Below are 115,343 nucleotides of genomic sequence, written 5' to 3'. Positions count from 1 at the left end.
ACCTCGGCAAAGCTCATCTTGCGCGGGTTGGCGCGGATCGCCTTGAACTGTTCTTCGAGCACACTGGAAGCCTGCACGCGGAACTTCAGGCCACGGGCGTCCTTGGGTTCATGCAGGGCCTTGTTGGCAGAGAGTTGCTTGAGGCCGTTGTGCCAATAGGCCAGGCCAAGGATGTTCTTATCCTGCATCGAGGTCAGCAGTAGCTTGCCCTCAGCGGCCTGGAAACGGTCGACGGCGGCCAGGTCGTTGAACAGGAACGGCAGGTCGTAGATCTGCACTTGTTTGGTGTAGTGCTCGAACTTGGCCAGGGACGGCGCGAGCATTTGCACGTCGCCCAGCAATAACGCTTCCATTTCCTTGCCATCGCCAAACAGCGACGAGTTCGGGTACACCTCAACCTTGACCTTGCCGGGCAGGCGCTCTTCAGCCAGTTTTTTGAACAGCAGCGCGCCCTGGCCTTTAGGAGTGTTTTCGGCCACCACGTGGGCGAACTTGATCACAATCGGGTCTGCCGCCTGGGCCAGGCCTGCGGTAAACAAGGTGGCGGCGCACAGCAGCGCCCGGGAAAGCTTGAGCATGGGAATCACCTTCTTATTGTTGTGTTGTAAGGCAAGGTGCCTGATGTAACGCGTGTCGTGAATTTCGAATTTTAGATACCTGCGTTCGGCCTGGCCGAACGCGTCCAGTGTGAGAGCTGGCTTGCCTGCGATAGCGGTGTGTCAGGCAACACAAACATTGACTGTTCTACCGCTATCGCAGGCAAGCCAGCTCCCACATTTTGCTCCCGGTTTTGTCAGTTACAGTTGCGCGGCCAGCAGCCGCTGCGCGCGCAGCAGTACCGGCGCATCCACCATCTGCCCGTCAATTTGATAAGCCCCTGCCCCATGGGCACCCGCCTCCACCACGCGCCTGGCCCAGGCCAGCTCTTCGGCGCTAGGCGCCAGCGCGGCATGGATCACCGCGACTTGCTTGGGATGAATGCACAATGCCCCGGCAAAGCCCATCTCATAAGCGTGCCGGATCGAGCGGTGCAGGCCTTCGGGGTCGTCGATGGCCGGGTGCACGCCGTCCAGCGGCGCCGCCAGGCCCGCCGCGCGCGAATGCACGATCAGCGCCAGGCGCGCCTGGTCAAGGGCCAGTTCGGCGGCGTGGGAGTGACTGCTCAGGTTGAGGTCCAGCGCCAGGTCCAAACCGCCGAACGACAGGCGCTCTACCTGGGGCGCCTGGGCAATCTGCGCCAGTGCCAGCAAACCCCGTGCGCTTTCAATAATCGGCCAGATACGTTTGCCGGTCGCGGCCACCACCGCCACCTGGGCCGCGCTTTCGACCTTGGGCAGCAACACCCCCGCCACATTTGCATGGGACTTGCAGAAGGCGACATCGGCAAAATGCTCGGCATGCTGGGGCGCGTTGATGCGTACCCACACCTGGGCTTCGGCATGCGCATGCAGGAACGCGCCCAGATTATCCCGAGCCTGACGCTTGAGCGGTTCTTCCACCGCGTCTTCAAAATCCACAATCACCGCGTCGGCGCCGCTGGCCAGGGCCTTGGCAAACCGCTCCGGGCGGCTGCCCGGCACAAACAGCGCAGAACGTACTAATGGCTTTGGCATCACTTAATTCCTGATTAGATAACGCCGCGCTCGCGCAGGCTGTTAATGGCCTCAACGGAATAACCCAGCTGGTCGAGGATGCCTTGGCTGTGTTGCCCCAGCGCTGGCACGCCGTCCATGCGCGGGGTAAACGCAGCGTTACGCGCCGGTGGCAGCAGCGACGGCAACGGCCCCGCTGGGCTGTCGACTTCGCGCCAGCGGTCGCGGGCCTTGAGTTGCGGGTGGTCCCACACGCCTTGCATGTCGTTGACCCGCGCACTGGCAATCTGCGCGTCTTCCAGGCGCTGGATCACCGCCTCGACGTCCAGTGGGGCAAAGCGCTCCACGATGATCTGGCGCAGCAGCTCGCGGTTGGCCGAGCGCTTGAAGTTGGCGCTGAAGCGCTCGTCCGTGGCCAGCGACGGGCTGAGCAGTACTTTGTCGCAGAACGCCGCCCATTCGCGTTCGTTCTGCAAGCCGAGCATCACCGTGCCGCCGCCTCCAGTGGGAAACGGCCCGTAAGGGTAAATCGTCGAATGCGCGGCACCCGCACGCGGTGGCGGCGGCGCGCCGTCGAAGGCGTAATACATCGGGTACCCCATCCACTCCACCAGGCTTTCGAGCATGCTCACATCGATACGGCTGCCCTGGCCGGTTTTGCCGCGCAGCAGCAGCGCCGACAGAATGCCGCTGTAGGCGTACATGCCGGCGGAGATGTCCGCGATGGAGCAACCGGCCTTGGCCATCTGTTCTTCACCTGGGCCACCGGTCACCGAGAGAAAGCCGCCCTCGCTCTGGATCAACAGGTCGTAGGCTTTCTTTTTCTCGTAGGGCCCGCCTTCGCCGTAGCCGGAAATATCGCAGACGATCAGGCGTGGAAAGCGCGCGTGCAGCGCCTCGAACGATAAGCCCATGCGCGCCGCCGCGCCGGGGGCAAGGTTTTGCACCAGCACATCGGCATCGGCCAACAACGCGTCGAGAATGGCGCCCGCCTCGTCCTGCTTGAGGTCCAGGGTCAGGCTTTCCTTGGAGCGGTTGGTCCAGACGAAATGCGACGCCAGGCCGCGCACCCGCTCGTCATAGCCACGGGCGAAGTCGCCGGTGCCGGGGCGCTCCACCTTGATGACCCGGGCACCAAGGTCGGCCAACTGGCGCGTACAAAATGGCGCGGCAATCGCGTGTTCCAGGCTGACGACGGTGATGCCGTCCAGCGGTCGTTGTTCAGTCATCACAATTCCCTCCAAGCCAATGGGCCATGGACGCGGTAGTGCGCAGGTTCCACACCTGCTCGATCAGGCGGTTGGCCCGGGACGGGGTGCGGGCGCCGCTGAAGTGGGCCAGGCGCTGGAACTTATCCGCCAGCTCGGCGCGGCTCAGGGTGTTGCCCGGGTCGCCCTTGGGTTCATCAATGGCACCGTGCAGCGTGCGGCCATCGGTGGTGGTGACGGTGACGCGGCCCAGCCAGCGTTGCGGGTAGGCGCTGTCGACCTCGGGGTCCAGGCTCATGCAGACCTTGTCGCGAAACGCCGCGACCGCAGGATCGCTCAACGCCAGGTCATGGAACTCAGGCAACCCGGCGTGGCCATGCACAGCGATCAATCCAAGCACGGTGCCCATGGAGAATTTGGCCTGGTGCACGGTGGCCGGCACCGTCACTCGGCCGAGTACGTCGATGGCGCCTTGGTGCACGTGGGTTTGCACCTGGGAAATCTGTGCAGCGCTCAAACCTTCACGCTGCATCAAGTCCAATAGCGCATCGGCAGCGGGATGGGTGTGACGGCAGGAAGCGTGGAACTTGAACGAGGTTTCCACCAGTGCCCAACGGCTGCCCAGGCCGGCAGACAATTTGCCCGGCTGCGCATCACTGGACATGCCCGCCGCCAAACCCTGGTCCCCTTCAAGAATATTGCGCGCGCCGGTTAGCCCATCGGCCGTAAGGTAAGCCGCCAGAAGGCCGTCCGCCGCGGCCTTGGCCGTGTGCAGTTGCTTGGAGTCGGCGGCATCGCGCAGAAATTCCCAGAGCCCGGCGGCCTGGGTGCCGGCGCTGCCGAGCAGGTTGATGAATTGCTCTTCGTTGAAGTCGAGCAACTTGCCCACCGCGACCGCTGCCGCCAGGGTGCCGACCGTGGCCGTGGTGTGGAAGATGCGGTAGTGGGAACGCCCCAGGAACTCACCGATGCGAATCCCCGCCTCATAGCCGGCCACCGAGGCCAGCAACAGTTCACGGCCAGACTTGCCGAGGTCCTGGGCGGCGGCCAATGCGGCGGGAAACACCACGGTGGCCGGGTGCAGCACCGAGCTGTTGTGTAAGTCATCCTGCTCCACCAAGTGCGAGGAGGCAGCGTTGACCAGTGCGGCGAAATACGCGCTGGTGCCGGTGCCGTTGACGATCACCTGGGCCGGGCCGCTGCTCGGGCCCATCTTCTGTGCGTAGCGTTCAAACAGGGGAATCGGGTGCGCGCCCTGGCTGGCCAAGGCGGATGCGAGCCAATCCAGGTAAAGCTCTTCGGTGCGCGCCAGTACGTGCTCGGGCAACTGCGCGTAAGTCAGCTCGGCCAGGAACCGGCAAAGGGCTTGGGTATGATGCATGCTCAACGCCCTCAGAAGCTGCGCGGCAGTTCGAGCAAATGCTCGGCTACGTAGGACAGGATCAGGTTGGTGGAGATCGGTGCCACCTGGTACAGGCGGGTCTCGCGGAATTTGCGCTCCACGTCGTACTCGCAGGCAAAGCCGAAGCCGCCGTGGGTTTGCAGGCAGGCGTTGGCCGCTTCCCAGGACGCCTTGGCCGCCAGGTACTTGGCCATGTTGGCACTGGCCCCGGCGTTTTTGCCGCTGTCGTATTCCTCACAGGCACGCCAGCGCATCAGGTCCGCCGCTTCAATCTCGATATGCGCCTCGGCAATCGGGAACTGCACGCCCTGGTTCTGCCCGATGGGCCGGCCAAACACCACACGGTCGCGGGCATAGGCGCTGGCCTTTTCGATAAACCAGCGGCCGTCACCGATGCACTCGGCGGCAATCAGGGTGCGCTCGGCATTCAGGCCATCGAGGATGTATTTGAAGCCCTTGCCCTCCTCGCCAATCAGGCTGTCCAGGGGCAGCTCCAGGTTGTCGAAGAACAGCTCGTTGGTCTCGTGGTTGACCATATTGGCAATGGGCTGCACGGTCAGGCCGTTGCCGATGGCCTGGCGCAGGTCCACCAGGAAGATCGACATGCCTTCGGATTTTTTCTGCACTTGGGCCAAGGGCGTGGTGCGTGCCAGCAGGATCATCAGGTCGGAATGCTGCACCCGCGAGATCCAGACTTTCTGGCCGTTGATCACGTACTTGTCGCCGCGCTTGATCGCCGTGGTCTTGATCTTGGTGGTGTCGGTGCCGGTAGTGGGTTCGGTGACGGCCATCGACTGAAGGCGCAATTCACCACTGGCCAGCTTGGGCAGGTAGAAGCGTTTTTGCGCCTCGCTGCCGTGACGCAGCAGGGTGAACATGTTGTACATCTGGCCATGCACAGTGCCCGAGTTGCCGCCGCAGCGGTTGACTTCCTCAAGGATCACCGAGGCTTCGGCCAGGCCCAGGCCGGAACCGCCGTATTCCTCGGGGATCATTGCCGACAGCCAACCGGCGTCGGTCAGCGCCTTGACGAAGGCTTCGGGGAAGCCCTTTTCTTCATCGATCTTGCGCCAGTAAGCGGCATCGAATTCGGCGCACAAGGCACGCACGCCGTCGCGGATGGCGTTGAGTTCTTCAGTGTCGTGGGCATTCATTAACGGCTCTCCGCCTGTTGTTATTGGGTTATTCGAAATGCACCTGGGCGGTCTGCGCCAGGCCTTCAGTGTTGCCAGCCCAGAGGTCTGCGACGCCAGTTGCGGTGATGCGCCCGCCGACCTCAAAAGGCTGTGGCGCAATCAGTGGGCGCACACCGCGATAGGCAAAGCGGCGCAGGGTCGCTTCGGGGTGCGCCCGGCAGAACGCACGCAGGCTCAAGGTGGCGATCAGCGGGCCATGCACCACCAGGCCGGCATAGCCTTCGGTGCCCGTGACATAGGGGTAGTCGTAATGAATGCGGTGGCCGTTGAATGTCACGGCGCTGTAGCGGAACAGCAAGGTCGGCGTCGGTTCGACCGCCTCTGTCCATTCGCCTTGGGCCAGCGCGTCGCCGCTGCCCGCCTTGGGTGGCGTAGGTTCGCGGTAGACGATGTCCTGCTCCTCGCGGATGGCCAGGCGACCGCCCTGGGAGTAGTCATGGCGCACGGTGACGAATAACAGTGAACCGGTGCGCCCAGTTTTTTCTTCGACCTGGGTGATGGTGGATACGCGCGTGGCCGCCTCGCCAGCCCGCAGTGGGTGCAAAAACTCCAGGCGCCCACCGGCCCACATGCGATTGCGGTTATCGGCCGGAGGCAGAAATCCGCCGCGTGCCGGGTGACCGTCGCTGCCCAGGGCCGATTCGGGCAACGGGTCCTGGAAAAAACACCATTGCCACAACGCAGGCACCGCGTCGCCATCGGCGGGCACGGCTTCACCGAACGTGGCGGCGATACGCTTGAGCAGGTTATGGCTCAGGTGGTCGTGGGCGGTCTCACTTCGGCCGATCCAATCAGTAGCGCTCATCGGGTGCAGGTCCTCAGGCAGTGGGTGACTGCCGTGGATCATGCAAGGGCCTGCCCGTTCTGAGAATTTGCATTTCAATAAACCAGCGTTCGGTTATGCTGAACGCTTACAGCCACACCGTGAACCAATGTGGGAGCTGGCTTGCCTGCGATAGCGGTGTGTCAGTGAGCATTTCCGTTACTGACACACCGCTATCGCAGGCAAGCCAGCTCCCACAGGAAACCTGTTGTCCGGGAGTTTTGCATGCACTTCGATCTCGCCGACCTGCGCCTGTTCATCCATATCGCCGAATCCCCCAGCCTTACCCAGGGCGCCAAGCGCGCCTTCCTGTCGCCGGCTGCCGCCAGTGCGCGGATCAAGGCCCTGGAAGGCCAGCTCGACACGCGCCTGTTGTACCGCGACAGCCGGGGCGTGGAGATCACCCCGGCAGGCGAGCGGCTGTTGCACCATGCGCGGTTGATCATGCGCCAGGTGGATTACCTCAAAAGCGAGTTCACGCAATACGGCGTGGATTCGGCCGGACATATCCGTATCTTCGCCAACACCACGGCGGTCACCGAATTTTTGCCGGAGGTTCTGGCGGGCTTTCTGTCACAGCGCCCCGGCGTCACCGTCGACCTGCAGGAACGCCTATCACGGGACATCGTGCGCGGGGTGCTCGATGGCACCAGTGACATGGGCATCATCGCCGGCCCCGTGGAAGCCTCCGGCTTGCAAGTACTGCATTTCAGCACCGATGAACTGGTGCTGATGGTGCCGGTCGGGCATCCGTTGGCCGACCTGCCTTCAGTGACCCTTGAGCAGACCCTGGCGTATCAGCACATCGGCCTGCATGAAGGCAGCACGCTGTTGAGTTTCCTGCGCGAACACGTCGAGCGCCTGGGTAAGCAATTGTCGCTGCGTATCCAGGTCTCGAGCTTCGAGGCGATCTGCCGGATGGTCGAGGCCGGCGTGGGCATCGGCATCATCCCCGAGTCCGCCGCCCTGCGTCACAGCCGCACCATGCAGCTGGTGACGGTGAAACTGGACGAGCCCTGGGCGATTCGCGAGCGCAGCATCCTGGTACGCGAGCTGGAAGCGCTGCCAGGGACCATTCGCGCGCTGATCGCCACGTTGATGCCCTGATCCTTGCTCGAAAAAAACCTCAACGATAACGGGTGTTTTCTGGATAAACGCGGCGCCTGTGCGTTTTTCGCGAGCGAGCTCGCTCCTACAGGTGGCTGTTAACAGTCTTTGACAGTTTCCCGACAAAGCACTCAAAGATTCCAAGCCCCCGCCGCCCTAGCATTCCAGCATCCAAACCATCGCTCGGGTGCTCTTGATGTTTCGCAGGTTGCGCGGTATTCCGCTCTTGGGTTGCCTGATGGGCAGTATCGGTTGCCACTCGCAACCGCCTGCCCCGCCGCCGATTCAAAAAGGCGATTACGGCGCAATCATCCGCTACTTGCAAACCTGCATTCCCCGGGAGATGGCTCGGGACAATGTGGCAGGTTTGTCGATTGCGCTGGTCAATGGCCAGGAGCTGATCTGGGCCCGTGGCTTTGGCCTGGCTGACAAAGACCAGGGGGTGCCGGTCACGCCCAATACCGCGTTTCGCGCCGGTGGCATTTCCAAACTGCTGAGCGCCACGGCGGCGCTGCAGCTGGTGGAGCAGCACCACCTGGCGCTGGATGCACCGATCCAGCAGACCCTGCGTGAGTTCTACGTACGTTCACGCTTTCACAGCGACCAGGCCGAGGCGGATCGAGCGATCACTTTGCGGCGCTTGCTCAGCCATCAATCCGGCTTGCCCAGCGAGCACCTGCGCGACCTGCGCAGCACCTACGCCATGGGGCAAATGCCGATGCGCGTGTCGGGTGTGTGGCTGAGCAGCCTGCCGGGGTCCCAGGTGGCGTACTCCAACCTTGGTTATTCACTGGTGGGCGCGGCCATCGAGCGCAGCAGCGGTAAAAGCTTTGAAGCCCAGTTGCAAAGCAGCCTGCTCACGCCCCTGCGAATGAACCAGTCCAGCTTCGTAGGCACCGGTGCACAAATGGGCTTTCGCGCCCATGGTTACGAGGACGGCAAGGCCAGCACCGACGCCCAAGTGCGTGACCTCGCCGCCGGTGGCCTGTGGACCAGCCCCAAAGACCTCAGCCGCTACGTACGCATGCTGTTTGCCAACGGCACCTACAAGGGCAGCCAGATCCTCGGCAGCGCTTCTATCGACGCCATGTTTACCCAGCAAAACACCGGCAACGCCCTGGATTTCGACTGCCAGATCGGCCTGGGCTGGTTTCTGGCACCCTGCGGTGACGAGCCCATCGGCCCCGGTGTGCGCACCTACCAGCACAGCGGTGGCGGCGATGACTTCGTCGCCCAATTGACCCTGCTACCGGATCAGCAACTGGCGGTGATCATCATGGCCAACGACAGCAACGCCGAAGACATGGTGGTGTCACTGACCACCGACAGCCTGCGCCTGATGCTCCAGGCACAGACTGGCCAGCCCGTGTGCGCCGATGACTGCCAGGCGCCGAGCCACGGCCTCAAGCTGCGCCATGTGCCGGCGGCGGTGGATCGCAAGCGCCTGGCTGGTTTCTATGCGACCGCCTGGGGCGTGTTCCGCATCAGGGATGACCATGCACGCTTGACCGGCGAACTGGCCGGCTACGATTTCGAGCTGTTACGTGATGAACAAGGCTGGCTGCGCGCGCAGAAAAAGATCCTCGGCTTCTGGCGCAAGGACCTGGGCGAGTTGGGCCGCGTGCAGTTGGATGTAATCCAGGTACAAGGCCGCCAAATGCTCACCGCGCGCAGCCACGGCCAACGCATTGCCATCGGTGAACGCATCGAGCCACCGCCCTTGCCTGCCGCCTGGGCCAACACGGTCGGCACCTATCAGGTGCTCAGCAGCCATGAACCCGACGCGCCATTGAGTGGCATCAGCGTGCGTCAGGAGGACGGCTTTCTGGTGATTCGTGGCCAATTGCACGGCGAGCCGCTGACCGACTACATCCTGCTGCCCATCGACAACGCCCATGCGGTACTGGCCGGCAACGGTTACGGCTTGGGCGATACCGTCAGCCGCCAGGTCAACGGGCTGAGCGCTTCGGGTTATTCCTTCAAACGTATCCAATCACCCCACATACCCTCGAATTTCTAACCAGGAGAAACACCTGATGCACGCAAAAAACCTGTGCCTGTCATTGACCTCACTGTGCCTGCTCGCCGCCGCCGATACGGCGCTTGCCGAAGACTGGCAATACAGCCTCAAGGCCGGCATGGCCAACGCACCCCGCTACAGTGGCAGCGACGAACGTATGACGGCGCCTGTACTCGGCGGCAAAATCATCAGCCCCTGGGGCGTCTTCCTCGATACTGATACGGGCCTGGGCTGGGGTTACGAAGGTAATGCCCTGAGCTTCAGCGCATACGTTGGCGCAAGCGGTTCGCGCAAGGATAAAAATGAAAGCATGCAGGCCGGCTCCAAACGCCTCAAAGGTATGGGCCAGATCAAGTCGCGTCCGCAATTGGGAGTGAGTGCCGCCTACAACCTCGGCGGTGTGATCATCGGCGCCACCCTGGAACATGCGCTTGAAGAAGATAAACACAAGGAAACCGGCAAGGCTTTTACCCATCTGGAGTTGAGCCTGGGTACCCATGTGTATGAAGGCCGCTACGGCTGCGTCGATGCCGCCATCAACAGCCGCTTCGGTGACCGCAATTACCTGCAAACCTGGTACGGCGTGACTACCGACCAGGCCACCCGCAGCCGCTTCAAGGAATACAAGGCAAGTGCCGGCAATATCAGCAATGGCATGAGCCTTTCATGGAGCGTGCCGATCAACGAACACACGCAGTTCTCGACCTTGCTGGATGTGCAATACCTGGCGGACAAGGCCGGCAAGAGCCCGATTGTGGAGCAGCGGTTGCAGGCGTCGGTGTCGGGGGAGTTGCAATACACCTTCTGATCTACCTTGCCCTCTGTAGGAGCGAGCTTGCTCGCGAAAAACGTCAACGATAACGCGTGTTTTCTGGATAAACGCGGCGCCTGTGAGTTTTTCGCGAGCAAGCTCGCTCCTACAGAGACAATGCCAGCTCCTTTTAGTAGCCCAACGACAAGCCCGTGTTGCGCCGCGGGTCATTGGCCCCATAGAAACGGTTGTTACCCACCGGCTTGCCGTCCAGGGAAGGCGCGCCTACCAGGATGGCGGCCAGGTGGTTGGCATCTTGCGGGCCGGCAAACTTGTGGCCCCAGCTTTCGAGGATCTTCTGGGTGTCCGGGCTGACCGCAAAGGTCTCAAGGTTGGTGGTTTCCGGCATCCATTGCTGGTGGAAGCGCGGTGCGTCCACGGCTTCCTGGATGTTCATCTTGTAGTCGATGACATTCAGGATGGTCAGCAAGGTCGCGGTGATAATGCGGCTGCCCCCCGGTGTGCCAACGACCATTACTGCCTTGCCGTCCTTGGTGACGATGGTCGGGCTCATCGATGACAACGGCGCCTTGCCCGGTGCGATGGCGTTGGCTTCGCCCTGCACCAGCCCATACATATTCGGCACGCCGACCTTGACGGTGAAGTCATCCATTTCATCGTTGAGAATCACCCCGGTCTTGCTGGCCATCACCCCGGCGCCAAACCAGTCATTGAGGGTATAGGTCACCGAGACCGCGTTGCCCCACTTGTCGACGATGGAATAGTGGGTGGTGTTATTGCCTTCGTGGGGCGACACACCTGGCTTGATCGCCTGGGAGTCACCGGCCTTCTGCGGCTCGATGGCAGCGCGTAGCTTGGCCGCGTAGTTCTTGTCCAGCAGATGCTCGATGGGGTTCTTCACGAAGTCCGGATCACCCAGGTAGCTGTTGCGGTCCACGTAGGCATGGCGCATCGCTTCGATCTGGTAGTGCAGGCCCTGGGCCGAGTGATAGCCCAGATCGGCCATCGGGTAGCCTTCGAGGATGTTCATGATCTGGCAGATCACTACACCGCCCGAGCTGGGTGGCGGTGCCGAGACCACATGGTAGCCACGGTAGTCGCACTCGATGGGGGCCAGTTCGCGGGTTTTGTAGGCGTCGAGGTCGGCCTGGGTGATGATGCCTTTGCCGGCCTGGCTGGAATCCACCACCGCCTTGGCAACCCAGCCTTTATAGAAACCGTCGGTGCCCTTGGCCGAGATTTCCTTGAGGGTCTTGGCCAGGTCCTTCTGCACCAGCTTCTGACCCGCCTGCATCGGTTTTCCGTTGTGCAGGAAGATCCCGCGCATGTCCTGGTCTTTTTCGAACTCACCGGTGGCAGTGTGCAACAGGTCGATATCGCCCTGCTCCAGCGCAAAGCCGTTTTCGGCCAGCTTGATCGCCGGGGCAATCACTTGCGCGCGCTTGAGGGTGCCGTACTTGCTCAGGGCCAGCTCCATGCCAGACACCGTGCCCGGTACGCCGACCGCCAAATGGCCTTTGGCGCTGAGGCCTTCGACCACATTGCCGGCCTTGTCGAGGTACATGTCGGCCGTTGCCGCCAACGGGGCTTTTTCGCGGAAGTCGAGGAAGGTCTTGCGCCCGTCCGCCAGTTGCACGGTCATGAAACCACCGCCGCCCAGGTTGCCCGCCGCCGGGTACACCACCGCCAGCGCGTAACCTACCGCCACCGCCGCATCGACCGCGTTGCCGCCGGCCTTGAGCACATCGACACCCACGTGGGTTGCCAGGTGCTGGGCCGTGACCACCATGCCATTTTCACCCGCAACCGGGGCTTGGGAAGCTGCGTGCACACCGTTGACCGTCAAGACCAGCGCGGTCGCAATCAACGTGTGACTCAAGGGTTGGTATTTCATCCATGGCTACTCTGATTATTGAGATGCACCAAAATAGCCCCTAGCCGATTCAATCCCCAGCGCAATGGCGTTTTTATTACAGAACTTGTCGGTCATGGAACGCACACCGCTGCGCACGTCGGCAATCAGCTCTGGCCTATAAAATTAATGGCGCTAGAATCGGCGCCATTCTTTTACCGCCGCCCTGATACGAGCCTGTCCATGAGCTTTGATTTCGACACGATCCACCCACGCTTCGATACCGGCAGTACCAAGTGGAGCCGTTACCCGCAAGACGTCCTGCCGATGTGGATCGCCGACATGGACATCGCCGCGCCGCCCGCCATCTTGCAAGCCCTGCACGCGCGCCTCGACCAGCAGATTCTCGGCTACAGCGTGGCCGGCCCGGACGTGCGCGACGCTATCGTTGCCGACTTGTGGGCCAAGTACGCCTGGCGCGTACAGCCTGAAGAACTGCTGTTTCTGCCCGGCGTGGAGCCTGGCTTCAATATGGCCCTGCACGCCTTCGTCCAGCCTGGCCAGGCGGTGGTACTGCAAACCCCCAACTATCGGCCGATTCGCCTGGCGCCCGGCAACTGGAACCTGCCACGCATCGAAGTGCCGTTCCAATTGATCGATGGCGAGTACCGCACACCGCTGCCGGCCATGCGCCAAGCCTTGAGCGGGGCCGGGGCGCTGTTGCTGAGCAACCCGCACAACCCCATCGGCAAGGTGTTTGCCCGTGAAGAGTTGCTGGCGGTAGCCAATGCCTGCCTGGACACCGGCGCATTGATCATCAGCGACGAAATCCACGCAGAGCTGTGCTTCGACGGCCGTCGCCACATCCCCACCGCCAGCCTCAGCCCCGAGATCGCCCAGAACACCATCACCCTGATGTCAGCGAGCAAGGCGTATAACGTGGCCGGCCTGAAGACCTGCTTCGCCGTGGTCCAGAACGCCGAGGTGCGCGAGCGTTTCAATCAGGCGCGCTGCGGCATGGTCGACAGCGTCAGCCCCCTGGGCCTGGAAGCCACCCGCGCCGCCTACAGCGAATGCACCGACTGGCTCAACGCGCTGGTGCAGTACCTGCAAGCCAACCGTGACTACCTGCTCGACGCGGTAAAAACCCGACTGCCCGGCGTAGTGATGCATGCGCCGCAAGGCACGTTTCTGGCGTGGCTCGATTGCAGCGCATTGGGCCTGGAAGACCCGCAACGGTTCTTCCTGGAACAGGCCAAGGTGGGCCTGAGCGCGGGGATTGAATTTGGCGATGACAGCCAGCAATTCGTGCGCCTGAACTTTGGTTGCCCACGGGCGATGCTGGAGGAAGGCGTGCAGCGCATGCAGATCAGCTTACAAAACCGCTGACGTCGGTCGGAACCGCACGGGAGATTTTTCGCACATACCGGGCTTAGCTGCCCGCTGTGCCATTGAAATTCTCCCGGAGCCGCCCGTCGATGATTCTGCCGCCACGCCCACTCCCCCTCATTGCCTGGGATTTCAAACCCATCGCCGGCGATACCCCGCAGGCCTTGCCGGCCTACTCAGTGGAGCCTCTGCAACCGCCACGCAAACCGGCGTTGAGGCAAAACCTAAGTACATCGGTAGACCATCAGAAAGCCCTCTACCGGCAGCTGTTGCAGGCCACGCACACTGCGCTGCCCAGGGTGCGCGACGAAGCCAAGCAATGGGCCGAGGCGCTGGTGTTCAAGTTGACCGGGCGCAAGGTCGATGCCGACGCCATCTTCCTCAATCGCTTTCAGCAAGCACAAAGTGCCAATACCGTCACCGACTGGGAACATCTGGGGGAAGAGCCCACGGTTTCCCAGGCGCTGCCGGACGCACTGTTGAGCAACTTCAGCGAACACGATGCGCTACCCGGCGTGCTTGACCAGCAAGCCGGCTTATACACGGTCGGCCGCGGGCAAAGTACCCAAGGCGGCTATGGTGCCCATAACCAGTTTGCGCTGGCGCCTTCCCAGCTGATGCATGAAAGCTGGAAAACCGACTTTCAGGCGCACATGACTCAAAAGCTCGAACGCTTCTGGCGCGACCATGGCGATGACTACCGCACCGCCTTGAAAGGCGAGTTCATTTATCAGGCCCGTGAACAGCTCAAGGCCTACGAGCGCGCCTCACCCGCCGAACGCCTGAACATGCCGGCCGAGCAGCGCTTTAACCGCGATGATTACCGCCTGGTGATGGGCGCGGCCGCCAACCTGTCCCTGGATGAAAACCAAGCCCTGAGCGTCGAACAACTACGAGCGACAGCGCCGGTAGAAGGCCGCACACGGGTTCACGTGTTTGACATCAACGGGCGCCCCGCTCACGACATCCTGCGTTTCACCGCCACTGACTACGGCAGCCACGGGCAATTACGTGATCGTCGAGACGGCGTGCAGGTCCTGTATATGCCGGGGCACAAGCCCGCTTTCCTGCGCTTTGATTCCCTGGACACGATGGACCAATGGGTGGCCGAGCAAGGCCGGCATGCCGAGACGCGCAAGGCGCTGCAATCGCACTTCGCCCTCAGGGACCGACAAGACAGCGACTTGGGGTTCTGGAGCGATTTCAAATCCTTCATCACCGGCGATTCGCGCTCGAACAAAGGCGCGGACAGCGCCATTCGCTACTTGGCCAGCGGCTACTGGGACACCCTGGAAGGGACCGTTATCGACAGCGCCAATGTGCGCATTCACGGCGACGTGTTCAGCGTGATCAAAGACGCCACCCGCGAACGCATGTCCCGCGATGCAGACGTCATGATTAAGTCCAACAGCGAGGTCACCCGCGATACCTGGCTTAACGATTTGACCGTAGCCGCCGGCCTGGCGGCCAAGTTCGCAGTGATTGGCGAACCGGTTGTGGTCGGTGTCGCGGCCGCCGCCGGCCTTGTAGAAGCCCAATTGGGTGTCGAGCAATCGATCACGGGTGACACGCAGGCCGAGCGCAAACACGGCAGCAGTGCCGCACTGGATGGCGCGCTCAATGAGCTGTTCGCCATCGTGGGCGGTACCGTGAAGGAGCCTGCCTTTGAGCAACCGGCCACGATCCCTCTGACTCGGGAGCTTTTCAGCGACGGCCGGCAGGCAATGGTCATCGAACACCCTTTGAGCCCCAGTGCCTATACCCTGCCACGCGCCAATGGCTATGACCTGGTGGACCGTGGTCGGGTCTATCGCTACCTCAATACAAGACCTGGCGAGCTGACCGACCTGCAAGCAACAGAACACGCCAAGCCCTTGGAGGACTTTGAGGCGTTTTGCCCTGTGCCCGCTCTGGGTGGGCGGGTGCGACGCGGCATTCAGGATGAGTGCTTCGTTAAACGTGTCGCCGACCTGCCCAAACCCGAACAACGCCTGCAGGCCCTGGAGCACGTGCGGTTGTTCCCGTCCAAGGCCGGGCTGTTCACGCGCGAGCGCACGGTGGTCTATGAAAAACGCCTGCACAAAATAGTCAAAGGCGACACCGGCCCCCAACTGGTGCCCGTCGCAAACGGTGAACGCATCACTTACAAGGCGCACGTGCGCGGCCAGCTCATTGACGACCCCGATTTCGGCTTTTACACAGGCGACAGCGCCGACACGTTTGCTAAAGATACCCGGGTGGTCAAGCTCGGCAGCATCAGCAATGCCAGCAATGATCAACGCCAGCTCAGAGGCGTGGTCGTCACCAGCGGCAGCCAGCGCTACCTGGTGGTAGAGGCTGACACTGCCGAGTTCTATTACGCACCATTGGATAAAACGCAAACCCGGGATATCAGGTTCACGAAATGCGGGCCTCTAGAGCTGAGCCTTGCGCAAGGGTACCGCCAGTTTCTGAGTGCCAACCATGCTGTGCAGGCCCTTCAGGCCGACTTTGTTGCGCTGGCTCCGCTCAAAAAAGCCTTCAAGCAGCTGCAGCGCTCAGGTTTTAGCAAAGCCGACATCGACGAATTGAAGCGCCACTGCAAAGGCATGAACCCTGAGCAGCAGCGCGAAGTGGTGTACCGGCTGCAACAGGCCAATGCCATCTTGAAACCGGATGTGGCCTTGCGCCCCCATCGTGTTTCACCGTTGCCTGGCAACCAGGTGCATCCGGCCGCAGACCTGGCCAGGGCCGACGCGGCCAGGCTTACCCTGGGCTGGTTGCGGCGCACCGCCAAGCTGAAAGCCGCCAATACCGTGCAGGTGACCATGGGTGAAGCCACGACACTCACGAGCGGCAACGACGTGCTTTATACCCGCAGCCTGACCGACTGCTCGGCCATTGCGGTGCTCACCGACTGGGACGGTGCGCGTTACCAGACCCGCACGCTGATGCACCTGACCGGCAGCAACCTGGAGCTGGGCCTGCGGGGCGGCAATACCCAAGCGTTGCTGAACCGATTGAACGCATCCCTGAACAAAGGTGGGCAGGTCATCCTGGTAGGCGGGGTCAATTCAGGTTCGCTGCAAGGCATGGCCACCACCATCGGGCAATCGTTGCAGGGCGAACAACCGCTCAGGACACTGCTTCAAGCACGGCCCGGCGTCAGCGTCACGCTGGCCAGCTCCCTGGGCATTACGCTGAATGCCGATGGCACGTTCGAGCTGATCGAGGGAACGGGCAAAGGGGTGATGCCCGAGGATCAGGTCAGGGAAATTTTCAATCGAGTTGACTGAGGGCGCTGCCCCACGCCTTTCCCTGACCCTGTTGGGCGCTCACAACTTGGCAATGGACACTTCTGTGGACTTCACAAAGGCAATCACTTCACTGCCCACCTTCAATTCCAGGTCACGCACCGAGCGTGTGGTGATCACCGACGTCACAATGCCCGAGGCGGTCTGCACGTCGATTTCCGACACCACTTCCCCCAGCAGGATCTCCTTGATCACGCCTTTGAACTGGTTGCGCACGTTGATCGCTTTGATGGTCATGTCGGCTTTCCTTTTGGCTGTTGGGTCAATCCGCACGAATGCGCAGGCCCTCAAAATGCGCTGCCGGATAGAATATTAAAAGGAATAAATATCTATTTATTTATTCGATAAAGACATAAGCAGAGTGATGTTTCATGACCCGTCCACGGCTGAATTTGTGTGTGCCAGCGACCTATGACCGCACATCTTGTGCGTTGACCAACGTTGTCACACCCCATATAGTGTGCCCACAAACAGATCAGACCACTACATAGTGTGCAGCATCGGTATTTACCGACCACACTACGCGCAGTATTTCAATGCCTTGTAGCCTGCAAAAACATTTATTTTTCGAGTACCAGGAAGGAGTATTTCCATGCTGAGTTGGGATGAAGTCGACAACGAAGACGCCGGTGCAGCGGTGATCAAAGGCGCCAACGCCGGCCACGCCACCGAAGCCAACATGGACCGCCTCGACGGTGCCGGCGCCGCTGCCGCCGTGGAAGCCCGCGCCGTCACCGCCAACGACTCTGCCGCCATCGTGCGCGCCAAGGCCGCCCTGGACAAACTCGACGTCGCCGAAGGCCTCGCCGAGCTGGAAGGCGCCTCCGCCCGCGTCGCCGTTGACGAAAAACGCATGATCAACTGCCGCGCCGACCTCAACCAACTCGTGCCGTTCAAGTACGACTGGGCCTGGCAGAAGTACCTCGACGGCTGCGCCAACCACTGGATGCCGCAAGAGGTCAACATGACCGCCGACATCGCGCTGTGGAAAAACCCCGAAGGCCTGACCGACGACGAACGCCGCATCGTCATGCGCAACCTGGGCTTCTTCTCCACCGCCGACTCCCTGGTGGCCAACAACCTGGTACTGGCCGTGTACCGCCTGATCACCAACCCGGAGTGCCGCCAGTACATCCTGCGCCAGGCCTTCGAAGAAGCGATCCACACCCACGCCTACCAGTACTGCATCGAATCGCTGGCCATGGATGAAGGCGAGATCTTCAACATGTACCACGAGATTCCATCGGTGGCCAAAAAGGCCGCCTGGGGCCTGAAATACACCCGCTCGATCTCCGATCCGAAGTTCGAAACCGGCACCGTTGAAACCGACAAGGAACTGCTGCGCAACCTGGTCGCCTACTACTGCGTGCTGGAAGGCATCTTCTTCTACTGCGGCTTCACCCAGATTTTGTCCATGGGCCGCCGCAACAAAATGACCGGCGTGGCCGAGCAGTTCCAGTACATCCTGCGCGATGAGTCGATGCACCTGAACTTCGGTATCGACGTGATCAACCAGATCAAAATCGAAAACCCGCACTTGTGGGATGCCGAGATGAAGGAAGAAGCGACCCAGATGATTCTGCAGGGTACGCAGCTGGAGATCGAATACGCTCGCGACACCATGCCTCGTGGGGTGTTGGGCATGAATGCGGCAATGATGGAAGATTATTTGAAGTTCATCGCCAACCGTCGTTTGACGCAGATTGGCTTGAAGGAAGAGTACCCAGGCACCACCAACCCGTTCCCGTGGATGAGCGAGATCATGGACTTGAAGAAAGAGAAAAACTTCTTCGAGACCCGTGTGATCGAGTACCAGACCGGCGGTGCGCTGAGCTGGGACTGACGTAACGCTGTAGGAGCGAGCTTGCTCGCGAAGAACGTCAACGATAACGCGCTCATCCTGAATGAACGCGGCGCCCTTGGGATCTTCGCGAGCAAGCTCGCTCCTACCGTCAACGGCTTCAGTTCGACACCTGCTCCAGGAAAATCAACTGCAACGGCTCGCTGAGCAACGCATCCGCCGTGGCGGCAAAGCGCTGGAAGTAAGGCGTGGCAAAATGCTCATCCAGTGCCGCCTGGTTCTTGAATGCCTCGCGCATGTAGAACGTGCCGGGTTCGTCGCGTCGCTCGAACAACACGTAATCCAGATTGCCAGGTTCGGCCCGCGTCGGTTCGATCAGGCTCAGCAAGCCAGCTTTTAGAGCGTGCTCTTGGCCAGGTTTGGCCTTGAGTACGGCGAGGGATACCAGGGGTTTGGGCATGGCGATGTCTCTTTGAGTAGGTGGGTTGGAACAGCCGGCAACAGCGGTGAACATCACGGCGTACAGCCAGGCTTTGATCGGTGTTTTCATGGGTGTCGCTCGCAATGGATTGAAGCCATCGTTGCCCACTTGGCGACAAAGAAACACCGACTAAACACGCTTACACTTTCTTCAAAGGCTTGAAAATGCCGCACTCCATCAAGACCCCTTGCGTCGGCCTGTGCTCCACCGTCTACGGTGACCTGGTCTGTCGGGGCTGCAAGCGCTATCACCACGAGGTGATCCAGTGGAATGGCTATAGCGCCGAGGAAAAACAGGCGGTGTGGCTGCGTCTGGAACAACTGCTGGTGCAGGTGATGGCCAGCAAGCTGGAAGTGTTCGACCCGCACTGCCTGCGACAGCAGCTGGAGGCGCGCAAGATTCGTTTTATGCCGCACCAGTCGCCGTATTGCTGGGCATACCAGCTGATCGCACGGGGTGCGCGGGTGATTTCCAGGCTCGATGCCTATGGGTTGGCGTTGCTGCCAGAGTTTCGCGAGCGCCACCTGGCGGATTTGCGCGATGCGATAGATCGAGAGTTTTTTCTGCTGTCCGAGGCACATTACGAACGCTATATCGCCCCGGTTTTCTTGAAAGAGTCATTCGGCCCGGCGCTGATTGCCACGCGTTGACCCACAGTTGTGTTTAAAATGCCGCCCGCCCGATGACTGACCCTTAACGATGAACCCAGACGCACTCGCTACCCTGCACGCCCACTTGCTCACTGCCCTGGCTGACGCGCCTGCGGAAACCCGGCGCCTGTTCCATGGCCGTGGCCGCTGCTGGCCGGGCCTGGAACAACTGACGGTGGACTGGCTGCAAGGGGTGGTGCTGGTGGCGTTGTTCAAGGAAACCGAGCACCTGCAGGCCCTGAAGCAGACGCTACTGCACATCGACTGGGCCGCTTTCGGCGCGCACACCGTGGCCCTGCAACACCGCTACCTGCCGCAAAGCACCACCGAATGGCTGGTGGGCGACGCCATCGACGAGCTGACCATCACCGAGGACGGCCTGCGCTACCTGATCGACCTGGGTAAAAAACAGAACAGCGGGCTGTTCCTCGACATGCGTTACGGGCGCAACTGGGTGCGCGAACAGGCCCAGGGCCAGCGCGTGCTGAATTTGTTTGCCTATACCTGCGGTTTTTCCGTGGCCGCCATCGAAGGCGGCGCCGACCATGTGGTGAACCTGGACATGGCCCGTGGCGCCCTCAGCCGTGGCCGCGACAACCATCGCCTGAATGGGCATGACCTGAGCCGGGTGAGCTTCCTGGGCCACGACCTGTTCAAGTCCTGGGCCAAGGTGACGAACAATGGCCCTTACGACCTGGTGATCATCGACCCGCCCTCCTTCCAGAAAGGCAGTTTCCTGCTGACCAAGGATTACCAGCGCGTGCTGCGCCGACTGCCAGACTTGCTCAGTGCCCAAGGCACCGTGCTGGCATGCATGAACGATCCTGCCTTCGGCGAAGATTTCCTGATCGACGGCGTGACCCGCGAAGCACCGGGCCTGCGGTTTGTACAGCGGCTGGAAAACCCACCGGAATTTCCTGATATCGACCCCCAGAGCGGGTTAAAGGCACTGGTGTTCCGTCAAGGCTGATGCCGAAACATCCTACGCTTGCTACGCTAACGGATACGCCGGGCGGTGAACCTTATCCTCCCCTTCCCGGTCGATACCTGCATTCCCTGGCCAGACTCGACGGCGCTACGTCGTCGGCTGCCCCGTTTGACCTTTTGGAGAACCGCCCGTGATATCGACCCTGCATGTAGCCAGACTCAAAGCCTGGGGCGCCCACGGCTTTACCGCCACCGGTGTGGTACTGGCCTTTTTGGCCACCCTGGCGCTGCTGGAAAACTCCCCCAAGGCGTGCCTGCTGTGGCTGGGCCTGGCGCTGGTGGTGGATGGCGTCGACGGCTCGCTGGCGCGACGGGTGAATGTCAGCACGGTGCTGCCCAGCTTTGACGGCTCGGTGCTGGACCTGGTGATCGACTACCTCACCTACGTATTCATTCCGGCACTGTTTATCTACCGCTACATCGACCTGCCCGATTTCACCCACCTGTTTGCGGTGTCGGTGATCCTGGTGTCGTCGCTGTTCTGCTTTTGCAACGTGAACATGAAGAGCAAGGACAACTACTTCGTCGGCTTCCCTGCCGCCTGGAACGTCGTTGCCCTGTGCGTCTATATCATCCAGCCGGATGCGTGGCTCACCCTGCTGACCGTGATCGGCCTGGCGCTGTTGACCGTGACGCCGATGAAGTTCCTGCACCCGTTCCGGGTCAAGCGCTTCATGCCGATCAACATCGCGGTGACCACGATCTGGCTGTTGTGCAGCTTCCTGATGGTGGTGGACTACCCCAACACCAACCCATGGACATTTGGTCTGTGGTCGCTGATGTCGGCCTATTTCCTGGGTATCTGCATCTGGCGCACGGCCGTGGAATGGCTGGGCGCGCACAAATAACGCTCTAGAACGCCCCGTTGTCGTGGGGTACGACATCGGGGAACACCGCCGCTACCTGCCACTGTTCAGCGATCTTTGCATGCGCATCGACTCTGAACAGGTCCCAGAAAGTGTGGGTTTGACCATTGACCCGCCCTTCTGACTGGACCGCGACAAACTCACCTTCAGCCACCATCTTCCTGATCGCGACATACTCCTTGTCGCTCACCGCCAACGCTTGCGTCAGGCAAGCGGCGCCATCGGCAATTTCCGTAATGTGCTGCGCCAACCCATGCTTGCTGATGAACTCGGGCAGGCGCTGATGCTGCTTGTCGACCAGTACCGTCTGGACGAAGGCTTTAGCCGTGTTTGCGCTCTGCTGCGTCATGCCTGCATGTTCAACCGTCGCCGGGCCGTCAAGCTGGGTGCGGCCGGAGGCAGAAATGCGCATCACGGGCACCGACGCATCCCAATGTTCCTGGATCTGATCATCCGCGACGCGGAACATGTCGACGCCGACAACAGCTTCGCCGCCGGTGAATACGCCGTTGAGCCAGTTGCGATGAATACCGTGCAACACCACCAGGTCGCCGTCGCTGAAGATCCGCACCAGCTCGTAGCTGTAGTCGTCTCGCAGGCTTGCCACTAACTGCTCAAGACCTTCTCGGCCGGTTTGCACATAGGGGCTGTGCTGCTCGTAGGTCGGGGCGACCCACTTCTGGATAACGGCCGGGTCCTTGGCGGTCATCAGTTCGGTCCACATCGTGGTTACCACGTCTTTTGCGTTCATGTTTCACCTCGTCTTTGCAATTGGGAACTGTCGCAGTCGCTACTTCGCGTCGCCGTCAACAGCGCGCGCCAGGCCGAAATCGCGCAGCGCGACGTAGGGGTCCCAATGCTCGCGATAGGTTTTGATCTTGCCGCCGTCCAGCGTCACGATCGAAATGTAGTTCTGCTCATAGAGCTTGCCCGAGCCCCTGATGGTGGCCGTGCCGGTGTATTCGTAAACGTAGGTATGCGGGGTCTTCAGCGTATGGATGATCCAATTTTCTACCGGTCCGATATCCAGATTTTCCATATAAGGCACGAGCGAGCTGAAGTAGCGCTTCATGGCCTCGGCTCCACGGACCTCCTTGAAGAACAGGCCAAACTCTATGGGCGCGAACGGAAATTCCCAACCGCCGTCCGGGGTGAAATAGGGAGTCATCCGTGTCGGGTTTTCGGTCCAGCCGTTGACTGCATTGCAGACAAAGCGCGCCACTTCCAACGCATCGTCGGGGCCTTTGTAGGTGTGTTTCATGGTCTACCTCCAGGGGTCAGGTCATGCACGGGTGTGAATGGGATGGCTTCAGGTGATGGGGCGCAGTTCTCGCAGGAAGAGCGACAGCGCCAGGCCGATCTCGGCCGGAGAGTCTTCCTGCAGGCTATGAATGCCCGGCACGCTGACCTCGCGTTGATTGGCCCAGGTGCGGGCATAGGCCAGCGCACGCCCGGTGAGCACCGCGCCTGGCTCCCCGACGATCAGCAGCTTGGGCAGTGCCTCGGTCGCCAACCATGCGCCAGACGCCTCGATGATCTTGACGACATTGGCCGGTTCACCCTCGATAGGCAGTTCGCGGGGCCAGGCCAGGGTCGGCCATCGGTCTTCCCGGGTGGCAAAAGGCGCGCGGTAGGCGTCCATTTCCTCGACGCCCAGGGTGCGCAATGTGGTGCGAGGCAGGATCCCTTCGATGAAGAGGTTCTCCTCAAGGATCATCTGCTCGCCTGGTTCCGAGCGCAGGGCTTTGAAGAGGTCCTTGCCTGCGCCGGCGTAGTCGTCCCAGCTTCCCGGAAACACCACACCTTCCATATACACCAGCGCCTGTACACGATCCCGGTTGCGGTTGGCCCAATGCGCTCCCAGTGCAGTGCCCCAGTCATCGGTGACCAACACAACGTTGGTCAACCCCATGGCCTCGAACCAGGCATCGAGATAGCGGGCATGATCCTCGAAGCAATAGGCGCGAGTCGGCGACTTGCCCGAGAGCCCCATACCCACCAGGTCCGGCGCCAGGCATCTGCCGTGTGGCAGCGCGTGAGGAATGATATTGCGCCACAGATAGGACCACGTGGGGTTGCCGTGCAGGAAGACGATGGGGTCGCCTGCGCCGACGTCCACGTAGCTCATGTCGGTGTCGAGGACGGCAACTCGCTGGCGTGGATGCGGGTCGCCATATTGCGCAAGATTGTCGGCGGTAAGCAGAGGCATGTCGGGGGCTCCTTGAGTGCCAGCTGATTCGGTGAGTCATCAGCCTAACCAAAGGACAATCATCACAATAGATGCTAGTTTTGAACCCTCTGTTACTTGAAACCGGACAATAGAATGGCCACCCAGACTGTGCTGGAGGACCTCAACGATCTCTACTATTTCTCCATGGTCGCCGAGCACGGCGGGTTCTCAGCGGCGGGACGGGTGCTGGGCATCCCCAAGTCGCGCCTCAGCGCACGCGTCGCGGCGCTCGAACAACGCCTGGGCGCCCGCTTGTTCCATCGAACCACGCGCCACGTGTCCCTGACCGACCTCGGTGAGCGGTTTTTCATCCACTGCCGCGCCTCGATCACCGAAGCGCTCGCAGCCCAAGAGGTCATCGACATGGCCAGCGCCGCGCCGCGTGGGCTGGTGCGCATCAGTTGCCCGGTGCTGGCGACGCAGGTATTCCTGGCCCCTAACCTGCCGGCGTTCATGACCCTTTACCCCCAAGTGCGCGTACAGGTGCTTGCCACCGATCGCACGGTGGACCTGCAGGCAGAATCGGTGGACATCGCCGTGCGGCTGCGCCGGCCGGAGGACATGGACCCCGACCTGGTCGCCAAACCCCTGGGGATCAGCCGGCGCATCCTGGTCGCCAGCCCGGACTACCTCCATCGCACGGGGTCGCTGTCTCATCCGGACGAGCTGGCACAACGGCCAACGCTCTACTACGAAGCGGCGGATGAGCCGCAGCCACAATGGCTGCTGGTGGGCCCCGATGGTGCGCGCACCACCGCCAAGCTGCGGCCGACCTTGATGTGCAGGGAGCATGAAACGATCCTGAATGCGGCCATCCAGGGGTTGGGCATCGCGATGATGCCGGATGTTGCGTGCCTGCCCGCCCTAGCTCGACAGCAATTGGTGGTGGTGCTGCCAGAATGGAGTGCCCCCGAGCTGACGCTGCACCTGGCGTATTCGGCGCGGCGCGGCATGCTGCCTTCGGTCAGGGCGCTGATTGACTTTCTGTCCGAGCATCTGCCACAGATTGTGATGCAGAACTCGGTTCGGTGAGGCTGGGTGTCTACCCGCTCCCACAGAGGTTCTGTGCCAGGCGCAGATTTTGTGGGCAATACATAACCAATGTGGGAGCTGGCTTGCCTGCGATAGCGGTGGTTCAGTTGAAAATTCAGTGACTGACACTCCGCTATCGCGGGCAAGCCCGCTCCCACATTTGAATCGCCTAGACCCGCCACATCGCAGTAAGATGCTGGCTTTCTGCGGCCCTCCAACAATAAGCCCTGCCCATGCCTTTCGAACTCAGCGTTGACCTCACTACCCTGGCCATCCTGGCCGTTGTCGCTTTTATCGCCGGTTTTATCGACGCCATCGCCGGCGGTGGCGGTTTGTTGACCACGCCCGCCCTGCTCACCGCCGGCATGCCGCCGCATCTGGTACTGGGCACCAACAAACTCAGCTCCACCTTCGGTTCGGCCACCGCCAGCTTTACCTTCTACCGCCGCAAGCTGTTCCACCCACGCCAATGGGTGCACGCCATCGTCGGTACACTGATCGGTGCGCTGACCGGCGCGGTCGTCGCCCATTACTTGCCCGCCGAAACCCTGAACAAGATGCTCCCGGTGATCGTCTTCGCCTGCGGTGTGTACCTGCTGTTCGGTGGCACGCCCAAGGCGCCGCTGGATGCCGAGGCACCGATCAAGAAGAAATGGCAAGCCACCCAGGGCTTTGGCCTGGGCTTCTACGACGGCGTGGCCGGGCCCGGCACGGGGGCGTTCTGGACGGTCAGCACGATGCTGCTGCACCCCATCGACCTGGTGAAGGCCAGCGGCGTGGCGCGCAGCATGAACTTCGTCAGCAACGCGGCGGCGCTGACGGTGTTCATCATCAATGGGTCGGTGGACTGGATTGTCGGCCTGGCGATGGGGGTGTCGGTGATGTGTGGCGCGTTCTTTGGCGCACGCAGCGCGATCAGCGGCGGCGCCAAATTCATTCGCCCGGTGTTTATCACCGTGGTGCTGGGCCTGACCGTACGCCTAGCCTGGCAGCACTGGTTCAGCGTGGCCTAAGCGGCGGGCCACGTAGAGGTCGATGAGGTAACGCGCAATCGAGCGTGACGCCGGCAACGGCGGCAGCTCGTGGATATTGAACCACTGCGCATCTTCGATCTCGTCGGCCTGGGGCACGATATCGCCACCGGCGTATTCGGCATGAAAGCCCAGCATCATCGAGTGAGGGAACGGCCAGCATTGGCTGCCCATGTACTGGATGTTCTTGACCTCCACCTGCACCTCTTCACGCACTTCCCGGATCAGGCAGTCTTCGGCGGATTCACCCGGTTCGGCAAAACCGGCCAGGGTGCTATAGACCCCCGTGACGAAACGCGGCGAACGGGCCAGCAGGATCTCATCGCCACGGGTCACCAGCACGATCATGCTTGGCGAGATACGCGGGTAGCTGCGCAGGTCGCAGGCCTGGCAATACATCGCCCGCTCCCTCGGCACCTGCACCATCGCCTGGCCACAACTGCCACAAAAGCGGTGCTCCCGCGCCCAGGTGCCGATCTGCGCGGCGTAGCCCAGCACTTTGTACAGGGTGTGATCGCCTTGCAGCATAAAGCCGCGCAAGCCCTGCCAACTGCACCCTGGCACATCCGCCACCGAGTCGAGTTCCAGCAGGTACACCGGCTCGCCGTCGAGGTGGCCGATGCCGTGTTCGGCAAACACCGACAGGTCCTGGCGTTTGAGCCATTCGCGCGGGAACAGCGGGCCATTGGTGTCGTGTAAAAAGCCTTCGCGGCTGCGGGCGACGGCCCAGCCGCCAGGGGCGTCGTTGTCCAGCAGCGTTGTAGTAATCCAGCCTGGGGTCATGTCGGTCAATCCACGAATTCGGGTTTCTGCTTACTCATGTGGGCCGCGATGGCCACGCGCAGGTCGTTGGATTGCAACATAGCCGAGTTCCAGGTGGCAACGTATTCCAGGCCGTCATTGACTGTGTGGTCACGCATGTAGCTGATCATGGCCTTGGTGCCGGTCACGGCAATCGGCGACTTCGCGGCGATTTGCTGGGCCAGGTCCATGACACCCGCCAGCAGGCTTTGCTGATCAGCAAACACGCGGTTGACCAGGCCGATGCTACGGGCCTCTTCAGCGCCGAACTGACGGCCGGTGTAGGCCAGTTCACGCAGCATGCCGTCGCCGATAATGCGGGGCAGGCGTTGCAAGGTGCCGACGTCGGCGGCCATGCCGATGTCGATCTCCTTGATTGAGAATTGCGCGTCCTCGGCGGCATAGCGCATGTCGCAGGCACTGATCAGGTCGATGGCGCCGCCGATGCAATAGCCCTGGATCGCCGCCAGCACGGGCTTGCGGCAAGTGTCCACAGCGTTGAACGAGGCTTGCAGCTCGAGAATCTTGCGGCGTAGCAGACGCGCATTGCGCCCCACGTCCTTGCCAAAATCATTGGCGATCGAGGCCAGCATCATCAGGTCGATGCCCGAGGAAAAGTGCTTGCCCGCCCCGCTGAGCACCACGGCACGCACGGCGTCGGTTTCGTCGATCCATTGGAAGATGTCGATGATTTCGGTCCAGAACGCCGCGTTCATGGCGTTGATCTTTTCCGGGCGATTGATCTGCACATGGGCAACGTTGCCGCTGAGTTCGACAACGAAGGCTTGGTATTCGGACATGGCAGTGATCCCTGACTGGCGATTGAGAAAGGCCACACTATATCAAGGGTGCGCCACGGCGCATCGGCCAAAAGCGGGACTGGCACCGGCGCAGGAAAAGACGCTGGATAAAACCCCGCACACACGCCATCCTTCGCGCTTTAAGCCGCACCGTGCGCGGCGTTCGACGTTTAAAGGAAATTCCATGCAACTTCATCCCCTCGCCCCTGCCGATTTCGACGCCATCGAGGCCACCCTGCTGCAGTACGGCGACGACCATTCAGTGCTGAACATGGCCGAACTCGACGGTTACTTCACCGCGCTGGTCTCAAGCCCCGCCCGAGTGGACGTGGCCGAGTGGTTCCCGGCTATCTGGGGCGGGCAGAACCCGAAATGGGACAACATGGACGAAGCCCAGGCTTTCCTTGATCTGTGCGTGCGTCATATGAATACCCTCGCCGCGCAGTTGGCCACCGACGCCCAGGCATTCAAGGCCCGTTTCGATGACACCGAGCATCAGGGCCAGGTGGTGACCCTGGCCGAGGAATGGTGCTTTGGCTATGTGCGCGGTGTGGCGATCGCCGACTGGCCGCCATTGCCCGCTGTACAAGCCGGGCAACTGGAGCGGATTTCCTGGTGCGCCGAGCAGGACAATTTCGAACTGCCGGCAGACCTGGATGTAAACGCCCATCAACAGCGGGTCAGCGAGATCGAACCGGCTGCGCGTGCGCTGCATGACTACTGGCTGAGCCAGCGTTAAGGCCGTAGGAGCGAGCTTGCTCGCGAAAAACTTACCGGCGCCGCGTTCATTCAGGAAGCACGCTTTATCGTTGACGTTTTTCGCGAGCAAGCTCGCTCCTACAGTTAGGGCAAGTCCCTCACACATTTGGGCACGCAAATCACCCGCTCACTCGACAAGCATGGCGTGTTTGCCTGATGATTCGGGTCCGCACGTCGGCCACTCCACGCCACCTCGCCTTGACCAGGAGCCTTGTACCTTGAGTTCGCAGAAAACCGTGACCGTTACACCGCCCAACTTCCCCCTCACTGGCAAGGTCGCGCCCCCCGGCTCCAAATCCATTACCAACCGTGCGCTGTTGCTGGCGGCACTGGCCAAGGGCACCAGCCGTTTGAGCGGTGCGCTCAAAAGCGATGACACGCGCCATATGTCGGTAGCCCTGCGGCAGATGGGCGTCACCATCGACGAGCCGGACGAGACCACCTTTGTCGTCACCAGCCAAGGCTCGCTGCAATTGCCGGCACAACCGTTGTTCCTCGGCAACGCCGGCACCGCCATGCGCTTTCTCACGGCTGCCGTCGCCACCGTGCAAGGCACCGTGGTGCTGGACGGTGACGAGTACATGCAAAAACGCCCGATCGGCCCGCTACTGGCTACCCTGGGCCAGAACGGCATCCAGGTCGACAGCCCCACTGGCTGCCCACCGGTGACGGTACACGGTGTGGGCAAGGTCAAGGCCAAGCGCTTTGAGATTGACGGTGGCTTGTCCAGCCAGTACGTATCGGCCCTGCTGATGCTGGCCGCGTGCGGCGAAGCGCCGATTGAAGTGGCACTGACCGGCAAGGACATCGGCGCCCGTGGCTACGTGGACCTGACCCTCGATTGCATGCGTGCGTTCGGTGCCCAGGTGGACGTCATGGACGACACCACCTGGCGCGTGGCCCCCACCGGTTATACCGCCCATGACTACCTGATCGAACCCGACGCTTCCGCCGCCACTTACCTGTGGGCCGCAGAAGTACTGACCGGTGGCCGTATCGACATCGGTGTAGCCGCGCAGGACTTCACCCAGCCCGACGCCAAGGCCCAGGCTGTGATCGCGCAGTTCCCGAACATGCAGGCCACGGTGGTAGGCTCGCAAATGCAGGATGCGATCCCGACCCTGGCGGTGCTCGCCGCGTTCAACAACACGCCGGTGCGTTTTACCGAACTGGCGAACCTGCGCGTCAAGGAATGTGACCGCGTGCAGGCCCTGTACGATGGCCTCAACGAAATTCGCCCGGGCCTGGCGACCATCGAGGGCGATGATCTGCTGGTAGCGAGCGACCCCGCTTTGGCTGGCACCGCCTGCACCGCACTGATCGACACCCACGCCGACCATCGCATCGCCATGTGCTTTGCCCTCGCCGGGCTTAAAGTCTCGGGCATTCGCATTCAAGACCCGGACTGCGTGGCCAAGACCTACCCTGACTACTGGAAAGCCCTGGCCAGCCTGGGCGTTCACCTAAACGACTGACACACAAACCTGTAGGAGCGAGCTTGCTCGCGAAAAACGCACAGGTTCCGCGTTTCTTCAGGAAACACGCGTTATCGTTGACGTTTTTCGCGATCAAGCTCGCTCCTACAACTCTGCCGGGAGCGTCAATGACCCTTCGCCAACCCTGCCCACCTGGCGCCTGTGTCTGCAACCGTGAACAACTGCTGCAAGCGCCCGGCGCTGACCTGCGCATTCTGCAACTGACGCGCCAGCAGGAAAAAATCCTGCTGGCGCGCCTGGAAAACCTCAAGAGCCTGCAAGACCTCGAACACCTGCAACAGCGGATGTACGAGCAACTGGGCATCCGTGTGCATATCGCGCCCGGGCATACCGAGGTCAAGAGCATGCGCGGGATCCAGATCGTCATCGACGAACTGCCGGGCATGTGTCGCAAGACCCGCCAGTCGATCCCCGCTTCCATTCGCCGTGGCCTGGAGAAAAACCCAGAGATTGCCTACCGCTTGCTGGACGCCCACGACCTGTTTCGCGACGTCTGAGTTATCCCGCCACTGCCTCTCGCTCGAACAACCCCTGCCCCACAGCTCGGGCCTTGTGCAAATGCACCTGGGCGGTGCCACTTTCCGAGTCCAGCAACAGCTCGGAGGTGAGTACCTGCGCCCCGCAATAATCAAAGATGCCGTAGTCGATCTGGGTGTTCATGGCCTTGGCATAACCGTGTCGCTCAAAGGCACTTTCATCGGCCCCACCCAGGGCCAGCAGATGCACCTGCACATGCCTTAGTTTCTTCTGCACCGGTGTATCGGGGCCGTAATCAATCGCCCAGCCATTGACGAATACGCGGTCGACCCAGCCCTTGAGCAACGCCGGCATCGACCACCAGTAAATAGGGAACGCCAGCACCAGCGCGTCGGCGCGGTCTATGCGGGCCTGTTCGGCCAACACGTCGGCTGGCGGCGTGGCGCGTGTACGGTGCACCCGATGGTCGGCGGCGCTGTAGCGTGGGTCGAACCCTTCAGCGGCAAGGTCGGCTATTTCGAAGGTGTGGCCAGAGGCGCTCAAGCCCGCTCCCACCTCGGCGGCCACACTATGAGTGAGGGATTGCGGGTCGTGATGAGCAACAACGATCAATGCGTGCATGACTTTGACTCCGTTTCGGCTTAATCTACTTTTAGTAAGTTACGTCGAATAAGTTACTTTTGGTATATAAGCATGTCAAGCAGTGAATCCCCTGCCCCACGTCGTCGTTTGTCCCGTGAAGATCGCCTGCGTCAGTTACTCGACGTGGCCTGGCAATTGGTGCGTGACGAAGGCACCGACGCCCTGACCCTGGGCCGCTTGGCCGAGTTGGCGGGCGTCACCAAGCCGGTGGTGTACGACCACTTCGCGACGCGTGCGGGGTTGCTGGCCGCGCTGTATGCAGACTTCGACGCGCGCCAGGACCAGGTATTTGCCAATGCCATCGCCACCAGCAACGCGACCCTTGAGGACCGCGCGTGGGTCATCGCCTCGTCGTATGTCGACTGTGTGCTGTTGCAAGGTCGGGAAATTCCAGGCGTGGTTGCCGCCTTGAGCGGTTCGCCGGAGTTGGAAGCGTCCAAGCGTGAATACGAGGCGATCTTCCTCGATAAGTGCCGGGACGCGCTGTCGCCCTTCACCCACGGCGGCAGCATTTCCCAGGCCGGCCTGCGCGCCATGCTCGGCGCGGCGGAAGCGCTGTCCCACGCGGCGGCCAATGGCGAGATCAGCCGCGAGGAAGCTCAGCAGGAGCTGCTGGAGACTATCCTCGGGATGGTCAGGCGCGTCAGGCCGTAGGCAGACGGCCCTGGACGAACAGTTGCGCCTTGCGCGTCAACTGGTCCAGGTGCCGATCGCGCTGTTTCTCTGCGTCGACCATGGCGCGCTTGCCGTGTTTTTGCAGCAGGTAGGTGTGGATCTGCCGCACTTCCAGCGAACTGTAGATCGAGGCCACATCCAAAACCCCCATCCGCCCATCGGTGCCGTAGTTGCGGGTGTTCATCACAACCTGGGTGCCACGCGCACCGCGCACCTGGAACCCCAAGGCTTCGAACACCGCAACCTTCTCTACCGCACAGGCCAGTTCGGCGTGGGGATAACGCGCCAACACCTCGTCCAGCATGCTGCGCGCCACACCCTGGCGACGAAAGCCGGCCTGCACCGCCATAAACGCGATGCCACAGGCGTGCGGATCATCCTTCACCGGCAGATACAGGCAAAAGCCCACCACTGCGTCGTCTTCCATCGCCACGACCAACTCCACCGCAACGCCCTTTTCGCCATTCAACGCCTCAAGGTACAGGTGTACCTCAAACCCGATGGCGTACTGGTAGATGTTGTAGAGCAGGTTGCTCGGTGCCAGCGCCACGCTGCTGATGTCGGTGAGGTTGTCTACCACCATCTGCAGGATCTGGCTGTTGATCGGTTCGGGGCACGGTGTGGTGTAGCGGGTAAGGCTGAACATGCAAATTCCTGGGGTTTCGCGTCAAGGCAGCGGCGATTGTACCTGTTGCGGGCCGCTCATGGCCCGCACACCTCGCGCAAACAGGTGCGCAGCCAGCGATGGGCCAGGTCGGCGTCCTGTCGCGGGTGCCACAGCATCGCCACGGTAAACGGCGGCAACGTCACCGGCAGCTCAAAGCAGTGCAAGCCTCGAGGCGGCACGCTGATATAGCGCTCAGGCACGCTGGCGATCAGGTCGGTGCCCCGCGCCAGGGCGATGGCCGTGTTGAAACCGGCGACCACGATGCTGACCTGCCGAACCAGACCTTGCACCTCAAGGGCATCGTCGATCTGGCCACGGTCCTGCCCGCGCCGCGACACATAGACGTGTTGTCCCTGGGCGAAACGCGCTGCGCTCAAAGGGCCGCGACTCAGAGGATGGCTCGCGCGCACCACGCCCACCAGGCGGTCACGAAACAGCGCCTGGGTCAGCACCTCGGGGCTGGCGCCGACATCGACCACACCGGTTTCCAGGTCGACACCACCGTCGCGCAGCAACGCACTGTGCTTGTCGCTCTTGTGCACGAAACGCAAGCGCACCCCTGGGGCGTCCTGGGCGATACGCGCGAGCAATGCAGGGCCGAAGCGTTCGACGAACTCCTCACTGGTGCGCAAGGTGAAGGTGCGTACCACTTCACCCAAATCCAGGGTGTGCGCGGGGCGCAATACGGCGTGGGCGTCCTGCACCAATTGGCTGACCTGCTCGCGCAGTTGCAACGCCCGGGGCGTCGGCACCAGGCCGCGCCCCGCACGCACCAGCAACGGATCGCCCGTGGCCGCGCGCAAACGCGCCAAGGCCCGGCTCATGGCCGAAGGGCTCAGGCGCAAGCGCTGGGCGGCGCGAGCGACGCTGCCTTCGGCAAGCAGCACGTCCAGGGTGATGAGTAAATTGAGGTCGGGCATGTGGGCTCCTTATCAGGCGTTGGACGCAGCTATAACCTGCAACCCATGCGTCTTCCGCCATGTTAGGCGACGCCGTAGATTTGTGACAGGTGCATTCACTCAAGGAAACGCGCATGCAAACTTCCACACGCGGCGGCCTGGTCGCCTTGTCGCTGTCCATGTTGCTGGCCGCCCTGGGCACCAGCATTGCCAATGTCGGCCTGCCCAGCCTGGCGCACGCCTTCGGGGCATCGTTTCATGCCGTGCAGTGGGTGGTGCTGGCCTACCTGCTGGCCATCACCGCCGTGATTGTCAGCGCGGGGCGCCTGGGCGACCGTCTGGGGCGCCGGCGCTTGCTGCTGGCCGGGTTGCTGGTGTTTGCCCTGGCCTGCGCCGGGTGTGCCGCCGCGCCAACCCTGTCCTGGCTGATCGGCGCACGGGCATTCCAGGGCCTGGGCGCGGCGATCATGATGGCGATGACCCTGGGCATGGTGGGTGACACCGTCACGAAAGCAAATACCGGCCGAGTCATGGGCTTGCTCGGCACCATGTCGGCACTCGGCACGGCCATGGGGCCGAGTGTCGGCGGGGTATTGCTCAGCCTGTGGAGTTGGCGCGCGCTGTTTCTGATCGGCCTGCCCTTGGCGGGTGTGGCTGCCGCCCTCGCCTACCGTTATTTGCCGGTGGATGCTGACCGCCGCGACGCTTGGCCAGGCGATACATTCTGGGCGCCCCTGCGCGATGCGCCGTTGCGCGCCGGCTTGGCCATGAGTGCCCTGGTGTCGGCAGTGATCATGGCCACGTTTGTGGTAGGCCCGTTCTACCTGTCCCGTGGCCTGGGCCTCGATCCCGCCTGGATGGGCTTGGCCATGGCCGTGGGGCCCGCGGTCGCGGCGGTGACCGGTGTACCGGCGGGTTACCTGACTGATCGCCTCGGCAGCCAGCGCCTGACGCTCATGGGATTGGGCGTGATGCTGTGCGGGGCCTTGTTGCTGTCGCAGGCGTCCGGGCTTGGCGTTTATCTCGCGGCGCTGATTGTGTTGACGGCCGGCTACAGCCTGTTCCAGGCGGCCAACAACACGGCGGTGATGAGCGATGTACAGGCGACACGCCGAGGCACGGTGTCCGGCCTGCTGAATCTGTCGCGCAACCTGGGCCTGATTTTCGGCGCATCGGCCCTCGGCGCGGTGTTCGCCCGCGCCACCCCGGATGTCAGCCACGCCGCGCCCCAGGCGGTGGCTGCCGGTTTGCACGCCACCTTCGCCATGGCAGCAGGTTTGCTGCTGATAGCCGCACTGATCGCCTGGAAACGTGCGCAAAGGCCGAGCAGCGCGAAGCAGACAAATATTGACAAGCTAAAATCGTAACGACTATTGTCTGACAACCTGATCACCAAGGTTTTCCCATGCTTGAGCTCCAGCGCCCCGATTCGCTTGTCGTGCGGGTTGTCAGCGCCATTCGCGCAGAAATCGAATCCGGCCAACTGGCCCCGGAGTCGCGCCTGCCGACCGAACAGCAATTGGCCGAACAGCTCAACGTCAGCCGCTCCGTGGTGCGTGAAGCCATTGCCCAGCTCAAGGCCGACGGTGTGCTCACCGCTCGCCGTGGTCTGGGTTCGTTTATTTCGCAGACCCCTGCGGGCACGGTGTTTCGGTTTCCGCAGCCCAACGGGCGACGACCTGACCTGGCGCAGATGTTCGAAGTGCGCCTGTGGATCGAAACCCAGGCCGCTTCGATTGCCGCCCAGCGCCGCGACAGCGCCGACCTGCAGCGCATGAAAAGCGCGTTGCAGGCCATGCAGGACAACCGCGACGACTTTGAAGCCGCAGCCCTGGCCGATGTGGAATTCCACCGCGCCATTGCCGACGCCAGCAAGAATGACTACTTCGTGGCCTTCCATGACTTCCTCAGGAGCCAGTTGGCCAGTGCGCGTAAAACCGCGTGGGAGAACTCGGCGTCGCGCTTTGCCACCGGCTCGGCCGATGCAACCGAAGAACATCAACAGCTCTACCAGGCCATCGCCGACGGCGACGCCCAGCGCGCTGCTGCCAGTGCCGAGGCGCACCTGCGTGCCGCAGCGCAGCGCCTGCAACTGGAATTGCCGACCACGAACTGATGCAACCTGTGTGAAGCGTGTCCTTGGACACGCCATTTTTTTAACAAAAACATTAGTCTGACAACCTGATAAGCAGACTGAAATGTACAGCCTAGGTACCCCTGCAATGATTCATGACTTTTGCATTATCGGCGGCGGCATCGTCGGCCTGGCCACCGCCATGGAGCTGCTCAAGCGCCAACCTGGCGCGTCGCTGGTGATTCTCGAAAAAGAGTCGGTGCTGGCCAAGCACCAGACCGGCCACAACAGCGGCGTGATCCATGCCGGCATCTACTACGCGCCCGGTAGCCTCAAAGCCGATTTGTGCAAGCGCGGCGCCGAAGCCACCAAGCAGTTCTGCCGTGAACACGGGATCAAATTCGAGGTGTGCGGCAAGCTGCTGGTGGCTTCAAGCCCCCTGGAAATGCAACGCATGGAAGCGCTGTACGCCCGCGCCCAGCTCAATGGCATGCAGGTCGAGCGCTTGAATGCCGAACAACTGCGCCAGCGTGAACCGAACATCGTCGGCCTCGGCGGCTTGTTTCTCGATGCCACCGGGATTGTCGATTACCGCCAGGTGTGCGAGACCATGGCCCAGGTGATTCGTCGCCACGGTGGGCAGATCTGCCTGGAACGCACCGTCACCGCCATCCACGAAGACACCGATACGGTCACCGTCAACACCGAGGGCGAGACCTGGCAGGCCCGCCACCTGGTGGTGTGCGCCGGCTTGCAGTCAGACCGCCTGGCGCGCCTGGCCGGCATCCGCATCGACCATCAGATCATCCCGTTTCGTGGCGAATACTTCCGCCTGCCCTCCGCCAAGAGCAACATCGTCAACCATCTGATCTACCCGATTCCCGACCCGCAGCTGCCCTTCCTCGGCGTGCACCTGACCCGCATGATCGACGGCAGCGTCACCGTCGGCCCCAATGCTGTGCTGGGCCTGGGCCGCGAGAACTACCGCAAGTTTTCGGTGAACTGGCGCGACGTGGCGCAGTACGCCAGCTTCCCGGGATTCTGGAAAACCCTGTGGCAAAACCTCGGTTCCGGCACCACCGAGATGAAGAACTCGTTGTTCAAGTCCGGCTACCTGGAGCAGTGCCGCAAGTACTGCCCGTCCCTGACCCTCGATGACCTGCTGCCCTACGAGGCCGGTATCCGTGCCCAGGCGGTGATGCGTGACGGCAGCCTGGTGCACGACTTTCTGTTCGCCCAAACCTCACGAATGCTGCATGTGTGCAATGCGCCCTCGCCGGCCGCCACCTCAGCCATGCCCATCGGCGCGATGATCGCCGACCGCCTGTTCCACCCCCAGTAAGACCGCACCGCCCGTTCACCCAACAATAACTACAAAGACCCAGAAGGAAATCCAGCATGTCGGCATCCGCCTCCATCCCCGGTACCGAAACGCCCGAACAAACCCGCAAGCGCCTACGCAAAGTCGCCGCCGCCACCATCTTCGGCTCGATGCTGGAGTGGTACGACTTTTACCTGTACGCCACCATGGCGGCGATTGTGTTTTCGAAGATCTTCTTCGATAACAGCGACCCGAAGACTGCCACGCTAATGGCCTTTTCGACCTTTGCCATAGGCTTTATCGCCCGCCCCTTCGGCGGCATCCTGTTTGGCTACCTGGGCGACAAGTTCGGGCGCAAGCAAGTGTTGGTGCTGACCTTCTGCCTGATGGGCGTGTGCACCACCTTGATCGGCTTGATCCCCAGCTACGCCTCCATCGGCATCTGGGCCCCGATCCTGCTGGTGTTTATCCGCATCATCCAGGGCCTGGGCGCGGGTGCCGAGCTGTCGGGGGCGGCGGTCACCTCCTACGAACACGCCTCCCAAGGCAAGCGTGGCAGCCAGGGCGCCTGGCCGGCATTGGGACTGAACCTGGGCCTGTTGCTGTCCTCACTGACCATCTACCTGCTGACCATCAACGGCAACGAGTTCCTGCTGGCCGGCGGCTGGCGTATTCCGTTTATCTGCAGCATCGTGCTGGTGGGCGTCGGCCTGTGGGTGCGCAACAGCATTCCGGAAACCCCGCAGTTCGAGGAGCTGAGCAAGGAAAAAGCCAAGGCCAAGCCATCGCCCCTCAAAGCCTTGTTCAAGAACGACCTCAAGGGCCTCGCCGTGGTGTTTTTTGTCGCGATTGGCTACAACGCCCTGAGCTACATCTTCAAGACCTTCTCCCTGGCGTACCTGACCCAATTCAAAGGCGTGGACGTGCATGTCACCTCGCTGTCGGTGACCATCGCCAGCCTGGTGGCCATCGTCGCCGTGCCCTGCTTCGGCTGGCTGTGTGACAAGTGGAGCAGCAAGACCGTGTTGATGCTCGGCGGGCTATGCTCGCTGTTGTTCGCCTACCCGTTCCTGGCCCTGCTCAACAGTGGTGAAAGCCTGATGATTTACCTCGCCATCGGGGTGGGCACCGGAATCCTCGCGCCGATGATGTTCGCCCCCCAGGGTTCGTTCCTGAGCCGGCAGTTCCCGACGCAAACGCGCTCATCGGGCTTTGGCACCGGGCGGGAGATCGGCACCGCCATTGCCGGTGGCCTGGCACCGCTGGGCGCGCTGTCGATGGTAGCGGCCTCGGCCACCCACTCCACCGATGGCGTGGTGGTGATCCTCGCGATTTCTGCGTTGTTGGTGGTGGTGTTTGCCCTCTGCGATCAGGGCGCGAAACACTCGACATTCAAGAACTGAGCAAAAAAAGTTCGGACCAACGGGTGCATGGATGCACCTGGATCGCGCATCATGGGCACTTTCAAGCTCAAGGGTAACGTCCATGCGCGTTCTGTCATTGATGATGGGTCTTACGACGCTGGCCGCCACTACGGTGTTCTGCGCCAGCGCGATGGCGAATGAAGAAAGTCAGTTAGTCCAACAGATCAACCAATACCGCAGCCAGGTGCAACGCTGCGGTGACCAGGGTTCCCAGGAGCTGCCGCCGCTGACCAGCGACACACGGCTGGTATTGCCGGCGTCCAATGTCGGCGATTTGCAGCAGTCGCTGGCGCGCGCTGCGTACCCCATGGTGAATGTGCAGGCTATCAGCCTGTCCGGGCCCAAAGATGCCGAGGCCGCGATGAAAGCGGTACGCGAGAGCTTCTGCCGCGTAGTGCTCGATCCGCAATTTGTCGATATCGGCGTCAGCAACAGCGGCCAGGACTGGCGCATCGTGCTGGCTCGCCCGCTGGTTACCAGTGGCCTGGGCGATTGGCAAACCGAAGGCAGAAAACTGCTCGACTTGATCAACACCGCGCGTGCCGAGCCACGCCAGTGCGGCACCCAGGCGTTCACCGCGACCACACCGCTGTCGTGGAACGACACGCTGGCCAGCGCGGCCAACAGCCACACGCGCAACATGGCCAACGGCAACTTCTTCGACCACCTGGACCACGACGGGCGTACGCCCGGTGACCGCGCCGAACTGGCCGGGTATATCGCGAAGAACATCGGCGAAACCATCGCCGCCGGCCTCGACACGCCGCGCAAGGTCGTCGACGGTTGGCTCGCCAGCCCCGGCCACTGCGCCACCCTGATGAACCCGCAATTTCGCGACTTGGGTGCCGCCTACGCGATGGACCCCAAGAGTGACGCGGGCATCTATTGGACGGGGTTATTCGGTACGCAATGAAGGTTGGGCGCCGGCCCAACCCGGCCAACAATGACGGCGTGCAAATAGACAATGAAATCAAAGTGCTATCAGGGAGATAATCGCGCTGAACTGAATGCGGTCATTCCGGTCTGTTGCTAGTCGGTCGGGCTCTTCAAAGCTAAACAATACGTGGCAAGCAAGGTGTGAACCCAATGATGAATTGGCTGCAAGGCAGCAGCGAAATGGCAGAGCGGGTTCGTCAGCATGATTGGGCCAATACGCCCCTGGGGCCACTTGAACACTGGCCCGATGTGTTGAAGACAACCGTTGCGCTGTGCTTCGCGTCGAGTTTCCCCCAGGCCATCGTCTGGGGGCCTCAGTTGATTACCCTCTACAACGACGCGTTCACGCCGATCCTGGGTAGCAAACCCGACGCCTTGGGCCGCCCGTTCAACGAGATCTGGCACGAGGTGTGGGACGATATCAGCCCTATCGCCGACGCCGCGTTCGATGGGCACGCCACCTATATCGAAAACTTCCCGCTGTTGATCCAACGCAACGAAGCGCCGGAACAAGCCTATTTCACCTTCTGCTACAGCCCGATTCGCAATGCCCAAGGTGTAGTGGTCGGTTTGCTCGACACGGTGACCGAAACCACTGCCACGGTGTTCCTCGCCCGTCGTCTTGAAGTGCTGGACGCCATTAGCAATAGCGTGACCAACGCTACCGACGCCGAAACCATCCTGACGTCTACGACTCGCCTGCTGGCCGAACATCTGCAGGTGTCCATCTGTGCCTACGCCGACATGGACGAGGATGAAGATGGCTTTACCATTCGAGGCGACTGGTCGGCGCAAGGCTCGCCGAGCATCATCGGCCATTACAGCCTGGCGGCGTTTGGCGAATGCGCGGTCAACTGCCTGCGTGCCGGCGAGCCACTGGTGATACGCAATAATCTGATCGAGCTGCCGCCCCATGACGCCGCGAGCTTCCAGGCACTCGGTGTGACGGCCACCATTTGCATGCCCTTGATCAAAGACGGGCGGCTCACCGCACTGATGGCCGTACACGACAAAGTGCCGCGTTTTTGGTCGTCCTACGACATCGCGCTGTTGGGCGAAGTCACCGAACGTTCATGGGCGCATATCGAGCGCGTGCGTGCCGACGCCGCCGTGCGTAAGGGCCTGGCCGCCTATGCGGAACTCAATGCCAGCCTGGAGCAGCGCGTGAATGAGCGTACCCGTGCGCTGGCCGAAGCCGAAGCTGCACTGCGCCAGTCACAAAAACTTGAGGCCATCGGCCAACTGACCGGTGGCGTCGCCCATGACTTCAATAACCTGCTGACCATTATCCGCTCATCCGTGGATTTCCTGCGCCAACCGGGCCTGTCCGAAGAGCGTCGGCAACGTTATATGTGCGCGGTATCCGACACGGTGGAGCGGGCCAGCAAGCTCACCAGCCAACTGCTCGCTTTTGCCCGTCGCCAACCATTGAACCCGCAGGTGTTCGATGTCGGCCAGCGCGTGCAGAACATCGGCGAGATGCTCGAAAGCGTCACCGGCGCACGCATTCATGTGCAGGTGCAATTGCCCGATCGGCCCTGCTATGCACGCATCGACCCAAGCCAGTTCGAAACCGCGCTGATCAACATCGCCCTCAACGCCCGCGATGCGATGGACGGCCAGGGTACCCTGACCCTCAAAGTCGCCAGCGAGCAAACGCTGCCACGTATTCGCGGGGATGCCGAGTCGTGCATGCCCTACATCGCCATTTCTCTGGCCGATACCGGCACCGGGATTCCCAGCGATACCTTCGAACGCATCTTCGAGCCGTTCTTCACCACCAAGGCCGTGGGCAAAGGCACGGGCCTTGGCCTGTCGCAGGTATTCGGCTTTGCCAAGCAGTCAGGCGGCAATATCGATGTGGCCAGCACCCTTGGCCAGGGTACGGTGTTTACCTTGTACCTGCCGCAGGTCGAAGGCGAAGCGGCGCCGGATCAAGACCCGCATACAGACTTGCCAGCGCCGCAAGAGGCTGCTCATCAGCACGTGCTGATCGTCGAGGACAACCTTGAGGTAGGACGCTTCGCCAGCCAGATCCTCAAGGACCTGGGTTACCAGACCACGTGGGCGACCAATGCCGAACAGGCGCTGAACCTCGCCGGCACAGACGTCCAGGGGTTCGATGCGATTTTCTCCGACGTGGTGATGCCCGGCATGACCGGCGTGGCCATGGCCAAGCTACTGCGCCAGCGCCGCCCGGACCTGCCCGTGGTACTCGTCTCCGGCTACAGCGAGGAACTGGCGGACAGCGGCTATGAAGGCTTTGAGTTCCTCGCCAAGCCCTACTCCGCCGACCAGGTTGCGCGAGTGCTGGCAAAGGCGATGAGCAAGGATCAGTCGACAACCGCCACCTGATTGCGGCCCGATGCCTTGGCCTGGTACAGGGCCTTGTCGGCGCTGTTCATCAAGCCGTTCAAATCCAGAGGCTGAGCGTGGGTCGATGCCACGCCCAAGCTTGCGCTCACCCCTTGTACCGGGTCGGCGGGCAAGTGATAAATCGTCTGGAGCAACTGCTCGGCAATGCTGCGTGCGGTCTCCAATGAGGTATTGGGCAGCAACACCGCAAACTCCTCGCCTCCCAGGCGACCGTAGATATCGGTCTGGCGAAAGGATGCGCTGATCACCGCGCCAATCTGGCGCAACACCTGGTCACCGGCTTGGTGGCCGTAGGTGTCATTGATGGCTTTGAAGTGGTCCATGTCCATCATCAACGCACACAGCGGTTGCTGCTCGCGAAGGCACTGGGCATACAGCAACTGAGCCTGTTCGTAGAACGCCCGACGGTTCATCAGCCCGGTCAGTTCATCGGTCTGAGCGGCGCGGGTGGAAATATGATGAGCGCGTTCCATTTGCCTCGTCAGGCGAAAGGCTTTTTCCAGGGCATCGGAGAGTTTGCGCGTGGCACCGGCCACAAACGAAGCAAACACCAGCACCGCCAACGCCACGCCGACCTGCATCGGCGAAGGCTGAAACAGCATCCATACCGTACAGGGAAGCAACACCAGCGCCATCGAGCCCAGCGTCATGTAGCGATAGGCTGAATAACAGGACACCGCGCTGACCGACATGCCCACGGTAAACAGCATCACCAGCACCTGGGATAAGCGGTCATCGACCGGCATCACCGCCAGCGCCCCGCCGCCCCAGATACCCGCCGACAGCATCAGCGTGACCCAGTAGCGGCGTTCCCAACGGGCGGGCGTGCGCGCCGCGTCAGGGCAGCGAAACCATTGCACGAACAGATGCAGGCGCACCAATGACGAGCCCGCCAACAGTACCAACCACACCAGGATGACCTGATGATCGAACCGATCCCAGCACAGCCAGCAGAGCATGACGGCGCCCAGGTAGCTGCCGAAGATCGCCGAGAATGATTGACGAAACAGCTGGTGCAAACGGTCGGTTCGCACCTGCTCTTCGATGAGGTGACCCTGATCTTGCCCAAGGTTATTCATGGGGTTGGCCTGTTTGACCGGCGACGGCAAAGGCGCCATTGTGGCACCTTGCCAGCAAGCCGAACAGCGGCATACGCCGCGCTAGAGCGTTTCAGGCTCTTGAGGTCGCAAAATCAGCACGCCCAGGGGCGGCAGGTTCAAAGACAGCGACACCGGCTGCCCATGGCGCGGCTCATCCTGGGTAAACACCGCGCCGCCATTGCCGTAATTGGAGCCGGCGTAGGTATCGGCATCACTGTTGATCACCTCACTCCAGCGCCCGCCAAACGGCACACCGACTGCGTAGCCTTCACGGGGCACCGGGGTGAAGTTGGCAACCACCAACACCGGCTTGCCATCTTTGCTCCAGCGCAGCCAGGCATAGACGCTGTTGATCGCGTCATCACCGATCAGCCATTGGAAGCCCTGGGGCGCATCGTCCTGTTCGTGCAACGCCGGTTCTTCGCGGTACAGGCGGTTCAGGTCGCCCACCAGCTTCTGCACGCCACGGTGCTCGGGGTACTGCAGCAAATACCAATCCAGTTGCTGGTCGTGGTTCCACTCGCGCCATTGGCCAAATTCGCAGCCCATGAACAGCAGCTTCTTGCCGGGGTGCATCCACATAAAACTGAGATAGGCGCGCAGGTTGGCAAATTTCTGCCAGCGGTCGCCGGGCATCTTGTCGATCAGCGAGTGCTTGCCGTGTACCACCTCATCATGGGAAATCGGCAGGATGAAGCGCTCGGACCAGGCATACACCAACCCGAAACTCAGCTCGTTGTGATGATGGGCGCGGTACACCGGGTCTTGCTGAATGTAATGCAGGGAGTCGTGCATCCAGCCCATGTTCCATTTGTAGTTGAAGCCCAGGCCACCCTGTTGGGTCGGCTGGCTGACGCCGGGCCAGGCCGTGGACTCCTCGGCAATTACCAACGCGCCCGGCGCTTCAAGGGCAACCACGTCGTTCAGGTGCCGCAAGAAGTCGATGGCTTCCAGGTTCTCGCGGCCGCCATGACGGTTGGGCACCCATTCACCGGCCTTGCGCGAATAATCGCGATACAGCATGGAGGCCACGGCGTCCACGCGCAGGCCGTCCACATGGAAATGCTTGAGCCAATGCAAAGCCGACGCGAGCATGAAACCGTGGACCTCGGTGCGGCCCAGGTTGTAGATCAGCGTGTCCCAGTCCTGGTGAAAGCCTTCCAGGGGGTTGGCGTATTCGTACAGCGCGGTACCGTCAAATTGCGCCAGGCCGTGGGTATCGGTGGGGAAATGCGCTGGCACCCAATCAAGGATCACGCCGATATCGGCCTGATGGCAGGCATTGACGAACCAGGCGAAGTCTTCCGGCGAGCCAAAGCGCGCGCTGGGGGCAAACTGGGATAACGCTTGATAACCCCACGAGCCACCAAAGGGGTGCTCCATGATCGGCATCAGTTCGATATGGGTGAAGCCCAATTGTTGAACGTAAGGAATCAGCCGCTCGGCCAATTCGCGCCAGCCATATTGCCGAGCCACTTCACCGGCCTCGTCCAGCTCGCACTGCCAGGACCCCACATGCAGCTCGTAGATCGACAACGGCGCGGTGGCTTTCTGCTTGTCTCCCCGCGATTGCATCCACTCATGGTCCTGCCAATCCACTTGCAAAGGTGCAGCAACTTTCGAGGCGGTGTCCGGCGGCAGTTGGGTGGCCAGCGCCACGGGGTCGGCCTTGAGCGGCAAAATGCCGTGGGCGCCGAGAATTTCGTACTTATAAGCCGCGCCCGGCTGCAGGCGCGGGATGAAGATTTCCCACACGCCCGAGGGATGGCGCAGGCGCATCGGATGACGGCGCCCGTCCCAGATATTGAAGTCGCCCACCACCGAAACCCGCCGTGCGTTCGGCGCCCAGACGGCAAAGCGCACGCCTTGCACGCCATCGACGCTGACCACCTGCGCCCCCAGGCAGTTGCCCAGGTCACGATGATTGCCTTCGGCAAACAGGTACAGGTCCATCTCCCCCAGCAGCAATTGGCTGAAGCTGTAAGGGTCTTCGGTGATCTGCTCACCGCCGGCCCACTGGATTTTCAGCAGGTAGGGCTGGCGAGTGCTGAAGTGCCCAATAAACAGGCCTGGCACCTGGGTGGCATCGAGGCTGCCAAACGGCTCGCCTGTGTCACGCGCCAGCACCTGAACACTCAGGGCCTCTGGCAGGAATGCGCGGATAAACTGGCCGCCCTGCTCGTCATCATGGGGCCCCAGGATCGAAAACGGATCGGGGTGCTCGGCGCGCACCAGCGCATCGACGTCCTTGGACGCCGGCAATGCAGTCAACTTGGGCTGCAGCGGTTCTCTCTGTGTAAAACTCATGACGTCTCCCCACCGCGTACAGGTTTAGATATAGGTGTCAGCCCGCTCAGCAAGCCGTGCAGCCCTTGCAGGGGCACCGGCAGCCAGGTCGGGCGGTTTTCTGCTTCGTAGGCCACTTCGTACGCGGCCTTTTCCAGGCTGAACAAGGTCAGCGCTGCGTCTTGGCCGTTGGCATCCTGCCAGTCATGCGCCAGTGTAGACGCAGCGGCCTGGTAAGCCTGGGTAAATGCTACGCGGGCTTCATTCAGGTAGCGGTCGGTCACGCGTTTGCGCGCAGCGTTCGCTTCTGGCGTGTGATCCACCCCTTGTACATTCAGCGCCATGGCCGCGGCATAATCAAAGGAACGCAGCACACCGCTCACATCTTTATAAGGGCTGTGTTTGCCGCGCCGCTCATGCAGCGGTCGCGCCGGTTCGCCCTCGAAGTCGATCAAGTAGGCATCGCCCTTGACCACCAATACCTGGCCCAGGTGCAAGTCACCGTGGACGCGAATGCGCAATCCGCCCGCCGTGGCTTTGGCCAACGCCTGGACATGCGCCGCGATGGCTTTTTTCTGCGCCAGTAATTCACTGACCAACGCCTGGTCGGCGGGGTTCAACTGGCTTTGATTAAGCTTGAGCAACTGCAAGGCACGGTCGATCTGGGCGCCGACATCCTTGGCCCAGGCTTGGGTGTCTTTGATTGTGGTGGGTTCGGGTTTGAAGGCCTTGTCGGCCGTTGGCGCACCCAGCACCAGGTGCATTTCACCCAGGCGCTGACCGAGCAAACCGGCAAAATCTGCCAGTTCCCCGAGGGCGTTGTAATGCTGTTCCTGTTCAGAGATCGCGTCGGCCAGCTCATCGCGGATCGCCCGCTCCAGGTTGTTCTGGGTCCAGCTCCAGGCATCGCCCTGATTGCTCAAGTAACCCTGGGCAATCATCAGCAAGTTGTCCTGTCCCTGCCCGTCCTGGCGGCTCATAAAGCCCAGCAGCGGCGAGATGTTCGGGTAGCCAGCGGCGGTCAGGTACGCACTCATTTCCAGCTCCGGGTGCACGCCGGCGCTGACTTTGCGAATCAGCTTGAGCACCAGACTCTCACCGACCACCACCGAGCTGTTGGACTGCTCGGCGGACAAGTAACGCACCGGCGATTCACGGGTCAGTTGCAATGCGGCCAAGTGTTGAGTGGCCTCGAATCGCAGATCGCCGTCAGGGGTATTGAGCACGGTGCCGGCCTGCATGGCCTGGATCACCTCAAGGATAAAATGCTCAAGGCTGAAGGCATCGGTCACCAAACCTACCTGGCGGGTGCGTCGCACTCGGGCCAACGCCAATTGCTGGGGCAAGGCGCTGGTGAACTGGTCTTCGCCAAGGAAGCCCAAGGGCAGTTGGTAGCGGCTGACCTGGCCGGCACTGGTCACTTCGATCTCACTGAGCAACACCGGATGCTGCGGGTCGCCAAAACGCACGCCATATGCGATGTGCACCGTGTCGATTGCCGTATCTTTGCCGGCAAACCAGCGCCGCTTGGGCAGCCAGGCGGGCAGTGACGTATGTTCCAGGCTGGTGCGGCAAGGTTCTTCGAGTAGCTCTTCCATGCGTTTTTTCAGTACCAAAGTGGTGAAGTCGGGCATGCTTTGCGCCGGTTCCACATGCCAGCTGGGCATCTGGTTTTCCGCTGCCAGCACGAACCAATAGAAACCATAGGGCGCCAGGGTCAGCAGGAAATTCAGCTGGCCGATTGGCGGGAAGGCATTACCGCCAAGCATCTCCACCGGCACCATGCCGGCAAAGGCCGACAGGTCCAGCTCTGCCGCCTGGGCGCTGCGCGACACGTTGGCCACGCACAGGATGATCTCGGTGTGGCCGTCTTCACCGGTGTATTCACGGGTGTAAGCCAGGATGCGCCGGTTAGTCGGCGAGAGCATTTTCAAGCTGCCACGACCAAACGCCTTGGACTGCTTGCGCACTGCGAGCATGCGCCGGGTCCAGTTGAGCAATGAATGCGGGTCTTGGGCCTGGGTCTCGACGTTGACCGACTGGTAGCCGTATTGCGGGTCCATGATCGGCGGCAGTACCAGGCTGGCCGGGTCGGCACGGGAAAACCCGCCATTGCGGTCGATGGACCATTGCATCGGCGTGCGCACGCCGTCACGGTCGCCCAGGTAGATGTTGTCGCCCATGCCGATTTCATCGCCGTAGTACAAGGTCGGCGTGCCCGGCATCGACAGCAACAGGCTGTTGAGCAATTCCACCCGCCGACGATCGCGCTCCACCAGCGGCGCCAGGCGTCGCCGAATGCCCAGGTTGATACGGGCGCGGCGGTCTGCGGCGTAGTAGTTCCACAGGTAGTCGCGCTCTTTGTCGGTGACCATTTCCAGGGTCAGCTCATCATGGTTGCGCAGGAAAATTGCCCACTGGCAGTTGGCGGGAATCTCCGGGGTCTGGCGCAGAATGTCGGTGATGGGGAAGCGATCTTCCTGGGCCAACGCCATGTACATGCGCGGCATCAGCGGGAAGTGAAACGCCATGTGGCATTCATCGCCGTCGTCGCCCTTTCTGTCGCCAAAGTACAGCTGCGTGTCTTCCGGCCATTGGTTGGCTTCGGCCAGCAGCATGCGGTCGGGGTAATGGGCATCGATCTCGGCGCGGATCTGCTTGAGGACGTCGTGGGTTTCGGCCAGGTTTTCGTTGTTGGTGCCGTCCCGTTCGATCAGGTAGGGGATGGCGTCCAGGCGCAGGCCGTCGATGCCCAGGTCGAGCCAATAGCGCATCACCGACAGCACCGCTTTCATGACCTGCGGGTTATCGAAGTTGAGGTCCGGTTGGTGCGAGTAAAAGCGGTGCCAGAAGTACTGGCCGGCCACCGGGTCCCAGGTCCAGTTGGACTTTTCGGTGTCGAGGAAAATAATGCGTGTGCCGTCGTATTTCTGGTCATCGTCCGACCACACGTAGAAGTCCCGTGCCGCCGAGCCTGGTTTGGCCTTGCGCGCACGCTGGAACCAGGGGTGCTGGTCGGAGGTGTGGTTGATCACCAGTTCAGTGATCACCCGCAGCCCGCGTTGGTGGGCCTGGGCAATAAAGCGCTTGGCGTCGGCCATCGTCCCGTAGTCGCTGTGCACGCCGCGGTATTCGGCAATGTCGTAGCCGTCATCACGGCGCGGCGAGGGGTAGAACGGCAGCAGCCAGATGGTGTTCACGCCCAGGTCAGCGATGTAGTCAAGTTTGGCGATCAGCCCGGCAAAGTCGCCAATGCCGTCGTTGTTGGAGTCGAAATAGGATTTGACGTGAACCTGGTAGATCACCGCGTCTTTGTACCAGAGCGGGTCTTTGATAAAGGTGGCTGCCTTGGGTTTCTTGGCCATTGCAAACTCCTGAAAATACAAAGTTCTCGAGGATCGTTCCCACGCTCCGCGTGGGAATGCAGCCCCGGACGCTCCGCGTCCCAAGCGCGACGCAGAGCGTCAAGTGAGGCATTCCCACGCAGAGCGTCAAGTGAGGCATTCCCACGCAGAGCGTCACGTGAGGCGTTCCCACGCAGAGCGTGGGAACGAGCACTCAGGATGTGCTGATGCGCCAGATCCCGAACGGCATCTGTGGTTCCAGCCGGGTCCATTGGGTCTTGCCGTACCAGGTCCAGCGATGGCCGTTCATCAAGTCTTCGCCCTGGGTCTGGGCATCGTCGGGCAAGCCCATCTCCCACAGTGGCAATTCGAAGTGGGCTTCCTGGGCGTTGTGCGGGTCGAGGTTGACGGCGACCAGAATGAAATTGCTGCCGTCTTCGCTGCGCTTGCCGAAATACAGGATGTTGTCGTTCCAGGCGTTGTAGAGCTTGAGCCCCAGGTGGGTTTGCAACGCCGGGTTCTGACGACGGATGCGGTTGAGCTGGGCGATCTCGGCGATGATGTTGCCGGGCGCGGTGAAGTCGCGGGGGCGTATCTCGTACTTCTCCGAGTCCAGGTATTCCTCTTTGCCCGGCACCGGCGCGGCTTCGCACAACTCAAAGCCTGAATACATCCCCCACAAGCCCGAGCCCATGGTGGCCAGCGCAGCGCGGATCAGGAAGCCTGCACGGCCGGATTCATGCAGGAAACCCGGGTTGATGTCCGGCGTATTGACGAAGAAGTTCGGGCGGTAGCACTCACGCCAAGGCGATTGGTTCAGTTGCGTGAGGTACTCGCTCAGCTCAGCCTTGGTGTTGCGCCAGGTGAAATAGGTGTAGCTCTGGGAATAGCCGACCTTGCCCAGGCGCGCCATCATCGCCGGGGTGGTGAAGGCTTCGGCGAGGAAGATCACCTCAGGGTACTTGGCACGCACATCGCTGATCAGCCATTGCCAGAACGGCAGCGGCTTGGTGTGCGGGTTGTCGACGCGAAAGGTCTTCACGCCCTCTTCCACCCAGCCCACCACGATATCGCGCAGTTCGGTCCACAGACTCGGGATGGCGTCGGCCGCGTAGAAATCGACGTTAACGATGTCCTGGTATTTTTTCGGTGGGTTTTCCGCGTACTTGATCGTGCCGTCCGGGCGCCAGTTGAACCAGCCCGGATGCTCCTTGAGCCATGGATGGTCCTGAGAGCACTGGATGGCGAAGTCCAGGGCAATTTCCAGGCCGTGGTCGGCAGCGGCCTGGACCAACCGGCGAAAATCATCGCGCGTGCCCAACTGCGGGTGGATCGCCTCGTGACCGCCCGCCTCACTGCCGATGGCATAGGGGCTGCCGGGATCATCGGGGCCGGCGATGAGCGAGTTGTTCTTGCCCTTGCGGTGGCTACGGCCAATGGGGTGGATCGGCGGGAAGTACAGCACGTCAAAGCCCATGTCATGGATCATCGGCAAGCGTGCGTGGACGTCGTTAAACGTGCCGTGCCGTGCAGGATCGTCGGTGATCGAGCGCGGAAACAGCTCGTACCAGCTGGCAAATTGTGCGGCCTCACGCTCCACGTCAATCGGGTACGCGGGGCTGACGCTCAAATAGGCCCGATGGTCGGCCTGGGTCATCAGGTGTGCACTGTCTTCGTGCAGGAACAACGCCACCTGCTCGGTTTCCAGCAGGCCGGAGAGCTCATGGTGCAACAACATCAAGCGGTCACGCAGTTCATTGTCACTGCGTTCGGCGGCCTGCAACACCAGGCTGCGGCCCTCCTGCAACTCCAGGCTGACCGGCACGCCAGCTTCATGCTTCTTGCGCAGTTCGTAACAGAAGCTGGCAAAGGTGTCGATCCAGGCTTCGATGCAGTACTCATGGCGGCCTTGGCAGGCGACGGTAAACGCCCCCTCCCAACCATTGTTGCCGATATCCAGCATGACCACGCTGTGCCAGCTTTCATCTCCCAGCGCGCGCCAGCGGATCAACACCGCCAGTTTATCGTGGCCATCGGCGAACACTTTGCTGGTCACATGGACCCGCTGACCCACCACCGCCTTGACGGCAAACTCACCGTTGTCGATGACCGGCATGGTGCTTTCGATCGCGATCCTGGGTAACAGCAGCGCCTGGGACAGCGGCAGCACGGAGTCTTCTGGAACCAGTGTTTCAGCAGTCATCGAGCATCTTCCCCTTACGCCCTGTGGACGCTCTTGGCTTGATCCGAATTCAGAAACGGCGACGCTCTCCCTGAGCAGTGCCGTATAAGGTCCGAGCCTGGGCGCTGTTCAAAAGTTCAGGTGGATATACCGCCACTGGGCGGGAATCATTTCCCGCAGGCAAGGGTCCACCGATAGAGCAAAGCACAAACGAGGCCATACCAATGAATATCCCGATACCCCCTGAATCCGAAGATCCAAATATCGACGAGCCCCCGCTGCCGCCCACAGAACCCCAACCCGTTCCTGAACAAGAGCCCCCTGAAAACGAGCCACCGCCCGTGCAGGAACCCCCCGCAACGATGCCGCCCGTTATCGTCTGATTTACAGGCCCGCAAACGCTTGCTTGCGAACCAAATATCGCGGGCAAGCGATGCTGATTTTTCCCACTCGCTTTACAGACATCACCGAGATCACCCCCTCGAAGGCCAAGATAGATTCATTACTCGTGCGCTGACCCGCCTTTTTGCTGGCCGCAGACTATACCGTCCGTAACGCGAGTACCTTCTATGTCCATTTCGCTACTGCCACCAACGCCCGATATGCATGGCCTACAACAACGTCCGGTCAGCGATGATCGACAGAAACTGAACGATTTATTAAGGGCCGGCCCCAGCGGAATCATGCGCAGGAAAGAGCCTGACAGGCATCCATCGGACCTCCCCAGGGCGCCGCAAGCTTCTACCCCGTCCAACCCTAGCCCCTCGACAAGCCTAAAACAGCAGGCGCCCGGTACCGATGCGCCCGAGGAGCAAGCCTCAACTGCGCCCACCACTGCACCGACTACAGACGTGGAGCCGCAGGCGCCCGGTGCAGACGCCCCCCGGCTCGCCCAACTTCGTGCGCTCGGCAGCCGGGAGAGTATTACCCAGATGCTGCGCGAGCCAAACTCGCAGGAGAGCGCCCAGAAGTTGGCCGAGATCGGTAGCCTGTTAAGCAAGGAAAATGTCAAATCGATGCTGCATGGCCCGGATGCAGACGAAGCGCGCAAACTGATTACCAAAGTGAAGGAGCGTCTAGGTCAGTCAAGCCTGCAGATGATTCATGAGCAATCCTCGCATATCGAGCGACCGGGCTTGAGCCCTCAAGAGATCCGCGCCCGCACCGCCAGTTCTGACCCCGAGGAGAGTTTCAGCCAATCCATGCAAGTCTTAGATGAGCTACGCGTTGAGGAATCCTATGCCCAACAGCGAGTGCGCCAGAGTACGCCACTCGCCTCGGCCCTCTTCGAGATCGGCAAGGAAGTGGACCTCGGCGAGCCGACCCCGCAACCGGACAATTCATCGGCTGAGGCAGACAGCCTCAAAACCGCCAGCAACAGCAACGATTCCAGGATTGGCATTGGTCAGACCTTCACCTTCCACAGTATCCGCGACTCGAACTTCGACGCGCCTAAGGAGGTGATGGATTTTGACCACAACAGAGACAAGCTCGATGTAACGGCCATTCGCAAGCAACTCGGCAACAAACCTTTGAAATCGGTAGAAAATTTCTCAGGCGCCAGTGGCGAAGTGCAGGTTCACTACAACCCGGCCAATAATACGAGCGTGGTAATGATTTCCGGCAACCCGGGAGAGCCGCCCTTCGTGGTGAAAGTCTTCGGTGAGGTCAGGTACAGCAACCTCACCACCTGACCCTGTCACTCATCCTTGTCCAGCAGCTTGACGACCCGGGGCATCACACTGAATACCACCAACGCCAGCAGCGTACTGAGTACCGCTGTCGATTCACGGCCCATGCCCGCCGCCACGCCAATGGCGGCGGTCATCCACAACCCCGCCGCCGTGGTCAGGCCCTTCACATGCTGGCCCTCCTCGTCTTCCTTGCCCTTGAGGATGGTGCCAGCACCGAGAAAGCCAATGCCCGCAATCACCCCTTGAACCACACGGCTCATGGCATCTGCCTGGTTGCCGGACATCTGCGGCACCAGCACGAACAGCGCGGCGCCCAGCGCCACCAGCATATGAGTACGCACCCCGGCCGCCTTGCCCTTGTGTTCACGCTCAAACCCCAGGATGCCGCCGAGGATCGCCGCGATCAGCAGGCGCACGGTCACTTGGGTGAGTTGCCGGGCATCGCCGATGTCCGCGAATTCGGCTTGCAGGGTTTGCCACACCAGATGCCACCAGGCGTCCATGGATGCGATCCTTTTTATTATGGATAGATAAAGGATGGACAGCGCAGACCGCCAGTCAGTTGCCTGGAACCGGCCCGCATGGCGGCCGCCTAACGCTGCATAGCCCACAAAACGGAGATTGTCATGACCGTACGCATCGAAAATCATCTGTGCTACTTCACACTCGACGACAACGGCCAGGAACAAAGCCTGCCAGCCACCCGGGTGACCATCCTTACCGACAATGACAAAGCCATGTCCTGTGTGGACTTGGCTGGCAAACGGATATACATCACTGAAGCTGAGGCCGACAAACTTACGGTTGAAGGGGCCACGGACAGCCGTAACCATGTGAAGGCGGCAGCACCTGGTTCGGTAATTTAATTGATCTGTATCATCGAACCCACTGACTCCCTGCCCCCCTAGGCCCTGGGGGTGCAGCACATTGACGCACACGAACGCGCCAAACCTATCTGATCCGCTTTTTATCATTCCACCTGAGTCTGTTATGCAAACAGCCCGTCGCCCATAGTTCATCGGCCTGATGGAGGCTGATGAGCGAACGACCATGAGCGAACGAATCCCAACCGTGGAAACCTTTGAGCCCATTCACCCAAAGAAGGTGAAGGCCACATCCAGCGACAACCTGATCCATACCCGCAGTTTTACCGGGCTGTTTCGCACCTTGCGCGTGGGCGGTGCCGGCCTGCTGTTCCTGGCTTTTTTCGGCACCGTGTGGCTGAACTGGGGTGGGCGCCAAGCCGTACTGTGGGACCTGGCCGAGAGCAAATTTCACATCTTTGGTGCGACGTTCTGGCCTCAGGACTTCATCCTGCTTTCAGCGCTGTTGATCATCTGTGCCTTCGGCCTCTTTGCAATCACGGTGTTTGCCGGCCGCGTCTGGTGCGGCTACACCTGCCCGCAAAGCTCGTTCACCTGGCTGTTCATGTGGTGTGAAAAGGTCACCGAGGGTGAACGCAACCAGCGCATCAAACTGCAGGCCGCACCCTGGAGCCTGAATAAGCTGGCACGCCGCTCGGCCAAACACACGATGTGGCTGGGCATCAGCGTGTTGACCGGGCTGACGTTTGTGGGCTATTTCACCCCCATCCGCCCCTTGGCCGCTGAATTGCTGACGTGGCAGATGGGCGGTGTGAGCCTGTTTTGGGTGTTGTTTTTCACGGGTGCCACCTACCTCAATGCCGGTTGGCTGCGCGAAGCGGTGTGCATGCACATGTGCCCCTATGCACGGTTCCAGAGCGTGATGTTTGATAAAGACACCCTGACCATTTCCTACGACGCCGCCCGTGGCGAGCAGCGTGGCCCGCGTAAACGTGACGTGCAGCCAGCCGAGGTTGGCCTGGGCGATTGCATCGACTGCCAACTGTGCGTGCAGGTATGCCCCACCGGCATCGACATCCGCGACGGCCTGCAAATGGAATGCATCGGCTGCGCAGCCTGTATCGACGCCTGTGATTCGATCATGGACAAAATGGGCTATGCCCGTGGTTTGGTCAGTTACACCAGTGAGCATCAATTGCAGGGCGGCAAGACTCACCTGCTGCGGCCGCGCCTGATCGGCTACAGTGCCGTGCTGGTGGTGATGATCGCGGCATTGGTGGTGGCGCTGATTGAACGGCCGATGGTGTCGCTGGATGTGACCAAGGACCGTGGTATGTTCCGCGAAAACAGCCAGGGCTTGATCGAGAACATCTACAGCCTCAAGGTGATCAACAAGACCCAGCAGCGCCAGGACTACCGCCTGGGACTGGTGGACGCCGAGGGCTTCCAGTTGCAAGGCAAGACCCAGGTCAGCCTGGCGCCCGGGGAAATTGTCGATGTGCCGGTGTCGGTGGCGTTGCTGGCGGACACACCGGCCAGCAGTTCCCAAACTATCCGTTTTAAAGTGACGGATGTGGATGAGCCGTGGATTTATACCGCTGCCGACAGCCGCTTCGTTGCGCCCTTGAATCGCTGATATTTCATTAACAATAAAGATCAAATGTGGGAGCTGGCTTGCCTGCGAAAGCGGTAGTGCAGTAACAGATGCACTGACTGACACACCGCCTTTGCAGGCAAGCCAGCTCCCACAGTTCGCCTTGCGTACACATTCAAAAAGCAAATTAGGCCGCCATGAAACGCTACGAAAAATTCGCCGACGACATCGCAGAACTGATCCGCTCCGGCGTCCTCGGCCCCGGCCAGCGCGTGCCATCGGTGCGCTATGCCAGCCAGGCCTACGGCGTCAGCCCGTCCACCGTGTTCCAGGCCTATTACTTGCTGGAGCGTCGTGGCCTGATTCGCGCCCGCCCGCGTTCTGGCTACTTCGTCAACACCCATGCGCCCAGCCCGTTTTCCGAACCGGTGGTGAGTGAGCAGGTGCATGAGTCCACCGATGTGGGCGTGAGCGAGCTGGTGTTCTCGGTACTGGACTCGATCAAAGACCCCAACACCGTGCCCTTCGGCTCGGCCTTCCCCAGCCCCATGCTGTTCCCGCTGCCGCGCCTGGCTCGCTCCCTGGCCAGTGCCAGCCGCGAAATGGACCCACGCCTGGTGGTCACCGACATGTCGCCAGGCAACCCGCAACTGCGCCGGCAGATTGCCCTGCGCTATATGGTCGGCGGCCTGATGCTGCCAATGGAGGAGCTGCTGATCACCAACGGCGCCCTCGAAGCGCTCAACCTGTGCCTGCAGGCCGTGACCGAACCGGGCGACCTGGTCGCCATCGAAGCGCCGGCGTTCTACGCCTGCTTGCAAGTGCTTGAACGCTTGAAGCTCAAGGCCGTGGAGATTCCGGTGCATCCGCGTGACGGTATCGACCTGAACGCCTTGGCCCAAAGCCTTGAGCGCTATCCGATCAAGGCTTGCTGGACCATGACCAGCTTCCAGAACCCCATGGGCGCCACGCTGCCTGAGGAGAAAAAACAGGCGCTGGTGGAGCTGTTGCGCAGCCATCAAGTGCCGTTAATCGAAGATGATGTATATGCCGAGCTGTATTACGGGCAACAAGCCCCAAAGCCGGCCAAGGCCTTCGATACCGAAGGGCTGGTGATGCACTGCGGCTCTTTTGCCAAGAGCCTGGCACCGGGTTACCGCGTGGGCTGGGTCGCCGCCGGGCGCTTCGCGCAGAAGGTCGAGCGGTTGAAACTGATGACCTCACTGTGCCCATCGATGCCGGCCCAGGCGGCGATTGCCGATTACCTGCAACACGGCGGCTATGACCGGCACCTGCGCAAACTGCGCTACGCCCTGGAAGAACAGCAAAGCGCCATGCTGGCGGCCATCGCCCGCTACTTCCCGGCACAGACGCGGGTCAGCCAACCTGCCGGAGGCTATTTTTTGTGGTTGGAATTGCCAGAGCAGACCGACTCGCTGAAACTGTTCCAGATGGCCCTGGCCCAGGGCATCAGCATTGCGCCGGGGCCGATCTTTTCCGCGACCCAGCGCTTCAGAAACTGCATACGCTTGAACTATGGCAGCCCGTGGAACGAAGCCTCGGAGAAGGCCATGGAGACATTGGGGCGGATTGTGCGCTCGTTCTAAATGGAACCTACCGTCGCGTCTTAACGACTCAGAGGCCTCCACAGACCGAATAACGAGACCTGCGTGATCACCTGGAAAAACTGCTCGCTGCCAACACGTGTGCCTCGCAACCTGAGGCCTTTTCCCGTCCCTCGCCACTATATGCGCTGGGCGGAACAACAGCAGGTGCGCCAGATGACAGGCCCGAACGGACGCCCTGCCGGTGATCATCGCTCGGCAGAGGCGATCATCGAGCACAGTAGCGTGACAAAAAACTTCCTCAAAGGCTGCGATTTCTATCAGGTCGTCGATGACCTCAAGCGACAGGTCGGTGACTGGACAAACGCTAATCCAGACCCCAAAGCTCGAGCCAATGCGGCCTACGACCTAGATAAAGTGCTGCGTTTTCTCGATAACGTCGATGACCGAACCCTCAATGGCAGCGATAGCCGTAATGGCCATATCGAGGGTTTTTCCAACTGCGGCTATCGCGTGGTGAAGCACTCCGAAGCCGACCTGCTCCGGCAATTCTCATGGTACGGCTACGAGGTGCTGCGCACGCTGCGGACCTGATCGGCCAGCGCCTTAACGGCCACCGCCCAGGTCAATGAACGTTCCGGTGGAATACGACGCCTTGTCCGACAGTAACCAGATAATGGCCTCCGCCACTTCATCCGGGCGCCCGCCACGCGCCATCGGGATTCCGGACTCCAGCTTGCTGACCCGGTCCGGGTCGCCGCTCAGGGCATGGAAATCGGTAAAGATATAGCCAGGGCGTACCGCGTTGACACGGATACCCTCACCTGCGACCTCTTTCGATAAGCCGATAGTGAAGGTATCCAGCGCCCCCTTGGAGGCAGCGTAGTCAACATACTCACCCGGCGAGCCCAGCCGCGCCGCCACCGACGACACGTTGACGATACTGCCGCCCTGCCCGCCATGGCGGGGCGACATGCGCAACACCGCGTGCTTGGCACACAGGATCGGGCCCAGCACATTGGTCTTGAGGATTTTGAGGATACGAAACTCGGACATCTCATCGACCCGTGACTTGTGCCCCACGGTGCCAGCGTTGTTGACCAGCGCAGTGACCCGACCCAATTCCGCATCAACGCGATTGAACAGGCCGATCACTTCATCCTCGTTGCTGACATCGGCCCGCACGGCAATCGCCTGGGCGCCCAACGCACGCACCTGTTCAAGTACACGGTGGGCCGCGTCTTCATCCGCCTGGTAGTTGATGCAGATGCGATAGCCCTGGCGAGCGGCGAGCAATGCTGTCTGGGCGCCAATGCCACGGCTGCCCCCCGTGATGATGACGACTTTGTCCATGGCTGCGGCCTCCTGATTCAACCGGATGTTTAAGGTTGGATCCAAGAATACCTTTCACTTAATGCTTTTGTCAGGCGCTACCGGCTCTTCGGTGCGCCGGATATTGGCCATGAAGCTGTCGGCTGGCAACGGGTGCCCCAACAAGAAACCTTGCAAGGCGTCACATCCCAGGCGGGTGAGGAAGTCCTGCTGCATATCGGTCTCCACGCCTTCAGCGACAATTCGCAGGCCCAGGGCCTGGCCCAGGGCCACGATGGCCGAGACGATGGCCGCGTCGTCGCTGTCGTGTTCCAGATCACGCACAAAACCACGGTCGATCTTCAACTCGTTGGCCGGCAGGCGCTTGAGGTACATCAGGCTGGAGTAACCGGTGCCAAAGTCATCGATGGACAGGTCCACGCCCATATCCGAGAGCTGCTGCAATACCGTCATGCTCGCGTCGGCATCGCTCATGGCGGTGGTCTCGGTGATTTCCAGCGTGAGGCTGTTGGCCGGCAATTGATGACGCTCCAGCGCGGCCGCTACGCTATTGACCAAGCCGGCGTGGCAGAACTGCAACGCCGACAGGTTGACGGCGATGCGCCAGCTCTCATAACCCTGGGCGTACCACAGGCGCATCTGGCGACAGGCTTCATCGAGTACCCACTCGCCGATGGGAATGATCAGCCCGGTTTTCTCCGCCAGTGCGATAAACGTAGCGGGCATCAGCAAGCCCTGTTGCGGATGCTCCCAGCGCAACAGCGCCTCGGCCCCTACGGCAAGACCACTGACGGCGTCGAACTTGGGTTGGTAATGCAAACGAAACTGCCCCTGCTCCAGGGCATTGCGCAGATCCTGCAGCAATTGCAGTTGTTTGCGCGCATTGGTGTTCATCGACACATCGAAGAAGCTGTAGCCGTTCTTGCCCATGCCCTTGGCGTGATACATCGCCGCGTCGGCGTTCATCAGCAGTTCCTGGGGGTTATTACCGTTGCCCGGGAACATGGCGATACCGATGCTCGCCGAAATCTGCAACTCATGTTCGGCCACCGTGAAGGTGCGATTGATCAGGCTCACCTGGCGCTCGGCCAAGCCCATGACATCGTCGGGCTGGGTGAGCTGCACCAGCAACACAAACTCATCACCGCCGATGCGGGCCAGGGTGTCCTGGCTGCGCAAATCCTCGCGCAAGCGCAAGCCGACCTCGCGCAGCAACTGGTCGCCCAGGTGATGGCCAAAGGCATCGTTGACCGGCTTGAAACCATCCAGGTCGATAAACATCAAGGCAAAGCAACCGCCCCGCTCGTTCACCGCCTGGATGCCTTGTTGAATGCGATCAGCCAACAACGTGCGATTGGGCAGGCCAGTGAGCATGTCATGCAGGGCCAGGTGGGTAAGTTCCTGATTGGCCAGGGTCAGGGAATCGGCGAGTACGGCGGTGCGCGCTTCCAGCCGCGCATCCAGCACCGAGGTCAAGAGCGCAATGACCAGCACCGCCAGCGAAGTGACCAAGACCAGGTTATCCAGGCCCTTGCCGCTCAAGCCGGTCAAGGCGGCGCCGCAGAAGCTGCCATCGGCAAAGCGCGCCGCAGCCATCCCGGTGTAGTGCATCCCCACGATAGCCACGCCCATCACCACGGCGGCGCCACCCCGTGCCAGCCGTACAAAAGGTGTGTTGCGCCGTAGGTTGAAGGCAATCCACAGGGCGGCGCCGGACGCCACCACCGCGATCACCAACGAAGCGCCGAACAAGGTCGGGTCGTAATCAATGCCGGGTGTCATGCGCATCGCGGCCATGCCGGTGTAGTGCATGCTGGCGATACCGGCGCCCATCACCAGCGCGCCAAATGCCAGTTGCCAGGCCGGTAAGCGTGGCTGGCTGACCAGCCATAACGCAAACCCGCTGGATAGCACGGCGATCAACAGCGAAAACAGGGTAATGGCTACGTCAAAGCCCAGGGCAAACGGCAGGCGCAGGGCCAGCATCCCGATAAAGTGCATGGACCAGATGCCGATGCCCATCGCCACTGCGCCGCCAGTAATCCATAGGTAAACAGCCCGCCCCTTGGCGGTTGCGATACGCCCGGCAAGGTCCAAGGCGGTGTAGGACGCCAGGATGGCCACGCACAGGGAAATCACGACAAGGGAGGTTGAATAGCTACCGATCAGCATGGGACGTCTCGCAGGCGACCGGCGCAAAGCCCGTGCCGGGTGGCAAATCGGGCGATTGTAGCGAGTATGAATCCGAGGCAGGTGATTAATTGATCCGTTAGCCACTACGCAGTTTTTGGCGTCAATCGGCTGGCTTCAGCAGGTGTTTTCAACGACATCAAAATGCGGGGTTTGCGCAAATCCCCTGTGGGAGCTGGCTTGCCCGCGAAAGCGGTGTGTCAGTCACCCCATCTGCTACTGCACTAACGCTTTCGCAGGCAAGCCAGCTCCCACAGGGTACTGTGCTTAACTGACTGACATTGGGTCTTGCTCCCACAGAATGCGCGGCGCACCCGGTTATTCCTTTTCAGCCAGGGAGGTCTGGCCGTCCCAACCTCCACCCAAGGCGGCGATCAATTGCACACTGGCCACCAGCCGCGATTGCAGCAAGGTCAACACGGTGCGCTCGTTGCTCAGGGCCGTCGCCTGCACCGTGACCACATCCAGATAGGCAATCAACCCGGCCTTGTATTGGTTTTCGGTCAAGCGCAAGGATTCACGCGCCGCTTCCAGCGCGTCATTGCTGACCACCGCCTCATCGGCGAGCACCTTGAGCTGGACCATGTAGTTTTCCACCTCACGAAAACCGTCCAGCACGGTCTGGCGGTACTTGGCCACGGTCTCGTCATAGCTGGCCACGGTACGGTCAACTTCCGCCGAGCGCTGGCCGCCATCGAACAGGGTCATGGCCAGTTTCGGCCCCACCGACCAGAAGCGGTTCGGCAGGCTGATCCAATCTTCATAGGTACTGCTGGAGTAGCCCCCCGCCAAGCTCAAGGTCAGGTCAGGGTAATAGGCCGCCTTGGCCACGCCAATATTGGCGTTGGCGGCGATCACCGAGCGTTCGGCCGAGGCGATATCGGGGCGCCGCTCCAGCAATTGGGACGGCAGGCTCACCGGTATCTGCGGCAGGGCCGGGATGTCTTTGCTCACCGCCAAGTTGAAGTTGGCTGGCGCCTCGCCGATCAACACCGCAATGGCGTTTTCCAGCTGGGCGCGCTGCCAGATCAGGTCAATCAGGCTGGCCTGGGTGGTCTTGAGCTGAGTTTGCGCCTGGGCGATGGCATCCTTGCCGGCCACACCGGCACGGTACTGGTTTTCGGTCATTTTCAACGAGCGCTGGTAGGTGTCCAACGTGGCTTGCAGCAGGCGCGTCTGCTCGTCCATGACCCGCAATTGCAGGTAGCTTTGCACCAGTTCCGACTGTTGGCTCAGGCGCATTGCGGCCAGGTCGGCCGAGCTTGCCTCGGCGCTGGCTTCGTTGGCCTCCAGGCCACGGCGCAATTTGCCCCAGATATCGGCTTCCCAACTCACGCCTAACTGGGCGTTAAGGGTGTCGCGAATTCCGCTACTGGAACTGCTGAGACTGGCACTGCTGCTGCCGGTGCCCTGGCTGGCGCGGGTTTTGCCAACGCTCAGGTCAACGCTGGGGTAAAACGCCCCGCGTGAGCTGCGCACCAGGGCCTTTGCCTGACGAAAACGCGCTTCGGCCTGGGCGACGGTCTGGTTGGAGGCGTTGAGGCGCACCACCAGGTCGTTGAGTTGACGGTCACCGTACAGCTCCCACCAGGCGCCGCGGGCCAGGGAGTCGCTGGGGTTGGCCTGGCGCCAGCCCTGGGCCTCCTTGAATTGCACCGGCTCGATGACCTCCGGGCGTTTGTAGTCAGGGCCAATGGCGCAGGCGCTGAGCAACATAGCCAGGCCCACTGTAGGAGCGAGCTTGCTCGCGAACGCCGTCAACGATAACGCGCTCATTCTTGATGAGCGCGGCGCATGGGCGTTCTTCGCGAGCAAGCTCGCTCCTACAGGGGTTGCAGGGGCGTTGGTTGGGTCGGTCATAGCGCAGTGTCCAGGGCAGCATCGGTACGCACGCCGCGCCAGGCGTTGAAGCGGTGGCGCGCGCGGTCCAGGTAAAGGTAAACCACCGGGGTGGTGTAAAGGGTCAGGATCTGGCTGAACACCAGGCCGCCAATGATGGTCAGGCCCAGCGGGTGACGCATTTCCGCGCCGTCGCCGCTGCCGAGCAGCAACGGCAAGGCACCGAGGATCGCGGCCAGGGTGGTCATCAGGATCGGCCGCAGGCGCAACAGGCAGGCGCTGCGGATCGACTCCAGCGGGCTCATGCCGTCGTTGCGTTCCAGTTGCAGCGCCAGGTCGATCATCAGGATCGCGTTTTTCTTCACCACGCCGATCAACAGGAACAAGCCCAGCAAGGAGATCAGGCTGAACTCGCCGCCCAGCAAGTAGATCGCCAACAACGCACCGACACCGGCCGACGGCAACGTAGACAAGATGGTCAGCGGGTGAATGTAGCTTTCATACAAAATACCCAGCACCAGGTACACCGCCACCAGCGCGCCGAGAATCATGAACGGCTGGCCTTTCTGGGTCGCGGCGAACGCATCGGCAGTGCCTGCCATCTTGGCGATCACGTCTTCGGGCAGCCCGACCTTGGCAATCGCACGCTCGATGGCCGCCGTGCCCTGCTCCACCGTGACCCCGGGCGCCATGTCGAAGGCGATATTCTCCGAAGCAAACTGGCCTTCATGGCTGACGCGGTCGTCGGCCAGGCTGTTCTCATAATGGGCAATGGTCGACAACGGCACCCGTGCGCCGTCGGCGGTGATCACCTGCATCTGGTTGAGGGTGATCGGGTCCTGGGCGTATTTGGGGTTGACCTCCATCACCACCTGGTACTGGTTGAGGCTGTCGTAGATGGTGGAAATCTGCCGCTGGCTGTAAGCGTTGTTGAGCACCGCCGTGACCATGTCCATGTCGATACCCAGGCGCTTGGCCTGGTCGCGGTCGACAATCAGCGTGACCTGGGCCGCGCCCCGGCCTTCGCGGGCGTCGATGGCGGTCAGCTCTGGCAATTCACGCATGGCTGCCACCACTTTCGGGTACCACAGGCGCAGCGCGGCCAAGTCACCGCTTTGCAGGATGTAGGAATACTGCGCGCTGGTCTGGTCGCGGCTGCCACCAAATTGCAGGTCCTGGTCGGCCATCAGGAACAAGCGCCCGCCCGGCACCAGCGGCACCTCTTTGCGCAAGCGCTCGATCACTGCCTGGGCAGAGATCTTGCGTTCACTGATTGGCTTGAGGCGCACCAGCATCACTGCATTGTTGGTACCGTTATTACCGCCGATAAAACCGGCTACGCTCAGCACAGCCGGGTCCTTGAGCACCGCCTGGCGAAAGATCTCCATCTTTGGCTGCATCACGCTGAACGACAGGCCATCGTCACCGCGCACAAAACCGATCAACTGGCCGGTGTCCTGCTGGGGCATGAAGGTTTTGGGCACCACCACGTACAGCGCGATATTCACGCCCACGGTGACCAACAGGCTGAGCAAGGTCAGGCGCCGATGGCGCAGCACCCAGTCCAGGCTGGTGGCGTAGCCGGCGACCATACGGTCGTTGACCTTCTGGCTCCAGCGCTGCAAACCGGTCTGCCGGTCCTTCACATGCGGCTTCAACCAGCGGGCGCACAGCATGGGCGTCAGGGTCAGCGAAACAATCAGCGAGACGATGATCGCCGCCGACAAGGTGATGGAAAACTCACGGAACAGGTTGGTGACGATCCCGCCCATAAACAGAATGGACAGGAACACCGCCACCAGCGACACGTTCATCGACAGCAAGGTAAAGCCGACTTCCTGGGCGCCCAGGTAGGCGGCTTTCATCGGTGGCACGCCCTCGTCGATGTGCCGGGAAATGTTCTCCAGCACCACGATGGCATCGTCCACCACCAGCCCGGTGGCGAGGATCAGCGCCATCAGCGAAAAGTTGTTCAGCGAAAAACCGTACAGGTACATCACCGCAAAAGTGCCCACCAACGACACCGGCACCGCCAGGGTCGGGATCAGCGAAGCACGGAAGTTACCCAAGAACAGGTACACCACCAGGATCACCAGCCCCACGGCAATCAGCAGGGTCATTTCCGCTTCATGCAGGGTGGCGGTGATCACGGGCGAGCGGTCCATGGCCAGGCTGAGCTTGACGCTGGACGGCAACACCGCCTGCAACGCCGGCAACTGCGCCTTGATCTGCCGTACGGTTTCGATGATGTTGGCGCCGGACTGGCGGTTGATCACCAGCAACACCGCCGAATCATTGTTGAAGAAGCCGCTGTTGTAGCGGTCTTCAACGCCATCAGTGATCTTCGCCACGTCCTTGAGGCGCAGGGCGGCGCCGTCTTGGTAGCGAATCAGCAGGGGCTCATAGTCCTTGGCTTTTTCCAACTGATCGTTGGCCTGGATCTGCCAGTTGCGCTCGCTGTCTTCCAGCGAGCCTTTGGGCCGGCGCTGGTTGGCGTTGGCGATGGTGTTGCGCACATCGTCCAGAGCAACGCCGTACTGATCGAGGGCCTTGGGTTCCAGCTCGATGCGCACCGCCGGCAGCGAACTGCCGCCGATCTGCACTTCGCCCACGCCCGGCACCTGGGACAGGCTCTGGGACAGGATGGTCGAGGCCAGGTCATACAACTGCCCTTTCTGCAGCACGTCGGAGGTCAGCGACAGCACCATGATCGGCGCCTGGGACGGGTTGATCTTCTTGTAGGTGGGCATGCTGCGCATGCCGCTGGGCAGCAGGTTGCGCGATGCGTTGATGGCCGCCTGCACTTCCCGCGCCGCGCCGTTGATGTCGCGGTCGGAATCGAACGCCAGAATCACCCGGGTAGAGCCCTGGCTCGAGGAACTGCTCATGGTGGTGATACCGGCAATCGCGCCGAATGAGCGCTCCAGCGGCGTGGCCACCGTAGACGCCATCACCTCGGGGCTGGCACCGGGCAAGCTGGCCGACACCACAATCACCGGGAAGTCGATCTGCGGCAATGGCGACACCGGCAGCAGGTTGAAGCTGACGCCACCGAGCAACATGATCGCCAGGCTCAGCAGCATGGTGGCTACCGGCCGGCGGATGAAAGGTCCGGACAGGTTCATGGCTCAACCGGCTCCAGGCGTTGCGGCTCTTTGCGCCAGCGCCGGCCAAGACGATCGAAGTACAGGTAGATCACCGGCGTGGTGAACAGCGTCAGCACCTGGCTTACCAGCAAGCCACCGACCATCACCAGGCCCAGGGGCTGGCGCAGTTCGGCGCCGGAGCCACTGGCGAGCATCAACGGCACCGCACCGAACAAGGCCGCCAGGGTGGTCATCAGGATCGGCCGGAAGCGCAACAGCGCGGCCTGGTAGATCGCCGTCTGTGGGTCCAGGCCCTGGTTGCGTTCGGCGTCGAGGGCGAAGTCGATCATCATGATCGCATTCTTTTTCACGATACCGATCAACAGGATGATGCCGATGATCGCGATCATGCCTAGGTCATTGCCGCTGAGCAGCAACGCCAGCAAGGCCCCCACCGCCGCCGACGGCAAGGTCGAGAGGATGGTGACCGGGTGGATATAGCTCTCATAGAGCACACCGAGCACGATGTACATGGTGACCACCGCCGCCAGGATCAACAGCAAAGTGCTCGACAACGAAGCTTCGAACGCCTGGGCCGCGCCCTGGAACTGGGTTTGCACGCCCACCGGCATGCCGATGTCCTTCTGGGTCTGGTTGATCAGTTCCACGCCTTTGCCCAGCGCCACGCCGGGCGCCAGGTTGAACGACATCATCACCGCCGGGAACTGGCCGATATGGGCAATCGCCAATTGCGCCTGGCGCTGTTCCACATGGGCCAGGCTCGACAGGCGTACCTGGCCACCGTCGGTGGTTTTCACATGGATCTGGTTGAGGGCCGCCGGGCCGAGGGTTTCGCCGGACTGGGCCTGCAACACCACCCGGTACTGGCTGGCCTGGGTGTAGATGGTGGAGATCTGGCGCTGGCCGAAGGCGTCATACAGCGCATCGGTGATGGTCGAAACACTCACGCCCAGGCGCGAGGCCGCATCGCGATCAATCACCAAGTACACCTGCAAGCCTTTGTCCTGCAGGTCACTGGCGACGTCGGTGAGTTCCGGCAACTGGCTGAGGGCATGCACCAGCTTGCCGCTCCACAATGCCAACAACTCGGCGTCTGGCGAAGACATACTGAACTGGTACTGGGTACGGCTGACCCGGTCCTCGATGGTGAGGTCCTGGACCGGTTGCATGAACAGGCGGATGCCTACCAGCTTGTCGATCTGCGCTTGCAGGCGGGTAATTACCTCGGCTGCGCTCAAGTCGCGCTGGCCGTGGGCCTTGAGGTTGATCAGCAAGCGGCCGCTGTTGAGGGTGGCGTTATCGCCGTCCACACCAATGTAGGACGACAGGCTCTCGACGGCAGGGTCGGCGAGGATGATCTTCGCCAACTCCTGCTGGCGTTGGCTCATGGCCGCAAAGGAAATCGACTGCGGCGCTTCGGAAATGCCCTGGATCACCCCGGTGTCCTGCACCGGGAAAAAGCCCTTGGGCACCACCAGGTACAGCACCACCGTAAGGCCCAGGGTGGCGATGGCCACCAGCAACGTCAGCGGCTGGTGCTTGAGCACCCATTGCAGCTTGCGGCCGTAGGCTTCGATCAGCCAATCAATCCAGGCGCCGCTGGCTTTGTAGAAGCGGCCCTGCTCTTCTTCCTTGGGTTCGCGCTTGAGCAGGCGCGCGCACATCATGGGCGTGAGGGTCAGGGACACCACCAGGGAAATCAGGATCGCCACGGCCAGGGTGATAGCAAATTCACGGAACAGCCGCCCGACCACATCAGCCATGAACAGCAGCGGGATCAACACCGCAATCAGCGACAAGGTCAGGGATATCAGGGTGAAACCGATCTGCTTGGCGCCCTTGAGCGCGGCCGCCATCGGCGTCTCGCCTTCCTCGATATAGCGCGAGATGTTTTCCAGCATCACGATGGCGTCGTCCACCACAAACCCGGTGGCGATGGTCAGGGCCATCAGTGTCAGGTTATTGATGGAGAATCCGGCCAGGTACATCACGCCAAAGGTGCCCACCAGGGACAGCGGCACGGCGATGGACGGAATGATCGTGGCGCTGACGCGGCGCAGGAACAGGAACGTCACCATCACCACCAGGGCAATGGCGATCAGCAATTCGTGCTGCACGTCTTTGACCGAGGCGCGGATGGTCTGGGTGCGGTCGGTGAGCACCGTCACGTCCAGGCCAGCCGGCAGGTTGTCGGTGATGCTGGGCAGCAGGGCCTTGATGCGGTCCACCACCTCGATCACGTTGGCGCCTGGCTGGCGCTGGATATTGAGCAGCACGGCCTGGTTCTCGTTGGCCCAGGCGGCAAGACGTTCGTTTTCGGCACCGTCGACGATCTGCGCCACATCCTTGAGCCGCAGCGGCGCACCATTGTTGTAGGCCAGGATCAGTTCGGCATATTGCTCAGGCGAAACCAACTGGTCGTTGGCATCGAGCATCGACACGCGGGTGGGGCCGTCAAAGTTACCCTTGGGCTGGTTGACGTTGGAGGCGGCGATCAGGGCGCGCACGTCCGAGAGGTTCAAGCCATTGGCCGCCAGGGCCTCGGGGTTGACCTTGATGCGCACGGCCTGGCGCTGACCACCGGCGATGCTGACCATGCCGACGCCGCTGATCTGCGCGATTTTCTGCGCCATGCGCGTGTCGACCAAGTCATTGAGCTTGGGCAACAACATGGTCTTGGAGGTGATTGCCAGGGTCAGCACCGGGGTATCCGCCGGGTTGACCTTGTTGTACACCGGCGGCGCCGGCAAATCCTTGGGCAGCAGGTTGGTGGCGGCGTTGATCGCAGCCTGCACCTGTTGCTCGGCGACATCCATATTGATGTCGAGGTTGAAACGCAGGGTCAGTACCGAGGCACCGCCGGAGCTGGTAGACGCCATCTGGGTCAGCCCGGGCATCTGCCCGAACTGGCGCTCCAGCGGTGCGGTGACCGCGCTGGTCATCACATCGGGGCTGGCGCCGGGGTACAGGGTCATCACCCGGATGGTCGGGTAATCCACCTGGGGCAATGCCGATACCGGCAGCAGGCGGTACGAAATGATGCCGGCCAGGACAATGGCCAGCATGCTCAGCGTGGTGGCGACCGGGCGAAGGATGAACAGGCGCGACAGGTTCATGAACCGACCTTTTGCGCCTTGCCGGCGTCAGCACCGGTCTCCCCTTTCGCTGCGGGCTTGCCTTGCAGGTGCTCGGTCGGGGTGGTCGGCACCTCGCTGCTGGCGTTGACCACTTCGATCTCGCTGCCGTCCTTGAGGCGGTCAGTACCTTCCAGCACTACGCGGTCGCCAGCGGCCAGGCCTTCCTTGATCACGGTGTTTTCGCCGTCGGTGTCGCCCACCACCAGCGGCTGGACCTTGACCTTCTTGTCGCCGTCGAGCTTGTAGACAAAGGTGCCATTGTTGCCGAACTGGATCGCCGCGGAGGGCGCCAGCACTACGTTGTTCAAGGTGTCGGCCAGCAGGTGCACATTGACGAACTGGTTGGGGAACAGCGCCTGGTCCTTGTTATCGAAACGCGCCTTGAATTTCAGCGTGCCGGTAGTCACGTCAATCTGGTTGTCCAGGCTTTGCAGTACACCGACCGCCTGTTTTTTCACGTCGCTACGGTCCCAGGCTTCCACGGGCAACTTGTTGCCGGCGTGGTAACGGGCCAACACGGTTTCCAGGGTATTTTCCGGCAGGGTGAAGGCCACGCTGATCGGCTGGGTCTGGGTGATCACCGCCAGGGCGGTGGTGTCGTTGGCGGCGACGAGGTTGCCGACGTCAAGCTGGCGCAAACCGACGCGGCCACTGATGGGCGCGCGGATCTTGGTGAATTCCAGGTTGAGCTTGGCGTCGTCCACCGCGCCCTGGTTGGTCTTGACCGTGCCCTGGTATTGCAGAACCAGCGCTTCGGCGGTGTCCAGAGTTTGCTTGGCGATACTGTCCTGGGCGTACAGGTCGCGGTAACGCTGTACATCGACCTGGGCGTTCTTCAACTGGGCCTGGTTCTGCAGCAAGGTGCCCTGGGCCTGGAGCAAAGCGTTCTGGTAGCTGCGCGGGTCGATTTCTGCCAGCAGGTCGCCGGCCTTGACCATCTGCCCTTCCTCGAAGGCGATCTTGACCAGCTCACCGCCCACCCGGCTGCGCACATTAATGGTGTTCAGCGCCGTGACCGTACCCAGGGCCTTGTAGTACACCGGAAATTCCCCCAGCACCGCCGGCGCCACACGCACCGGTACCGGCCCGGTGGAACCACCGAAGCCCGGGCGCGCCATGCCGGTCTTGCCCGTGTGCCCCGCCGGAGCATCTTTATGGGCTGCGCCACTGGGCCAGAATTTCCAGCACAGGCCGGCGATAACCAGCAGCACGAGCAGGCCAAACAGCCAGCGGCGGGAGTTGCGGGAGGAGGATTGCATGGAGTGATCAACCATTGGGGGTGAGAGCTTCTTCTTCGGGAGGCTGAAAGATAAGCACTGGGGTGCGTTTAGAAAAGCACCTTTACCGGCTATTTACCTTAGGCTTACAACGTTTAACTTTTTGATCTTAGTCCACCGGCTATTTCGCTAAGCCGCTGACGCTCAAATAAAAACGGCCTGGACTAGGCCAGGCCGCGATCATGCATCATACGTGTTACTGCCAAACGACAGTCATACGTAGAAACAGTTACTTCAACACAGCCAGGGCGGCGTCGTAGTTTGGCTCTTCAGCGATTTCCTTGACCAACTCGCTGTGCAGCACGTTGTCGTTTTCGTCCAGCACCACGACAGCGCGAGCGGTCAGGCCCTGCAGCGGGCCGTCAGCGATGGAAACACCATAGTCAACGGCGAAGTCGGCGTTGCGGAAATCCGACAGGTTCTTAACGTTTTCCAGGCCTTCGGAACCACAGAAACGCGCTTGGGCGAATGGCAGGTCGGAGGAGATGCACAGCACCACGGTGTTGGCCACATCGTTGGCCTGGGCGTTGAACTTGCGCACCGAAGTGGCACAGGTTGGGGTGTCAACGCTTGGGAAGATGTTCAGCACTTTGCGCTTGCCGGCAAAGGTAGCCAGGGTGGCGTTGGACAGATCGCCGGCGGTCAGGGTGAAGTCTGCAGCTTTGGCGCCGACTTTCGGCAGTTCGCCTTCAACCTGGACCGGGTTGCCTTTAAGGGTGACTTGAGCCATGAACGGAATCCTTATGCTGGGTTTGGTTAAACGAATTCGAGAGGCGGAAGTTAACCACAAAGTGCCGAAGCTACCTACCGCCAGACACAAATTGTCATGTCCTCACGCATGATCAATACCGACACCGTCTGGAATCGGGCGCGAACACGTGCTTACCCGCCGAAATTGCGCTGATTTAGGCTCAGTTCGATAGACAGGAAATGCCGGGCACCGGAGGTGCCCGGCAAGACGTTGGCGCTCGCGAGCTAGATGCTTACGGCATGCGTCGCTATTGCCCGATCATCGGGTCCGGACATATCAAAGATAAACTCTGCCCTGAACGTTACCGTCTGAGTCCCGCTCGGAATCGCTACTGACTTGTAGTTTGACCAAGTATGCCACTGCCCATCCTGCTTACGGTCATCGGGCGAGTCCAGGTCCCATACCGTGTTGTTGCCGACCTTGACCTCGTAATTAATATTGGCTTTGTTACGTGAACTATCGCCGCTGATCATGTACTCCTCGGTGGTCAACGTCAGCGTGTTACCTGAGCGCTGAAACCTGATACGCAAATTGCCGCTATAGCCGGTAACACCCCTTGTCAATGTGACGTTATGCCAATCAGCTTTAACCGCGTTCCCCTTGTTGGTTTGTTCATGGTCATCCATGGTAGGCACCTCCTAAAAACGATTTGATGAGTTTCCGACCGCCCTACATCCGGAAAGCTGTAGCGAACCTAACACCCTGCACAAGCCGCGATAACTGTGAACGTTGACAGGCCACAAGCTCATTTCGCAATTAAAAACCACGCATTAATCAGCATTTGCTCGCAAGGCTTGTTGCGACGCAAAAGTATGATTTAATCATTCGCTTTTTAAGGCCCGCCGACGGCACGAAGGACTCATTTCATGCATCAACCCGCCACCAAAGTCCTGGTCATTGGCTACGTCTGGCCCGAGCCCCGCTCCTCGGCAGCGGGCGGGCATATGATGCAAATCCTTGAGAGCTTTCTTACGCAAGGTTGGGACATTACCTTCAGCAGCCCCGCCACCATTGGCGAGCACAAGGCCGACCTGCCCGCACTCGGAATCGCCGAACGCGCCATCGAACTGAATAACAGCAGTTTCGATGACTTTGTCCGCGAACTGGCCCCGGACATCGTATTGTTCGACCGTTTCATGATGGAGGAGCAATTCGGCTGGCGCGTGGAACAATGCTGCCCCGACGCCCTGCGGGTGCTGGAGACCTCCGACCTGCAAAGCCTGCGGGACGCTCGCCACCAGCGTTTCAAGGAGCAGGTGAAAGCCAACCCCGACAGCGACGACTTCAGCGCCCTGTTCGCGCCGGCATTGGAGGACGAGCTCCAGCGCATGGCCGATACCGACTTGGCCAAACGCGAAATCGCCGCCATCTACCGCTGTGACATCAGCCTGATGATCTCCGACGTGGAAATCCGCCTGCTCACCGAACAGTTCAAGGTGCCGGCCGCCCTGCTCCACTGGTGCCCGTTGATGCTGCAACCGCCCACCGACGCATTTGCGCCCTTTGAAGACCGTGCGCATTTCCTCAGCATCGGTAACTTCCGCCACGCGCCCAACTGGGATGCGGTGCTTTGGATGAAGCACAGCCTGTGGCCGCTGATTCGCCAACAACTGCCGGGCGCGCAGTTGCACATCTACGGTGCCTACACGCCGCCCAAGGCCACGGCCCTGCACAACCCGGCGCAGGGTTTCCATGTGATGAACTGGGCCGAAGATGCGCTGCAAGTCATGACGGCCGCGCGTATCTGCCTGGCACCACTGCGCTTTGGCGCCGGCATCAAGGGCAAGTTGGTGGACGCCATGCTGTGCGGCACGCCCAATGTCACCACCCCCATCGGTGCCGAGGCCATGGGCGATGACCAACCCTGGCCCGGCGTAATCGCACAGGACGCCCCGGCCCTGGCCGCCGCTGCCGTTGCCCTTTACCAAAGCCGCGAGCGCTGGACCCAGGCCCAGGAACAAGGGCGCCAACTGCTGGCCCGGCGCTATGACCAGGACGTGCACGGGCCCGCCTTGGTGGAATGCCTGGAACGTTGCCGCAGCAACCTTGCGGCCCATCGCCGGGACAACTTCACCGGCAGCATGCTGCGCCACCACGCGCATAAAAGTACCCAGTACATGTCCCAGTGGATCGAGGCCAAAAACCGCACCCTATAAACACTGGCGCTGGCGAGGTCGCGCGGGACGGGGCATTATCCTACGCAGCAACCACAATAAAGCGACGGCAGCATGACCCGAGCAACGCGCATCACCGACCCTTCCTACGAGCTGATGGACGACCACAACGGCCTGTCCATCATCTATCGCCAGCACGGCTTCCCCTGCCCCCTGGTGCGCTGGCATTTCCACAAGGAATACGAACTGCACCTGATTGTCGCCAGCTCCGGCAAGGTGTTTATCGGCGACTACATCGGCAACTTCTACCCCGAAAGCCTGTTCCTCACCGGCCCCAACCTGCCCCATAACTGGATCAGCCAGGTGGAAGAAGACGAAGTGGTGCCCAAGCGCGACATGCTGGTGAACTTCACCGATGAATTGTTCGAACACGGCAGCCACATCTTCACCGAACTCAAAAGCCTGGCGCCGCTGCTTGAACGTGCGCAATACGGCATCGAATTTCGCTGCAAGAAAACCATCGCCCACGCCATGACCCTGATGCAACGCATCGAAGACGCCCAAGGCATGGCACGCCTGGGGCACTTCTTTATCCTGCTGGAAGTATTAAGCGCCTGTGAGGACTACCAGTTACTGTCCGGCGTGACCACGCCACAGCAAGCCGACGAACACAGCATCGACCGCACCAACCGCGCGGTGGACTACATCTTTGCCCACTACGCCCGGGAGCTGCCGCTGGAAGAAGTGGCGGAGTACCTGGGGATGAAGCCAACGTATTTTTCCAGGGTGTTCAAACAGGCGACCGGGCGCACTTTTATTGAATTCGTCAATCGGCTGCGCATCAGCAAGTCCTGTGAATTGCTGGCCGATGGGGACAAGGCGGTGACGGATGTGTGCTTTGAGTCGGGGTTCAATAATATTTCCAACTTCAATCGGCGGTTTCAGCAGCTTAAGGGGATGACGCCGTCTCACTATCGGCGGTTGGCGGTGCAGCGGTTGACGGAGCAAAATCTGGCTTAAGCGGGGCATCCACTGGTCAGAACTGTCGATTCTGACAGTGTCGTACAGCCAGGAGGTTAGCCATGCTGGGGTTCTGGCATCCGAGCGGAATTCGCCATGAAAAAGTCGACGACTGTTTTTGCTATCAACGAATCCACACGTTTCGATATCCCAGGGGACACTTGGAGCTGGACCGGTGAGGGCGAGATATATGAGGACGATTACGACAATCAATACCGCTGGTTCTCCAGAGCGGTAGCCAGAGATTGGGGCCGGGCATTGACCGGACTTGAAGACATTCAGTTGACCATTCGGCTACGTGGCGAGCAAACGGGCGAAACACTCATTGCCACTCATCCGGGAGGCTCGGAAGAACTGCATAATATAACGCCTGGAAAGCCTGCCCTTTACCGGTTCTACCTCCGGTCCACAGTGACCGGCGAAGTTTCAGTGCGCCTTAATTTCAAATCCAACCGGATCATGGTGATCGATACGATCAATGTGATAGGGCCGGTCAGTCCGTGGCGCCGTATACTTGGACGTTTTTTCCGCTTGTTCAACAGTCATAAGGCATAAAGGGGGCGCATTTATTTCGGCTTAAATAAATGCGTGCCCTTTTTCAGTATTCCACGCTTTTCTACGTTAAAGATAAATTTTGCTGCTGTACTAAGGATGACCTCGGTTGATTAACGAAAAAACCAACGTTTTAATCTGCATTGTGGATGTGTACTGAAAGGACACTTTCAGATTTGGGAAGTTAATCTGATCCAGCGAATAAGTATCAAAGCCACCCAATACGGTATCCAAAGGCAGCTTCGTCAGGCCTTGTGATTCCATGGGCATACCGAAAGCTGCTCGCACCTCTGACTTGGATGCTAATAACGCGAAAGGCTTGGGAAGTTCACCCTTGTACTCTGTTGAACCTTCAACAGTAGAGCGCAGGGTGATAAAGAGTCGCTCGTACCTCCTCGTCTCAGCCCAGAAGCTTAACTCCAGGCCGTCAGCTGATTTTTTCAGCGATAACCAATCACGCCCGTTATAGAGCTCAGTGAGTGGCAGGTCTGGAATAATCCCATGAAAAATTAAATCCTCATAGAGCCATCCTAGATGTTTGATCCAACGCTCAATTGTCACGACGCCCATCAATACCATCCTTATTTTTGACTGTTATCGTCTATCTGAGAAAGAGCGAATTCTGTTCTTGGCCACACGTAAAATCATGGGAGACTTGCTGGAGCAAACAGCTAATTGCCACTGGCGATCATGTTGGCAATTCGACGCTCCATAGCTATAGCAAGCCTCTGTGAGAGCTCAATCGTGTCCGGAATCAATCAAAGAGAAACTGATATTGTTAACTCTAAGATTTTCCAGATAGCTGAGAGCTACCATCACGTTGGGATGTACCTTTTGGTCCAAGTAATATATGTCTGCTCCGCCCCGCACGCCCAATCCACCGGGCAGTTTTACGGAGGGCTTGGATTTAGTGGGCACACCTAAAACCTCACGTACGTATCGTTGATCCATATCTAACTTGAACGGTTGAGGTAATTGCCCGGCATAGACAGGCTGCCCGACTGTTTGAATCAGGACGATCATTACTTGTTCCAGCCGTTTTGTTTCTGCCCAGAACCATAATTTCACGCCGGGTTCTGGATTTTGAATCAGCTCCTCGTTATCAGACGTATCAAAGAGCCGCTTGAGCAGTAAATCCTGAATGAGCCCTTCGCTCACCAATTTTTGATAAGGAAAACCAAGCCCTCCAACTAAACGACTGATCGCACCGGCGCCCACCAGTACCCTCCTGAGTTTGGTTAATGTCATCGCTGCTGACGAGAGGCTCCAATACCGAACTCATCACCTGCACTTGATTAAAATCAAAGAAGCACTATCTGCGCTTGGCGTTGCAGCGGCTAACTGAGCAGAAACCGGCTCGAAACAAGTCAAACTAACTGGCTTATTCTCCGCTGCACAATGCAAAAGTTAGCGTTTCGACCATCATTTCGGCATTGTAGCTGAAACCTACACGGACGCCGGGATGGGTTTCTTGATGCAGTCGATATGCGTCCCATCCACCACTTTTTTTGCTACCACTACCGGGCAGTTTGCTAGGACCTATAGATTTATATGGCATACCTAGTTCGCTACGAACGCTGAACTGATTCATCTGGCTAACGAAGGGGGACGGTAGACCCCCTTTGTAAACGTGATCGTTTTCGTCGCGTTGAATAAGCGTTAATAATACCTTCTCAAATATCACATTTTTTTTTGCAAACCAGAGCTCTACGCCTTCGACCGGAAACTGGACCCACTCTTCGTTTTCCGCGGTATCCAACAACGGCATCAATGATGCCTCTGAAAATCAAGCCCTCACTGATCAATTCGGCGTAAGTGCGTCCCAGCCGACTGATCAACTTGTTAATCGCTGCAGCATCCATTAATACCACCCTTGTTTCTGATTGATATCGTGCCGGCGAGAATGATCAACCTCTATGCCTTGGCGACTTGCTTGATCGAATGACTAATCTCCACAGGCGAACATTGTCTCCTATCGAGGATTAAGGACAGCACAGAGCAAGCGATCACCAGTTTGCAACTGGCGATCATATTGGCAGTTCACCTGCTCCATGCTTGAGGCAACACGCTTCTAATTTATCACCGAGAAACTGATATTGTTTACAGCATAGCTTTCAAGATAACCAATTATAACTTTTGCATTCGGATGCCATTCGTTGGACAACTTATATGCATCCCACCCTCCCCGTATACCCAGCCCCCCTGGAAGCCTGGCACGACCTCTCGAATCCATAGGTTCTCCCAAAGCACTACGCACACTTTGCTGATTAATCAACAGGGAAAATGGAGCGGGTAACCCTCCAGCATAAACCGGTTGCCCGACCGTCGGGATGAGTGTGATCAGAATCTGCTTCAGGGACTTGGTCCTGTCATTGAAGAGCAACTCCACTCCCTCTACTGGACGCATGGTCGGCCAATCGCTGTCCTCAAATGGCTTCATCAGCGGTTGATTGGGAACCTTCCCACTTGCTACAAGTTCGGTAAAACCGAGTCCTAAACTCTCCACCCACAACTTAATCGTTGGCGCGTCCATTAATACCACCCCATTTCTTTATTGATTTTATGCATCTTGGTCCGCGCATCTTCAAGGTCCGCTTCTTTGAACCCTTCCTCAAGCATGTAGGGCTTTATTGCATTAAAATTTCGCTCTACCGCACCTCGTAAATCAGCTGCATCCACCTGTCGTTTGAATTTTGTGTTTCTGCCTCCGAAGGTCTCACTGTATTTCTGATGAACACGAGATGGTATCGCGATGCTCACAGCGTTTTTCATTGCCTGCTTCCGATCAACTTCATCAAGATGCGGAAAATTTTCTACCAAGTAATACTCTAACGCCGCTTGGGAAGGCATGTGATCCAAGTGCATTCCTTCACGAGGCCGTCCACTGAACGCACCATAAATATCAACCTCCAACGGCCTGACCGCCGGCTTGGCAAACACCAAATACAACGGCGGCACACCCGAATCAGCCGGAAACGAAATGATCGTATCCTGCCAGGTGATGTTTTCTGCATCCCGCCCTGGATAGTGACTGATCGCCGAATCTTGCCCCACCGCAATCGGATGAACAAACACGTTATCCAAGCGTTCCGGTGTTCCGGGATACGGGCTCGGCACGCTGACAACCGGGCCATGGTTCGGCGTCCATGTGATGCTGATGCCATCCAGTACCGCCACCATCGCGCTTTTGTCCACATTCCACCGGGCTTGTGCAACCGGCACACGGTCGGCGCCACTGCCAGGTTGGGTATGTAGGCCGTAAACACGCAGTTCACCGGACTCATCCTGGCGAAACTGGAAACGCACTCGCGTGCTGGCCAAACGCATCCCCTCCAACTGCTCCGGGGTGTACAGCGTTGAGTCACCGATATCCCGTGGCCAGAATGCCAGCAGCACGAGGTTGAGGGCGGAACTGGCGCCGGCCAAGCCTCGTACAGCCCAGGCACCGAGGTCGCTGCCGAGTGTGCCGGCTACCCTGCCGACGGCGCCCGTGCTACCGGTTGAAGCCATGAGGGCGGTGGTGCCGAAGTTTTTGGCGTTTTCCGGGGCGGTGCCCGCAGATGTAGAACCGGCCGGTACCGAAACGCAGGACTTGGCGAAAACGCAGGCATCAGCGGCACGATTCGACTCAACGGGCGCGGCATAATTCGAAGGGGGCGAGGCGGATGCAGTCGGCCTCATTACAATCGGGGTGACACGTTGAGGTTGGGGATCGAACTCCTGAGATTTGGAACTCTGATTGGCAATCAACTCCGGCGGCGGATCGCATTTGCAGATGCACAGATCACCCTCCAGCGCCGCTTGTTTGCCGTTCCACTCTTCGTGCAAATGAGGGCCGGTAAGCGCGATGAAGCCTTCAGTGCCGCATGCCGGACAAGCGACCCGGTCACCCTCCCTCGAGATCATTTCGCCGTTGAAACTGGTGCCCTCACAACCGCTGGTTACCTTGCCACCCACCGTGGTGGTTGAACCGGTGGTGATGTTGTAGCGCCTCACATCTGACTCTCCACGCGATAACCAGCCTTTAGAAGACCAGGAATACCCTCGCCGTCCGCGTACTCCACCACCTGAGCCAGGTTTTGCAGGCTGCTCGTCACGGTGTCGCCGTTGTCGGTAGCGCTGCCGACAATGGCGATGGGCAGACCTTTGTAGGTGGCTGCGAAACCTGCTCCCGAGACAATTTCGCTCTCTTTGCCATCGGGGTAGCGCACTCGGTCGCCGACGCACGCGATGCGCAAGTCATGGATCTCTAGGCTGGTGCTTGCAGTGATAATTTCTCCGCCCATACGCGTTCTCGAGCCGAGTGTCGCGTAGTCGTAGATGGCTTTGATTGGGCGAGTTGATGGTTGGATTTCGGTAGCGGTGTCTTTCATGTCTCGTCCTTTTTTAGCGCGCAGGGGTACTCAAACGCGGTCATGGCGTTGATGTGTGCAAAGGGAATAGCGCCGAACTGGCGCAAGAAAGATGTTGCTGGCCGGCGCTAAGCCAAACAACTGTCCGTTCGGCTAGGTATTGGGAAAAACAGAAACGTCTTACAAGGCTTTGAGGTTGCCCCTAGGACACTCCATCTCTAGTCTCCTTACACCGCTGCACACTCAGCGGTCGGGCGTCGCGGCCTGTATTTCTCCGGATTCTTTAATACATCTGCGGAGCTTGACCATGATCAAACCCACCTCAAATCCCTCGCTCGATCCAGCACCCAGCGTGCTATTCACCGTTAAAGACGGCATCTGCACCCAAGACCTGCTGGTCAACCTCAGCGAATCCCTCGCCTCTGCCCACGCCCTCACCTGCGATTTCGCCTTTGAACTCGACGGCTCGCGACGAGAAGGTGCGCTGGGTATTGCACAGTTGATCGAGGTGTCTCGGTTGTTGGCTGAACGTGTACTGGCTGATATTGAGCGTTAAACACTGCGCTGATCGTTCCCATGCTCCGCGTGGGCATGCATTCCGGGACGCTGAGCGTCCCAAGTGGCGTTACCACGCAGAGCGTGGGAACGATCAAGCGTTAAGCACTGCCCAGAGGATCGTTCCCGCGCTCCGCGTGGGCATGCATACCGTGACGCTCTGCGTCACCCCGGTACGCAGAGCGTCCCAAGTGGCGTTACCAAGCAGAGCGTGGGAACGATCAAGCGTTAAGCACTGCCCTGAGGATCGTTCCCGCGCTCCGCGGGGGCATGCATTCCGTGACGCTCTGCGTCACCTGGGGACGCAGAGCGTCCCTAGCGGCGTTACCACGCGGAGCGTGGGAACGATCAAGCGTTAAGCACTGCCCAGAGGATCGTTCCCGCGCTCCGCGTGGGCATGCATACCGTGACGCTCTGCGTCACCCGGGGACGCAGAGCGTCCCTAGCGGCGTTACCACGCGGAGCGTGGGAGCGATCAGGTAGTCGACGAGTGCAAAAAAGTATCAGTGAGCGTGCTCCCAAGGATTTGTCACCGCCGCTTTTGAAGGCTGTAATCAACGCACACTCTTCCTGACTCCTGGTAGGAAGACACAACAACAATAACCGTCCTTCTGTAGCCCTCTGGGCGCGGAAATGGAGTGCGCGATGAAGTTCACAGCAAAAGCATTGCTTGCCTGTACCTGCATGACCCTCAGCGCCGTCAGCCTTGGCGCGCAAACCCTGACCATTGCCACCGTCAACAACAGCGACATGATCCGCATGCAGAAGCTCTCGAAAACCTTCGAGGCCGAGCATCCGGAGATCAAGTTGAACTGGGTGGTGCTCGAAGAAAACGTGCTACGCCAACGCCTGACCACCGACATCGCCACCCAGGGCGGGCAGTTCGATGTGTTGACCATCGGCATGTACGAAGCCGCACTCTGGGGCGCCAAGGGGTGGCTGGAGCCGATGAAGGACTTGCCGGCGTCCTACGACCTCGACGATGTGTTCCCTTCGGTGCGTGACGGCTTGTCGGTCAAGGGCTCGTTGTACGCCCTGCCGTTCTACGCCGAAAGCTCGATCACCTATTACCGCACCGACCTGTTCAAGGACGCCGGGCTGAGCATGCCTGAGCACCCAACCTGGAGCCAGATCGGCGAATTCGCCGCCAAACTCACCGACAAGTCCAAAGAGCAATACGGCCTGTGCCTGCGCGGCAAAGCCGGTTGGGGTGAGAACATGGCGCTGATCACCACCCTGGCCAACGGCTTCGGCGCGCGCTGGTTCGATGAGAAGTGGCAGCCAGAATTCAACGGCCCCGAGTGGAAGAACGCGCTGAACTTCTACGTCGACAACATGAAAAAATCCGGCCCGCCGGGTGCCTCCAGCAACGGTTTCAACGAAAACCTGGCGCTGTTCAACAGCGGCAAGTGCGCGATCTGGGTGGATGCCAGCGTGGCCGGCTCGTTTGTCACCGACAAGAGCCAGAGCAAGGTCGCAGACCATGTGGGCTTTACCTTCGCGCCCCATGAGAAAACCGATAAGGGCACCTCGTGGCTGTACTCCTGGAGCCTGGCGATCCCGACCAGTTCCAAGGCCAAGGACGCCGCCAAGGTGTTCACCAGTTGGGCCACCTCCAAGGAATACGGACAGCTGGTGGCCAAGACCGATGGCATCGCCAATGTGCCGCCCGGTACGCGCCAATCCACCTACAGCGATGAATACATGAAGGCAGCGCCGTTCGCCAAGGTGACGCTGGAGTCGCTGAAAGTGGCCGACCCGACCAAGCCAACCGAGAAGCCGGTGCCGTATATCGGTATCCAGTTGGTAACCATTCCTGAATTCCAGGCGATTGGTACCCAGGTGGGCAAGTTCTTCTCGGGGGCGTTGACCGGTCAGCAAACCGTCGATGCTGCATTGACCGCCGCGCAGAACACCACCGAGCGGGAAATGAAGCGGGCTGGTTACCCCAAGTAACCCAATTTCACCCGCGCAAATGTAGGAGCAGGGCTTTTGTGGGAGCTGGCTTGCCTGCGATGCAAACAACTCGGTCTATCAGTAGCACCGAGGCGATACCATCGCAGGCAAGCCAGCTCCCACAGTGACCGCGCTCCGACGCAGATTCTGTAGGCATCTGACTGGTTCTGATCACCATGAATACACCCACCAAAAACCGCCTGGCCAACCCCGGCTGGTTTCTCGTCAGCCCCTCGGTGGCCTTGCTGCTGCTGTGGATGATCGTGCCGCTGGGCATGACCCTGTACTTTTCGCTGATCCGCTACAACCTGCTCTACCCCGGCGAAAACCAATTCGTGGGGTTGGAAAACTTCAGCTACTTCATCACCGACTCGGGGTTCCTGCCCGGCGCCACCAATACCCTGTTGCTGGTGGGCAGCGTGTTGCTGATCAGCGTGGTGTTCGGCGTGTTGATCAGTGCGCTGCTGGAGGCCAGTGAGTTCCTGGGGCGCGGCGTCGTGCGGGTGATGCTGATCTCGCCGTTCTTCATCATGCCCACCGTCGGCGCGTTGATCTGGAAGAACCTGATTTTCCACCCGGTGTCGGGGATTCTCGCCGCCGTGTGGAAGTTCTTCGGCGCCGAGCCGGTGGACTGGCTGGCGCATTACCCTCTGCTGTCGATCATCATCATTGTGTCGTGGCAATGGCTGCCTTTCGCGATCCTACTGCTGATGACCGCCATGCAGTCCCTGGACCAGGAACAAAAAGAGGCCGCACGCCTGGACGGTGCCGGCGCCATTGCGATCTTCTGGCACCTGACCTTGCCCCACCTGGCCCGCCCGATTGCCGTGGTGGTGATGATCGAAACGATCTTTTTGCTCTCGGTGTTCGCCGAAATCTTCACCACCACCAACGGTGGCCCCGGCTACGCCTCCACCAACCTTGCCTACCTGATCTACAACCAGGCGCTGGTGCAGTTCGACGTGGGCATGGCCTCGGCCGGCGGCTTGATTGCCGTGGTCATTGCCAATATCGCGGCGATCATCCTGGTGCGGATGATCGGCAAAAACCTGACTGACAAGCCTTGAGGGCCGCGCCATGACGCTTCAACAATCCCGCCGCCTGCAAAGCCTGTTGCTCGGCACGTTGGCCTGGGCCATCGCGATCCTGATTTTCTTCCCGATCTTCTGGATGGTGCTGACCAGCTTCAAAACTGAAATCGACGCGTTCGCCACCCCGCCGCAGTTCATCTTTACGCCGACGCTGGAGAACTACCTGCACATCAACGAGCGCAGCAACTACTTCGCCTACGCCTGGAACTCGGTGGTGATTTCCTTCAGCGCCACCGCCCTGTGCCTGCTGATTTCGGTGCCGGCGGCCTACTCCATGGCGTTCTACGAAACCCAGCGCACCAAGGGCACGCTGCTGTGGATGCTGTCGACCAAGATGCTGCCGCCGGTGGGCGTGCTGATGCCGATCTACCTGTTGGCCAAGAGCTTTGGCCTGTTGGACACGCGCATTGCGCTGATCATCATCTACACCCTGATCAACCTGCCGATTGTGGTGTGGATGGTGTACACCTACTTCAAGGACATCCCCAAGGACATCCTCGAAGCCGCCCGCCTGGACGGCGCCTCCCTGTGGCAGGAAATGGTGCGGGTGCTGCTGCCGATTGCCAAGGGTGGCCTGGCCTCCACGGTGTTGCTGTCGTTGATCCTGTGCTGGAACGAGGCGTTCTGGTCGCTGAACCTGACCTCCTCCAGCGCCGCGCCGTTGACCGCCTTGATCGCCTCTTACTCCAGCCCCGAAGGCTTGTTCTGGGCCAAGTTGTCCGCCGTCTCGACCCTGGCCTGCGCGCCGATCCTGATCTTTGGCTGGATCAGCCAGAAGCAGTTGGTACGCGGTTTGTCCTTTGGCGCCGTCAAATAATAATTCGAAAAGGAGGCCCATCATGGCCAACCTGAAAATCAAGAATCTGCAAAAAGGCTTCGAAGGTTTTTCCATCATCAAGGGCATCGACCTGGAAGTGAACGACAAGGAATTCGTGGTGTTCGTCGGCCCGTCGGGCTGTGGCAAGTCCACCCTGCTGCGCCTGATCGCCGGCCTGGAAGAGGTCAGCGACGGCACCATCGAACTCGATGGCCGCGACATCACCGAAGTCACCCCGGCCAAACGCGACCTGGCCATGGTGTTCCAGACCTACGCGCTGTACCCGCACATGAGCGTGCGCAAGAACATGTCATTTGCCCTGGACCTGGCCGGTGTCGACAAGAAACTGGTCGAGAGCAAAGTCAGCGAAGCGGCGCGTATTCTTGAGCTGGGGCCTTTGCTGGAGCGCAAGCCCAAGCAGCTCTCGGGCGGCCAGCGCCAGCGCGTGGCGATTGGCCGGGCGATTGTGCGCAACCCGAAGATCTTCCTGTTCGACGAACCGCTGTCCAACCTCGACGCCGCCCTGCGCGTGCAAATGCGCCTGGAGCTGGCGCGCCTGCATAAAGAACTGCAAGCGACCATGATCTACGTGACCCACGACCAGGTCGAAGCCATGACCCTGGCCGACAAGGTGGTGGTGCTCAACAGTGGGCGCATCGAACAGGTCGGCTCGCCGCTGGAGCTGTACCACCAGCCGGCCAACCTGTTTGTGGCGGGCTTTCTCGGCACGCCGAAGATGGGCTTCCTCAAGGGCCAGGTCACCCGCGTCGACAGCCAAGGCTGCGAGGTGCAACTGGACGCCGGCACCCTGATCAACCTGCCGTTGAGCGGCGCCACCCTGAGCGTGGGCAGCGCGGTGACCCTGGGCATTCGCCCCGAGCATCTGGAAATCGCCACACCAGGGCAAACCACCCTGACCGTCACCGCCGACGTCGGCGAGCGCCTGGGCAGCGACACGTTCTGCCACGTCATCACCCGTAACGGCGAGCCGCTGACCATGCGTATCCGTGGCGACATGGCCAGCCAATACGGCGAGACGCTCCAGCTGCACCTGGACCCGGCGCACTGCCATCTGTTCGACACCGATGGCGTCGCCGTGGCCCGCCCACTGCGCGCTGCCGCCTGATTTCGTGAGTATTTCCCGATGAAATTGAATAAAGCCAACCTCACCCGACTGGCGCCCGAAGTGCAGGTGCCGACCTACGCACTTGCCGATACCCGCCAGGGCATCGCGCACATTGGCGTCGGCGGTTTCCACCGTGCGCACCAGGCGTTTTACACCGATGCCCTGATGAACACCGGCGAGGGCCTGGACTGGGGCATCTGCGGCGTCGGCCTGCGCAGTGAAGACCGCAAGGCCCGCGATGACCTGGCCGGCCAGGATTACTTGTTCACCCTGTATGAACTGGGCGACACCGACGACACGCAAGTGCGTGTGATCGGCTCGATCAGCGACATGCTGCTGGCCGAAGACGGCGCCCAGGCGCTGATCGATAAACTCGCCAGCCCCCAGATCCGCATCGTCTCGCTGACCATCACCGAAGGCGGTTACTGCATCGACGACAGCAACGGCGAGTTCATGGCCCACCTGCCGCAGATCCAGCATGACCTGGCGCACCCGAGGGCACCGAAAACCGTGTTCGGCTTTATCTGCGCCGCCCTCACCCAGCGCCGCGCCGCCGGCACGCCGGCCTTTACGGTGATGTCCTGCGATAACCTGCCCCACAACGGCGCCGTCACCCGCAAGGCCCTGCTGGCCTTCGCCGCCTTGCACGACGCCGGGCTGCACGACTGGATCAAGGCCAACGTGAGCTTCCCGAATGCCATGGTTGACCGCATCACGCCAATGACCAGCACCGCCCACCGCCTGCAACTGCACGACCAGCACGGGATTGACGATGCCTGGCCGGTGGTGTGCGAACCGTTTGTGCAGTGGGTGCTGGAAGACAAATTCGTCAACGGTCGCCCGGCCTGGGAAAAGGTCGGCGTGCAGTTCACCGATGACGTCACGCCTTACGAAGAAATGAAGATCGGCCTGCTCAACGGCAGCCACCTGGCTCTGACGTACCTGGGGTTCCTCAAGGGCTACCGGTTCGTTCACGAGACCATGAACGACCCCGTGTTCGTGGCGTATATGCGCGCCTACATGGACCTGGATGTCACGCCGAACCTGGCACCGGTGCCCGGTATCGACTTGACCGAGTACAAGCAGACCCTGGTGGATCGCTTTTCCAACCAGGCGATTGCCGACCAGTTGGAGCGCGTATGCTCCGACGGTTCATCGAAGTTTCCCAAGTTCACCGTGCCGACCATCAACCGCCTGATTACCGACGGCCGCGAAACTGAGCGTGCCGCGCTGGTGGTGGCGGCCTGGGCGCTGTACCTGAAAGGCGTGGATGAAAACGGCACGCGCTACAGCATCCCGGACCCACGGGCAGCGTTCTGCCAGGACCTGGTGAGCGATGATGCGCTGATCAGCCAGCGATTGCTGGGGGTGGAAGAGATTTTTGGCACGGCTATTCCCAAGTCGGCGGCGTTTGTGGCAGCGTTCGAGCGTTGCTATGCAAGCCTGCGCGACAAAGGCGTCACAGCCACACTGCAAAACCTGCTGAACAAACCGGATTAAACAGGTGGGAGCTGGCTTGCCTGCGATAGCGGTCTGGCAGTCACCGCAGGGTTGACTGGACCACCGCTATCGCAGGCAAGCCAGCTCCCACATCGACCGTATTTTCAATCCAACAATAAGACTGCTGAGCACTCCCTCATGACCCAGCAAAACCTTTACCTCGGCATCGATTGCGGCACCCAGGGCACCAAGGCCATCGTCCTCGATGCGTCCAGCGGCAAGGTGCTGGGCCTGGGCGCCGCCGCGCACACTTTGATCAGCGGCGCCAATGGTCGCCGCGAACAACATACCCAGGAATGGCTGGACGCCTTCACCGCCGCCACCCACCGCGCCCTGCAACAGGCCGGCGTGGATGGCCAGGACATCCTCGGCATCGGCGTGTCCGGCCAGCAACACGGCCTGGTGCTACTGGACGAACAAGGTGAAGTGTTGCGCCCGGCCAAACTGTGGTGCGACACCGAAACCACGCCGGAGAACGACCGGCTGCTGCAACATCTGGGCGGCGAACGTGGGTCCCTGGAGCGCCTGGGTGTGGCTATCGCACCGGGCTACACCGTGTCCAAGCTGCTCTGGACCCGTGAACAGCACCCGGACGTCTTCGCGCGCATCGCCCATATCCTGCTGCCCCACGATTACCTCAACTACTGGCTCACCGGCCGCGCCTGCGCCGAGTACGGCGACGCATCGGGCACCGGTTACTTCAACGTGCGCCGCCGCGAATGGGATGTGGCAATGCTCCAGCACATCGACCCCAGCGGCCGCCTGCAAGCCGCGTTGCCGACACTGATCGAAGCCGACCAAGCGGTGGGCACCATCCTGCCGGCCATCGCCGAGCGCCTGGGCATCAACCCCAACGCGGTGGTGTCCAGTGGTGGCGGCGACAATATGATAGGCGCCATTGGTACCGGCAATATCGCCCCCGGCGTGATCACCATGAGCCTGGGTTCATCGGGCACCGTGTATGCCTTTGCCGACCAGCCGAACGTCAGCCCCCAGGCCTCGGTGGCGACCTTCTGCTCTTCCAGCGGCGGTTGGCTGCCGCTGATTTGCACCATGAACCTGACCAATGCCACCGGGGTGATTCGCGAGCTGTTCGAACTGGACCTCGACGCCTTCAACGCCCTGGTCGAACAGGCGCCGATCGGCGCCGAGGGGGTGAGCATGTTGCCGTTTCTCAACGGCGAACGCGTGCCCGCCCTGCCCCACGCTACCGGCAGCCTGCAGGGCTTGACCATGACCAACCTGACCCGCGCCAACCTGTGCCGCGCGGTGGTCGAAGGCACCACCTTCGGCCTGCGTTATGGCCTCGACCTGCTGCGCCAGACCGGCCTGCAAAGCCAGAGCATCCGCCTGATCGGCGGCGGCTCGAAAAGCCCGCTGTGGCGGCAGATGGTCGCCGATATCATGCACACCGAAGTAGTGTGTACCGAACAGAGCGAGGCCGCCGCCCTGGGCGCGGCGATCCAGGCGGCGTGGTGCCAGAGCGGCGAACCGCTGGCCAGCCTGTGCGACAAATGCGTGAGCATTGACCCTGCCAGCCGCACCTTACCCGTGGCCGCCAATGTCAGCGCCTATCAACAGGCGTATGAGCGTTATCAACAGCATGTGGCAACCCTTTAAGAGCGAGCAACTATGTATCTGGTGTGTGGTGAAGCGCTGTTTGATTTCTTCAGCGAGGAGGATGCCAGCGGGCAGGCCGCCAAGCTCAATTACAAGGCGATTGCCGGTGGCTCGCCGTTCAACGTGGCGGTGGGTTTGCGCCGCCTGGGGATCGAGTCGGGGTTCTTCGCCGGCCTGTCCACCGATTACCTTGGACGGCGCTTGCAGCAAGTACTGAAAGACGAAGGTATCAGCGAACGCTTTCTGGTTGAGTTCGACGCGCCGACCACCCTGGCGATGGTCGCCGTGGGCGCCAACGGCTCGCCGCAGTACAGCTTTCGCGGCGAAGGCTGCGCCGACCGGCAATTGCAACTGACGCACCTGCCGCCCCTGAGCGATGAGATTCGCGGGCTGCATGTGGGCTCGTTTTCACTGGTGGTACAGCCCATTGGTGACACGCTGCTGAGCCTGGTCAAGCGTGAAAGCGGCAAGCGCCTGATCAGCCTCGACCCCAACGTGCGCCTTAACCCGCAGCCCGATATTCAGCTGTGGCGTGCGCGCGTCGCAGAGCTGGTGCAACACGCCGACCTGATCAAGGTCAGCGACGAAGACCTGCACCTGCTCTACCCCGAACAGACACCGGAAAGCGTGCTGCAAGGCTGGCTGCAACACCGTTGCCAATTGGTGTTCCTCACCCGTGGTGGCGATGGCGCGTCGGTGTTTAGCCGTCAGCATGGCACCTGGTCGCAACCTGCGGTCAAGGTGGTGATGGCCGATACGGTGGGCGCTGGTGATACCTTCCAGGCGGCGCTGATTGCGTGGCTGACGGAACAGCAGTTGGATTCAGTTGACGGGCTGCAAAACCTGAGCCGCGAGCAGATCGACGCCATGCTGGGTTTCGCGATTCGGGCTGCCGCCCTGACCTGCGGCAAGACAGGGCCGGACCTGCCCTATCGTCACCAATTGGATTGAGGCGAGCGGGCAAAAAATCAAAGTGCCAGCATGCAGGCCACGTATTCCGTGGCCTGCGCGTCATGTACAAAAAAATTGCGCTACTGAAAAACTGTGCTAAACCCAAAAACAGGAGCAGTTATTACAACAAACCTAGGACACCCCCATGCAAAAGCCCAGTGGTTTCTCGACCCGGGCCGTTTTAGCTGTCGGCCTCATCTCATTGCAATACATGATCCCTCAATCCTCCCACGCCGCCTGCGTTCTCACCCCGGGAACCGGTAACGACACCTACACGTGCGACAGCGGCAGCAGTCCCGGCTTGACCGATCTTTCCGGGGATAACCGCCTGAACCTCCCTGCGGGCGGCACCGGTACCATCAACGGTAATGTCACCTTTGGCCCTGGGGTCGATGCCGTGCGCATCGACTCGGGCCTGATCACCGGTGTGGTGCAACAAGGCGCCGGTATCGACGATTTCCTCATGACGGGCGGGCAGATCCTGGCCCTGTTCCAGGGCGATGGTCTCGACACCTTCAGAATGGAGGGCGGCACCATCGTCGGTGCTTTTGAGGACGGCGATGTGGCCTACCAGAGCGGTGGCACTATCGGTCGGGTCAATATGAAGCTGGATAAAAACTTCTATGAAATGACCGGGGGGACCATTGAAGGCAACTTGGTCACCGGCTTTGATGTCGACACGATCCGCATGTTAAACGGCTTCATAGGTGGCAACATCAGTACCAGCGGCGGCGATGACAGCATTACCGTCAGCGGTGGCGTGATCAATGGCGAGATTCGCGCCAGCGTCGGCAACGATACGTTTAACTGGCTGGGTGGAGGCCAGATCAACTCGTCGGTATTGATGGGTGATGGCGACGACACTGCCCTGCTCCGCAACCTCAGTGAAAGCCTGCTGGCCAGTACGCCGTCGGTCGATGGCGGCCTGGGCAACGATCAACTGACCTTCGATAACACCACCTCCAGTACGCCCGCACGCTATGTCGGCTGGGAGACGGTCAACCTCGACAACGCCTCGCGCTTTGACCTGGCCGGGGATTTTTTCCTTGGCGACAGTGCGAGCAATACCGGTACGTTCAACATCGATGGCAGCAGCACGCTGGCCGTGACCCAAGGCGCTATTCGCCCCTATACCGCAGGCCAATTGGCAACGCTGAACAACGCCGGCACGATCGACATGACCGGCGACAACAGCGCGACCAGCGTCTTGACGGTGCATGGCAACTACGTAGGCAACAACGGCCGGTTGCATCTGCAAACCGTACTCGGCGATGAAAACTCGGCCACCGACAAGCTGGTGGTTTCCGACGGCAGCATCAGTGGCCACACGCAACTGGGCGTCAGCAACCTCGGCGGTGCCGGTGGGCTGACCCAGAACAACGGCATCGAAGTGGTCCAGGCGCTCAACGGCGCTGTCAGCAGCACCGATGCGTTCGCCTTGAACGGCTCGGTCTCCGCCGGGGCCTATGAGTACATGCTGTTCAAGGGCGGCGTTACCGCCGGCACAGAAAACAACTGGTATCTGCGCTCCTCGTTGGTAGCGGTGCAACCGCCGGCCGTTCCCTCCGTGCCGCCGCCCGTTGTACCGCCGGTAGCGGTGGCGCCCATTCCACCCACTGCGCCAGTGGTCGGCCCCGATGAGCCGCCCGTGGAGCCGCCCACCGCACAGCCGGTGGCACCGATCAAGCCGCCCGCGCCACCGCCCAGCCCAGTCGCCGCAGTCACGTCACCGCAATCGGCGGCCAGCAACCCTGTGCTGCCAAGCGCCGTGGCCGGTGCGGCGCCTATTGCACTGTATCGCCTGGAGGTGCCGGTCTATTCAGTGGACATCCCCGCTGCGCAGGTAATGACGCTGCAAGCCCTCGGTACCTTTCATGAACGCCAGGGCGAGCAAAGCCTGCTGACCGAGACCGGTGCAGTGCCGGCAGGTTGGGCCCGCGCCTATGGCAGTGACTTCAACAAAAGCTGGTCGGGCACGGTAACGCCGAGTTTTGACGGCACGTCCAAGGGCTACCAGGTCGGCCATGACCTCTATGCCAGCGAAACCGGCGGTGGGCAGACTCAACGCTTTGGCCTGTTTATCGGCCAGAGCCGCCTGCGCGGCGACGTAAAAGGGTTTGCGCTGGGCTGGCAGGACCATCGCGCCGGGCGGATCAAACTCGACGGTGACAACTTCGGCGCCTACTGGACCCTCACCGATCCCACCGGCTGGTACGTCGACCTCGTCGCCATGGGCACCCGCCTGGACGGGGACAACAAGTCCGATCGAGGAGTGAAGATGGACATCGAGGGCCACGCCTTGACGTTATCGGCCGAAGCCGGCTACCCGATCACGCTGTCCGAACATTGGGTGGTGGAGCCACAAGCCCAGGTGATCGGCCAGAAAATCGACCTGGATAGCCAGCACGATGGCATCTCCAAGGTCTCCTTCGACTCTCAGGAGTACTGGACCGGCCGCCTCGGTGCACGCCTGAAAGGCCGTTATCTAGTCAGCAACATGCCCGTGGAGCCGTACCTGCGGGCCAATGTCTGGCACACCTTTGGCGGCAGTGACACGGTGACGTTCGATGATGTGGACCGGATCAAGAGCGATCACAAGTCCTCCACCGCCGATATTGGCGCCGGCGTCGTGGCTCAATTGTCATCCGCGGTCAGCGCATATGTGGAGGGCAAATATGGAACCGGGCTGGACGACAATAACTTTGAGGGCGCCAGCGGTAGTATCGGCGTGAGAGTGAGCTGGTAAAGGTGAAGTCTTGTCAGCGTTGGGCCTGGCACATACCAGGCCCACGGTCTCAATTGACCCTCAAGCGATCAACTAGTGATAACCGCGCCCGCCTGCTCGTTGCAGGACCGGTGCGTGGTTGTGCCTGAGGTCCTCACGCAACCCGGTGATCAGGTTGCAAATGGCTCGACTGCTGTCGAGTTTGTCGGCGTTTATACCTTTGACTTCCAAATCCACCCGGTCGCGGTCGCGCTCGTCGTAGACTTTAATCGTCAACGACGCATCCTCGGCTTTGGTGCACTCGCACCGTTTAGGCAGGAAACTTCCTTCAATAATGCTGCGAAGCTCTAGTTCTGAAAGCATGGCTAACCTCTCCTTTTTTGAGACTGCCAACAGTTATATGTATCCGACAGGCACTTGCCTGCCACGTCTTGCCAACCCTAGAAGACGCTTTCAATCAGTAAGCCTACTCGGCAAAAACCGTGGTGGTTGTAACCTTTCCTCATAAGCAAACCGCTTGCTCATATTAAAGAAAACGGCCTGTTCGGCATCATCGCCGAACGACATCGATTAAACGTTTAACCCGCAGCGTGGGGGACAGGCGTTTATGTGGAAATCCTTTTTTCGGCAACATATCGCAACCAATCAGCCCACCACCGTTAAGCCGACGGAGGTTTGCGATAACCATACGAAACATATACGATTCGTATATCAATTAAACACAGTGAACCTTATGGGCATCGTCAAGATCACCGATCAGCTGCACGAACAACTGCGCCTGGCCAGCGCCGCCATGGACCGCTCCATCAACGCCCAGGCCGAGTTCTGGATCAAGATCGGCCTGCTCGCCGAACTCAACCCGCACCTGCCTTACAACGAGCTGATCAACAAGCTGTTGCTGGACAAACCCGACCTGATCCGGGGGCGTAGCTGATGATCAAGACCCCCGCACAGTTGGCCGTAATGCGTGAAGCCGGGCGCCTGTTGGCGCAGGTCTTCGACATGCTCGACGGCTTCGTCGCCGCCGGCCGCTCTACCCTGGAGCTGGACAGCGCCGTCGAAGCCTTCATCCGCAATGACCTCAAGGCCCGCCCTGCCAGCCTGGGGCAGTACGACTACCCCTTCTGCATCAACACCTCGATCAACGAAGTGGTGTGCCACGGCATGCCCAGCGCCAAGCAATTGCTCAAGGACGGCGACATCATCAACATCGACATCACCCTGGAAAAAGGCGGCTTCATTGCCGACTCCAGCAAGATGTACATGATCGGCAACGTGACGCCCAAGGCCAGGCGCCTGGTGGACATGACCTTTGAGGCTATGTGGGCCGGTATCCGCCAGGTCAAGCCCGGCGTGCGCCTGGGCGATATCGGCCATGCGATCCAGAGCCACGCGCAAGCCAATGGCTACAGCGTGGTGCGCGAATACTGCGGCCACGGCATCGGCCGGCAAATGCACGAAGAACCGCAAATCCTGCACTTCGGCCGCCCCGGCACCGGCCTGGAACTGCGCGAAGGCATGGTGTTTACCATCGAGCCGATGCTCAACCAGGGCAGCGCCAAAACCCGCAGCCTGAAAGACGGTTGGACGGTGGTCACCAAGGACAACAGCCTCTCGGCGCAATGGGAACATACCGTGGCGGTGACGGCGGATGGGTTTGAAGTGCTGACCTTGCAAACCCCTCAAAACCTTCACACCCTGTAGGAGCGAGCTTGCTCGCGAAGGCCTCAAGGACCACGCGTTAAACCAGGCTACCCACTTCTTCGTTGACGTTTTTCGCGAGCGAGCTCGCTCCTACAGTGGACTTGGCTTCCAGCTCGCGCACCAGCGGCAATACACGTTTACCGAAATACTCCACTTCTTCCTGGAAGTGCAGAAAGCCTGCGAGCACCAAGTCCACCCCCACGGCCTTGAGTGCGACGATGCGCTCGGCGATCTGCTGCGGCGTGCCGATCAGGTTGGTCTTGAAGCCATCGTTGTATTGCACCAGGTCCTCAAAGCTGGACTTGGCCCAGTTGCCCTCGCCCTCCGGCGACGCCTTGCCTGCTTGCCTGGCCGCGTCACCAAAGGCATTGACCGCCTCCGGGTCGGCTTGGTCGATGATCTGCGCCAGCACCGCCCGCGCCTCCTCCTCCGTGTCGCGGGCGATCACAAAGGCATTCACCCCCACCTTCACCGAATGCTGGTTGGCAGCGGCCTTGGCGCGAATATCATCGACCTGTGCCTTGATGCCTTCGGGCGTATTGCCATTGGTGAAATACCAATCCGACACCCGCGCCGCCATGTCCCGCGCCGCCCGCGAACTGCCGCCCTGGAAGATTTCCGGTTGGCCCACGGGCTTGGGCTTGAGGGTGTAATGGTTGAAGCGATAGAAGTCGCCCTTGAAGGTGAAATCGTCCTGGGTCCAGATGCCTTTGAGGGCACGGATAAACTCTTCGGAACGTCGATAGCGCTCATCATGCTCCAGCCAATGCTCGCCAATGGCCTGGAATTCGCCCTTGAACCAGCCGCTGACGATATTCACCGCAATACGGCCATTGGTGAGTTGGTCGATGGTCGCCAACTGCTTGGCCGCCAACGCCGGTTGCCACGGCCCGGGCAGAATCGCCGCGATGACCTTGAGGGTGGTGGTTGCCGCGAGCAACGCATGGCTGAACGCCACGGATTCATGCTGGTTTTCGGCGCCGTAGCCTGCGGTGAAGCGAATCTGGGTCAAGCCATACTCAAAGCCCGCCGCCTCCGCCAGTTGCGCCAGTTTGCGGTTGTACTCGATGCCCCAGTGGGTACGCTGTTCAATCTTGCTGACGACCAACCCACCGCTGACGTTGGGTACCCAATAGGCAAATTTCACGGCTTGCTGACTCATCGGACGGTACCTCGCACAGGGGATGTACCAGTGCTTACGCAGCAAGCGTGCCAGGGGCAGGCAAATGCCCGTAGCCTGGGGGTTGCGGGAAAAAAGCGGGATTGACGCGATGGCTTGCCAGTGTCCGGGATCGCAGCAGTTTGTGGATCTGCTGTTGCTGGAGCAACAGTTGCGACCAGCACCAAGCGTACCCACGATGCGAAGCGAGTAGCTCTTGATCTTGATCTGCTTTTGATCTCAGGCGCCCCGTTAAACCACGCTGGCCGGAATTCGACAGGGATTTGGGGGGTAAACCGGCAGGGATGCCGGTTTAGCCGCCCCGCGCCATGGATGGCGCGTGGCGGCGGCCCCCCAAATCACTGGCGGATTACGGGCACACCGAGCCCAGGCGAGGTGCCGAGTGGTGGGGCAAGAGCGCTTTGCTTACTTTCGCGCTTTTCGAAAGTGAGCCGCCGTCAGGGCGGAACCCTAAGTGGCCGTTACCGCAGGAATGGATATGTACTCGGTATAACGGTGTCGACTGTGAGGCCGCCTTCGCAGGCAAGCCAGCTCCCACATTTGGATCGTGGGGTGTCAGGCCACGTACTCAGAACGCCAACTTGTACCCCACCGCCATCAACATCACCGCCAGGCACGGCCGCAATACCCCATCGGGAATCTTACCCGTCATATGGCTACCCACGTAGATCCCCGGCAACGACCCCATCAGCAAAAACCCCAGCAAATGCCAGTCCATATTCCCCATGCTGGCATGGCCCAGGCCCGCCACCAATGTCAGGGGCACCGCATGGGCGATCTCTGTGCCAACCAGACGCCGCGTGGCCAGGAACGGATACAGGATAAACAGCGCCACCGTACCCAGAGCGCCCGCGCCGATCGAGGTCAGCGCCACCATGGTGCCAAGAATCGCCCCCGTCACCACCGTCAGCGCATTGAGGTTACGCGGGCGCAGATGGTAGGAATCACCAGCATGACGCTGGGCAAAAGCCAACAGGCTTTTCTTGAACAGGATCGCCAGGGCCGTCAGCAGCAATACCACGCCAAGGGCCTGCTTGATCACCGCGTTCATCGCGCTGGGGTCGGTGTGCAGGCTGGCCAGGAACCATAACGTCAGCAACACCGCCGGTACGCTGCCCAGGGTGAGCCAGCCAGTGATGGTCCAGTCGATATTCTTGTTCTTGCTGTGCACCAGCACGCCACCGGACTTGGTAATGGCGGCGTACAGCAGGTCGGTGCCCACTGCGGTGGCCGGGTTGATGCCAAACCACAGCAGGATCGGGGTCATCAGCGAACCGCCGCCCACCCCCGTCATGCCCACAATAAAACCCACGATCAGGCCGGCAACCACGAAACCAATATTACCTACATCCATTCCAGCTACCCGTGGCCTTATAAATTTCTGGCCGCAGGATAGCGATTTTTCTTATAACCACTTATACCGATGCGATCTGAGTTTATGCATTTTTGGAATCTAAGATTTTTTTTGCCAAGAACTGCATCCAAAGGGCGGGCCTGTGCCGTAGTCATCAGCGTAACCCTGCTGTTCTACCCAATGGAGAAACACCATGAACGCTAAAACACTGCTGTGCTTGACCGGTCTGCTCATCGCCGCACCGTCGGCGTTTGCCCAGGCGGGCCTGCCGGACAGCATCAAGGTGCCGGATGGCCACAAGCTGGCGATGCAAACCACCGGCGTCGGCGAAATCACCTATGAATGCCGCGACAAGGCCAACGCCGGCGGCCAGACCGAGTGGACCTTCGTCGGCCCCAAAGCCGTGTTGAACGACCGTAACGGCCAGCAGGTCGGCACCTATTTCGGCCCACCCGCCACCTGGCAGGCCAAGGACGGCTCGACCATCACCGGCACGCAATTGGCCGTGGCACCGTCGAGCCCGGGTAACCTGCCTTATCAACTGGTCAAGGCCAACCCGGCCGAGGGCAAGGGTGCGATGAGCGGCGTGACCTATATCCAGCGGGTTGCGCTCAAAGGCGGCGTCGCTCCCGCTACCCCCTGCACCACGGCGAACAAAGGCGCCAAGGAAGTGGTGAAATACCAAGCGGATTACCTCTTCTGGGCCGCCAACTGAGCAAACTCAGCTACGCTGGCCAGGTAGGCGCGAGCAACCTCGCGCCTACCACGCGTAGACGTCTCCTCAGTGGCAGGAATTCTGGTTTGGCTGAAATCATCTTTGATTATGAAGTGTGCCTGTTAGCCTGCGCCCGCGGCGATCAACGCGCCCTGCACCAGCTCTATGAGCAGGACAGCAGCCGTTTGCTCGGTGTGGCATTGCGCATTACCCGCAACAAGGCCCTGGCCGAGGACATTGTGCATGACGCCTTTATCAAGATCTGGCATGGCGCGCGCAGTTTCGACCCCCTGCGAGGCTCCGCACGGGGTTGGGTGTTCAGCGTGACCCGCCACCTGGCCCTGGACGTGGTACGCAGCGCCGGACGTGACGTGCCGCTGGACGATCAGTACGAACCGCTGGCAGAGCCTGCCCAGGCTATCGAGTTTGCCGCACGCTCCGGGCAGATCCACCAATGCCTGGAACGGCTCGACCCGACACGCCGCACCTGCATCCTGCACGCCTATGTGGACGGTTACTCCCACAGCGAAATCGCGCAAAAACTCAGTACCCCGTTAGGCACGGTCAAAGCCTGGATCAAACGCAGCCTCGCCGCCTTGCGCGAGTGCATGGCATGAACGACAGCCTGGATGAATTGGCCAGCGAATACGTGCTGGGGACCCTGCCCGCCGAACAGCGCGCGCAGGTTCAACAACGCCTGGCCCATGATGCGCCGCTGCGTGCAGCGGTGGATGCCTGGGAGCAGCGCCTGTTGCCTCTGGTAGCGCTGGCACAACCGGTACCGCCTTCGGCACAGCTGTGGCGGCGTATTGAACGCCGCATCAAAGCCCCCGAAACGAGCGTGACGTGGTGGAACCTGCTGGCGTTCTGGCGCGGGCTTTCTGCCGCGGGGGTGATGGCAAGCGTGGTGCTGGCGGCTTTATTACTGACGCGCCCGCCCCTGCCCGCACCCAGCTTCGTGGTGGTGCTGATGGCGCCACAAAGCCAGGCACCGGGCTGGGTGGTGCAGGCCAGTGATAATCAGCAGATCCAGTTGATTCCACTGGGGGTGATGGAGATTCCCGCTGACAAAGCCCTGGAGTTCTGGACCAAAGGCGATGGCTGGCAGGGTCCCGTTTCATTGGGGCTGGTAAAGCCGGGGCAGACCTTGTCGATACCCCTGGACAAGCTGCCGCCGCTGGCGCCGAACCAGTTGTTTGAACTGACGCTGGAAGGGCCCAATGGCTCGCCCACTGGCAAACCCACCGGGCCAATTCACGGGATTGGCCGTGCAGTCAAAGTGCTTTGATCACGAAAGGTTAGGCAGCCACACACGAAACCGCGCCCCGCCCAGGGGCGACGCAAGAGCCGTCAAGGTGCCGCCCTGAGCCTCCAGGGCGCGCCGGCTGATCGCCAGGCCCAGGCCAAAGCCGCCGGTGGCGCGGTCGCGGCTACGGTCCAGGCGATAGAACGGCTCGAAGATGCGCTCGCGCTGGTCCGCTGGTATACCGATGCCATCGTCGTCCACCCAGATTTCACAGCCTTTAGGGCATACGCGCACGCCCACCTGGATGCGCTTGTCGCAGTAGCGCGTCGCGTTGCGCAGCAGGTTCTGCAAGGCTCGGGCGGTAAGGCGCGGGTCGAGGCTGAAGCGCTCCACAGCGCAATCGAGCACCACATCGATGACGATATCGGGGTTTTCCAGCTCATCGTCGACGCTGCCCAACACGCTGTCGATAAACTCATCGAGCGCCACCTCTACCCGCTCGGGCAACTGCGCCGGGTTTTGCAGGCGGCTGTAAGACAGCAATTCCAGCACCAGCTCATCCAGCTCCCGAATATGCGCCACCAGGCTTTGCAAGCGCTCCCGGCTGGCCGGGGGCATGTCTTCGGAAAGCGCCAGGGCCAGGCCGAAATCCAGGCGGGTGAGCGGCGTGCGCAGTTCATGGGAGACCGCATTGAGCAAGTCGCGCTGCTGGTTCAAAAGACGCTCGATGTCGTCGGCCATCGTGTCGAACACCGCCGCCAGGCCGCCGATGCTGGAGCTGGGTGCGAGCCCCGTACGCGCCTCCAGATGGCCCTTGCCCAATAACGCGGCGGTACCCTTCAAACGCTCCAGGTCACGCCAGTGCGGACGCAGCCACACCAGCAGGCACGCCAGCAAGGCGGCGCCGACCAGCACGTTCATCGACCAGTACAACAGGTTCATGTCCAGCGGGTCTGGCGGCACAGTCAACTTGACTGCGAACTGCTGGTTGATCGGCGAACTGATTTCTTCCATCCAGCCCCATTCGCCCAGGCGGATCACTGGCTTGCCTTGCTCCAGTAGCTGCTCTTCCTCAGGGGTATAGCGGGCGTCCTGGCGCAGCAACAGTTGCACCTTCAGCGGTGCAAAATCGTGGCTCAATTGGTCGGTCACCTGGGACCAGCGCTCCACCGGCGCCCGCTGGTACTGCTTGACCATGAGCTTTTGCAGGCCACGGGACTGTTCGATGTTGTAGTCCATGTAACGGTGTTCGAACAGCTGGATCACCAGCTTGGGAATCAGGTAAATCGCCGCACTGTAAGTGACGATGGTGATCAGGTAGAGGCGCAGCAGTACGCGAAACATGCTTCAGCATTCCCACTCGGAACGGCTGAACAGGTACCCCTTGCCCCACACCGTCTTGATCTTGCGCGCCTCGCCCGCATGGTCGTCGAACTTGCGCCGTAGCTTGGAGATGGCCACGTCCACCGAACGGTCGGTGCCGTTGAACTCGATACCGCGCAGGCGTTGCAGGATCTGATCGCGGCTGAGCACTTCGCCAGCATGCCGGGCCAGCACCACCAGCAGGTTGTATTCACCGCTGGACAGCTCCACCGCCTGCTCGCGCCAGGTCACGGTGCGCTCGGACAAATCAATGCACAGGTTGCCCATGACGATCTGGTCGCTGGCCACCTGGGGTTCGGACAGGCTGCTGCGCCGCAGCAATGTGCGCACCCGGGCCAGCAATACACGCGGCTCGCAGGGTTTGGTCACATAATCGTCGGCGCCCATTTCCAAGCCCAGTACCTGGTCGTGGCTGTCATCGCGGGCGGTCAGCATCAGGATCGGCAGGCCCGCCGAATCGGCGCGCAGCAAGCGGCACACCTGCAGGCCGTCGAGGCCCGGTAGCATCAGGTCGAGGATCACCAGGTCCGGTGGGTTCAGGCGGGCGCGTTCACGGACATGGTCGCCACGGCTGAGCACGCTGACGTGGTAGCCATTGCGTTCCAGGTAGCTGGCAATCAGCTCGGAGAGTGCGGCGTCGTCTTCCACCAGGAGGATGTTGGGCATGGTGTTTCCAAATAATGCGGTTTGTTGGTGTGTTGCAGGATTGTGCAAGGATATACGCCCCCGACGCCACGTGCGCCGTACCTTACACTTCTTCACAGACCCGCTACACAGCTTCACAGCACCACGGCGCAGGTGCCCCTAGGATGCGCCAGTCAATATTGGGATAAGAGCATGTCGAAGAATCTATTTGCGCCGTTTTGCCTGTTGGCCCTCACACTGGCGCTGAGCGCGTGTGGTCAGTCGGCAGACGAGGCGCCACAAATGCCCCTGGCCAAAGTGCGGATCGAAACCCTGCAGGCCAAGCCCCTCTCTATTACCAGCGAACTGAGCGGGCGCATCGCCGCACCGCGTATCGCCGAAGTCCGCGCGCGGGTCGCCGGGGTGGTCATGCAGCGGGTGTTCAACGAAGGTCACGATGTAAAACAAGGCGACGTGTTGTTCCGTATTGACCCGGCGCCGTTCAAGGCCGACCTGGACAGTGCCCAGGCCAACCTGAGCAAGGCCGAGGCCAATGCGTTCCAGGCGCGCCTGCAAGAACAGCGCTACAGCCAACTGGTGGAAGGCAATGCCATCAGCGGCCAGGAATACGACAACGCCCGCGCCGCCTTGCGCCAGACCAACGCCGAAGTCGCCGCCAACAAAGCCGCCGTCGAGCGTGCCAAGCTGAATTTGGGCTATGCCACCGTAACCGCGCCGATTTCGGGGCGCATCGGCCGCGCCCTGGTGACCGAAGGCGCACTGGTGGGCCAGAACGAGGCGACGCCGCTGGCGATTATCCAGCAACTGGACCCGATCCACGCCGACCTCACCCAGTCCACTCGTGAGCTGAACGACCTGCGTCGTGCGTTTCGTGCCGGCAGCCTGAAGCAGGTCGGCCAGGACCAGGCCAAGGCCACCTTGATCCAGGACGACGGCAGCCAGTACCCGTTGCCGGGTAAATTGCTCTTCGCTGACATCAGCGTCGACCCCGGCACCGGGCAGATCATCCTGCGCAGCGAGTTCCCCAACCCGGACCTCGACCTGCTGCCGGGCAGCTTTGTGCGGGTGCGCGTGGAACAGGCCGTCGACAAGCAAGGCCTCAGCGTGCCGCAACGCGCCATTACCCGTGACAGCGCCGGTATCCCAATGGTGTTGTTGCTGGATGCCGAGCAGACCGTCAGCCAGCAACCGGTGGAGTTGGGTGCGGTGATCGACAACCGCTGGATCGTCACCAGTGGCCTCAAGCCCGGCGACCGCATCATCGTCGAGGGCCTGCAACACGCACGCCCCGGTGAAAAAGTTGAAGTGGACGACAGCCCGCTCGTAAAGGAATAACCCGTCATGCCGCAGTTCTTTATTGACCGCCCGATCTTCGCCTGGGTGGTGGCCCTGTTTATCCTGCTAGCGGGCTTCCTGGCGATCCCGCAATTGCCGGTGGCGCAATACCCCAACGTCGCGCCACCCAAGGTGGAAATCTACGCGGTGTACCCCGGTGCCTCGGCCCAGACCCTGGATGAGAGCGTGGTCAGCCTGATCGAGCAAGAGCTCAACGGCGCCGATCACCTGCTGTATTTCGAATCCCAGAGCAGCCTGGGTTCGGCGACGATCACCGCGACCTTTCAGCCGGGCACCGACCCGGAAATGGCCCAGGTGGATGTGCAGAACCGCCTCAAGGTCGTCGAGCCGCGCCTGCCCCAGGCCGTGACCCAGCAAGGCTTGCAGGTGGAAAAAGTCTCCGCCGGTTTCCTGCTGCTGGTGACCCTGACCTCCAACGACGGCAAGCTCGATGACGTCGCGCTCAGCGATTACCTGGCGCGCAACGTAATGAACGAGCTCAAGCGCCTGGACGGCGTCGGCAAGGCCCAGTTGTACGGGGCCGAACGCGCCATGCGTATCTGGATTGACCCGCAGAAGCTGATCGGTTTCAACCTCACGCCGGCCGACGTCAACGCCGCGATCAGTGCCCAGAACGCCCAGGTCTCAGCGGGCAGCATTGGTGATCTGCCAGGTACCCCCAACCAGGAGATCACCGCGGCGGTGCTGGTCAAGGGACAACTTTCGACCCCGGCGGAGTTCGCCGACATCGTGCTCAAGGCCAACCCCGACGGTTCTACCGTGCGCATCGGCGATGTGGCGCGGGTGGAAGTCGGCAGCCAGGAGTACCAGTTCTCCACCCGCCTGAACGGCAAGCCGTCTACCGCCGTCAGCGTGCAACTGTCGCCCGGCGCTAATGCATTGAGCACCGCAACGCTGGTGCGGGCGAAGATGGACGAGTTGTCGCGCTACTTCCCCGCCAATGTGGAATACAAGATCCCCTACGACACCTCGCCCTTCGTGAAGGTCTCGATCACCAAGGTGGTCTACACCCTGCTGGAGGCCATGGCGCTGGTGTTTGCGGTGATGTTCCTGTTCCTGCAGAACGTGCGCTACACCTTGATTCCTACGCTGGTGGTGCCGATCGCGCTGATGGGCACCTTCGCCACCATGTTGCTGCTGGGTTTCTCGATCAACGTGCTGACCATGTTCGGCATGGTGCTGGCCATCGGTATCCTGGTGGACGATGCGATCGTGGTGGTGGAAAACGTCGAGCGGATCATGGCCACCGAGGGCCTGTCGCCCAAGGACGCGACGAAGAAAGCCATGGGCCAGATCACCGGGGCCATCATCGGTATCACCCTGGTGCTGGTGGCGGTGTTCCTGCCGATGGCGTTCATGCCAGGTTCTGTAGGGGTGATCTACCAACAATTCTCGCTGTCAATGGCCACCTCGATCCTGTTCTCGGCGTTCCTGGCCCTGACCTTGACCCCGGCCCTGTGCGCCACCTTGCTCAAGCCGATTGCCAAGGGCGAGCACCATGCCAAAGGTGGTTTCTTCGGCTGGTTCAACCAGCGCTTTGACCAACTCACCAACCGCTACGAAGGGTGGGTGGCCTATGCCCTCAAGCGCAGCGGCCGCTACTTGCTGATCTACCTGGTATTGCTGGTAGGCATGGGCCTGTTGTTCAGCCGCCTGCCCTCCTCGTTCCTGCCGGTGGAAGACCAGGGCTACACCATCACGGATATCCAGTTGCCGCCGGGGGCCAGCAAGAATCGTACGGTGCAGGTGGCCGAGCAGATCGAGGCACACAACGCAGGCGAGCCAGGGGTGGGTGATACCACCATGATCATGGGCTTCAGTTTTTCCGGTTCCGGGCAGAACGCGGCGCTGGCGTTTACCACGCTCAAGGATTGGTCGGAACGTGGCATTGATGACTCGGCTGCCTCGATTGCCGATCGCGCCAACATGGCCTTCAGCGAACTCAAGGACGCGATTGCCTACGCAGTCCTGCCGCCACCGGTCGACGGACTGGGCACATCCAGTGGTTTTGAGTTCCGCCTGCAAGACCGCGGTGGCGTCGGCCACGCCGGGTTGATGGCCGCCCGTACCGAATTGCTGGACGCTGCAGCGAAAAGCCCGATCCTGGCCAACGTGCGCGAAAGCGCCCTGGCCGAAGCACCGCAAGTGCAGCTGGAAGTCGACCGCAAGCAAGCTAACGCCCTGGGCGTTTCGTTTGCCGACGTGGGCAACGTGCTGTCCTCCGCTATCGGTTCGGCATATATCAACGACTTCCCCAACCAGGGCCGCATGCAGCGCGTGGTGGTGCAGGCCGAAGGCGACCAGCGCAGCCAGGTGGCCGACCTGATGAAGATCCACGTGCGCAACAACGCGGGGAAAATGGTGCCGCTGTCAGCCTTTGTCGAAGCCAAGTGGACCCAGGGCCCAACGCAGTTGACCCGTTACAATGGCTACCCGGCCATCGCCATCAGCGGTGAAGCGGCGCCGGGGCACAGCACGGGCGAGGCCATGAACGAGATCCAGCGCCTGGTCAGCCAATTGCCTGCCGGGCTGGGCCAGGAATGGACGGGCTTGTCGTTGCAGGAGCGCTTGTCCGGCTCCCAGGCACCGCTACTGTTGGGCCTGTCGTTGCTGATCGTGTTCCTGTGCCTGGCCGCACTGTATGAAAGCTGGTCGATCCCCACCTCGGTGTTGCTGGTGGTGCCGCTTGGCGTGCTGGGCGCAGTGTTGGCCGTGAGCTTGCGCGGGATGCCCAACGACGTGTTCTTCAAGGTTGGCTTGATCACCATCATCGGCCTGTCGGCGAAGAACGCGATCCTGATCATCGAGTTCGCCAAGGACCTGTATGACCAGGGCGAGGATTTGATCGACGCCACCTTGAAGGCGGCGCGTTTGCGGTTGCGGCCGATCATCATGACGTCCCTGGCGTTTATCCTCGGCGTGGTGCCACTGGCGATTGCCACCGGGGCCAGCTCGGCCAGCCAACAGGCGATTGGCACCGGTGTGATTGGCGGGATGATCACGGCGACATTGGCGGTGGTGTTTGTGCCAGTGTTTTTTGTGGTGGTGATGAAGCTGGTGCGCAAGCGCCATAAACCAAACTGATCAACGCCGCAGCGAAAGGTGGTGGCTTGCAAGGTGTAGCCGTCCATCGACGGTAACCACGATGCGAAGCGAGCCGCTCTTGATCTTGCTCTTGATCTGCTTTTGATCTTAGGCGCCCCGTCAAACCACGCTGGCCGAACGCAGGCTTGAATTCGTGGGTAACCCGGCAGGACGCCGGGTTAGCCGTCCTGGGCCAAGGATGGCCCATGACGGCGGCCCACGGATTCAAGCCGGAGTGAGGGCACACCGAGCCTAGGCGAGGTGCCAAGTGGTGGGGCAAGAGCGTTTTGCTTACTTTTGCGCTGTTCAAAAGTAAGACGCCGTCAGGGCGGAACCCTAAGTGGCCGTTACTGCAGGAATGGATATGTACACGGTCCAACTGTGTTGACTGTCAGGCCGCCTTCGCGAGCAAGCCCGCTCCCACGCAAGCCCGCTCCCACAGGGTTATTGAGTGCATTCATGATCAGGTACACCCGAATAAGCTATGGTGCTCACACATAGTTCTTTGTGAGCCACCATGCCCTTCCTCGCCCGCACCCACCCTCGCCTCTCATCAGCCGCCGTACTGGGCCTGGCCGTCGGCCTGCTGGTACCGGCCGACACCCTCGCCAGCAAAATCCTCATCGGTTGGAACGCCGGGGTCTGGACCTACCTTGTTTTGATGCTGTGGCTGACCATTCGCGCCAAGGCCGAGGACGTCAAGCGCATTGCCGAAGTCGAAGATGAAAACGCCGGTCTGGTGCTGTTCATGGTGTGCATCGCCGCCATCGCTAGCCTGGCCACCATCACCTTCGAACTGGTGGGCAGCAAGGACCTGGCGGCTTCCGAGCGCCTGCTGCACTACGGCTTTACCGGGCTGACGGTGATCGGCTCCTGGCTGCTGATCGGGGTGATCTTCAGTGTGCATTACGCCAGGCTCTATTACACCTGGCCAGGCAAGGAACCCGCGTTGCGTTTTGCCGAAGGCTTGCTCACGCCCAACTACTGGGATTTCCTGTACTTCTCCTTCACCATCGGCGTCGCGGTACAAACCTCGGATGTGGGCGTCGCCACCCGTGGCCTGCGCAAGGTGGTACTGGGGCAGTCGTTGATCGGTTTTTTATTCAACACCGCCATTCTCGGTTTTTCGATCAACATCGCCGCCGGGTTGTTTGGCTAGACTGCACAAACCTTCTAGACGCCCACCCGGCGTCTGCCGCTAATAGCCCTTCACTTTTAACCTCGGTGTTGTATGCCCGCGCGCAATTGGATCGACCTGTCCCAGGACGCCGACACCGGCATCGAGACCCTGCGCGCGCATTTCGAAGGCCATGCGTATGACCCCCATTGGCACGACAGCTATCTAGTAGGCGTGACCGAACAAGGCGTGCAGCAATTCAACTGCCGGCGCATGCGCCATGACAGCGTGCCGGGGCAGGTGTTCCTGCTGGAGCCTGGGGAACTCCACGACGGCAATGCCCCGACGGTCGACGGCTTCACTTACCGCATGCTCTACCTCGATCCACAGTGGCTGGAGCGGGAAATTTCCAGTGTCTTTGAGGAGGCACCCGCCCATCATCAACTGAGTTTCGCCAGCACCTTGGCCATCGATCCGCGCCTGGCTCTGGCCACAAGCCACGCGTTTCAAAGCTTGCATCACGGTGAATTGCGGATCGTGCGGCAAAGCGCGCTGGATCAGTTACTGGAACGCCTCACCGGCCAGCTCTACTGGCGCATGCGCTACCGCGATGACCCACGTTTGCCGCAGGTGGCGCACAAGGCGCGGGAATACTTGCACGCCCATCTGCATCAGGACGTGGGCATGGATGAACTCGCACTGGCCTGCGGCGTCGACCGCTTTCGCCTGAGCCGCGCCTTCAAGAGCGCCTTCGGCCTGCCGCCCCACGCGTATCTGGTGCAACTGCGTCTGGCACGGGCCCGGTATTTATTGGCCAAGGGCGACCAACCGGCAGACGTGGCGATGGCCCTGGGTTTTGCCGATCAAAGTCATTTGGGGCGCTGGTTCATGCGTGCTTATGGCCTGACGCCGGCCGCGTACCGCAAGCGCCGCACAAATCTTCCAGACCGGTAACCCGCAGGCTTGTAAAGATGGACTTCCTTGAAGAGTTCACTGGAGTCCCCCGCTATGCTGTCCACCTTCGTGCCTTTCATGCTGTTCGCCTTTGTCGCCTCCATCACCCCCGGCCCGACCAATATCCTGGTGCTCAGCAACAGCGCCCGTTACGGTTTCAAGGCTGCGCTGCCAATCATCATGGGGGCTTGCGTTGGGGCATCGGGGATTGTGCTGCTGGTGGGTTGCGGTGTGGGTCAGTCATTGGTGCAACTGCCCAACGTGCAAACGGCGATGCAGTGGGCCGGTGTGGCTTGGCTGAGTTACCTGGCCTGGCAGATCTTCAGGGCGCCAGCCCAGGCCATCAATGCCGATGACACGCAAAAACCCTTGGGCCTGTTGGGCGCCGCGGCCCTGCAATTGATCAACCCCAAAACCTGGATGATGGCACTGGCGGTGGTCAGTGTGTTCGCTGGCCAGGGTGGGCAGCGCCAGGTGGTGTACCTGTCCCTGGTGTTTTTCCTGATCGCCTTGCCCTGCCTCGGCGCCTGGGCCTTATTGGGTGCCGGGTCTAGCCGCCTCTTGCGCTCCCCCAGGACCGTAGGCGCATTCAACCGAGTCATGGCCTTGCTGCTGTTGGGCTCAGCCTGGCTGAGTGTGCTGATCTGAAGGCGAAAAAAAGGGGAAGCCTAGCTTCCCCTGTTCGGGCGGATGAATGAATCAAAAGTCGTAACGCACGCCGAAGTTGACACCCCATGGCTGGTCGACGGTTTTACCACGTGTATGCTCGAGGTCCGCATGCAGCTTGACGTTCTGAGTCACCGACATCGCCACACCACCGGCCATTTCAATGCGCGAACCGAATACATCGTTGTTGAAGCGCTCGCCGTTTACCGTGACCTTGTTGTTGTGATTGAACTCATGGGCCAACGCAGTACGCAAGTACGGTTGCAACACACCACCGCTGTCCAGCTGGATACTCTTGCCCACCGTCACGCCTGCCTTGCCCACGACCGAGGCCGAACGGTCACCTTTGGCGTGCAGGCCATTGTCCAAATCGTAACTCTGGGCCTGGGTGATCGCCGCGTTGAGTTGCCCGTAGGGTTCAACGAAGTAACCGTCATCGAGCTTGATATGCCGACCCACTTCCACCGAAGCCCCCACGGCGTTCTGGGTGTAGTTGCCCTTGGCTTTCTTGCCGTCGCTCATGCTCACGTTGACTTCGTTATGCAAGCGGTTGAGCTTGACCACACCGTCGAAATACAGGCCGCTCTCGTCATCGAGCCACGTGGCATAACCGCCCACGTAGTAGCTGTCGACCGTACCGCCACCGGAACGGTTGAGGTCGATATCGGACGTACTGTGACCGGCCATCACACCGGCTACCCACTGCCCGTCGCCACCGTACAGCGGCGTGTCGATACCCAAGGTAAAGCCGCGCTGGTTCTGCGTGTAGCCACCACCATCCTGATTGCCGCTGACCTCGTACTTGTTGCCGTAGCCACGCATCCAGAAACCTTCGTTGTTGCCTTGGCTGAAGCGCAGCTCACCCATGCGGGTACGCAACAAGGTCATCTCGCCGTACAACACCGTGGGCGAGGTGTTGAACAACGCCATTACCGCTTTGGTGCTGTTGCTGGTGCCGCGACGGTTAGGGTCCAGGTACCAGTCGGTATCTTCCTGCTTGAGCCCGTAGCTGTAGGCACCTGCGTCAACCGATCCACCGACCAGGGCAAACTGCGCATCCCCGCCCTCGGTGCTGACCACGCGTATCGGCTCGGCCGTCGCCAACTCTGACCCCGTGGCCGCCAGCAACAGGCTGTGGTTACCTTCGGCGATGCCATTAACGGCGAGCAAGTCGGTCTGGCCGCTGCCAAAGTCCGTGTGCATCACGAACGTGCCATCGCCCGACAGGCTGTCGACATCCAACCGGTAGAACTCATTAGGCCCACCAAAATGCACGCTGCCACCCGCCATTTTCAGGTCGCCGACTTCGCTGTCACCCACCAGTGCCCAGTGGGAGGCGTTGTTCACGCTTAACTCGGCCACGTTTTTCAGCTGGCCGGTCAACCACGAGCCGTTGTTGAGCTGCAACGTGGCGGTGCTGCCCTCCTCGACCACGACGTCACCGAACAAGGTACTGCCGTCGACATTCATGTTGGCGAAGGAGCCGCCGGTAACTTCGAGGATGTTGCCGTTGCCGCCCTTGAGGGTGGCACCGTTGCGCACATCTATAGTTGCATTAGCCGGTGTACCCGCCTTCGAGCTTTCGACCAGAATGGCTGCGCCCGCTTTCCCTTCTACGTATGAGCCATCAAGTATCAATGCAGCTGGCACCTCGGGGCTGCGGTCCATATCCATCCGCACGCCATTGAGCTCACCGGTGATGGAGCTATCGATCGCAATGGCTTGACCGAACAGATACAGGCCCACGCCATTTTCGCCCGTACCTGCAACGTCGGTTTGGTAGAGCGCCAACGCGCTGTTACCACCTACACTGACGCCACGCGTGGTGCCGGTGATGCTGCTGTTGAATACCGAGGCAATCGCCCCCTCGTCACTGCCAATCGGACGAGAAACGACCAGGCCGGTGCCATTAGTGTGGGTAAGTGTGCTGTTCTTGAGTGACAGCGTCCCGCCACTCATGAACACTGCTGCCGGTTGTGTCGCCCGCGCAGTGATCTCGGCGCCATCAATATTCACGTTCGAATTGAATGCCGTGATGTCTTGGGTTTTGCTGCCTGGGTTAACGGTCAAGTTCGCAGACTGTGCACGGATTTGTTTGGTAGTGGCACCTTCCACGGTGAGGCCTGAGCCGGGCTTCAATTCGAAGCTGTCAGGCGGAGGGCCAGGCCGGACGGTTTCATTCGGCCCGGTAACCACTCGCGCTTCGGCTATACCCGACATCAGCACCACTAAAGAGACCGCGTTTGCCTTCAAAGCGAAGCTTAACGGGTTGAGTTTAAAATTGAATATTGACGACATCAGGACCACCCTCTGGGTTTGGCATTTCCGATTGAAGAAATTGGCCGGTACCAAAAGCGCGGAACCATGCCAATCAAGCGGTGCCCAAACTACCCAGAGGCGTTCCCTGTTTATGTAGGATTAGTCTTAAGTCGACAGTTTCAATGTCGACAAATAGGGTGAGAATATATGTGGATCCAGGGAGCAGCTGCTGCTCCCTGGCCGTTGCCGCAACCATTCAGGGCGCCGCGGGTACCGGCGTGTTGTCGCAGTAGGTGGGAGAGGCGCCGGATTTGATCGAGCGTGACAAATGCAGAGCGTCACTCGATGTCAAAGGCCCAGTTGGCAATTGAATGGTGTAATTGATCCTTGCCGCACCCATGAGACGTGTGCCTTGGTGAGGCTGAATCAATTTCATAATGGTTGAGAAAGGCCCCAGGGTCACTTCAAACCCCTGCGAAATCATAAGCGGAGTCAACGCCGGGGAGTTTGTAAACCCCGCTGCGGCGGGCACCTCAGTCGTACCGGTATTGTCGCTATAGCCCTTCCAGTCCACACGCACCACCATGAACTCCTCGAAGAAGCGCGACGGCGGAATAAAAACCGTGATATTCCCATTCGCATTCAAAGGCCTGACGGTATTGCAGTTGATCACGCCTGGAGGACCGCCAATCAACTCTAGGTTTCGGACCTCTGGCATGGCAAGGGACTGAACATTGGCCTGTACATCAACCGACGTGACCTCAGACTCCTGCCGATTCGTACCGGTTGCCGTACCGATGGTGTAATACACCTGTTTCAGAGGCGGCGCGTTGCCATGCTTGGCGATAATCGCCCATGGAATCTGTAGCGGCGGAGTGACCGGATCGCCTGCCACGCCCCCCGTAATTGGCCGAGTGGCGACGAGGTCTCCCTCGTAGTAAAGCCGAATGACAAAGTCCTCGGCGTCCGGGGTCGGGCTTGCATCCCACAACGTGATGTGGGCATTGGCGGGCCGATTGGCGTGTGCAGGCAAGAGTTCGTTGTCATTCCCTTCCACCCCACCAGCGTCTACCCCCTTGATAACAACGGGGTAGAGGTCGGCGTTTGTCAGGTCTGGAGGATTGGTAGGGGCGGGGCCGACTACGTGCAAATTCAAGTTGATGACCGTCGACGGCGCCGCGGGGTAAGTGACGGACCGACGTCTGACAACATAAGTGACCGTCAGCGGCAAGTCGCCCGTCGACGCGCCATACAGGCTTTGCAGAATATGAATGGGAACAGTGATAGGCACTGGAAAGCTTGTACTGCCCAACGAAGTGCCGGGAATGGTTTCAGTCGCAATGCTGGTCGAAAGTGTCAGGTCAAAAATATCACCGTCATTTCCCCGCTCAAAATGCTGATACTCGGAGATGCGCACAATCATTCCCTGGTCAATGGACGCATCGACTCGGTCAAACAGGTTATCTCCAGGGAATGCCCTGCCGATCAAGGGTTGTTTCAGGTTGGTCGGTGCCGACAGCAAGGCTACATCCAACCGCAAAGCCGAGGACAACTGACTGGGATTGCGAGCTGCGTCCAATAGCTGATATCGAATCGCAACGTAACCATCAGGTCCTGCCTCGACAACACTCTTGGGCAATGGGAACCTCAAGTCCGTCACAGGCCAATCCACGTCGCTGGAGGCTGTGTCAACGGCATAGGGCGTGTCTGAATCGTTGTAGAACGCTCGTATCGTGTCGCCCGGCTCACGTCCATCGGCAACATAGTCCGGAATTGACAAAAACAACCGATCATTGGGGGCGGCCGGGAAATCGGCTTCGTCGATAGGCAACGTCACGCCTGCCGGGACAATAGGCGGGGGCGGAAAAAGGATTGGAGATTTTGCATAGGGTGCTTCAGTGTCGACAATCAGCCGCGTCGAAAATGATTCACTTAAGTTCGGAACACGGCGGATATATACCTCATACTTAATATCCCAGTGGCCAGGCGGACGTCGGCCTCGGGCGATATTGGTGGTGACAAACAATTCTGGCAAAGTGGCGTCAAAGTTGTGTTCGAACGTGAGGAACGGGCCCTCATACTCAGCGTCATCTACCGGCTTTATAAACACATAAACAATATCAGGAAGTGCCGGGTCGGAGCTGTAATCTTCCCAGCGAGGTATACGCAACTCCATTTGCTCGGCCAACGCCTGCTCCCGATAAATTAGCCCTGGGTAACCAGGAACAATATCGAATTCTGCCGGCGGCAACTCCGACAAGATAGCCGGCGGTGACTCTCCATCTGGATTGAGCTTGGCAAAATAGTCTCGCGTCTTTTTGTCCATCATTAACCTCCAACATTCACAAGGTGGGCGACGAACAACAGCAATAAACTATTCGTTTAACCCTATTAGGTTTTCACACCGCTTCAGCCATTAAAACCATCGCTTACTCGCCGCACGTTTCGAGTACTAATTTAGTTTGAATCGACACAATCATTTCTTATCAGCGAGGGCACACCGTCACTTGTGCAATGAACGACATCGCCTGCCTGGCAGAACCCACCCGCGGGATAAGCCAGATCAACCCTGAAACGCCGCAGGATCGACTCTCCGATTTTGCTTCTACCGCGCCACACCTCATACCAGGCGACCGCAGTACTCTGAAGGCGCAACGAATACACCACTGGATCGAAGGGCATGACCGTAAAATCCAACCCATTGACTAAATCCGCTGGCGTATCAAAGGTCTTGCTTTGAGTAAACCTACTGTCTTGCACAATGGGATCCACCCAACCATTGTTGTTGTAGCCATGGGTAAAAAATCGCACTTCGTCGTTCACTTGAAAATCGCCATGGGAAACGACTTTCCAACGAACACCTGCAAATATCTCCGGGGATGAGCAACACGTCAGAAACGTACCCGTGCCACCGACAAGCGTGTGCTGAATAACCGGAGTAGGAAAGCTGAGCAGCGGCCCCGTATTCACATCAACTTCAGTATTTCTGGACTGTTGCTGGTTAACCCCGTTATCGGTGGTGTAATGCACAGGCAACGACGAGTTAATGATGCCCTCCATGACGCCCCAAGGAATAACGCTGGAGAATACCAGTTGGCCAGCGACCTCCCCGACTTGGACAGTCTTGGTCGCCACCGGCCCGATGCCATTCCAGAAGAACCGCAACACTTGGCCTGGCTGGGGGTCGTCATAGAGAAACACACGGGCACGAGCGCCAACATCCTTGTCTCTAAGGTCAACCAAATTGGCCTCATCTGACACCAACCCGCGCACTTCAGCCAACGGCAAAGTAGGGTTAAGCAATGCGGGCGCTCCCGCATGGTCTTGCCCCGCCACGGTGAAGTCCTGCCTGATACGCCGCCCAAATGAGGGGTAGCTCACCAGACCACGGATAATCTCGTAACGTATCCGGATCTCTTCTGCCACCAAGACAGGCAATGGCCCCCTCAGGATGGACCAAGGAATGGGTACCTGTGTTTCGACGCCATCTGACACCGGGACATCCGGCACCGGCCGTTCGTTCCAATAAACCCGACATTGATCACCCGCGGCCCAATTGGCATAGGGGGGAACCAGCACCACCACTCCAGCTCGCGCGTCATCTCGCTTGATGAGAGTGTCGTCATAGGCTGGCGGCATGACAGTAGGCGCAGGTAGAGGTACGCCTGGGCCCGCGATCAGGTCCAACACAAAGGGTAAGCCGGCGCTACGCGTACTGAAATTACCAGCCTCGTCGAATACTTGGTAAAAGATGTAGGCTTGCCCGTTGTTCAGGCGACGAAATCCGGCAGCCGGTAACTCGCAGATCAGCGGGTCCGAAGTGTTTACCAGTACATAGTCACCGTCAGGCGCAGCGGCAGCTGGGTTCGGGCTGTTGGATAGAACCATTTCAATGCGATCATTGCGCTCTCGCCCTCGATAAGGCGGAACATTGAAGCGCACCGGGTCATTGCCCGCCAAGTAGGCCTCATCGACACCCGTGGTGGGCGGACTCACAAAACTGAGTTGGTCATCCGGCCTGAGCAGTTCTGGTGATTCCAAATCAATAGTTAACGTGACCTTCGGATCAAGCTCGCTGGTCTGCCCCTCCGAGTCTGTCACACGATAATAAAGCTCCACCGAGCCTGAACGCTCTCGAAGCATGGCCAATGGCACATGCATTTGCACAAATGCAGGCAGCGGCGGCGGTGGAGCATCAATCAGTTTCAGGTCGGCCTGTCTTTCAATACCGTCTCGCAACCAGAGAAGTTGCACTCTGTGGGGGGTATCCAGCGGCTCTGGGGCCGGGAGCCACATAGGTATCCTGACCAATAGGGGCGCAAGCGTCAGTGAAACCGGTACAAGACCGTTGGGGTCGAGAGGGTCGACACCCGGAATGTCCATGGGTCCCAGCGCAAGTACGCCGCCAATGCGCGCTCCAGAAATATGAGTCAATGTTGAAATGGACATACTCTTTCCTCTTTCGATGATGAGTTCCTGGAGCGCTTCCACCCATCACGTTGTGAGAAAGTAAACGCCAGCCCCTTCTTTTTGGGAACTGTCAGAATTAACAGGTTGCGGGTCCCATTCGTCGGTTTTATCCAAGCGTTGCTGCGTGCCCATAGCGAAGATTAGCTTGACGGCTTCTTGGACTTGGTGTTCCCTGAAACCGGTTTCAGCGCAACCCCAAACTCCAATAAGAAAGGCTTTACCGTGACTTCATTTTCCGCTGCCCAGCGCAGCCGCGTGACCATGCTCGACGTCGCCAAGCGCGCCGGCGTGTCCAAGGCCAGCGTGTCGCGCTTTATCGGCGATGACCGCGCCCTGCTCTCGGACGCCATCGCGCTGCGCATCGAACAGGCCATCGACGAACTCGGTTATCGCCCCAACCAGATGGCCCGTGGCCTCAAGCGTGGGCGCACGCGCCTGATCGGCATGCTGGTGGCGGATATCCGCAACCCCTACTCCATTGCGGTGATGCACGGCGTCGAAACCGCGTGCCGCCAGCACGGCTACAGCCTGGTGGTATGCAACACCGACCGCGATGACGAGCAGGAGCGCCAACACCTGGCAGCGCTGCGCTCGTACAACATCGAAGGCTTGATCGTGAACACCCTGGGCCATCACCTCGACCAACTGCTGGAACTGCAACGGGAAATGCCCCTGGTGCTGGTGGACCGCAAGGTCGAGCCCTTGCACAGCGACCTGGTGGGGCTGGATAACCCGGCGGCAGTGCGTATGGCGATGGACCATCTGGAACAGCAGGGTTACCGCGAGGTGCTGCTGGTGAGCGAAACCACCGACGGCACCAGTTCACGCCTGGAACGCCTGGCGAGTTTCAACATCGAGATTGCTAAGCGCCCGGCGTTGAAAGGCTCCGTCGTTGAACTGGATGGCGAACTGGAAAACCGGCTGCAAACCTTTCTCGCCAACCCCGGCCCCAAGGCACTGTTTTGCGCCAACGGCGTGGCAGCACTGGCCTGCACCCGTGCACTCAAGGCCCTGGGCTGTGACCTGTTCGGCGAGGTGGGCTTGATCGCCCTGGATGACCTGGACTGGTACCCGCTGGTGGGCAACGGCATCACCGCCCTCGCCCAACCGACGCAAGCGATTGGCGCCAGCGCCTTCGACTGTTTGCTCAAGCGCCTGCGCGGCGATACCGCCCCCACCCGCACCCTGGATTTTTTACCCGAGCTGATTATCCGCGGCTCGACTCAATCCCCTGTGGGAGCGGGCTTGCTCGCGAAGGCGGTGTGTCAGCCGCTTCCAAGCTGACTGACACACCGCCTTCGCGAGCAAGCCCGCTCCCACATTTTGTTTTGCGTATAAAAATGAAACCGGTTTCAGAGGTAAACAACAATGCATAAATACCCCGTCTCCATCAGCCTTTCCAGCTACGGCGCCGACCTGGTTCGCCAGCAGGGCCAATTGAGTTTTGTCGCGCTGCTGAGCGCCGCCGGTGCCCAGCGCATTGAATGGCGTGAAGAACTGCTCACCACCGAGCAACCGGCTGAGTTGGCCCTGGCCGCTGCAGAACAAGGCCTGGAATCTGTCTTTTCCTCGCCCTTGGAGCTGTGGGTCGCCGGCCGTGCCCAGCCCAATGCCGAGCTGGCCGCGACCCTGGACCGCGCCCAGGCCTTTGGTTCGGGCTGGTTGAAAGTGTCTCTCGGTTACTTCACCGACACCAACGATCTGGAAAGCCTGCACGCCCTGCTCAACCGCCACCCGGTCAAGCTGCTGGTGGAAAACGACCAGACCCTGCACGGCGGGCGCATTGAACCGATGCAACGGTTTTTTACCGAAGTCGAACGCCTGGGCCTGCCGGTGAAAATGACCTTCGACATCGGCAACTGGCAGTGGCAAGACCAATCCGCGCTCACCGCTGCGCGGTTGCTGGGCCGGCATGTGGATTACCTGCACTGCAAGGCCGTGGCCCGTCGCGCCGATGGCAAGCTGGTGGCCTTGCCGCCGGGCGCCACCGACCTGCATCTGTGGGAACAACTGCTCAAACACATGACTCAAGGTATTACCCGGGCGGTGGAATTTCCGTTGCAGGGCGATGACCTGATCGAAGTCACCGCGCAACAGGTCGCGACCCTTGCCCGCCTTGGCCAACCCCATGTGGAGAACGCCCATGTCTGAGATCGATATCCTCTCGTTTGGCGAAACCATGGCGATGTTTGTCGCCGAACAGACCGGCGACCTGGCCCAGGTCGGGCAGTTTCACAAACGCATTGCCGGCGCCGACAGCAACGTCGCCATCGGCCTGTCGCGCCTGGGGTTCAATGTGGCCTGGCTGAGCCGCGTGGGTAACGACTCCCTCGGGCGTTTTGTAGTCGACACGCTGACCACCGAAGGGATTGATTGCCGTCATGTGGCCGTCGACCCGCTGCACCCCACCGGGTTTCAACTCAAGTCGCGCGAAGAGGCCGGCGCAGATCCTCAAGTGGAGTACTTTCGCAGAGGCTCGGCGGCCAGCCATTTGTCCATCGCCGACATCAGCCCCACGCTGCTGCAAGCGCGCCATCTGCACGCTACAGGGATTCCACCGGCATTGTCCGATGCCACCCGTGAACTCGCCTTTGAACTGATGAAGCAGATGCGCAACGCCGGACGCAGCGTGTCATTCGATCCGAACCTGCGCCCTTCGCTTTGGGCCAGCCAAGCGCAGATGATCCGCGAAATCAATGCCCTGGCCGCTCTTGCTGACTGGGTCTTGCCGGGCCTGGGTGAAGGCCGCTTGCTCACCGGCTACGAGGATCCGGCGGATATCGCTGCGTTCTATCTCGACCAGGGCGCCGAAGCCGTGGCAATCAAACTCGGCCCGGAAGGTGCCTATTACCGCACCCAGATGGACCAGGGTTTTGTCGCCGCAGTCAAGGTGGAAAAAGTCGTGGATACCGTAGGCGCCGGCGATGGCTTTGCCGTGGGCATGATCAGCGCCCTGCTGGAAAACTCCAGCTTCCCCGAGGCCGTACAGCGCGGTAACTGGATCGGCAGCCGCGCGGTGCAGAGCCGTGGCGATATGGAAGGTTTGCCGACCCGCGCTGAATTACCCACCCGATCCGTTGCGTGACCCATTACCTGTTGCCACAACTACAACAAGCTCAGGAGCAACCCCATGGAAACCGTGAAACTCGCCACCCGTCGCTGGTGGTACATCATGCCTATCGTGTTTATCACTTACAGCCTGGCCTACCTGGACCGCGCCAACTACGGCTTCGCCGCCGCGTCCGGCATGGCCGAAGACCTGATGATCACGCCGGGCATGTCTTCGCTGCTCGGCGCGCTGTTCTTCCTTGGCTACTTTTTCTTCCAGGTGCCGGGGGCGATCTACGCGCAAAAGCGCAGCGTCAAGAAACTGATCTTCGTCAGCCTGATCCTCTGGGGCGGCTTGGCCACGCTGACCGGCGTGGTGTCCAACGCCTACATGCTGATCGTCATCCGCTTCATGCTCGGGGTGGTCGAGGCCGCCGTGATGCCGGCCATGCTGGTGTACCTGTGCCACTGGTTCACCCGGG

General features: G+C 60.6%; 96 protein-coding genes (2 of these 96 running past the window's edge). 52 read left to right on the top strand and 44 right to left on the bottom strand.

Going from position 1 to position 115,343, the window contains the following annotated elements; translation table 11 throughout:
• The 6 genes from TX24_RS06565 to TX24_RS06540 all read right to left on the bottom strand — a co-directional run.
• Window positions 1-578, bottom strand: partial view of a TRAP transporter substrate-binding protein gene (locus TX24_RS06565; protein WP_034135545.1) — the 5' portion only. The gene continues 406 nt to the left of window position 1, outside the view; 578 of the gene's 984 nt are visible here — the first part of the coding sequence; its start codon is at window positions 576-578; its stop codon lies beyond the left edge, outside the window.
• Window positions 579-797: 219 nt separating this feature from the next.
• On the bottom strand, window positions 798-1,613 hold the full coding sequence (locus tag TX24_RS06560; RefSeq protein WP_003191038.1) for an HpcH/HpaI aldolase/citrate lyase family protein: 816 nt from the start codon (window positions 1,611-1,613) through the stop codon (window positions 798-800).
• A 14-nt stretch (window positions 1,614-1,627) separates the two neighbouring features.
• A complete protein-coding gene (locus TX24_RS06555; protein ID WP_003191037.1) occupies window positions 1,628-2,821 on the bottom strand; it encodes a CaiB/BaiF CoA transferase family protein in 1,194 nt (397 codons plus the stop codon).
• Window positions 2,814-4,181 (bottom strand): MmgE/PrpD family protein, encoded by a 1,368-nt coding sequence (locus tag TX24_RS06550; RefSeq protein ID WP_003191036.1) that lies wholly within the window; start codon window positions 4,179-4,181, stop codon window positions 2,814-2,816. Before TX24_RS06550 ends, TX24_RS06555 begins: the two co-directional genes overlap by 8 nt.
• An 11-nt stretch (window positions 4,182-4,192) precedes the next feature.
• Entirely contained in the window at window positions 4,193-5,356 is a 1,164-nt protein-coding gene (locus TX24_RS06545) for an acyl-CoA dehydrogenase family protein (RefSeq protein WP_032892015.1), read from the bottom strand.
• A 28-nt stretch (window positions 5,357-5,384) separates the two neighbouring features.
• The gene (locus tag TX24_RS06540) at window positions 5,385-6,203 is read right to left on the bottom strand and encodes an HTD2 family dehydratase (RefSeq protein WP_057710008.1); all 819 of its coding nucleotides are present in this window, start codon (window positions 6,201-6,203) and stop codon (window positions 5,385-5,387) included.
• Window positions 6,204-6,446: 243 nt separating this feature from the next.
• On the opposite strand from TX24_RS06540, the gene TX24_RS06535 reads away from it, so the two are divergent.
• The 3 genes from TX24_RS06535 to TX24_RS06525 all read left to right on the top strand — a co-directional run bounded on the left by TX24_RS06535 (window position 6,447) and on the right by TX24_RS06525 (window position 10,156).
• Window positions 6,447-7,328 (top strand): LysR family transcriptional regulator, encoded by an 882-nt coding sequence (locus TX24_RS06535; RefSeq protein ID WP_003191032.1) that lies wholly within the window; start codon window positions 6,447-6,449, stop codon window positions 7,326-7,328.
• A 196-nt stretch (window positions 7,329-7,524) separates the two neighbouring features.
• Window positions 7,525-9,348: a serine hydrolase domain-containing protein gene (locus TX24_RS06530; protein WP_057709939.1), complete on the top strand. Its 1,824-nt coding sequence runs from the start codon at window positions 7,525-7,527 to the stop codon at window positions 9,346-9,348.
• A 16-nt stretch (window positions 9,349-9,364) separates the two neighbouring features.
• A complete protein-coding gene (locus TX24_RS06525; protein WP_057709938.1) occupies window positions 9,365-10,156 on the top strand; it encodes a MipA/OmpV family protein in 792 nt (263 codons plus the stop codon).
• 133 nt (window positions 10,157-10,289) lie between these two features.
• Here TX24_RS06525 and ggt read toward each other — a convergent pair whose 3' ends face one another.
• Window positions 10,290-12,014: a gamma-glutamyltransferase gene (gene ggt, locus TX24_RS06520; protein WP_057709937.1), complete on the bottom strand. Its 1,725-nt coding sequence runs from the start codon at window positions 12,012-12,014 to the stop codon at window positions 10,290-10,292.
• A gap of 201 nt (window positions 12,015-12,215) precedes the next feature.
• Between ggt and TX24_RS06515 the strand changes: the two genes are divergently transcribed.
• Window positions 12,216-13,361 (top strand): MalY/PatB family protein, encoded by a 1,146-nt coding sequence (locus tag TX24_RS06515; protein ID WP_003191027.1) that lies wholly within the window; start codon window positions 12,216-12,218, stop codon window positions 13,359-13,361.
• A gap of 89 nt (window positions 13,362-13,450) precedes the next feature.
• Window positions 13,451-16,636 (top strand): dermonecrotic toxin domain-containing protein, encoded by a 3,186-nt coding sequence (locus TX24_RS06510; protein WP_057709936.1) that lies wholly within the window; start codon window positions 13,451-13,453, stop codon window positions 16,634-16,636.
• Window positions 16,637-16,675: 39 nt separating this feature from the next.
• Here the strand turns inward: TX24_RS06510 and TX24_RS06505 are convergent, their stop codons facing one another.
• A complete protein-coding gene (locus tag TX24_RS06505; protein WP_003173733.1) occupies window positions 16,676-16,891 on the bottom strand; it encodes a TOBE domain-containing protein in 216 nt (71 codons plus the stop codon).
• Between the two features lie 355 nt (window positions 16,892-17,246).
• Between TX24_RS06505 and TX24_RS06500 the strand changes: the two genes are divergently transcribed.
• Window positions 17,247-18,497 carry a ribonucleotide-diphosphate reductase subunit beta gene (locus TX24_RS06500; protein ID WP_057709935.1) on the top strand — a complete coding sequence of 417 codons (1,251 nt, stop codon included), beginning with the start codon at window positions 17,247-17,249 and terminating at the stop codon, window positions 18,495-18,497.
• A gap of 118 nt (window positions 18,498-18,615) precedes the next feature.
• Here TX24_RS06500 and TX24_RS06495 read toward each other — a convergent pair whose 3' ends face one another.
• Complete coding sequence (locus TX24_RS06495; protein WP_032901053.1) at window positions 18,616-18,915, bottom strand: putative quinol monooxygenase; 300 nt, start codon at window positions 18,913-18,915, stop codon at window positions 18,616-18,618.
• 185 nt (window positions 18,916-19,100) lie between these two features.
• Here TX24_RS06495 and TX24_RS06490 point away from each other — a divergent pair, with 185 nt between their 5' ends.
• The 3 genes from TX24_RS06490 to pcsA all read left to right on the top strand — a co-directional run bounded on the left by TX24_RS06490 (window position 19,101) and on the right by pcsA (window position 21,421).
• The gene (locus TX24_RS06490; protein ID WP_003191019.1) at window positions 19,101-19,586 is read left to right on the top strand and encodes a DUF1289 domain-containing protein; all 486 of its coding nucleotides are present in this window, start codon (window positions 19,101-19,103) and stop codon (window positions 19,584-19,586) included.
• Window positions 19,587-19,635: 49 nt separating this feature from the next.
• A complete protein-coding gene (locus TX24_RS06485) occupies window positions 19,636-20,556 on the top strand; it encodes a class I SAM-dependent methyltransferase (RefSeq protein ID WP_057709934.1) in 921 nt (306 codons plus the stop codon).
• Window positions 20,557-20,704: 148 nt separating this feature from the next.
• On the top strand, window positions 20,705-21,421 hold the full coding sequence (gene pcsA, locus TX24_RS06480; RefSeq protein ID WP_057709933.1) for a phosphatidylcholine synthase: 717 nt from the start codon (window positions 20,705-20,707) through the stop codon (window positions 21,419-21,421).
• A gap of 4 nt (window positions 21,422-21,425) precedes the next feature.
• Here the strand turns inward: pcsA and TX24_RS06475 are convergent, their stop codons facing one another.
• From TX24_RS06475 to TX24_RS06465, 3 genes are read right to left on the bottom strand one after another with little or no spacing between them, the layout of a single operon-like run.
• Window positions 21,426-22,190, bottom strand: a complete 765-nt coding sequence (locus tag TX24_RS06475; RefSeq protein ID WP_034135520.1) for a nuclear transport factor 2 family protein — start codon at window positions 22,188-22,190, stop codon at window positions 21,426-21,428.
• Between the two features lie 39 nt (window positions 22,191-22,229).
• Window positions 22,230-22,700: a nuclear transport factor 2 family protein gene (locus TX24_RS06470; RefSeq protein ID WP_057709932.1), complete on the bottom strand. Its 471-nt coding sequence runs from the start codon at window positions 22,698-22,700 to the stop codon at window positions 22,230-22,232.
• A gap of 48 nt (window positions 22,701-22,748) precedes the next feature.
• Window positions 22,749-23,648 carry a haloalkane dehalogenase gene (locus tag TX24_RS06465; protein WP_003191014.1) on the bottom strand — a complete coding sequence of 300 codons (900 nt, stop codon included), beginning with the start codon at window positions 23,646-23,648 and terminating at the stop codon, window positions 22,749-22,751.
• Window positions 23,649-23,762: 114 nt separating this feature from the next.
• On the opposite strand from TX24_RS06465, the gene TX24_RS06460 reads away from it, so the two are divergent.
• On the top strand, window positions 23,763-24,701 hold the full coding sequence (locus TX24_RS06460; protein ID WP_057709931.1) for a LysR substrate-binding domain-containing protein: 939 nt from the start codon (window positions 23,763-23,765) through the stop codon (window positions 24,699-24,701).
• 233 nt (window positions 24,702-24,934) lie between these two features.
• Window positions 24,935-25,714 carry a TSUP family transporter gene (locus tag TX24_RS06455; RefSeq protein ID WP_003191011.1) on the top strand — a complete coding sequence of 260 codons (780 nt, stop codon included), beginning with the start codon at window positions 24,935-24,937 and terminating at the stop codon, window positions 25,712-25,714.
• Here TX24_RS06455 and nudC read toward each other — a convergent pair.
• Window positions 25,682-26,515 carry an NAD(+) diphosphatase gene (gene nudC / locus TX24_RS06450; protein ID WP_003191009.1) on the bottom strand — a complete coding sequence of 278 codons (834 nt, stop codon included), beginning with the start codon at window positions 26,513-26,515 and terminating at the stop codon, window positions 25,682-25,684. The two genes, TX24_RS06455 and nudC, sit on opposite strands and share 33 nt — an antisense overlap.
• A gap of 5 nt (window positions 26,516-26,520) precedes the next feature.
• The gene (locus TX24_RS06445) at window positions 26,521-27,333 is read right to left on the bottom strand and encodes a crotonase/enoyl-CoA hydratase family protein (protein WP_003191008.1); all 813 of its coding nucleotides are present in this window, start codon (window positions 27,331-27,333) and stop codon (window positions 26,521-26,523) included.
• Between the two features lie 184 nt (window positions 27,334-27,517).
• On the opposite strand from TX24_RS06445, the gene TX24_RS06440 reads away from it, so the two are divergent.
• The 3 genes from TX24_RS06440 to TX24_RS06430 all read left to right on the top strand — a co-directional run bounded on the left by TX24_RS06440 (window position 27,518) and on the right by TX24_RS06430 (window position 30,085).
• A complete protein-coding gene (locus TX24_RS06440) occupies window positions 27,518-28,072 on the top strand; it encodes a UPF0149 family protein (RefSeq protein WP_034135518.1) in 555 nt (184 codons plus the stop codon).
• Window positions 28,073-28,310: 238 nt separating this feature from the next.
• The gene (locus TX24_RS06435; RefSeq protein ID WP_003191005.1) at window positions 28,311-29,567 is read left to right on the top strand and encodes a 3-phosphoshikimate 1-carboxyvinyltransferase; all 1,257 of its coding nucleotides are present in this window, start codon (window positions 28,311-28,313) and stop codon (window positions 29,565-29,567) included.
• A gap of 128 nt (window positions 29,568-29,695) precedes the next feature.
• Window positions 29,696-30,085, top strand: coding sequence for a hypothetical protein (locus TX24_RS06430; protein WP_003191004.1), 390 nt, complete (start codon window positions 29,696-29,698; stop codon window positions 30,083-30,085).
• Between the two features lies 1 nt (window position 30,086).
• Here TX24_RS06430 and TX24_RS06425 read toward each other — a convergent pair whose 3' ends face one another.
• On the bottom strand, window positions 30,087-30,686 hold the full coding sequence (locus TX24_RS06425; RefSeq protein ID WP_057709930.1) for an NAD(P)H-dependent oxidoreductase: 600 nt from the start codon (window positions 30,684-30,686) through the stop codon (window positions 30,087-30,089).
• Window positions 30,687-30,758: 72 nt separating this feature from the next.
• Here TX24_RS06425 and TX24_RS06420 point away from each other — a divergent pair, with 72 nt between their 5' ends.
• The gene (locus tag TX24_RS06420) at window positions 30,759-31,361 is read left to right on the top strand and encodes a TetR/AcrR family transcriptional regulator (RefSeq protein WP_034135514.1); all 603 of its coding nucleotides are present in this window, start codon (window positions 30,759-30,761) and stop codon (window positions 31,359-31,361) included.
• Here the strand turns inward: TX24_RS06420 and TX24_RS06415 are convergent.
• Both TX24_RS06415 and TX24_RS06410 read right to left on the bottom strand, forming a co-directional pair.
• Entirely contained in the window at window positions 31,351-32,028 is a 678-nt protein-coding gene (locus tag TX24_RS06415; protein WP_057709929.1) for a GNAT family N-acetyltransferase, read from the bottom strand. The two genes, TX24_RS06420 and TX24_RS06415, sit on opposite strands and share 11 nt — an antisense overlap.
• A 56-nt stretch (window positions 32,029-32,084) precedes the next feature.
• Window positions 32,085-32,969 (bottom strand): LysR family transcriptional regulator, encoded by an 885-nt coding sequence (locus TX24_RS06410; protein WP_057709928.1) that lies wholly within the window; start codon window positions 32,967-32,969, stop codon window positions 32,085-32,087.
• A 113-nt stretch (window positions 32,970-33,082) separates the two neighbouring features.
• On the opposite strand from TX24_RS06410, the gene TX24_RS06405 reads away from it, so the two are divergent.
• The 6 genes from TX24_RS06405 to TX24_RS06380 all read left to right on the top strand — a co-directional run bounded on the left by TX24_RS06405 (window position 33,083) and on the right by TX24_RS06380 (window position 41,058).
• Window positions 33,083-34,315 (top strand): MFS transporter, encoded by a 1,233-nt coding sequence (locus TX24_RS06405; RefSeq protein ID WP_057709927.1) that lies wholly within the window; start codon window positions 33,083-33,085, stop codon window positions 34,313-34,315.
• A 38-nt stretch (window positions 34,316-34,353) separates the two neighbouring features.
• Window positions 34,354-35,064 (top strand): FadR/GntR family transcriptional regulator, encoded by a 711-nt coding sequence (locus TX24_RS06400; RefSeq protein WP_003190996.1) that lies wholly within the window; start codon window positions 34,354-34,356, stop codon window positions 35,062-35,064.
• A 106-nt stretch (window positions 35,065-35,170) separates the two neighbouring features.
• Window positions 35,171-36,364 (top strand): L-2-hydroxyglutarate oxidase, encoded by a 1,194-nt coding sequence (gene lhgO / locus TX24_RS06395; protein ID WP_003190995.1) that lies wholly within the window; start codon window positions 35,171-35,173, stop codon window positions 36,362-36,364.
• Window positions 36,365-36,420: 56 nt separating this feature from the next.
• Window positions 36,421-37,746 carry an MFS transporter gene (locus tag TX24_RS06390; RefSeq protein WP_003190993.1) on the top strand — a complete coding sequence of 442 codons (1,326 nt, stop codon included), beginning with the start codon at window positions 36,421-36,423 and terminating at the stop codon, window positions 37,744-37,746.
• Between the two features lie 82 nt (window positions 37,747-37,828).
• On the top strand, window positions 37,829-38,680 hold the full coding sequence (locus TX24_RS06385) for a CAP domain-containing protein (RefSeq protein WP_003190992.1): 852 nt from the start codon (window positions 37,829-37,831) through the stop codon (window positions 38,678-38,680).
• Window positions 38,681-38,853: 173 nt separating this feature from the next.
• Window positions 38,854-41,058, top strand: a complete 2,205-nt coding sequence (locus tag TX24_RS06380) for a GAF domain-containing protein (protein ID WP_057709926.1) — start codon at window positions 38,854-38,856, stop codon at window positions 41,056-41,058.
• Here the strand turns inward: TX24_RS06380 and TX24_RS06375 are convergent.
• The 4 genes from TX24_RS06375 to TX24_RS06360 all read right to left on the bottom strand — a co-directional run bounded on the left by TX24_RS06375 (window position 41,037) and on the right by TX24_RS06360 (window position 50,012).
• Window positions 41,037-42,197, bottom strand: coding sequence for a GGDEF domain-containing protein (locus TX24_RS06375; protein WP_032901616.1), 1,161 nt, complete (start codon window positions 42,195-42,197; stop codon window positions 41,037-41,039). The genes TX24_RS06380 and TX24_RS06375 overlap by 22 nt on opposite strands.
• Window positions 42,198-42,239: 42 nt before the next feature.
• Entirely contained in the window at window positions 42,240-44,486 is a 2,247-nt protein-coding gene (glgB, locus tag TX24_RS06370) for a 1,4-alpha-glucan branching protein GlgB (protein ID WP_057709925.1), read from the bottom strand.
• The gene (gene treS, locus TX24_RS06365) at window positions 44,483-47,830 is read right to left on the bottom strand and encodes a maltose alpha-D-glucosyltransferase (RefSeq protein ID WP_003190985.1); all 3,348 of its coding nucleotides are present in this window, start codon (window positions 47,828-47,830) and stop codon (window positions 44,483-44,485) included. The genes glgB and treS overlap by 4 nt, the downstream gene beginning before the upstream one ends.
• A 193-nt stretch (window positions 47,831-48,023) precedes the next feature.
• A complete protein-coding gene (locus TX24_RS06360) occupies window positions 48,024-50,012 on the bottom strand; it encodes an alpha-1,4-glucan--maltose-1-phosphate maltosyltransferase (protein WP_057709924.1) in 1,989 nt (662 codons plus the stop codon).
• Window positions 50,013-50,560: 548 nt separating this feature from the next.
• On the opposite strand from TX24_RS06360, the gene TX24_RS06355 reads away from it, so the two are divergent.
• Entirely contained in the window at window positions 50,561-51,685 is a 1,125-nt protein-coding gene (locus tag TX24_RS06355) for a M10 family metallopeptidase C-terminal domain-containing protein (protein WP_082628758.1), read from the top strand.
• A gap of 5 nt (window positions 51,686-51,690) precedes the next feature.
• Here TX24_RS06355 and TX24_RS06350 read toward each other — a convergent pair whose 3' ends face one another.
• Window positions 51,691-52,188 (bottom strand): MgtC/SapB family protein, encoded by a 498-nt coding sequence (locus TX24_RS06350; protein ID WP_003190981.1) that lies wholly within the window; start codon window positions 52,186-52,188, stop codon window positions 51,691-51,693.
• 123 nt (window positions 52,189-52,311) lie between these two features.
• Here TX24_RS06350 and TX24_RS06345 point away from each other — a divergent pair, with 123 nt between their 5' ends.
• The 4 genes from TX24_RS06345 to TX24_RS06330 all read left to right on the top strand — a co-directional run bounded on the left by TX24_RS06345 (window position 52,312) and on the right by TX24_RS06330 (window position 56,262).
• Window positions 52,312-52,551 carry a DUF3203 family protein gene (locus TX24_RS06345; RefSeq protein ID WP_057709922.1) on the top strand — a complete coding sequence of 80 codons (240 nt, stop codon included), beginning with the start codon at window positions 52,312-52,314 and terminating at the stop codon, window positions 52,549-52,551.
• 184 nt (window positions 52,552-52,735) lie between these two features.
• Window positions 52,736-54,145: a cytochrome c oxidase accessory protein CcoG gene (ccoG, locus tag TX24_RS06340; protein ID WP_057709921.1), complete on the top strand. Its 1,410-nt coding sequence runs from the start codon at window positions 52,736-52,738 to the stop codon at window positions 54,143-54,145.
• A 155-nt stretch (window positions 54,146-54,300) separates the two neighbouring features.
• The gene (gene mapR / locus TX24_RS06335) at window positions 54,301-55,710 is read left to right on the top strand and encodes a GntR family transcriptional regulator MpaR (RefSeq protein ID WP_034135502.1); all 1,410 of its coding nucleotides are present in this window, start codon (window positions 54,301-54,303) and stop codon (window positions 55,708-55,710) included.
• A 63-nt stretch (window positions 55,711-55,773) separates the two neighbouring features.
• A complete protein-coding gene (locus tag TX24_RS06330) occupies window positions 55,774-56,262 on the top strand; it encodes a hypothetical protein (protein WP_244175822.1) in 489 nt (162 codons plus the stop codon).
• Window positions 56,263-56,274: 12 nt separating this feature from the next.
• Here the strand turns inward: TX24_RS06330 and TX24_RS06325 are convergent, their stop codons facing one another.
• The 8 genes from TX24_RS06325 to TX24_RS06290 all read right to left on the bottom strand — a co-directional run bounded on the left by TX24_RS06325 (window position 56,275) and on the right by TX24_RS06290 (window position 69,927).
• Window positions 56,275-57,021 carry an SDR family oxidoreductase gene (locus TX24_RS06325; protein WP_003190975.1) on the bottom strand — a complete coding sequence of 249 codons (747 nt, stop codon included), beginning with the start codon at window positions 57,019-57,021 and terminating at the stop codon, window positions 56,275-56,277.
• 54 nt (window positions 57,022-57,075) lie between these two features.
• Window positions 57,076-59,172 carry a putative bifunctional diguanylate cyclase/phosphodiesterase gene (locus TX24_RS06320; RefSeq protein ID WP_057709920.1) on the bottom strand — a complete coding sequence of 699 codons (2,097 nt, stop codon included), beginning with the start codon at window positions 59,170-59,172 and terminating at the stop codon, window positions 57,076-57,078.
• 336 nt (window positions 59,173-59,508) lie between these two features.
• Window positions 59,509-61,050, bottom strand: coding sequence for an efflux transporter outer membrane subunit (locus tag TX24_RS06315; RefSeq protein ID WP_003190972.1), 1,542 nt, complete (start codon window positions 61,048-61,050; stop codon window positions 59,509-59,511).
• Complete coding sequence (locus TX24_RS06310) at window positions 61,047-64,154, bottom strand: efflux RND transporter permease subunit (protein WP_003190971.1); 3,108 nt, start codon at window positions 64,152-64,154, stop codon at window positions 61,047-61,049. The genes TX24_RS06315 and TX24_RS06310 overlap by 4 nt, the downstream gene beginning before the upstream one ends.
• Window positions 64,151-67,252 (bottom strand): MdtB/MuxB family multidrug efflux RND transporter permease subunit, encoded by a 3,102-nt coding sequence (locus TX24_RS06305; RefSeq protein WP_057709919.1) that lies wholly within the window; start codon window positions 67,250-67,252, stop codon window positions 64,151-64,153. The genes TX24_RS06310 and TX24_RS06305 overlap by 4 nt, the downstream gene beginning before the upstream one ends.
• Window positions 67,249-68,547, bottom strand: coding sequence for an MdtA/MuxA family multidrug efflux RND transporter periplasmic adaptor subunit (locus TX24_RS06300; protein WP_003190969.1), 1,299 nt, complete (start codon window positions 68,545-68,547; stop codon window positions 67,249-67,251). The genes TX24_RS06305 and TX24_RS06300 overlap by 4 nt, the downstream gene beginning before the upstream one ends.
• 232 nt (window positions 68,548-68,779) lie before the next feature.
• Entirely contained in the window at window positions 68,780-69,280 is a 501-nt protein-coding gene (gene tpx / locus TX24_RS06295) for a thiol peroxidase (RefSeq protein WP_003190967.1), read from the bottom strand.
• 245 nt (window positions 69,281-69,525) lie between these two features.
• A complete protein-coding gene (locus tag TX24_RS06290; RefSeq protein ID WP_032900599.1) occupies window positions 69,526-69,927 on the bottom strand; it encodes a hypothetical protein in 402 nt (133 codons plus the stop codon).
• A gap of 240 nt (window positions 69,928-70,167) precedes the next feature.
• Between TX24_RS06290 and TX24_RS06285 the strand changes: the two genes are divergently transcribed.
• The 3 genes from TX24_RS06285 to TX24_RS06275 all read left to right on the top strand — a co-directional run bounded on the left by TX24_RS06285 (window position 70,168) and on the right by TX24_RS06275 (window position 72,990).
• Window positions 70,168-71,457 carry a glycosyltransferase gene (locus tag TX24_RS06285; RefSeq protein WP_057709918.1) on the top strand — a complete coding sequence of 430 codons (1,290 nt, stop codon included), beginning with the start codon at window positions 70,168-70,170 and terminating at the stop codon, window positions 71,455-71,457.
• A gap of 72 nt (window positions 71,458-71,529) precedes the next feature.
• A complete protein-coding gene (locus TX24_RS06280; RefSeq protein ID WP_003190965.1) occupies window positions 71,530-72,435 on the top strand; it encodes an AraC family transcriptional regulator in 906 nt (301 codons plus the stop codon).
• Window positions 72,436-72,531: 96 nt separating this feature from the next.
• Window positions 72,532-72,990 (top strand): hypothetical protein, encoded by a 459-nt coding sequence (locus TX24_RS06275; RefSeq protein WP_032900598.1) that lies wholly within the window; start codon window positions 72,532-72,534, stop codon window positions 72,988-72,990.
• A gap of 90 nt (window positions 72,991-73,080) precedes the next feature.
• Here the strand turns inward: TX24_RS06275 and TX24_RS06270 are convergent, their stop codons facing one another.
• The 6 genes from TX24_RS06270 to TX24_RS30375 form a co-directional block, all read right to left on the bottom strand.
• A complete protein-coding gene (locus tag TX24_RS06270; protein ID WP_032900597.1) occupies window positions 73,081-73,557 on the bottom strand; it encodes a DUF6392 family protein in 477 nt (158 codons plus the stop codon).
• 168 nt (window positions 73,558-73,725) lie between these two features.
• Complete coding sequence (locus tag TX24_RS06265; RefSeq protein ID WP_003190963.1) at window positions 73,726-74,205, bottom strand: DUF6392 family protein; 480 nt, start codon at window positions 74,203-74,205, stop codon at window positions 73,726-73,728.
• Window positions 74,206-74,368: 163 nt separating this feature from the next.
• Window positions 74,369-74,755: a DUF6392 family protein gene (locus TX24_RS06260; RefSeq protein WP_057709917.1), complete on the bottom strand. Its 387-nt coding sequence runs from the start codon at window positions 74,753-74,755 to the stop codon at window positions 74,369-74,371.
• A 303-nt stretch (window positions 74,756-75,058) separates the two neighbouring features.
• Window positions 75,059-75,520 carry a DUF6392 family protein gene (locus TX24_RS06255; RefSeq protein ID WP_032900596.1) on the bottom strand — a complete coding sequence of 154 codons (462 nt, stop codon included), beginning with the start codon at window positions 75,518-75,520 and terminating at the stop codon, window positions 75,059-75,061.
• The gene (locus TX24_RS06250; protein WP_057709916.1) at window positions 75,520-76,983 is read right to left on the bottom strand and encodes an S-type pyocin domain-containing protein; all 1,464 of its coding nucleotides are present in this window, start codon (window positions 76,981-76,983) and stop codon (window positions 75,520-75,522) included. Before TX24_RS06250 ends, TX24_RS06255 begins: the two co-directional genes overlap by 1 nt.
• Window positions 76,980-77,360 carry a PAAR domain-containing protein gene (locus TX24_RS30375; RefSeq protein WP_003190958.1) on the bottom strand — a complete coding sequence of 127 codons (381 nt, stop codon included), beginning with the start codon at window positions 77,358-77,360 and terminating at the stop codon, window positions 76,980-76,982. The genes TX24_RS06250 and TX24_RS30375 overlap by 4 nt, the downstream gene beginning before the upstream one ends.
• A gap of 286 nt (window positions 77,361-77,646) precedes the next feature.
• On the opposite strand from TX24_RS30375, the gene TX24_RS06240 reads away from it, so the two are divergent.
• The 9 genes from TX24_RS06240 (at window position 77,647) to TX24_RS06200 (ending at window position 89,701) form a co-directional block, all read left to right on the top strand.
• A complete protein-coding gene (locus TX24_RS06240) occupies window positions 77,647-77,895 on the top strand; it encodes a DUF6124 family protein (protein WP_003190957.1) in 249 nt (82 codons plus the stop codon).
• Window positions 77,896-78,539: 644 nt separating this feature from the next.
• A complete protein-coding gene (locus TX24_RS06235) occupies window positions 78,540-79,850 on the top strand; it encodes an ABC transporter substrate-binding protein (protein ID WP_032892053.1) in 1,311 nt (436 codons plus the stop codon).
• A gap of 176 nt (window positions 79,851-80,026) precedes the next feature.
• Complete coding sequence (locus tag TX24_RS06230; protein ID WP_003190955.1) at window positions 80,027-80,917, top strand: carbohydrate ABC transporter permease; 891 nt, start codon at window positions 80,027-80,029, stop codon at window positions 80,915-80,917.
• A gap of 10 nt (window positions 80,918-80,927) precedes the next feature.
• Entirely contained in the window at window positions 80,928-81,758 is an 831-nt protein-coding gene (locus tag TX24_RS06225; RefSeq protein WP_003190954.1) for a carbohydrate ABC transporter permease, read from the top strand.
• A 22-nt stretch (window positions 81,759-81,780) separates the two neighbouring features.
• A complete protein-coding gene (locus TX24_RS06220) occupies window positions 81,781-82,884 on the top strand; it encodes an ABC transporter ATP-binding protein (protein ID WP_003190952.1) in 1,104 nt (367 codons plus the stop codon).
• An 18-nt stretch (window positions 82,885-82,902) separates the two neighbouring features.
• Window positions 82,903-84,384, top strand: a complete 1,482-nt coding sequence (locus tag TX24_RS06215) for a mannitol dehydrogenase family protein (RefSeq protein ID WP_057709915.1) — start codon at window positions 82,903-82,905, stop codon at window positions 84,382-84,384.
• Between the two features lie 138 nt (window positions 84,385-84,522).
• Entirely contained in the window at window positions 84,523-86,004 is a 1,482-nt protein-coding gene (xylB, locus tag TX24_RS06210; protein ID WP_057709914.1) for a xylulokinase, read from the top strand.
• 12 nt (window positions 86,005-86,016) lie between these two features.
• A complete protein-coding gene (locus tag TX24_RS06205) occupies window positions 86,017-86,955 on the top strand; it encodes a carbohydrate kinase family protein (RefSeq protein WP_034135494.1) in 939 nt (312 codons plus the stop codon).
• A 145-nt stretch (window positions 86,956-87,100) separates the two neighbouring features.
• Window positions 87,101-89,701: an autotransporter family protein gene (locus TX24_RS06200; protein ID WP_057709913.1), complete on the top strand. Its 2,601-nt coding sequence runs from the start codon at window positions 87,101-87,103 to the stop codon at window positions 89,699-89,701.
• Window positions 89,702-89,773: 72 nt separating this feature from the next.
• Here the strand turns inward: TX24_RS06200 and TX24_RS06195 are convergent, their stop codons facing one another.
• A complete protein-coding gene (locus TX24_RS06195) occupies window positions 89,774-90,043 on the bottom strand; it encodes a DUF1652 domain-containing protein (RefSeq protein ID WP_034135492.1) in 270 nt (89 codons plus the stop codon).
• Between the two features lie 370 nt (window positions 90,044-90,413).
• Between TX24_RS06195 and TX24_RS06190 the strand changes: the two genes are divergently transcribed.
• Both TX24_RS06190 and map read left to right on the top strand, forming a co-directional pair.
• Window positions 90,414-90,614: a ParD-like family protein gene (locus TX24_RS06190; RefSeq protein ID WP_003190946.1), complete on the top strand. Its 201-nt coding sequence runs from the start codon at window positions 90,414-90,416 to the stop codon at window positions 90,612-90,614.
• The gene (map, locus tag TX24_RS06185) at window positions 90,614-91,384 is read left to right on the top strand and encodes a type I methionyl aminopeptidase (RefSeq protein ID WP_057709912.1); all 771 of its coding nucleotides are present in this window, start codon (window positions 90,614-90,616) and stop codon (window positions 91,382-91,384) included. Before TX24_RS06190 ends, map begins: the two co-directional genes overlap by 1 nt.
• Before the next feature lie 37 nt (window positions 91,385-91,421).
• Here map and sfnG read toward each other — a convergent pair whose 3' ends face one another.
• Both sfnG and TX24_RS06175 read right to left on the bottom strand, forming a co-directional pair.
• Window positions 91,422-92,546 (bottom strand): dimethylsulfone monooxygenase SfnG, encoded by a 1,125-nt coding sequence (gene sfnG / locus TX24_RS06180; protein WP_057709911.1) that lies wholly within the window; start codon window positions 92,544-92,546, stop codon window positions 91,422-91,424.
• A gap of 586 nt (window positions 92,547-93,132) precedes the next feature.
• Complete coding sequence (locus TX24_RS06175; RefSeq protein WP_054897461.1) at window positions 93,133-93,918, bottom strand: sulfite exporter TauE/SafE family protein; 786 nt, start codon at window positions 93,916-93,918, stop codon at window positions 93,133-93,135.
• A 193-nt stretch (window positions 93,919-94,111) separates the two neighbouring features.
• Between TX24_RS06175 and TX24_RS06170 the strand changes: the two genes are divergently transcribed.
• The 3 genes from TX24_RS06170 (at window position 94,112) to TX24_RS06160 (ending at window position 95,921) form a co-directional block, all read left to right on the top strand.
• A complete protein-coding gene (locus tag TX24_RS06170; protein ID WP_057709910.1) occupies window positions 94,112-94,633 on the top strand; it encodes a DUF3455 domain-containing protein in 522 nt (173 codons plus the stop codon).
• 86 nt (window positions 94,634-94,719) lie between these two features.
• A complete protein-coding gene (locus tag TX24_RS06165; RefSeq protein WP_003190939.1) occupies window positions 94,720-95,250 on the top strand; it encodes a sigma-70 family RNA polymerase sigma factor in 531 nt (176 codons plus the stop codon).
• Window positions 95,247-95,921 carry an anti-sigma factor gene (locus TX24_RS06160; protein WP_034135489.1) on the top strand — a complete coding sequence of 225 codons (675 nt, stop codon included), beginning with the start codon at window positions 95,247-95,249 and terminating at the stop codon, window positions 95,919-95,921. Before TX24_RS06165 ends, TX24_RS06160 begins: the two co-directional genes overlap by 4 nt.
• Here the strand turns inward: TX24_RS06160 and TX24_RS06155 are convergent, their stop codons facing one another.
• Window positions 95,922-97,223: an ATP-binding protein gene (locus tag TX24_RS06155; protein WP_003190936.1), complete on the bottom strand. Its 1,302-nt coding sequence runs from the start codon at window positions 97,221-97,223 to the stop codon at window positions 95,922-95,924.
• A gap of 3 nt (window positions 97,224-97,226) precedes the next feature.
• Window positions 97,227-97,928, bottom strand: a complete 702-nt coding sequence (locus TX24_RS06150) for a response regulator (RefSeq protein ID WP_003190934.1) — start codon at window positions 97,926-97,928, stop codon at window positions 97,227-97,229.
• A gap of 171 nt (window positions 97,929-98,099) precedes the next feature.
• Here TX24_RS06150 and TX24_RS06145 point away from each other — a divergent pair, with 171 nt between their 5' ends.
• The 5 genes from TX24_RS06145 (at window position 98,100) to TX24_RS06125 (ending at window position 105,066) form a co-directional block, all read left to right on the top strand.
• Window positions 98,100-99,242 (top strand): efflux RND transporter periplasmic adaptor subunit, encoded by a 1,143-nt coding sequence (locus TX24_RS06145; RefSeq protein ID WP_047710733.1) that lies wholly within the window; start codon window positions 98,100-98,102, stop codon window positions 99,240-99,242.
• Window positions 99,243-99,248: 6 nt separating this feature from the next.
• Window positions 99,249-102,347, top strand: a complete 3,099-nt coding sequence (locus tag TX24_RS06140) for an efflux RND transporter permease subunit (protein WP_057709909.1) — start codon at window positions 99,249-99,251, stop codon at window positions 102,345-102,347.
• 517 nt (window positions 102,348-102,864) lie between these two features.
• Window positions 102,865-103,506 (top strand): DUF1345 domain-containing protein, encoded by a 642-nt coding sequence (locus TX24_RS06135; RefSeq protein ID WP_003190927.1) that lies wholly within the window; start codon window positions 102,865-102,867, stop codon window positions 103,504-103,506.
• 72 nt (window positions 103,507-103,578) lie between these two features.
• Window positions 103,579-104,418 carry an AraC family transcriptional regulator gene (locus TX24_RS06130; protein ID WP_057709908.1) on the top strand — a complete coding sequence of 280 codons (840 nt, stop codon included), beginning with the start codon at window positions 103,579-103,581 and terminating at the stop codon, window positions 104,416-104,418.
• Window positions 104,419-104,472: 54 nt separating this feature from the next.
• Window positions 104,473-105,066 carry a LysE family translocator gene (locus tag TX24_RS06125; protein ID WP_003190925.1) on the top strand — a complete coding sequence of 198 codons (594 nt, stop codon included), beginning with the start codon at window positions 104,473-104,475 and terminating at the stop codon, window positions 105,064-105,066.
• Between the two features lie 51 nt (window positions 105,067-105,117).
• On the opposite strand, the gene TX24_RS06120 is transcribed toward TX24_RS06125, so the two are convergent.
• The 3 genes from TX24_RS06120 to TX24_RS06110 all read right to left on the bottom strand — a co-directional run bounded on the left by TX24_RS06120 (window position 105,118) and on the right by TX24_RS06110 (window position 111,792).
• On the bottom strand, window positions 105,118-107,382 hold the full coding sequence (locus TX24_RS06120) for an autotransporter outer membrane beta-barrel domain-containing protein (RefSeq protein ID WP_003190924.1): 2,265 nt from the start codon (window positions 107,380-107,382) through the stop codon (window positions 105,118-105,120).
• Window positions 107,383-107,599: 217 nt separating this feature from the next.
• Complete coding sequence (locus tag TX24_RS06115) at window positions 107,600-109,669, bottom strand: hypothetical protein (protein WP_241666035.1); 2,070 nt, start codon at window positions 109,667-109,669, stop codon at window positions 107,600-107,602.
• A 131-nt stretch (window positions 109,670-109,800) separates the two neighbouring features.
• Entirely contained in the window at window positions 109,801-111,792 is a 1,992-nt protein-coding gene (locus TX24_RS06110; protein ID WP_057709906.1) for a hypothetical protein, read from the bottom strand.
• A gap of 243 nt (window positions 111,793-112,035) precedes the next feature.
• Here TX24_RS06110 and TX24_RS06105 point away from each other — a divergent pair, with 243 nt between their 5' ends.
• The 4 genes from TX24_RS06105 to TX24_RS06090 form a co-directional block, all read left to right on the top strand.
• The gene (locus tag TX24_RS06105) at window positions 112,036-113,097 is read left to right on the top strand and encodes a LacI family DNA-binding transcriptional regulator (protein WP_057710006.1); all 1,062 of its coding nucleotides are present in this window, start codon (window positions 112,036-112,038) and stop codon (window positions 113,095-113,097) included.
• Window positions 113,098-113,181: 84 nt separating this feature from the next.
• Window positions 113,182-113,964 (top strand): sugar phosphate isomerase/epimerase family protein, encoded by a 783-nt coding sequence (locus tag TX24_RS06100; protein WP_003190919.1) that lies wholly within the window; start codon window positions 113,182-113,184, stop codon window positions 113,962-113,964.
• Window positions 113,957-114,898: a sugar kinase gene (locus TX24_RS06095; RefSeq protein ID WP_003190918.1), complete on the top strand. Its 942-nt coding sequence runs from the start codon at window positions 113,957-113,959 to the stop codon at window positions 114,896-114,898. The genes TX24_RS06100 and TX24_RS06095 overlap by 8 nt, the downstream gene beginning before the upstream one ends.
• 45 nt (window positions 114,899-114,943) lie before the next feature.
• Window positions 114,944-115,343, top strand: the beginning of a protein-coding gene (locus TX24_RS06090) for an MFS transporter (protein WP_003190917.1). It continues 893 nt past the right edge of the window; the window shows 400 of its 1,293 coding nt (coding positions 1-400); it begins with the start codon at window positions 114,944-114,946; its stop codon lies off the right edge, out of view.

It is taken from the genome of Pseudomonas lactis (assembly GCF_001439845.1).
In the GTDB taxonomy this organism is placed as follows: domain Bacteria; phylum Pseudomonadota; class Gammaproteobacteria; order Pseudomonadales; family Pseudomonadaceae; genus Aquipseudomonas; species Aquipseudomonas lactis.
Note: the sequence above shows the minus strand (reverse complement) of the source record. Positions and strands in the feature narration are given on the sequence as shown.

What these genes read in the sequence shown, in the direction of transcription:
- TX24_RS06240 (WP_003190957.1), top strand. Translation starts at nt 77,647, where the DNA reads ATGATCAAACCCACCTCAAATCCCTCGCTCGATCCAGCACCCAGCGTG.
- TX24_RS06350 (WP_003190981.1), bottom strand. Translation starts at nt 52,188, where the DNA reads ATGGACGCCTGGTGGCATCTGGTGTGGCAAACCCTGCAAGCCGAATTC.
- TX24_RS06275 (WP_032900598.1), top strand. Translation starts at nt 72,532, where the DNA reads ATGAAAAAGTCGACGACTGTTTTTGCTATCAACGAATCCACACGTTTC.
- TX24_RS06410 (WP_057709928.1), bottom strand. Translation starts at nt 32,969, where the DNA reads ATGCCCGACCTCAATTTACTCATCACCCTGGACGTGCTGCTTGCCGAA.
- TX24_RS06255 (WP_032900596.1), bottom strand. Translation starts at nt 75,520, where the DNA reads ATGGACGCGCCAACGATTAAGTTGTGGGTGGAGAGTTTAGGACTCGGT.
- TX24_RS06225 (WP_003190954.1), top strand. Translation starts at nt 80,928, where the DNA reads ATGACGCTTCAACAATCCCGCCGCCTGCAAAGCCTGTTGCTCGGCACG.
- TX24_RS06455 (WP_003191011.1), top strand. Translation starts at nt 24,935, where the DNA reads ATGCCTTTCGAACTCAGCGTTGACCTCACTACCCTGGCCATCCTGGCC.
- map (WP_057709912.1), top strand. Translation starts at nt 90,614, where the DNA reads ATGATCAAGACCCCCGCACAGTTGGCCGTAATGCGTGAAGCCGGGCGC.
- mapR (WP_034135502.1), top strand. Translation starts at nt 54,301, where the DNA reads ATGAAACGCTACGAAAAATTCGCCGACGACATCGCAGAACTGATCCGC.
- TX24_RS06445 (WP_003191008.1), bottom strand. Translation starts at nt 27,333, where the DNA reads ATGTCCGAATACCAAGCCTTCGTTGTCGAACTCAGCGGCAACGTTGCC.
- TX24_RS06360 (WP_057709924.1), bottom strand. Translation starts at nt 50,012, where the DNA reads ATGACTGCTGAAACACTGGTTCCAGAAGACTCCGTGCTGCCGCTGTCC.
- TX24_RS06550 (WP_003191036.1), bottom strand. Translation starts at nt 4,181, where the DNA reads ATGCATCATACCCAAGCCCTTTGCCGGTTCCTGGCCGAGCTGACTTAC.
- TX24_RS06155 (WP_003190936.1), bottom strand. Translation starts at nt 97,223, where the DNA reads ATGTTTCGCGTACTGCTGCGCCTCTACCTGATCACCATCGTCACTTAC.
- TX24_RS06285 (WP_057709918.1), top strand. Translation starts at nt 70,168, where the DNA reads ATGCATCAACCCGCCACCAAAGTCCTGGTCATTGGCTACGTCTGGCCC.
- TX24_RS06530 (WP_057709939.1), top strand. Translation starts at nt 7,525, where the DNA reads ATGTTTCGCAGGTTGCGCGGTATTCCGCTCTTGGGTTGCCTGATGGGC.
- ccoG (WP_057709921.1), top strand. Translation starts at nt 52,736, where the DNA reads ATGAGCGAACGAATCCCAACCGTGGAAACCTTTGAGCCCATTCACCCA.
- TX24_RS06215 (WP_057709915.1), top strand. Translation starts at nt 82,903, where the DNA reads ATGAAATTGAATAAAGCCAACCTCACCCGACTGGCGCCCGAAGTGCAG.
- TX24_RS06130 (WP_057709908.1), top strand. Translation starts at nt 103,579, where the DNA reads ATGCCCGCGCGCAATTGGATCGACCTGTCCCAGGACGCCGACACCGGC.
- xylB (WP_057709914.1), top strand. Translation starts at nt 84,523, where the DNA reads ATGACCCAGCAAAACCTTTACCTCGGCATCGATTGCGGCACCCAGGGC.
- TX24_RS06145 (WP_047710733.1), top strand. Translation starts at nt 98,100, where the DNA reads ATGTCGAAGAATCTATTTGCGCCGTTTTGCCTGTTGGCCCTCACACTG.
- TX24_RS06205 (WP_034135494.1), top strand. Translation starts at nt 86,017, where the DNA reads ATGTATCTGGTGTGTGGTGAAGCGCTGTTTGATTTCTTCAGCGAGGAG.
- TX24_RS06465 (WP_003191014.1), bottom strand. Translation starts at nt 23,648, where the DNA reads ATGCCTCTGCTTACCGCCGACAATCTTGCGCAATATGGCGACCCGCAT.
- TX24_RS06235 (WP_032892053.1), top strand. Translation starts at nt 78,540, where the DNA reads ATGAAGTTCACAGCAAAAGCATTGCTTGCCTGTACCTGCATGACCCTC.
- TX24_RS06220 (WP_003190952.1), top strand. Translation starts at nt 81,781, where the DNA reads ATGGCCAACCTGAAAATCAAGAATCTGCAAAAAGGCTTCGAAGGTTTT.
- TX24_RS06555 (WP_003191037.1), bottom strand. Translation starts at nt 2,821, where the DNA reads ATGACTGAACAACGACCGCTGGACGGCATCACCGTCGTCAGCCTGGAA.
- TX24_RS06160 (WP_034135489.1), top strand. Translation starts at nt 95,247, where the DNA reads ATGAACGACAGCCTGGATGAATTGGCCAGCGAATACGTGCTGGGGACC.
- TX24_RS06300 (WP_003190969.1), bottom strand. Translation starts at nt 68,547, where the DNA reads ATGGTTGATCACTCCATGCAATCCTCCTCCCGCAACTCCCGCCGCTGG.
- TX24_RS06135 (WP_003190927.1), top strand. Translation starts at nt 102,865, where the DNA reads ATGCCCTTCCTCGCCCGCACCCACCCTCGCCTCTCATCAGCCGCCGTA.
- TX24_RS06320 (WP_057709920.1), bottom strand. Translation starts at nt 59,172, where the DNA reads ATGCTGATCGGTAGCTATTCAACCTCCCTTGTCGTGATTTCCCTGTGC.
- TX24_RS06440 (WP_034135518.1), top strand. Translation starts at nt 27,518, where the DNA reads ATGCAACTTCATCCCCTCGCCCCTGCCGATTTCGACGCCATCGAGGCC.
- tpx (WP_003190967.1), bottom strand. Translation starts at nt 69,280, where the DNA reads ATGGCTCAAGTCACCCTTAAAGGCAACCCGGTCCAGGTTGAAGGCGAA.
- TX24_RS06100 (WP_003190919.1), top strand. Translation starts at nt 113,182, where the DNA reads ATGCATAAATACCCCGTCTCCATCAGCCTTTCCAGCTACGGCGCCGAC.
- TX24_RS06190 (WP_003190946.1), top strand. Translation starts at nt 90,414, where the DNA reads ATGGGCATCGTCAAGATCACCGATCAGCTGCACGAACAACTGCGCCTG.
- TX24_RS06545 (WP_032892015.1), bottom strand. Translation starts at nt 5,356, where the DNA reads ATGAATGCCCACGACACTGAAGAACTCAACGCCATCCGCGACGGCGTG.
- TX24_RS06460 (WP_057709931.1), top strand. Translation starts at nt 23,763, where the DNA reads ATGGCCACCCAGACTGTGCTGGAGGACCTCAACGATCTCTACTATTTC.
- TX24_RS06490 (WP_003191019.1), top strand. Translation starts at nt 19,101, where the DNA reads ATGCCGCACTCCATCAAGACCCCTTGCGTCGGCCTGTGCTCCACCGTC.
- TX24_RS06390 (WP_003190993.1), top strand. Translation starts at nt 36,421, where the DNA reads ATGTCGGCATCCGCCTCCATCCCCGGTACCGAAACGCCCGAACAAACC.
- TX24_RS06540 (WP_057710008.1), bottom strand. Translation starts at nt 6,203, where the DNA reads ATGAGCGCTACTGATTGGATCGGCCGAAGTGAGACCGCCCACGACCAC.
- TX24_RS06170 (WP_057709910.1), top strand. Translation starts at nt 94,112, where the DNA reads ATGAACGCTAAAACACTGCTGTGCTTGACCGGTCTGCTCATCGCCGCA.
- TX24_RS06560 (WP_003191038.1), bottom strand. Translation starts at nt 1,613, where the DNA reads ATGCCAAAGCCATTAGTACGTTCTGCGCTGTTTGTGCCGGGCAGCCGC.
- TX24_RS06115 (WP_241666035.1), bottom strand. Translation starts at nt 109,669, where the DNA reads ATGGACAAAAAGACGCGAGACTATTTTGCCAAGCTCAATCCAGATGGA.
- lhgO (WP_003190995.1), top strand. Translation starts at nt 35,171, where the DNA reads ATGATTCATGACTTTTGCATTATCGGCGGCGGCATCGTCGGCCTGGCC.
- TX24_RS06095 (WP_003190918.1), top strand. Translation starts at nt 113,957, where the DNA reads ATGTCTGAGATCGATATCCTCTCGTTTGGCGAAACCATGGCGATGTTT.
- TX24_RS06505 (WP_003173733.1), bottom strand. Translation starts at nt 16,891, where the DNA reads ATGACCATCAAAGCGATCAACGTGCGCAACCAGTTCAAAGGCGTGATC.
- TX24_RS06515 (WP_003191027.1), top strand. Translation starts at nt 12,216, where the DNA reads ATGAGCTTTGATTTCGACACGATCCACCCACGCTTCGATACCGGCAGT.
- TX24_RS06280 (WP_003190965.1), top strand. Translation starts at nt 71,530, where the DNA reads ATGACCCGAGCAACGCGCATCACCGACCCTTCCTACGAGCTGATGGAC.
- nudC (WP_003191009.1), bottom strand. Translation starts at nt 26,515, where the DNA reads ATGACCCCAGGCTGGATTACTACAACGCTGCTGGACAACGACGCCCCT.
- TX24_RS06150 (WP_003190934.1), bottom strand. Translation starts at nt 97,928, where the DNA reads ATGCCCAACATCCTCCTGGTGGAAGACGACGCCGCACTCTCCGAGCTG.
- TX24_RS06200 (WP_057709913.1), top strand. Translation starts at nt 87,101, where the DNA reads ATGCAAAAGCCCAGTGGTTTCTCGACCCGGGCCGTTTTAGCTGTCGGC.
- TX24_RS06140 (WP_057709909.1), top strand. Translation starts at nt 99,249, where the DNA reads ATGCCGCAGTTCTTTATTGACCGCCCGATCTTCGCCTGGGTGGTGGCC.
- TX24_RS06355 (WP_082628758.1), top strand. Translation starts at nt 50,561, where the DNA reads ATGTCCATTTCGCTACTGCCACCAACGCCCGATATGCATGGCCTACAA.
- TX24_RS06120 (WP_003190924.1), bottom strand. Translation starts at nt 107,382, where the DNA reads ATGTCGTCAATATTCAATTTTAAACTCAACCCGTTAAGCTTCGCTTTG.
- TX24_RS06415 (WP_057709929.1), bottom strand. Translation starts at nt 32,028, where the DNA reads ATGTTCAGCCTTACCCGCTACACCACACCGTGCCCCGAACCGATCAAC.
- TX24_RS06230 (WP_003190955.1), top strand. Translation starts at nt 80,027, where the DNA reads ATGAATACACCCACCAAAAACCGCCTGGCCAACCCCGGCTGGTTTCTC.
- TX24_RS06485 (WP_057709934.1), top strand. Translation starts at nt 19,636, where the DNA reads ATGAACCCAGACGCACTCGCTACCCTGCACGCCCACTTGCTCACTGCC.
- glgB (WP_057709925.1), bottom strand. Translation starts at nt 44,486, where the DNA reads ATGAGTTTTACACAGAGAGAACCGCTGCAGCCCAAGTTGACTGCATTG.
- TX24_RS06430 (WP_003191004.1), top strand. Translation starts at nt 29,696, where the DNA reads ATGACCCTTCGCCAACCCTGCCCACCTGGCGCCTGTGTCTGCAACCGT.
- treS (WP_003190985.1), bottom strand. Translation starts at nt 47,830, where the DNA reads ATGGCCAAGAAACCCAAGGCAGCCACCTTTATCAAAGACCCGCTCTGG.
- TX24_RS06380 (WP_057709926.1), top strand. Translation starts at nt 38,854, where the DNA reads ATGATGAATTGGCTGCAAGGCAGCAGCGAAATGGCAGAGCGGGTTCGT.
- TX24_RS06290 (WP_032900599.1), bottom strand. Translation starts at nt 69,927, where the DNA reads ATGGATGACCATGAACAAACCAACAAGGGGAACGCGGTTAAAGCTGAT.
- TX24_RS06405 (WP_057709927.1), top strand. Translation starts at nt 33,083, where the DNA reads ATGCAAACTTCCACACGCGGCGGCCTGGTCGCCTTGTCGCTGTCCATG.
- ggt (WP_057709937.1), bottom strand. Translation starts at nt 12,014, where the DNA reads ATGAAATACCAACCCTTGAGTCACACGTTGATTGCGACCGCGCTGGTC.
- TX24_RS06175 (WP_054897461.1), bottom strand. Translation starts at nt 93,918, where the DNA reads ATGGATGTAGGTAATATTGGTTTCGTGGTTGCCGGCCTGATCGTGGGT.
- TX24_RS06315 (WP_003190972.1), bottom strand. Translation starts at nt 61,050, where the DNA reads ATGACCGACCCAACCAACGCCCCTGCAACCCCTGTAGGAGCGAGCTTG.
- TX24_RS06260 (WP_057709917.1), bottom strand. Translation starts at nt 74,755, where the DNA reads ATGCCGTTGTTGGATACCGCGGAAAACGAAGAGTGGGTCCAGTTTCCG.
- TX24_RS06125 (WP_003190925.1), top strand. Translation starts at nt 104,473, where the DNA reads ATGCTGTCCACCTTCGTGCCTTTCATGCTGTTCGCCTTTGTCGCCTCC.
- TX24_RS06270 (WP_032900597.1), bottom strand. Translation starts at nt 73,557, where the DNA reads ATGGGCGTCGTGACAATTGAGCGTTGGATCAAACATCTAGGATGGCTC.
- TX24_RS06325 (WP_003190975.1), bottom strand. Translation starts at nt 57,021, where the DNA reads ATGGACAAAGTCGTCATCATCACGGGGGGCAGCCGTGGCATTGGCGCC.
- TX24_RS06385 (WP_003190992.1), top strand. Translation starts at nt 37,829, where the DNA reads ATGCGCGTTCTGTCATTGATGATGGGTCTTACGACGCTGGCCGCCACT.
- TX24_RS06500 (WP_057709935.1), top strand. Translation starts at nt 17,247, where the DNA reads ATGCTGAGTTGGGATGAAGTCGACAACGAAGACGCCGGTGCAGCGGTG.
- TX24_RS06345 (WP_057709922.1), top strand. Translation starts at nt 52,312, where the DNA reads ATGACCGTACGCATCGAAAATCATCTGTGCTACTTCACACTCGACGAC.
- TX24_RS30375 (WP_003190958.1), bottom strand. Translation starts at nt 77,360, where the DNA reads ATGAAAGACACCGCTACCGAAATCCAACCATCAACTCGCCCAATCAAA.
- TX24_RS06495 (WP_032901053.1), bottom strand. Translation starts at nt 18,915, where the DNA reads ATGCCCAAACCCCTGGTATCCCTCGCCGTACTCAAGGCCAAACCTGGC.
- sfnG (WP_057709911.1), bottom strand. Translation starts at nt 92,546, where the DNA reads ATGAGTCAGCAAGCCGTGAAATTTGCCTATTGGGTACCCAACGTCAGC.
- TX24_RS06420 (WP_034135514.1), top strand. Translation starts at nt 30,759, where the DNA reads ATGTCAAGCAGTGAATCCCCTGCCCCACGTCGTCGTTTGTCCCGTGAA.
- TX24_RS06305 (WP_057709919.1), bottom strand. Translation starts at nt 67,252, where the DNA reads ATGAACCTGTCGCGCCTGTTCATCCTTCGCCCGGTCGCCACCACGCTG.
- TX24_RS06375 (WP_032901616.1), bottom strand. Translation starts at nt 42,197, where the DNA reads ATGGCGCCTTTGCCGTCGCCGGTCAAACAGGCCAACCCCATGAATAAC.
- TX24_RS06470 (WP_057709932.1), bottom strand. Translation starts at nt 22,700, where the DNA reads ATGAAACACACCTACAAAGGCCCCGACGATGCGTTGGAAGTGGCGCGC.
- TX24_RS06535 (WP_003191032.1), top strand. Translation starts at nt 6,447, where the DNA reads ATGCACTTCGATCTCGCCGACCTGCGCCTGTTCATCCATATCGCCGAA.
- TX24_RS06400 (WP_003190996.1), top strand. Translation starts at nt 34,354, where the DNA reads ATGCTTGAGCTCCAGCGCCCCGATTCGCTTGTCGTGCGGGTTGTCAGC.
- TX24_RS06110 (WP_057709906.1), bottom strand. Translation starts at nt 111,792, where the DNA reads ATGTCCATTTCAACATTGACTCATATTTCTGGAGCGCGCATTGGCGGC.
- TX24_RS06475 (WP_034135520.1), bottom strand. Translation starts at nt 22,190, where the DNA reads ATGAACGCAAAAGACGTGGTAACCACGATGTGGACCGAACTGATGACC.
- TX24_RS06425 (WP_057709930.1), bottom strand. Translation starts at nt 30,686, where the DNA reads ATGCACGCATTGATCGTTGTTGCTCATCACGACCCGCAATCCCTCACT.
- TX24_RS06525 (WP_057709938.1), top strand. Translation starts at nt 9,365, where the DNA reads ATGCACGCAAAAAACCTGTGCCTGTCATTGACCTCACTGTGCCTGCTC.
- TX24_RS06310 (WP_003190971.1), bottom strand. Translation starts at nt 64,154, where the DNA reads ATGAACCTGTCCGGACCTTTCATCCGCCGGCCGGTAGCCACCATGCTG.
- TX24_RS06195 (WP_034135492.1), bottom strand. Translation starts at nt 90,043, where the DNA reads ATGCTTTCAGAACTAGAGCTTCGCAGCATTATTGAAGGAAGTTTCCTG.
- TX24_RS06510 (WP_057709936.1), top strand. Translation starts at nt 13,451, where the DNA reads ATGATTCTGCCGCCACGCCCACTCCCCCTCATTGCCTGGGATTTCAAA.